This is a genomic window from Halomonas alkalisoli, assembly GCF_021412585.1.
Classification (GTDB): Bacteria; Pseudomonadota; Gammaproteobacteria; order Pseudomonadales; family Halomonadaceae; genus Halomonas; species Halomonas alkalisoli.
The window spans coordinates 56,400-169,671 of sequence record NZ_JAKCMI010000028.1 but is presented as its reverse complement, the minus strand read 5'-3'; the positions used below and the strand labels follow the sequence as shown (position 1 = coordinate 169,671).

Sequence of the window (113,272 nt, the reverse complement as noted above, 5' to 3'; positions counted from 1 at the left end):
CGCCCGACAGGGTGAAGGCCTCACCGCCAGCGTCGCGGACCGCCTGGGCCACCGTCTCGGCGAGGTCCGCGCTGGCGTGATAGTGCACCGCCACCCGTGCGCCCAGCTCCCCCAACTGTCGGGCCACGGCGGCGCCGATGCCTCGGCTTGCCCCGGTGATCAGTACCCGCTTGCCCTTCCACTCGTCTAACATGCCGTTCTCCTGAATAGTGGCGTTCAAGGCCCACTCACATCGGCGCCCCCGTTCGGAGTCGAGTTTGCCTATCGACCCGAGACAAGGCGTTGCGATAAAGTGACCCCATTGGCATACCTGTCATACAACACGACAATGAATACCATGATAGGCGATGGTGGGCCAACCGCCAGCCTGTGCCCAACGGAACCGGAGATCCCCATGCCCCCCTTATCCCCGCAGGACTGCCTGCCCCATGACCTCGACAATGCCCTGCTGGTCGGACGAGCCTGGCTCGATGAGCCAAGGCCTGGTCCGGCACTGGTCGCGGTGCGTGACGGGCGGGTGATCGATATCACCGAGTCCGGCCCTACCATGGCCGACCTGCTGGAGCGCGACGACCTGTTGGAGGTCGTGCGGCGCGCGGAAGGTCCGACGTTGTGCAGCCTGGAGGCGCTACTGGCCAACTCGCTGGACGCCAGGCAGCGGGCGCCTTACCTGCTGGCTCCCTGCGATGTCCAGGCCGTCAAGGCCTGTGGCGTGACCTTCGCCGTGAGTCTGCTGGAGCGGGTGATCGAGGAGCAGGCCGGTGGCGATCCCAACCGGGCCAGCGAGCTGCGTGGCGAATTGCAGGCGCTGATCGGCACCGACCTGTCACGCATCGCGCCCGGCTCGCAAGAGGCCATGGCACTCAAGCAGGCGCTTCAGGCACGCGGCGCCTGGTCCCAGTACATGGAGGTCGGCATCGGGCCCGATGCCGAGGTATTCACCAAGGCACAGCCGCTCTCTTCGGTGGGCTTCGGCACCACCGTGGGCCTGCACCCGGCCTCGCAGTGGAACAACCCGGAACCGGAAATCGTGCTGGCGGTGGACAGCCGTGGCCAGGTGCGTGGCGCCACCCTCGGCAACGACGTCAACCTGCGCGACATCGAGGGCCGCAGTGCCCTGCTGCTGGGCAAGGCCAAGGACAACAACGCCTCCTGCGCCCTGGGCCCCTTCATTCGCCTGTTCGACGACGGCTTCGATATCGATAGCGTCCGCAGCTGCCAGGTGTCGCTGCGCATCGAAGGCGAGGAGGACGACTTCCTGCTTGAGGGCGAGAGCGACATGCGCGAGATCAGTCGCGATCCCCTGGACCTGGTGGGCCAGACCATCGGCGATCATCACCAGTACCCCGATGGCTTCATGCTCTTCCTCGGCACCATGTTCTCGCCGATCCAGGACCGCGACGGCCAGGGCCAGGGCTTCACCCATCACCTGGGTGATCGTGTCACCATCGCCACTCCGACGCTGGGGGCGCTGGTCAACCCCGTGGGCAGAAGCGACCAGCTGCCGCCCTGGACCTATGGCATCCGGGCGCTGATGCAGCACCTTGACCGCCGCTGAGTCTTAGGGAAACACTGGCATCCGTACACTCGAACCGGCCTTCAGGATCCGCAATGACCGCAGCAACCGACGTTCTGGACAAACTGGTGCAGCGACTGGGTGACACCGGCGTGCTACGCGACCCGCTGGAAATGGAACGCTACGTCAGCGACTGGGCCGGCGACAGGCTGGGCATGCCGCTGGCAGTAGTTCGCCCCGACTCGACCACCGCCGTCGCCGAGGTCGTCGCCCTGTGTGGGGAACACGGCATGCGCCTGACGCCCCAGGGCGGCCACACCGGCCTGGTGGCCGGGGCCCTGCCCGACAAGGGCGGGCAGGAGATCGTGCTCAGCCTGGAGCGCATGCACGAGATCCGCGCGATCGACCCGGTCAACTTCACCATGACCGTGGATGCCGGCTGCATTCTCGAGACCGTCAAGCAGGCGGCCGCCGAACACGACTGCGACTTCCCACTTTCTTTGGGTGCCCAGGGCAGCTGCCAGATCGGCGGAAACATCGCCACCAATGCCGGGGGCCTCAACGTGCTGCGCTACGGCATGATGCGCCAACTGGTGCTGGGGCTGGAGGTGGTGCTGCCCGACGGGCGCATCTGGAACAACCTCAAGGCGCTGCACAAGGACAACCGCGGCTACGCCCTGCAGCAGTTGCTGCTCGGCAGCGAAGGCACCCTGGGCATCGTCACCGGCGCCGTGCTCAAGCTCGTCCCCCTGCCCGACCAGTCACGCACCGCCCTGCTCGGCCTGCCCTCCGTGGAGGCCGTGATCGCGCTCTACGGCCTGGCGCGGCGCGGCTGCAGCGACCTGCTCACCGCCTTCGAGCTGATACCGCGGCGCTGCATCGAGCTGGCGATGGAGGCGACACCGACGCTGCGCGACCCACTGGACAGCGCCTACCCCTGGTACGTGCTGATGGAAGTGGCCGCCACCGGCCCGGTGGATCTCGGCGCCATGCTTGAACAATTGCTGGAAGGTAGCATGGAGCGCGGGCTCGTCCTCGACGGTGCACTGGCCTCGAGCGAAGCCCAGGCAGGGCAGCTGTGGCAGTTTCGCGAGAGCATGCTGGAGGGGCAACGGCTGCGCGGCGAGCATCTGCGAACCGATATCTCGGTGCCGATCTCGGCGATTCCCGGCTTCGTCGAGCGCGCCTCTCAGCGCGTGCGGCAAGCCTCACCGGAGTGCGAGATCATCGCCTACGGTCATGTCGGGGATGGCAACCTGCACTTCAACATACTGCCCCCCGTCGACATGGCCGAAGCGGAGAAGTACCGCCACCTGCACGAGCTGGAAGCGCTGCTGTTCGAGGTGCTCGACGAATTCAACGGCAGCATCAGCGCCGAGCACGGCATCGGCCGCAGCAAGCAGAGCGCCTATCTGGCCCGGCTCTCGCCTGCCGAGCGGGAGCTGGTCGAGGGCATCAAGTCGCTATTCGACCCGGCCGGGATCATGAACGCTGGCCGGCTGCTGCCGCCCCGCTGACGCGCTCCGGCGCGGCTCACTCCGCCCCGAACCGCTCGGCCAGGCTGCGCATCGCATTGACCAGCAGCAGCGTATCGATGCCGACCCCGACGAAGGTGCAGCCCGCCGCCAGATAGCGGCGGGCCGCCTCCTCGTCCACGGTCACGATACCCGCGGCCTTGCCGGCAGTACGCACCCGCGCGATGGCGTCATCGATGACGGCACGCACCTCGGGATGGTCGGCGTTTCCCAGGTGCCCCATGGCCGCGGAGAGATCCGCCGGACCAATGAAGACGCCATCGACACCAGGGGTTGCGGCAATCTCATCGAGGTTGTCCAGCCCTTCGCGAGTCTCCACCTGCACCAGCAGGCACATTTCCTGATTGGCATGCTCCAGGTAGTCCGCCACCCGGCCCCAGCGCGCGGCCCGGCCGAGCACGTGGCCGACGCCGCGAAAGCCCGCCGGCGGATAGCGCATCGCCGCCACCAGCTCAGCGGCCTGTGTCGCGCTTTCGACCATGGGCACCAGCAGGGTCTGGACACCAATATCCAGGTATTGCTTGATCAACACCGGGTCCCCCGTCGGGGGTCTGACGATGGGCTGGGACGCATAGGGGGCAATGGCCCGGAGCTGATCCAGCAGACTGCGAAGATCGTTGGGAGCATGCTCCCCGTCGATCAGCAGCCAGTCGAATCCGGCTGTCGCCGCCATCTCGGCGGTATAGGCATGGGACAGACCGAGCCATAGGCCGGTCTGACACTCTCCAGCCAGTAGCCGCTGCTTGAAACGATTGCGGGACATCTGCATCGGGTTACCTCGTTATCGACGGGGCCCAGGATCGAGCGAGCCGCCCGCCCCGGAGTGGATATCATGCAACAGATGTATGCCGGCCATGCTGGCGGCATCGCTTCCGACTTCGCGCACCGGAATCCCGCGGCTGCCAAGCGCCTGGCGATAGCGCTCGCCGAGGGTATGCGAGCCGATGACCACCACTTCCCCATGGGACTCGATCAGGCTGCCCATCGCCAGCAGCTCGGTGCCGATCAGCACACCCGAGAGAAAGCTGCCCACCTGCTCGGCCGCCAGACCGTCGTGCAGATGGCGACTCCTGGCTTCGAACAGCGCATGCAGCACGCCGGCGGGGTGCTCCGCGGCCGCAAGGCCGCGCTCGAACCCCTCCAGGTCGAAGCAATCGTCCTCGGGAACCGGCTCACCCGGGAGGGTATGGCAGCGCACGGCATGGAACAGCTCGCCGGTCATCAGCGTGGTGAAGTGGTCCATCACACCGGCACGCAGGCTGGCCCACTTGCTGTGGGTGCCCGGCAGGCAGCATAGCCCGCCCGTCTGGCCCAACAGCGAGAGCGCCCCGAAGGCTTGCACCTCTTCGCCACGCATCACGTCGACATGGTCCGGCGTGACGATCTTGCCCCCCGGCACCAGCCAGGCATTCGGGAAGTCGGGAGCGGGCGTCAGCCCAGCGGCCAGGGTCTGGAGCGAGAGTGGCAGCGCTGGCTGGGGGGCCTCGGCCCAGCCGCTGCGCGCACCCACCATGCCGGCGAGATAGACCGGCAGGCGATCATGGCCGCCCGCCGCATCGAGCCAGTCCGACAACTGTTGCCGACAGTACCCGGGGAAGGCAGCGCGGCTCAGGTTACGCAGCCCCGAGCTCGAGCGTGTCTCGTCAAGGCACCGCCCGGTAGCGGCATCCACCAGGAAGGCGCGGAAATTGCTGGTACCCCAGTCGACGGCAACGAACGCGTCCATCACTGGCTGGCCCCACTCGCCTGCAGTCGTCGCCATTCGGCAACCAGGGAGGCGGCACGCCGCTCGACCTCCTGGACGGGACGCCCCGGCACATAAAGACTGCCACCGAGGCCGAAGCCATCGATACCCGCCGCGTGCCAGGGCGCCATGTTCGGGATATCGATGCCGCCCACGGCCAGTACCGGCAGCTCGGGCGATAACACGGCACGCAGGTCGTTGAAGTAACCGACCCCCAGGTGGGCGGCAGGGAACAGCTTCAGCGCACAAGCCCCGGCACCCTGGGCTGCCAGGGCCTCGGTGGGGGTCATGCAGCCGATCATCGAAGCCATGCCCACTTCACGGCCGGCACGGATCACCTCCGGGTCGCAGTTGGGCGTCACCAGCAGCGCGGCGTCGAGACCCGCCAGGCGCCGCGCATCGGCCGACGACAGCACCGTTCCAGCCCCCACCAGCACCTCCTCGGGGCAGTGGGCCTTGAGCCGTGCAATGCTCTCCCAGGGCTGCGGCGAGTTGAGCGGCACCTCGATCAGGCGCAGCCCGCTGGCGATCAGCACGTCGGCGACATCCAGCACCTCGTCGGGGTGTATGCCGCGCAGGATCGCCACCAGCGGACACTCCGCCAGGGCCTGCTGCAAGCGAAGCGGATTCGAGGTCATGACAGTCTCCCTGGCATTGCGGCTACCATTCCGCGACCGAGCCATCGGCATGGGTCCAGAGGGGGTTGCGCCACCGGTGTCCGACTTTGGCCCGCTCCTCGACGAAGGCCTCGTCAATCTCCACGCCGAGCCCAGGCCCCTGGGGAATCGCGCAGTATCCCTCCTCGATGGCCAAGGCCGACTTGTCGACGAGGTAGTCGAGCACGTCATTGTCCCTGTTGTAGTGAATGCCCATGCTCTGCTCCTGGATGAAGGCGTTGTGGCTGACCGCGTCGACCTGAAGCGATGCAGCCAGGGACAGCGGCCCCAACGGGCAGTGCGGCGCCAGGGCCACGTCATGGCAGGAGGCCAGGCTGGCGATGCGCAGTGCCTCGCTGATGCCGCCACAGTGGGAGACATCCGGCTGCACGATATCGACCATGCCATCCGCCAGCAGGTCGCGGAACTGGTAGCGTGTGAACAGCCGCTCTCCCGTCGCGATGGGGTAGCCGAGCCCACCGGCGATCTGCTTGAGCGAAGGGAGATGTTCCGGCAGCACGGGCTCCTCCACGAACATCGGGTGGAAGGGTTCGAGTTCCCTCAGTAGCGCTTTTGCCATGGGCCGATGCACCCGGCCGTGGAAGTCGATGGCGATGCCGACTTCGGGCCCCACCGCCTGGCGCGCCTCGGCGACCCTAGCCACCGCTTCGTCGATGCGCGCATGGGAATCGACGATGGCCATTTCCGCCGTGCCGTTCATCTTGAAGGCGGTGAAGCCTTGGTCGACCAGCTCGCGGGCGCCCTTGCCCACTTCGCTGGGCCGGTCGCCTCCGGTCCAGGCGTACATGCGCATTCGATCCCTGCAGGCACCGCCCAGCAACTGATGCACCGGCACGCCCAGGTCGCGCCCCTTGAGGTCCCACAGGGCCTGGTCGATGCCGGCGATGGCGCTCATCAATATCGGTCCACCGCGGTAGAACCCCCCGCGGTACATGCGGTTCCAGAGATGCTCGATGCGATGCGGGTCTTCGCCCACCAGCATGTCGGCGAATTCATGGACCGCGGCCTCCACGGTGGCGGCACGCCCCTCGACCACCGGCTCGCCCCAGCCGAACACCCCCTCGTCGGTCTCGATCTTGAGAAAGAGCCAGCGTGGTGGCACCTGCCAGGTCTTCAAACGGGTAATTTTCATCGTCGCTCCAGGCGTGAGATGACCCAAGGTAGACGCACACCGCCTCCCTTGGCCATGAGGATAGCCGCAATCACACCCTACCTGGCCTCGATTCGTGACGCCAAGCAGCGAAAGTCGTATACAGAAGGGAACAGTACCCGTCTATCCAGGCGAGCCACATCAAGGGGGGATTCCGTCTCCTAAGCACGGATCGAGGAACTGCCCCGCCGTTCAGCCACCCGCGGCCTGGTTGGCGATGCCCGACAGGGCCTCAGCCACACGTCCCAAGGGCAAGTCGCAATGATCCAGGTCATGGCGGCCCGACCACCAGCAGCAATGCAACAGTGATCAGGTAGAGCGCCACACCCGGGCCATCATGCGGACCATGCGACGACAGGACGAGAGATGTCTCGCTGCCAATGTCTCAATGTGGAAGGATGAACGCCGAACGCCTCGGGCAAGGTGACACCGAGCTGCTCGGCAAGCAGGCCAAGTATCGCCATGTGATGAATGGTGTGGCTGGTCAGGAAGGCGAGTTCGCGCGCCAGGCTGGTGTCCAGCACCTGCACGGCATCGCCAAGGGGATAATTCAGGCTCAAGCAGTCAGTTGGACAGTGCCCGACCAGGGCGGTCAGTGCAGCCTTGATTTCAATCAGACGATGAGCGGCCTGTTGCGGCCACTGCTCCAGGCGTTCATCCCGGTGACGATCTTCGTAATCGATGACAGCATCGTCCAGGCTGCTCAGCAAGGCATTATAGTGGTCGATGATGTGTCGTATGTGCTTGCCTAGCGTATGGCGACCATCGTGGCCAAAGTTGTGCCGGTACTGCTCCGGCGTGAGCGCATCAACGAATTCCTCCAGCTGCGACAATGCCAGGAGGTTCTCTTCAATGAGACCCGCCTGGGGAGGATATGCCTGATTTATTATGGATGACATGGCGGTTTACCTGTTGATCGCAAGTGAGAAAGCCGGGGCCGGCGCCAGGATTGCCGGCCCGACCACCCACTCAGGGATTTAACATTCCATTAACCCTCGGCTTCTGCTTCGGCCTCAGCTTCACCTTCCGCTTCTCCCTCAGCTTCGCCTTCTGCCTCCCCCTCGGCTTCCGCTTCCGCTTCGCCTTCGGCATGGGCTTCTGCCAGCATCAGAGGCGCTTCCACGCCACTGGTGTAGGTAGGCTCCGTTGATGACTCGCTGGCCACGGCCTGAAAGGCGGCACCACTGGCTACCAGCACCAGTGCCGGGGCTGCATAACCCAGCTGCTTGCTGAGCCTTCCCAGCAGGCTTCGGCGCTTCTCGTCTTGTAATGTCATGAAAATGACCTCCGTAGTGTCATGAAGAGACATGCGATGGCATGTCATCGTGCAGAGAAGTCAGCCCTTACGGCTGGCTTCTTATCGGCGTCACCAACTGCCGATGGCGCCTCGACTGCTTCGTCACTCCGCGCTTGTTCCGCTCTTTCGGCGCTTCCGCAGGCTGCTCCCTTATCGGTGTGCCGTGATGACTCTGTCGGCGATTGCTTCCAGTCCTTACAGCGTTCTTTGTCGAAAGATGAACTCTCGAGGCCAGGCGCAGCGTCCAAGCCATCACCGCCCTGCTCCACGAAGGCGTCGTTCGGTCACAGGCCGGAGGCGATATCGCCCCGGACCGTGACACACTGGCGCTCGTAACCTATCTCACGGCTGGGCATGGCCGGCCTGCGCACCTTGCGTCATGTTCGACACCCGCGGCATGCCGACCCGTGAAGACGCTGTCCAACTATTCCAACCACCTCAATCACCCGGAACTCGACGAGGCTTTCGCTGGCCACGCCTGGAAGAAGTGAGTCTCCGCCCTGACAAATTGATCGGAAGCCTGGGTATCGACAACGATACGACGGTCGTGATCGTCCCCGCCGGGACCGGACCCACGGATTTCGGCAGCGCGGCACGCGTCTACTGGACCTTCAAGATTCTAGGCCATGACGAAGTCGCCATTCTCGATGGAGGCTTCGCCGGCTGGCAGCAACAGGGCTTCGACGTCGCCAGCGGTCCCGTTCCCGCCACTGAAGCCAAACAGCTTCATGCCACCCTGCGCGAGGAGCTGATCGCCACGACCGAGCAGGTTGAGCAGGCACGTCAATCCCAGACCCAGCTGGTCGATGCCCGACCATCGGACTACTTCACCGGCGAAACGATATCACCGGCCGTGAGAACTGCCGGCACCATACCCGGCGCCAGGAGCCTGCCCCATCACAGCCACTTCGGCGACCGTGCGGGTGCCTATTACCTGGACAGGGAAGGTCTCTCCTCACGCATCAACACTGCCGAGCTGGATCGCAATGCTCGCACCATCACCTTCTGCAATACCGGACACTGGGCGGCAACGGACTGGTTTGTGCTCAGCGAGGTCGCCGGATTCGACAACGTCGCGATGTATGACGGCTCCATGGCCGCATGGACGATAAGTGACTCGCGCCCCGTGCAACTCGCCCGGCGCGGGCTGGAGCGCCTTCAGGAGGCACTCGACTGAAAGCGGTGGGTCAGGGCCAGGCGCCTTTGGTGCCGGCCCGATGCGTCGCTCCTGGCAAGGAGACACAGCTCATTCGCGCTCCATCGAAAGAAGGAACGGGGCGGCTTAAACGTAGAGATGGGATGAAGCAGGCCGGAGATGAGGCCTTATGGCTCCCGGAGCAGGACTCGAACCTGCGACCCAGTGATTAACAGTCACTTGCTCTACCAACTGAGCTATCCGGGAATGGCATGTACTACGGGGATATGCTGATGCAGCCGGGGCATGCGCTGCGTATTGCGGAGCTGATGGCTCCTCGAGCAGGACTCGAACCTGCGACCCAGTGATTAACAGTCACTTGCTCTACCAACTGAGCTATCGAGGAATGGCGCTTCAATCAGATGCTAGTACGATCAGCACGCGTTCATTGGCTCCCCGAGCAGGACTCGAACCTGCGACCCAATGATTAACAGTCATTTGCTCTACCAACTGAGCTATCGGGGAATGGCCCTGAACACGGTGCGTAGTATACGGATCGCTTCGATCAGGTCAAGGGCGGATTCCCCGCCCCGGCGGCTTCTCTGCACAACGAAAGGCGCCCGCACGAGCTTTTCGTGCGGGCGCCTTCAGGTATTCTGGTGGCTACGCCCTGATTCGAACAGGGGACCCCATCATTATGAGTGATGTGCTCTAACCAGCTGAGCTACGTAGCCTTTCGGTGCCGAGCCAATACCATTGGCCGGTCAACGGGGCGAAATTATGCCCGAAGCATGTCACGGTGGCAAGCTGGGGTTGTCGCTTATCTTTTATTGATTGAACGTTCAATAAAAAAATGGCATGCTGCAAGACATACTTAGCCACAAGCCATACTTAATAGTGCCGCCAGCGACCGACGACACCATCGTCACCGGTAGCAGTCGTCACCCTGATACAAGGAGTGCCTGATGCCCAAGGTTGGAATGGAACCCATTCGGCGTCAGCAGCTGATCCAGGCCACCATGGCGGCCATCGACGAGGTCGGCCTTGCCGATGCGACGGTCATCCGCATCGCCGGGCATGCCGGTGTCTCCGCCGGGATCATCAGCCATTACTTCGGCGGCAAGGACGGGCTGCTGGAAGCCACCATGCGACAGATCCTCACCGATCTCGGTGATGCCGTCGCCGCTCGCCGTCGAGCCCTGGGCGATGCGTCGCCCCGCGCCCATATCGGGGCCATCATCGACGGCAACTTCGACCGCAGCCAGGTCTCCGGCCCTGTAGCCAAGACCTGGCTGGCATTCTGGGCCAGCAGCATGCACAAGCCCCAGCTGCAGCGCCTCCAGCAGGTCAACGATCGACGCCTCTACTCCAACCTCTGCAGCCAGTTCCGTCGCCTCATGCCCCGAACCAAGGCTCGCCAGGCCGCGCATGGCCTGGCAGCGACAATCGACGGTCTCTGGCTGCGCGGCGCCCTGACGCCGGAAGGGCTGGATGCCGACGGTGCACGACGCCTGGCCCATGACTACCTCAATCAGCTGTTGGCCAACTACGAATCCACACCCGTTTCCTGACAGGAGCAACCATGGCAAGCCTCGACACCGAAACACTCTATATCGACGGCCGCCGGGTGGAAGCCACTTCCGGCGAGACCTTCGACGTCCACAACCCCTATGACGGCAACCTCCTCGCCAGGGTGCAGCAGGCTTCACAAGCCGATGTGGACAGCGCCGTCGCCGCGGCTCGCAAGGGCCAGCGCGTCTGGGCGGCCATGACCGGCATGCAGCGCGGACGCATCCTGAACCGTGCGGTCGCCTTGCTACGCGAGCGTAATGACGAGATCGCCGAGCTGGAGACACGCAATACCGGCAAGCCGATCAGCGAAACCGCCGCCGTGGATATCGTTACCGGTGCCGATGTCATCGAATATTATGCCGGCCTGGCCCCCGCCATCGAGGGCAGCCAGCTTCCCCTTCGCGAGTCGTCCTTCGTCTATACCCGTCGCGAGCCGCTGGGTGTGATCGGCGCCATCGCGGCCTGGAACTACCCCATCCAGATCGCCTGCTGGAAGGCCGCCCCGGCGCTGGCCGCGGGCAACGCCGTGGTGCTCAAGCCCAGCGAAGTCACGCCACTGACTGCCATGAAGCTGGCCGAGATCTTCACCGAGGCCGGGCTACCGGATGGCGTCTTCAATATTGTCCAGGGCGATGGCCGTGTGGGACAGATGCTGACCGGGCACCCCGGCATCGACAAGGTGTCCTTCACCGGCGAAGTGGGCACCGGCAAGAAGGTGATGGCTGCCGCCGGGGGCTCCTCGCTCAAGGACGTGACCATGGAGCTCGGCGGCAAGTCGCCGCTGATCGTCTTTGCCGACGCCGACCTGGACCGCGCCGCCGATGCGGCGATGATGGCCAACTTCTATTCCAGTGGCCAGATCTGCACCAATGGCACTCGCGTCTTCGTCCATCACTCCGTGAAGGCGGCCTTCGAGGAGAAGATCGTCGAGCGCGTGGCCCGTATCAGGGCCGGCGACCCGCTCGACCCCGAGACCAACTTCGGCCCCCTGGTGAGCTATGGCCATCAGGAGAAGGTCCTCTCCTACATTGAGCTGGGCAAGCAGGAGGGTGCCCGGCTACTGATCGGCGGTGAGCCGATGGCAGAGGGCGCTTTCGCCAGAGGCGCCTGGGCCGCGCCCACCGTTTTCACCGATTGCAGTGACGAGATGCGCATCGTGCGAGAGGAGATCTTCGGCCCGGTGATGGCGATACTCGCCTTCGATGACGACGAAGAGTTGATCCGGCGCGCCAACGACACCCACTACGGGCTGGCCGCGGGCGTTTTCACCGAGAGCCTCGCCCGGGCGCACCGCACCATCCACCGCCTCGAGGCCGGCATCTGCTGGATCAACACCTGGGGCGAGTCGCCGGCCGAGATGCCGGTGGGCGGCTACAAGCAGTCCGGTGTGGGCCGCGAGAATGGCATCGAGACCCTGGCCCACTACACCCAGACCAAATCGGTGCAGGTGGAGATGGGCCCCTTCGAGTCGGTGTTCTAGGAGGCAGCGAAGACACCCGTTTTCCAGCTAACTGGATCGCTCGGGCTGACCCGTCGACAAGCCTTCGAGGAGGCGCTGTAAACCCCTCCCTGGGCGCTACCTACGCCATCCCTGGCGTAGGACCTCCTCTTCGGCTTGTCCCCGGCGCCCCTCGCTACAGCCAGCCGCGCCTGCCCTGGGCCGACACTTCTTGCGCATGCGAGCAGGCCCGCTTCCGTGGCGTTATCAGTGAGAAATGTTATGTCCCAGATTCGCGAATTCGACTACATCATCATCGGCGCCGGCTCGGCCGGCAACGTGCTTGCCGCCCGGCTTACGGAAGACCCCGAGGTCAGCGTACTGCTGCTGGAAGCCGGCGGCCCCGACTATCGTCTCGACTTCCGCACCCAGATGCCGGCGGCACTGGCCTACCCGCTGCAGGGCAAGCGCTACAACTGGGCCTTCGAGACCGACCCCGAGCCGCATATGGACAACCGCCGCATGGAGTGCGGCCGTGGCAAGGGGCTAGGCGGCTCGTCGCTGATCAATGGCATGTGCTACATCCGTGGCAATGCGCTGGACTACGACAACTGGGCCAGCCTGCCCGGCCTGACCGACTGGTCCTATGCCGACTGCCTGCCCTATTTCCGCAAGGCCGAATGCCGCGATATCGGGCCCGACGACTACCATGGTGGCGACGGCCCTGTCTCTGTCACGACCCCGAAGCCCGGCAACAATCCGCTTTATCGGACCTTTATCGATGCCGCCGTGCAGGCCGGCTATCCCGAGACACCCGACGTGAACGGCTATCAGCAGGAGGGGTTCGGCCCCATGGACCGTTTCGTCACGCCCAAGGGGCGCCGCGCCTCCACCGCTCGCGGCTATCTCGACCAGGCCAAGCAGCGCGAGAACCTCACCATCGAGACCCACGCCACCACGGACGTGATCGAGTTCGAGGGCAAGCGCGCCGTGGGCGTGCGCTACCTGCGCCGCGGCCAGCCCCACCAGGTCCGCGCCCACCGCGAGGTGCTGCTGTGTGCCGGCGCCATCGCCTCGCCGCAGATCCTGCAACGCTCCGGCGTCGGCAACCCCGATCACCTGCGTGAGCTCGACATCCCGGTGGTCCACGCCCTGCCCGGCGTCGGCGAGAACCTCCAGGACCACCTGGAGATGTATATCCAGTACGAGTGCACGCAGCCGATCTCCCTTTATCCCGCGCTGAAATGGTACAACCAGCCCAAGATCGGCGCCGAGTGGCTGTTCAAGGGCACCGGCGTCGGCGCCAGCAACCAGTTCGAGGCAGCGGGCTTCATTCGCAGCAACGACGACGAAGCGTGGCCCAACCTGCAGTATCACTTCCTGCCCATCGCCATCAGCTACAACGGCAAGAGCGCGGTACAGGCCCACGGCTTCCAGGCCCACGTCGGGTCCATGCGCTCGGAGAGCCGGGGCAGGATTCGGCTGACCTCCCGGGACCCCGAGGCCGCGCCCAGCATCCTGTTCAACTACATGTCGCAGGAGAAGGACTGGCAGGAGTTCCGCGACGCCATCCGCCTGACCCGGGAGATCATCGCCCAGCCCGCCATGGATGCCTACCGCGGAAGGGAAGTGTCACCGGGTCCGGATGTCGAATCCGATGAAGCGCTCGACGCCTTCGTGCGCGAACACGCCGAAACCGCCTATCATCCCTGCGGCAGCTGTCGCATGGGGAACGATGAGATGGCGGTAGTCGATGGCAGCGGTCGCGTGCACGGCCTCGAGGGGCTGCGCGTCGTGGACGCCTCGCTGTTTCCGGTGATACCCACCGGCAACCTCAATGCGCCGACGATCATGCTGGCCGAAAAGCTGGCCGACAGGATACGCGGGCGTGAACCGCTGCCCCCCTCGGACGCCCCCTACTTCGTCGCGCAAGGTATTCCGGCGCGCAAGGCGCCTGAACGCCGACTCTACTGAAACGCAAATGCTCTCCGCCTTTCACAGCGCCCCGCCTTGCGGGGCGCTCTTGCATGCGCCTGTCCGGCAATAGCTGCTGCAAGACATGGCTACTACAAGACATGGCTGCTACAAGTAGGGGGCTGGTCACGCACGGCATGATCGGCTAGGCTGATAGATTCAAACAACCGTTCGAAACGCCATTCTCAACGGAGACGAGGCATGCTCACCCTGATACTGCTCCTGCTGACGATCGTCGGACTCCTGGTGGTCATGCGCCGCGAAGCCGGCGCTGTACCCGCCTTGGCGGTGCTGGCCGTACTCGGCCTGGTCGGCCTGCTCCTGGGCTCCCCGATCCTTGGCCTGCTGCTGCTGATCGGTGCTGCTGGCGTTGCCGCCGCCGGCCTTCCGGCCCTGCGAATCCAGTGGCTGTCGCCGCGGCTGTTCGCGATGTTCAAGAAGGCAGCCCCGCGGGTTTCCGACACCGAACGCACCGCCCTGGAAGCCGGCACCGTGGCATGGGACGGAGAGCTGTTCTCGGGTCGGCCCCAGTGGACCAGCCTGATGCGCTATCGTGACGATGGCCTTAGCGACGAGGAGCAGGCCTTCCTCGACAACCAGTGCTCGGTCGCCGCCGGCATGTGCAATGCCTGGGAAATCGCCAAGGAACGCGCCGACCTCCCCGAGGAGCTGTGGCAGTACCTCAAGAAAGAGGGCTTCTTCGGCATGATCATTCCCAAGGAGTACGGCGGCCTGGGCTTCTCCGCCAAGGCACAGTCCATGGTGCTGCAGAAGCTGACCGTCAGCGAGATGCTGATGATCACCGTGGGTGTACCCAACTCCCTGGGGCCAGGCGAATTGCTGCTCAAGTACGGCACCCAGCAGCAGAAGGATCACTACCTGCCCCGGCTGGCCGACGGTCGCGAGATTCCCTGTTTCGGCCTCACCGGCCCGCGCGCCGGCAGCGACGCCACCTCACTGCCCGACACCGGTATCGTGTGCAAGGAGATCGTCGACGGCAAGGAGGTGCTGGGCCTGCGACTCAACTTCGAAAAGCGCTGGATCACCCTGGCACCCATCGCCACCGTGGTCGGGCTTGCCTTTCGCCTGTTCGACCCGGACCACCTGCTGGGTGAGGAGGAGGACCGCGGCATCACCCTGGCACTGGTGCCCCGCGACACGGCGGGCATGGAAATCGGTCGCCGCCATCACCCCATCGGTAGCCCGTTCCTCAATGGCCCCATCAAGGGCAAGGATGTCTTCGTCCCGCTGGACACCATCATCGGCGGCACCGAGATGATCGGCCAGGGCTGGCGCATGCTGGTGGAGTGCCTCTCCATCGGCCGCTGCATCACCCTGCCCTCCGGCGCCAGCGGCACCATTCGCTACGCCCTCGGCTGGACCGGCGGTTTCGCCCGGATTCGCCGTCAGTTCAATGTCCCCGTGGCCGAGATGGAAGGCGTTCAGGAGCCCCTGGCCCGCATGGCCGCCCTGGGCTATATCGCCCAGGCCGCCGTCTACCAGACCGCCAATACCATCGATCGAGGCGAGAAGCCCTCGGTGCCCTCGGCGATCCTCAAGAGCCAGCTTACGGAATTCCAGCGTGACGCCCTCTCCCACGCCATGGACATCCATGGCGGCAAGGCCGTAACCCTGGGGCCACGCAACTACATCGGCATCGGCTACAGCAGCAACCCGGTCTCCATCACGGTGGAGGGCGCCAACATAATGACCCGCAACCTGATGATCTTCGGCCAGGGCGCCATACGCTGCCACCCCTTCGTCCTGGAGGAGCTGGCTGCCATGGATACCGACGACCTCAAGGCCTTCGACAGCGCCTTCTTCGGCCATGCCGGGCTCATCTTCGGCAATATCGCACGGGCGTTTACCCTGGCCTTCGGCCTCGGCAAGGACACGGTGCCCTTCGACGCCACTGCCGCGCCCTATGCCCGAGACATCAACCGGATTTCCGCCGGCTTCGGGCTCTGTGCCGATGCCGCCATGGCCAGCCTCGGCTCCTCGCTGAAGCAGCGCGAGTTGCTGTCAGCGCGGCTGGGCGACGTACTCTCCAACCTTTACCTGGCCTCCATGGTGCTCAAGAACTGGCAGGAAGGCGACAAGGTAGAAGGCGAGGCCGCGCTGCTGCACTACAGCTGCACCTTCCTGCTGGAGCGTGCCGAGCAGGCGCTGGACGAGCTGTTCGACAACATGCCCAACCGGATACTGGCCGGGACGCTGCGTGCGGTGGTCATGCCGCTGGGGCGTCGCTGGAAGCGCCCCCACGACGATCTGACCCGAGAGATCGCCCAGGCGGTATCCCGTGACAGCGCGCTGCGCACCAAGCTGCTGCGCAACACCTGGGACGCCCAGGATGGCGTCAAGGACAACCCCCTCGCCCACTACAACGCCCTGCTGCACGAGTACGACCGTGCCGAAGCGCTCTATCGCACGCTCAACAAGGCCTTCGCCAAGGGGGAGCTGCCGATGTATGCGCTGCATCCGGAGCAGCGTGTGGAAGCGGGTCTCGAGGCGGGGATCATTTCCGAGGAGGATGCGGTCTTCATGCGCGCCTTCGAGGCGGAAGTTCTGGAAATGCTCACCGTCGACGACTTCGAATACGACGAGTTCGCCACCGACAAGGAAAACATCCTGCGCCATAACGCCGCCTGACCCCTTCGTACACCACGCAAGCGCGAGCGCCCCGGCAATGCCGGGGCGCTCGCGTTTCATGCTACAGCGGCCATACCATCAGTATCATCGGTATCGCCACCACCAGCACCACCATCTCGAGCGGCAGCCCCATGCGCCAGTAGTCACCGAAGCGGTAGCCGCCGGGGCCCATCACCAGGGTATTGGACTGGTGGCCGATGGGTGTCAGGAACGCGCAGGAGGCGCTGACTGCCACAACCATGAGGAATGGATCGATCGATGCATCGAAACCGTTGGCCAGGCTGACGGCTATGGGCGCCATCAGAACGGCAGCCGCCGCGTTGTTGATGACATCCGACAGCATCATGGTGATCACGAAGAGCCCTACCAGGGTAACCACTGCGGGCCACTGCCCCCCCCATACCAGCATCACCTCTGCGATCAGCGCCGCGCCGCCACTGGTCTCCAGCGCCTGCCCCACCGGAATCATGGCGGCAAGCAGCACGATCACTGGGCCGTCGATGGCCTGGTAGCCGTCACGCAGCGGCAGCACACCCACCAACAGCGAAATCAGTGCCGCACTCGAGAGAGCCACTGCCGCGGGCAGGACCCCCAACAGAATGGCCAGGATGGCGGCTGCAAAGATACCCAGTGATACCAGTAGCATGCGCGGCTGGCCCAGCGCCAGGTTGCGGCTCGCCAGTGGCAGGCACCCCAGCGTTGCCAGGCTCTCGGAGAGCTCGCTCTCGCCACCCTGTAGCAGCAGGACGTCGCCAGCACGAAAACGAATATCACGAAGGCGTTGCTTGAGGCGGCCCCCGTCCCGAGCTACCGCCACCAGGTGCAGCCCGAACTGGTTGTGCAGGCGTAACTGGCTCACGGTACGATTGACCATGATGGAGTCGGTTCGTACCACCGCCTCGATCAGTTCGAGCCCCTCGGTATCGACCCCCTGTTTCTTTTCCTTCTTCTCTTTCTTCTCCTTGTTGTGTTTCTTCCCCGGATTCTCTTGCACCGGCTCCGCGTCGCTCTCCCGAGAAGCCGTCTCGTCGGCCGATACCTTATCCTCTTCAGGCTCGGCGCCGAGCGAGAGCCCCGCCTTGTCCTCCAGCAGCTTCATCTCATCGGGGCCCGCCTCCAGCAAGAGAATATCGCCCTCCCTGAGCACGCCGAAAAAGGCGTGGCCGGCACGACGCTGGTCATCGCGGACCACCGCCAGCACCGGAATGGTCTCCTCCAGTTCCTGCTGCAGCTCACGCAGGGTCAGCCCGTTGGCCTTGGAGTCCTCGCCAACCTTGAGCTCGACCAGGTAGTTGGCGGTATCGAACATCGCCTCGGTGGACGCCTTGCCGGCGCGTTGGGGAACCAACCGCCAGCCGATCAGCAGAATGAAGGCCAGACCGGCCAAGGCCACCGCCACACCGACTGGCGAAAAGGAGAACAATCCGAATGCCTCGCCGGTGACCGAGCGCCGGTAGATGGCAATGATGATATTGGGAGGGGTGCCGATCAGGGTGGTGAGCCCGCCCAGCAGTGAGCCAAATGCCAGCGGCATCAGCAGCAATGAAGGAGAAATATCGTGTTCACGCGCCAGTCGCATCGCCACGGGTAGCAGCAGCGCCAGGGCGCCAACATTATTCATGAAGCCCGAGAGTACCACTACGGTGCCGGTCAGGGCGGCGAGCTGCAGGAAGAGTCGATTGCCGACCTTGAGCACCTGCTCGGCGATCACGTCCACGACCCCGGAACGCTCGAAGCCGCGGCTCAGCACCAATACCGCGGCAACGGTGATCACCGCAGGATGGCCAAAGCCCAGAAACGCTTCCTCGCCCGGAACCAGGCCCAGCATGACCGCCCCCAACAGGGCCGTCAGCGCCACCAGGTCATAGCGGAAGCGCCCCCATACGAAGGCGGCAAGGGTCAGGCCGAGAACGATGAAGACCAGCGTATGGTCGGCCATAGCCGGTCACCTCCCTGTGATTGCAATGCATCCCAGCACAACAGCAGTCAGGGAAAAAATCCAGCCTTTTCCGCAGGATCCCCGCCCTACGCTGAGGCACAAAAAACCCGGACTGAGCCGGGTTCTCTGCCGAGGAGCCTGTCGGATTTGTCCGATCGTCACGAGAGATATGGATTTCGAGACAAGTTTATCGATCTGATGAGGCGAATAGGCCGCTATTTGGCCATCTTCTCCAGCATGGCGTTCACCGCATCGAGGTGTTCCGGTTCGTTGTGACACATCCCCTGGAAAACCGCACAGACGTCGAGGAAGTCCTTGAGCTCCATGCGACTGCCCATCTTCATCAAACGCTTGGTCAGACGGGTCGCCTTGGGTGGCTGGGCGGCCATCCGGGCAGCAAGCTCTGCGACACGCTCCATCAAGGCCTCCGGCTCGGTGACTTCCAGCACGATGCCGTACGTCTTCGCTTCATCGGCATCGATCACGCGGCCGGAGAGAGTCAGCTCGAAGGCGCGCTGATAGCCGATCAGGCGCTGCATGAACCAGGCACCACCGTCACCGGGGATAATGCCCAGGTTGAGGAAGGTCTCGCCGAACTTCGCCTTTTTCGAGGCGATACGGATATCCGCCATATTGGCCAGGTCGAAGCCCGCGCCGATGGCCGGGCCGTTGACCGCTGCGATGATCGGCACCTCCACCGCCTGAAGAGCCAGCGGGATACGCTGGATGCCACGCCGGTAGCGAGCGGCGACCTCGGCCACGTCGCCGGCGAAGTCGCCGCCGCGACTGGCCATGTCCTTGACGTTGCCACCGGCCGAGAAGGCACTGCCCTCGCCGGTGATCACCAGTACCGAAACATCGTCGCAGTGGTTGACCCACTCGGCGGTGGCGACGATGTCATCCACCAGGGCGGTGCCGGTCAGGGCGTTACGCACGTCATGGCGATCCAGGCTCAGGGTCGCCACCCGCCCTTCCAGGCTCAGGCGCGCGTCGGTCAGAGTCGGTTGAGACGTGGAGTGGCTCATGCGTGGGCTTCCTTGTCAGTGCTCTCTATGGTGCGATCCACGATAACCCGAGCATCCACCACGGCATAGCCATCGGCATGGGCAATCACTGGATTGAGGTCCAGCTCGGAAAGCTGTGGATAGGCTTCGACGATCCGCGATACCGTCAACAGCAGGTCGACCAGGGCCCCCTTGTCCACGGCCGACTCGCCACGCACCCCGGAAAGGATCTTCTTCGCCTTGATCTGCTCGACCATGCTGCACGCATCATGGCGTGTCAGCGGTATCGAGCGGAAGGCCACGTCCTCGAGTATCTCGACGAAGATGCCACCCAGGCCGAACATCAGCACCGGGCCGAAGATGGGATCCCGGATCACACCGACGATGACCTCCACCCCCTTCTTGGCCATGGGTGTCACCAGCATCCCTTCGATTTCTGCATCGGGATCGTAGGCCCGACAGGCGTCCAGTATCTCCGCACGGGCCTGCCGCAGCGCCTGCTCGCCAACCAGGTTGAGCTTGACCCCACCGGCGTCGGACTTGTGCAGGATGTCCCTCGAGACCACCTTCATGGCCAGCGGCGTATCGCCGGCGGCACCACGGAACCGGGCGGCGGCCTCAACCAGTTCCTCTTCACTGCGAACCACCAGTTCAAGGGGGACATCGATGCCATGGTCGCGCAGGAGCTGCTTGGCCTCGTACTCGAAGAGATCGCGCCCTTCGGCCTGGGCTTGCGCGAACAGGGCGGAAAGCGCCGGCTTCGGTTCCACGGCGGTTTCCGGTGGCTGGCCATGGCTCTGCGCCAGGTACTGGCCGCGCTCGCCCAGGGCCGCCAGCACCCTGACCGACTGCTCGATGGAGGCGTAGATGGGCAGGCCTGCCTCATGCAGGCGGCGCAGGGCAGGCGGCTTGATCGGCGTATAGAGGCTGTAGATCACCAGCGGCTTGGTGGTGGCATGGGAGAGATCCACCATCGCCTCGGCGCCGCGCATCTCGTCGCCCAGCAGGGACTCGGCGAAGCGGATGCTGTAGCCACCGAACATGCCGACCAGGAACACGCTGTCGACATTATCGTCCTCGGCGACGATCTCCATGCAGGTGGCCAACAAGGAGGGGTGGGCGTCGGTGGAGCCGGCCACGTCCACCGGGTTGATCGTGGACGCCTGGGGAATAAGAATGTCGCGCAGGCGCTGACGGGTGGTATCGGAGAGTTCGGCGAGTTCGAGTCCCGCCTCGGCCAGGCGGTCCGAGGCGATGGTCGCCTGGCCGCCGCCGTCCGAGATCACCGCCACGCGCTTGCCCCGCGCCTTCTGCAACAGCCCCAGCCCCTCGGCCACCGGCAGGATCTCGTCGGAATACTGTACGACGCTGACCCCGACCTGGCGCAGCAGGTCCACGGTCATGGCGTAGCTGCCGGCCAGGGCGCCGGTGTGGGAGCTGGCGGCTTTCTGGCCCTGCTCGGTGGAGCCGGACTTGTAGACCACCACCGGCTTCATGGCGGTAACATCGCGAGCGACTTCCAGGAACTTGCGACCGTCGCGGAAGCCTTCCACATAGAGGGCAGCGACCCGCGTGTTCTCATCCTCGCCCAGGTAGCGAAGGTAGTCGTTGAAGCCAATGTCGCTCTGGTTGCCCGGGCCCACATAGGTGCTGAAGCCTACCTGGCCATTGTGCTGTGCCTCCAGCGCCAGCGACAGCAGCATGTTGCCGGACTGGGAGATGATGCCCACATCGCCCGCCTTGACGTTGTCGAGCGCCAGCAGGTTGATCCTGTGGTGCAGATTGAACACGCCCGACGTATTGGGGCCGATGATACGCACGCCGTGTGCCTCGGCCCTGGCCATCATCTCGCGCTCGAGGGCGGCCCCCTCGTCGCCGGTCTCGGCGAAGCCACTTGCCAGGATGATCGCCCCCTTGATGCCACGCCGTCCGCACTCGGCGATGAGGGCAGGCACGGTGGCCGCCGGGGTACAGATCAGGGCGAGCTGGGGGTTGCCCGGAATGGCCGTCACCGAGGGCCACGCCTTGATCCCCAGGATCATGTCGGCCTTGGGATTGACCGGGTAGATATCGCCTTTGTAGCCGTCCTTGACCAGGCCGACCATGGCCTTGTAGCCGCGCTTGGTGGGGTCGCTCGAAGCCCCGATCACGGCAATGCCGGTCGGCGCCAGGATGTCGTGCAGCGGGCTGCGGGTCGGCAGATGTCCTTCGATGGGATTCATGTCTCGCTTACCTTGGCCTGTCACTGGCCCTTGAAGTTCGGGGTACGTTTCTCGGCGAAGGCGTCGACGCCCTCCTGCCAGTCTTCGGTGGTCGAGCAGGTGAAGACGGCGTCCAGCTCCTGCTGCAGCTGCCCTTCCAGGTCGGTGTGTCCGCCCTGGTTCACCAGGCGCTTGAGCATGGCGATGGAGACAGGAGCCTGCTTCGCCAGATCGCCCGCCAGGCGGTGCGCCTCGTTCAACAACGCATCCTGGGGCCAGCTCGAGGTGGCCAGGCCGATCCGCTTCGCCTCCTCGCCATCGATACGCCTGCCGGTGAACAGCAGCTGGCGCGCCATGTTCAGCCCCACCAACTGGGGCAGGATCTTGGAAACACCGCCGCCGACGCAGGTACCGATACTGGTCTCCGGGAAGCCGATCTGTGCCTCGTCGGCCATGACGATGAAGTCACAGGAAACCGCCATCTCGGCGCCGGCACCCAGGGCATAGCCGTTGACGGCCGCAATCACCGGCTTGCGCAGGCGCAGGATCGCTTCGCAGACGTCATTGCCGAGCTGCAGGTACTGACGACGCTGGAACAGCGTGCGCTTGGCACCTCCATGCTCCTTCATGTCGGCGCCGACACAGAAGGCGCGACCCTCACCGGTCAGGATCACGGCACGAATGTCGTCATCCGCTTCGGCGCTGGCCAGCGCCGCCAGCAGATCGGTATAGAGGGTCTCCACGACGGCATTCAGACGATGGGGGCGATTGAAGCGTATCTCCATGACGCCGTCCGTATGGATGATATTCAGGGTTTCGGGACTGGGGCTGGAACTGGGTTGACTCATGGGCGAACCGGACACTCTAGTGATCGAACGATGGCTGTGAATGGCTGCATAACGCCCGATAGCGCAACCTCGGGCGGAAACAAACGTACCATTATGAAAACAACATTGGCACAGATGTATTGTGGGCATCCTAGCCAAGCCAAGGACCCTCGTCAATACGCGCGTATTGCAAAACAACAGAACGAGAAACAAATGTTTCATTTATTGACGAAGTCCATGCGTTACAATGCCGAGCGACGGCTACCGGCCGCCCGCATCATGCCACTGGGGTACCGTGCCCCTGCAGGAGACCGACGTGCTGGAACAGGAACCGCAGAACGCCGACGCACAGAATGACGAGACCGGCCCACCATCGGATCTGGATACCGTGAATCAGCAGCTGGCCGCCGCCTATCCGGAGCTCAGCCCGCAGTTGAAGCTTGCCGCCGGCTATGTGCTGGAACATCCGGTGGAAATCGCCTTCCAGTCGATCCGCAAGTCGGCCGCGGCGGCACGGGTAACCGCCTCGACACTGGTGCGCCTGGCCAAGCGGTTGGGGTTCGACAGCTACGAGCAGTTTCGCGAGGTATTCCAGTCGGCGGTGCAGGCGAGTCCGGTGGAACTTTCCGGGCGGGCCAGCAACCTGCGCAACCTGGCCAGCCAGACCGATGATCAGGTCTTTCTCGATGTGGGCGACGCGGCCTTCGACAATATCGGCCGGCTCTTCACCGCCGATACCCAGGCCCGGGTCCGCGATGCGGCCAGGATGCTGCTCGGCGCCGAAAAGATCGCCGTGGTGGGATTTCGAGACACCTTCGCCTGCGCCTACCACTTCGCCTACGTGGGCCGCATCGCCATGCCCAACATCCAGCTCATACGGGGTCAGGAAGGCGGACTATTGACCGAGCTGGCCCCCTTCGGCGAAAAGGACCTGGTGGTGGCCTTCGGCTTCGAGCCCTATTGCGGCGAAACGGTGCGCGCCCTCGATATCGCCCGGGCCAATGGCGTCCGGCCCATCGTGGTGACCGACACGCTGCGCTCCCCCCTGGTGCCCGGCGCCGCCATCACCTTCACCGTTGCCAATGCCACACCGCACTTCTTTCCCTCGATCCTTTCTGCCATCACCCTGATCGAAGTGCTGCTCGCCGAGTGCGTGGCCTTCGGCCCCGACGTCCTGGTCGATAACGTGGCGAGCTTCGAATCGCGAATGCGTGAGATGGGTGCCTATGTCAGCAATGAGTAGCGCACACAAGACGCCGCCGGCCCTGGAACAGGAACCGGCGGCGCAAGGCGAATCAGGAAGGGTTGTGGGCGGTACCGATCAGGGAATCAGGATAGTGGAACCGGTGGTCCTGCGGCTTGCCAGGTCCTCCTGGGCCTTGCCCGCCTCGGCCAGGGAATATTTCTGGCCGATATCGATCGTGACCTTGCCGCTCTTGAGCATGTCGAACAGCTCATTGGCCATCATCTCCAGGCGCTCCCGGGTGTCGGCATAGCCGTTCAGGCTGGGGCGGGTCACGAACAGCGAGCCCTTCTGGTTGAGGATGCCGATATTGACGCCCTCGACCGCTCCCGAGGCGTTGCCGAAGCTGACCATCAGTGAACGGGGCTTGAGACAGTCGAGCGAGATCTCCCAGGTGTCCTTGCCCACCGAGTCGTAGACCACATCCACCATCTCGCCATTGGTCAGCTCACGCACCCGCTCGACAACGTCTTCCTTGGTATAGTCGATGGTCGCCCAGGCACCGTTCTTCTCGGCGAGAGCGGCCTTCTCGGGCGAACTCACGGTGCCGATCAGCTTCACGCCCAGTGCCTTCGCCCACTGACAGGCAATGGAGCCAACCCCGCCGGCCGCCGCGTGCCACAGAATCGTCTCGCCACCCTTGAGGGGGCAGGTCTGGCGCAGCAGGTACTGCACCGTCAGCCCCTTGAGCATGCAGGCGGCCGCGGTTTCCACATCGACGCCCTCAGGCAGCACCACCACCTTGGCGGCGGGCAGTACATGATAGTCGGCATAGGACCCCAGCGGGCCCTGGGCATAGGCGACCCGGTCACCCGGCTTGAGATGCGTCACGCCCTCGCCCACGGCATCCACCACCCCGGCGCCTTCGGTACCCAGGCCAGACGGCAGCGACGGCGCCGGGTACAGTCCGGTCCGGAAGTAGATATCGATGAAATTGAGGCCAATGGCGTGGTTCTGGATACGAACGTCGCCGGGTCCCGGCTCAGCGGGAGTGACGTCAAGCAGTTCGAGAACCTCCGGCCCTCCGGTGCGTGCAAACTGGATACGCTTGGCCATGGTGCCATATTCCTTGTTCGGTGATGGAAAGAAATCAATGGATGGACAGAGCCCATCCAAACGCCGAATCAGGCAGCGGTCAAGGATGATGGGTATCGTTTCGGGCCTTGTTCAAGCCAAGCTCAGCCGGGAAACGCTGCCAGGGCAGCAACGAAGAGGCCCTTTTCCTGCTCGAAGAAGCGCGGGTCATGCTTGAAGCGGCGCAGGATCGCCGCCTCATCGAAGTCCAGCGCCGGTTCCACGTCGCTGATGGCCTGTGCCGGATGCCCCTGGGCCAGGCCGATGCGGCGCCCACCGGGGGCGGCGAACCAGCGCGTGATGCCACAGCGACGGTAGAAGGCCTCGGCATCCTGGTCACCGGCTTCCACGCGCAGCGGCGCCTTGAGCGCGAGCTCCCGAATCAGCCGCCGCTCACTCTCGCGATCACCGCTGGGCGAGGCGCTCAGCTCCAGCACCATCCCCGCGCCTGATTCGTCCAGTACCAGCAGTGCCAATGCACCGGGGCGCTCCTGATCGTCCACCAGCCCCCAAAGGCGAGCCGCTTCGTGGGCGAAGAGCACCTGTCGAGCGCCCGAGAAGGTGACCAGGGGCGTCAACCCCGCCTCTCGACCATAGATGTCGGCACACAGCCTGGCCAGCCAGGCATCGCGCTGTTCGTCACGCTCGGGGGTCATCACCTTCATGCCATGTCTCGCTGCATCGTTGAAAGCCCGCAAGCCTAGCATAATCCGGCTCGTCTCCGCCCGTGCCACGAGCGTCGAGAGTCGCTATTCTGTCACCTGTTGCCACTAGACTGTTCAGGCCCTCACGGAGTCGCTGAATGCCGCCACACCCCGACATCGCCCTGCCTCGCCTTATCGCCCACCGGGGACTTTCCGCCCACGCTCCCGAGAACACCCTGACCGCCGTGCGTGCCGCCTTCGACATCGGCTGCCACTGGGTGGAGCTTGACGTCCAGCTGCTGGGTGACGGTACCCCGGTGATCTGGCACGACCCGACCCTCAAGCGCTGCTCGGATGGCCATGGCCGGCTCTCGCGGCTCAGCCTGGACGAGGCACGCGGGCTCGACGTTGGCTCCTGGTTCGGTGATGCCTTTCGCGGTGAGCGCATGGCCACCCTTGCCGACATGCTGAAACTGTTGGCGAGCCTGGACATGGGGGTCAATCTGGAGCTCAAGGTCGGGCGCAACCGCAGTGGCACCGAGCTGGCCGATGCCGTGGTGCCACGCCTGCTCGAGGCGCTCCCCCCGGAACGCATCATCCTCTCCTCCTTCGACATGGCCGCCCTGCACCACGCCAGGTCGATGGCCGACGCATCGCGCCTGCCGATCGGCATCCTCACCGAAGGTATTCCCCAGAAGTGGCAGTCTCGCTGCGAGGCGCTCGATGCCTTCAGCGTGCATACCGACTGGACACGCCTCACCGCCCGGCGTGCCCGGGAGATCAAGGATACCGGCTACCGGCTGCTCTGCTATACCCCCAACGATCCCGCAGCCTTCGCCCACCACTGGCGGTGGGGCGTCGACAGCGCCATCAGCGACGATCCGGGCTGCTTCGCCGGCATAGCCCCGCCCCCGGCCCTGCCTTGACCAACCGAGCCCAGGACTGCGGGGCCCCTGGATCATGTGGCCGGCGACATCGGCCATTCTGGCCTACGGTAGGGAGGTGCATCCCACGCTGATAAAGCGAGTTGGCAATCAGGAGGAATGGCAATGGAGCTGCTGGAGAGGATCGCGAACTATCTGCTGGATCACGAGCTGACACTCGCGACCGCCGAGTCCTGCACCGCCGGGCTTATCATCTCGGAGCTGGCCCGGGTGCCCGGCAGCGGCCAGAGCATCGACTGCGGGCTCGGGGTCTATTCGCCGCAATCGAAGAACCGCTACCTCGGCGTCAGCTACGACACCATCGAGCGTTACGGACTGACCAGCGAAGCCGTGGCCTGCGAGATGGCCGCTGGCGCACTGAACAACAACGATGCCAACGTGGCCCTGGCCAATACCGGCATCGCCGGCCCCAACCCCGGAGACGACGACACCCCCATCGGCACCATCTGCTTCGCCTGGGCCTTTCGCCATGCCGATCATCATTACCACTTCTGCGAAACCCGTCGCTTCAATGGCAATCGCAACGAGGTCAGGCTCGCCGCGGCCCACTACGCCCTGGAACGACTGCCCCACTACCACAGGCTATGCCGTGACCACCCATCGGCAACGGACGAGGCGGACCAACGCTCCCGACGCGCCATACAGCAGGCGATCGGCGTCCAGCTGAAGGCCAGGTCCCGTATCGATCCACAGCATGAGGTAGCACGTCGGCGCGACTTCCTCTGCGACCTCATGTGTCGGAGTGGACAGACAACGCTGGTACTGGGCATCAGCGGCGGCATCGACTCGACGGTGGCAGGACGCCTGGCACAGCTTGCCGTGGAGCAGGCCCGCGAGCGCGGTGTAGCAGCGACCTTCATTGCCATGCGCCTGCCCTATGGTGAGCAAAGGGATGCCGAGGATGCCGACAAGGCACTGGCCTTCATCCAGCCTGACGAAGTGCTCGATGTGAACATTCAGGGAGCCAGCGATGCGATGCTTGAAGAGCTGGAAGCGGGCGGGCTGACATTCACTGGCCTGGGCCAGCGAGACTTCGTGCTGGGCAATATCAAGGCCAGGCAGCGCATGATCGCCCAGTATGCCGTGGCCGGCACCCGCGGTGGCCTGGTGATCGGCACCGACCAGGCGGCCGAAGCGCTGACGGGCTTCTTCACCAAGTACGGCGATGGCGCCTGCGACGCTGCCCCATTAACTGGCTTGACCAAGCGGCAGGTGCGGGAGTTGGGCGGCTTCCTCGGCGCCCCTCGCGAACTGATCGAGAAGGCACCGACTGCCGACCTCGAGTCGCTCGCGCCGCTGAAGACCGATGAAGAGGCGCTGGGAGTCAGCTACGACCAGATCGATGATTTCCTGGAAGGCAGCCCTGTCGATGCCCGGTCCTACGAGATACTCCTTGCCACCTACCGCAAGACCCAGCACAAGCGGGAACTGCCGATCATGCCCGACTAGCGACAGCGCAGCGGGCCGACACCTCCGGTCTCGGCCCGCTGCAGGGTGGTATCACCGCTTCACCGCCAGGCGCTAGCGTGTCGCGGGCTGTGGATCGACCCTGTCGTCGGGCTCGACCACCATATCGTCCTCGACATGGATCGGCTCCTGCTCTTCCGCCTCCCTGGCACCACGCGCGCGATGCTCGATCAGGAAGTAGAGGATCAGGCCGATACCCAGCCCCCAGGCCGCGCCATGAGTCGCCAGCACGACGCCCATGATGCCCGCCACGCCCATGGCGGTGGCGTTCTTGATCTGCTCCACGGCGACCGCAATGCAGAGATAGCCGGTGATCAGCAGGGTAATGGAGAGCGCAATCGGCAGTACCGGGCGGAAGAAGGTCACCAGCGGCAGCAGGAAGAGCGCGAAGAAGCCAACGATCCAGAACACCCCGGTACCGGAATAGATGGTGTCCATGGTCTTGCGCCCATAGCGATAGCGCTCGGTCACCGTCGCCATGCCACCGGTGAACAGCGGCCCGGCCAGGCCGGGATAGGGAGCCAGCAGCGAGTGCATCAGGTTGCGGATGCCGGTGATCAGGTGTACCCGGTCGATATTCACCTCGATCTTCTCATCCGGGCGCAGATGGTCGACCCGCTTGAGCAGCGTCTGGCCCACCACGATGTCGCCAAAGGCAATGATGTAGGCGATGATCGCAGTGGGGATCGCCGCCACCATCAGCTCGATGCCCGGCGCACCGATGGAGAACGGCAGATAGGCCCAGATACCGGCGAAGTCGGGCGCGGCAATACCCCACTCCACTGTCGGCATCGAGTACTCACCAACACCCCAGCCGATCGCCATGGTGATCAACATGCCCGGCACCATGCCGAAGGCAACGATATTGCGTGCCCAGCGATACTTCTCGGCCAGGTCACGGAAGGAGAGCGAAAAGAGGACGTAGAGCGTGATCAGCCCACCGATGCCCAGCGAAATCGGCGTGTTGTAGAGACGACCGCCCTCGACGATTTCCCCGCTGATCGCCGCGATACCCGCCCCGAGCAGAATCCCCGCCTTGATCGAGGCCGGCACGTTGTTGACCAGCTTGCTGCCCAGCCGCGTGACGGCCATGAACAGGAAGATGGCGGTGACCATCAGCTGCAGAGCCACCATGGCGCGCATCGCCTCGGGGCCCGGCTCGAATTGACCGATGAACAGCAACACCACGGGAATGGCCGGTGTGATCCAGCCGGCGATGAAGGGTACGCCCAGCAGCGGCGGCAGGATGAAGCCGATGCCGCATACCACCACGAAGGCCAGGCCAACCTCATAGGGCACGCCCAGGTACTGCTCCAGCAGCGGGATCATGCCCAGGGAGATGACGAACATCACCATGGCCTGGATGGTTTCGGGTATGGCCCACTTGAAGTGGATGAAAGGCAGGCGGACCTTGAACGGTCCCAGAGGCCAGTAGGGATGTTCCTGGCCGTATTCGCGTTTGAGCAGCATGTCGACACCTCAGCGGTTCTGTTTGTTGAGCGGTCCTCTTGGTCGGTTGTTGTTGTTCTTGGCTGAGCTTGGTTGTACGCGCGTCTGACGCAGCGCAACATTCGACCATGGAACGAGTGGACAAGCTGTCATTTGCCGGAACTTGTCGACAACATTACAAACAAGCACTCAGCAAAGCCTGCGCAAAGCGCATTCCACGTCGACATGGCCGCTTCGATTGGCAGAAGTTGTCGACAAGTTCAAAGCAAAATTCAGGAAGTTTACGTTAACGTCAGCTCAAGACCTGAACAGCAGAAGGTGTAGGTGGAGCCAGCATTTACAGAGCAGAAACACAGATGGGCAGAGCCCGCGTACAACCAAAGAACAACAAGTCCGACAGTAGGCTCAGAGACCAACGAGGCGATCGATGGCCGCCATGTCCAGGTGCGCTTCCAGGCAGTCGGCCAGCCGATCGAGTTCCTGCTGCCGATGGGCCTGGTAATCCACCGCAGCACCCTGTGCATTGAGTCCGCAGCGGGCCAACAGTGCCGCACACGCCTCGGGGGGGTCGAACAGGCCGTGCAGGTAGGTGCCCATGATCTGGCCATCCGGGCTAACACTGCCGTCAGGCCTCCCCTCCAGCTCACACAAAGGACCCGCCAGGGCAGCCCCCTCGCTCACGCCGTTATGAATCTCGTAGCCACTGATCGGCACGCCTTCGGGTAGCAAGCGCCCACTCACGTTGCGCAGCTGCTTGCCGGCCACCATGCGGGTCGCGACATCGAGCAGCCCCAGCCCCGGGGTCGAGCCGGCAGGTCCCTCGAGGCCATCCGGGTCGTGCACCGCCCGCCCCAGCATCTGGAAGCCGCCGCAGATGCCCAGCACCTTGCCGCCGTAGCGCAGATGGCGCTGTATTGCCGCCTCCCAGCCCTGGGCGCGCAGCCAGGCGAGGTCGCTGCGAGTGCTCTTACTGCCGGGAAGGATGATCAGGTCAGCGGGGGGAAGGGACCGACCCGTCCCGACCTGATTCGGCCCGATAAAGCTGAGTTCGACCTGTGGATGCAGGCGCAGCGGGTCGAAGTCGTTGTGATTGCTGATGCGCGGCAGCGCCGGCACTAACACCTTGAGGGTATCCCCCTGCCCCACCCGGCCGCCGCGACCGATGCTGTCCTCGGCGTCGAGCAATAATCCCTGCAGATAGGGCAGCGTGCCATATACCGGCTTACCGGTACGCTCTGCCAGCCATTGGAGGCCCGGCTCGAGCAGGGCGATATCGCCGCGGAAGCGGTTGACGATGAAGCCACGGGTACGTGAGCGCTCGCTCTCGCTGAGCAGTTCCAGAGTGCCGACCAGTTGCGCAAAGACCCCGCCGCGGTCGATATCGCCCACCAGCACGACCGGGCAATCCACCATCTCGGCGAAGCCCATGTTGGCGATGTCGTTGGCACGCAGGTTGATCTCGGCAGGACTGCCCGCTCCTTCGGCAATGATCACATCGAAGCGCGACGACAGCGCCTGCCAGGCCGCCAGCACGCTCTCACGCGCCGTGCGCTTGTAGGCGTGATAATCCAGCGCATCCATGTGGCCGTGGACCCGGCCGCGCAGGATCACCTGGGCGCCGCGGTCGCTCTCGGGCTTGAGCAGCACCGGGTTCATGTCGCTGTGGGGCTCAACCCCGGCCGCCAGCGCCTGAAGCGCCGTGGAGCGGCCGATCTCGCCGCCATCCACCGTCACCGCGCTGTTCAACGCCATGTTCTGCGGCTTGAACGGCGCCACCGACACACCGCGCCGCGCCAGGGCCCGGCACAGCCCCGCCACCACCGTGCTCTTGCCGGCATCCGAGGTGGTGCCCTGGATCATCAGGGTGGTCATGGCCGGTCCACCTCGCCCAGTGCCTCTTGTAGCGCTTCATCCACCAGGGGATGCCCCCAGCCATTGCCATGCACCAGCTCCCCCAGGGGAAGGCGCTGACGCCAGCCGCTTCGGGCCAGCTCGGGCTGCTCCAGGAACTCGCTGACATAGCCCAGGCACAGATACGCCAGGGGATAGACCCTGTCCGGCAGGCCCAGCACCTGCGCCAGTTCATCCTGATCGAGGATACTCACCCAGCCCACGCCGATGCCCTCGGCCCGGGCCGACAGCCACAGGTTCTGCACCGCCAGGCAGGTACTGAACAGGTCCGTGTCGACGATGCTGTTGCGCCCCAGCACATGCTCACCGCCTCGGGCCCTGTCGCAGGTGATGCAGAGGTTGAGGGGGCTCTCCAGAATCCCCTCCAGCTTAAGGCGTCGATACAGCTGCCCGCGTTCACCGTCATGGTTTTCGGCCGCCCTGGCGTTCTCCCGCTCGAAGATGCCATGCACCCGGCGCCGCACCTCGAGGCTCTCGATCAGCAGGAAGTCCCAGGGCTGCATGAAGCCCACCGACGGCGCGTGATGGGCGGCCTCCAGCAGGCGTGCCAGCACCTCCGGGGGAATCGGGTCCGCCAGAAACTGGGCGCGCACATCCCGACGCTCATGGATGGCGCGGTAGACAGCGTCCCGCTGCGCTTGGGGAAAGGCGTGATCGGCTCGCCCGCTATGTGCTGCCATGCGGCACTCTCCAGACAATTTGTAAGGTGATCGTGGTTCCAAAGCTGCTGCCGGAGTCCCTCTTTCATAGCTCGGTGGTGATGAGCTGTTCCGGCGCCAAGCCTCCGCGAGGGCGCTGTGAACCCATCCTTGGGCGCTACTTTTGCCATCCATGGCAAAAGACCCTCGCTGCGCCTTGCCCCCGGCGCTCATCTCTGGAGCACTGGGAGCTGCGTTCTACAGTTCAATGCCCTTCTGCGCCTTGATCCCCTGCTCCTTGAAGGCGTGCTTGACCACGCGCATCTCGGTGACGGTGTCGGCCAGCTCGATCAGCGCCTCCGGAGCATGGCGGCCGGTGACGATCACGTGCTGCATCTCGGGGCGGGCCTGGAGGTCGTCGAGTACACGGTCGAGATTCAGATATTCATGCCGCAGGGCGATATTGAGTTCATCGAGCAGCACAAGGTCGAAGCTGGCGTCGGACAGCATCCGGCTGGCCTCGGCCCAGGCGGCCTCGGCGGCCTGGACATCGCGATCGCGATCCTGGGTGTCCCAGGTGTAGCCCTCGCCCATCACGTGGTACTCCACGCCAGGTTGCCGGCGAAAGAACGCCTCCTCGCCGGTCTGGAACTTGCCCTTGATGAACTGCACCACGCCTACCTTCATGCCGTGGCCAAGGGCCCGGGCCAGCATGCCGAAGCCGGAGCTGCTCTTTCCCTTGCCGGGGCCGGTGAGCACCAGCAGCACGCCCTGCTCCTTGTTGGCCTGGGCGATGCGCTCGTTCATGATCTTCTGCTTGTGGGCCATGCGCTCGGCGTGACGCTGCGGATCGACGTGCTTCATTTCACACTCCTTGGGTATCGGTAGGGCTGTTCGATTGGCTCGGCATCAGCGGCTTGCGGGCCAACAAGTAGACGTCCATGATCCAGCCGTGCTGCTCGCGCAGGGCGGCGCGCTGCTCGGGGATCGCTGCGGCCACGTCCACCAGCCAGCCGTCGATCAGGCACTGTTTTTCCATGCCCAGGTAGGCGCCCCACCAGATGTAGAGGCCTTCGGGTGGCAGCGACTCGAAGGCCCCGCCGCTGTCGAGCATTACCGCGACGCTCTCGGCATCGCTGGGCCAGCCGCGCTCGCGCAGCCGCCGCCCAGTTGTGATCTGCACCGGCTCGGCCAGCGCATTCAGGGGGATACGGTGCTCGGCGGTGAGGACCTGCAGGCTGGTGATGCCCGGCACCACACGTATCTCGACCTCTTGCCCCTTGGCGCTCAGACGCCCGGCAATGCGCAGGCTGCTGTCATACAGCGAGGGGTCGCCCCAGATCAGCATGCCGACTCGACCGCCTTGGGGAAGATGAGTCGCCATCAGCGCCGCCCAGACCGCGGCGATGGCTCCGTGCCAGTCGTCCACCGCGCCCAGATAATCGGAGCGGCCATCGCGGCGCGGCAGGTCGAACTCCACGATTCGGGTCCGTGACGACGCCTCCAGCAGATTGCGGCACAGCAGCCGACGCAGATCCACCAGGTCAGACTTGCCCTCCCCCTTGCGCGGCAGCAGGATCAGGTCCGCTTCGTTCAGCGCCCGCACGGCGGCCAGGGTGACATGCTCGGGATTGCCCGTGCCAATGCCGATCAGCGAGAGGTGGATCATGCCTCGCCTCTCTCGTCAGCGGAGCCGGCGAAGGGCGAATCCGCCGACTGGGGCCGAAAGCGGCGGTCGTAGCCGACTGCGTAGAGGCAGCTCTCCTGAAAGTCCTCATTGCCCAGCACCGGCCCCACCAGAATCAGCGCCGTGCGCTGCATGGCGTCGTCGACCTGGGAGGCCACCGTCGACAGGCGCCCCCGGACCACCCGCTCATCAGGCCAGCTGGCCCGCCAGACGATGGCCACCGGGCAATCGGCGCCGTAGAACGGCACCAGCGCTTCCACCACCTGTGCCAGGTTGTGGATGGAGAGATGAATCGCCAGGGTGGCGCCGCTCCTGGCGAAGTTGGCCAGGGTCTCGCCGTCCGGCATGGCGCTGGCCCGCCCCGGCGTGCGGGTCAGCACGAGGGATTGCGCCACCCCCGGCAGGGTCAGCTCCTGGCCCAGGGTGGCGGCAGCGGCGGCGAAGGACGGCACGCCCGGAGTAATGGCGTAGGGAATTTCCAGCTCGCGCAGCCGGCGCAGCTGCTCGCCCATGGCAGACCACACCGACAGGTCCCCGGAATGCAGCCGGGCCACATCCAGGCCCGCGGCATGGGCGCTGCGCATCTCGGCGATGATCTCATCCAGGGATAGCGGCGCGGTGTTGATGATCCGGGTACCTGCCGGGCAGTGCTCGAGCAGCTGTTCGGGCACCAACGAGCCGGCGTAGAGGCATACGGGAGAGGAGGCGATGAGATCCCGGCCCCGCAGCGTCAGCAGGTCCGGCGCCCCGGGGCCGGCGCCAATAAAGTGTATGGTCATGCTCAGTATCCTATCAGGGCGCCTCTATAAAGCTTCGGGCCACCGCTACGGTGGCCATTCGGTCCGTCGAAATCAAACGCGGCCCAATCAATACCGCACCGGGCCCCGCCGCCAGCAGAGCCACCGCCTCGGCGACGCTTCCCGTTCCACGGGCCTGCACGCTGTGCCGGGAGTGAGTGATGGTGGTGGCGGTTGGCAGGGCAGCATCGGCCACGGCGATCACCGCGATGCCCCGCACGCGTCCCAACGCCTGAACCAGCGGCAGCATCGACTGCGCCGCGGCCAACCGATCAACGGCGCCATACTGTGCCTCGATCCGCTCCAGCGCATCGATCAACGGCGCCAGCCGAGCCCCGCGGCGAAAGCCGAAACCCGCCACCGCTATCGAATCACTCGCCACTGTTCTCGAATCACCCATCACCGGGTCACCCGCCACTTCACGATGGGGTAGCTGGCCTTCCAGCCCCGCCGCGTGCCGATGGGCGCGGCGGTGGACAGTTCGAGGCGCAGCAGCTCGCCGCCGGCCTGCTGCTGCCATTGCGCCAGCAGGGCCTCGGACTCCAGGGTCACCGCATTGGCCACGATACGCACGCCAGCCGGCAGACGCCGCCACAGCGCCTCCAGAAGCGCCTGCGACAGCCCGCCGCCGATAAAGACCGCATCGGGGGGCTGATCGCTCAGCGTCTGATCATTCAGTACGTCGGGGGAGCTGCCCTCCACTACCTCGAGCCAGTCGACGCCGAGGTCATGGGCATTGCGACGCGCCCGCGCCGCTCGCTCAGCGTCACGCTCGAAGGCCACGGCTTGGTTATCCGGGTGGGCCAGCAGCCACTCGATGGCCACCGAGCCCGACCCGGTGCCGATATCCCACAGCCGCTCCCCCGCCCTCGGGGCCAGGGCCGCCAGGGTCATGGCGCGCACGGCCTGCTTGGTGATCTGGCCATCGTGGTCGAACAGTTCGTCCGGCAGGCCGGGCGTCAGCGGCAACGCCGGCCCAGCACCATCCACCTCCAGGCCCACCGCGACCGGGTGGGCGATGTCGTCTGGCATGGCATCGCCAGCTTGCACGCTGCGGATACGCTCGCCGTCACCGCCCAACGCTTCCAGCACATGCAGCCGCGAAGTGCCGAAACCGAAGCGCTGCAGCAGGTCCGCCAGCTCGGCCACAGCCCCTCCGTCGCGCAGCAGCACCAGCAAGCGCCTACCGCGCTGCAGGTAGGGCCGAATGCGCGTCAGCGGCTTGGCATGCAGCCCCAGGCAGGTACAGCCTTCCAGCGGCCAGCCCAGCCACGATGCCGCCAGGCTGAAGGTGGAGGGCGCAGGCAGTGACTGCCATTCGCCGGGACCCAGATGGCGCGTCAGGGTGCTACCCGCGCCGAACCAGAAGGGATCGCCGGAGACCAGCATCACCACCCTTCGGCCGCGCTCGGCCAACAGCTGGGGGATGCCGTCGGCGAAGGGCACCGGCCATTCGCGCACCTCGGCGGCCAGGGGCGGCAGCAGGCGCAGATGGCGCCGCGCGCCGAACACCACCTCGGCGCCTTCCAGCGCGTTGCGGCTTGCCGGCGTCAGCCCCGCTGTGCCACCCTCGCCCCAGCCGAGCAGCGTGAGCCAGGGAGCGTGTACGTCAGCCATTATGCAAACCCCAATGAACGTCCTGATTCTGGGCGGCACCACCGAAGCCAGTGCCCTGGCCCACGCGCTGGCCGAGCGCTCGGTCCCTGCCCTGTTCAGCTATGCCGGTCGAGTGGCCGCGCCCAAGTCGCAGCCGCTGCCGACCCGCGTCGGCGGCTTTGGCGGGGTGGAAGGCCTGGCCGCCTTCCTGGCAGACAACCGCATCACCCACCTGGTCGACGCCACCCACCCCTTTGCCGAACGCATGAGCCGTAACGCCATCTTGGCGGCACAGCAAAACAGGATCCCCTGCCTCGCCCTGACCCGGCCGCCCTGGGTGCCCCAGGCCGGTGACCGCTGGCAACGGGTCGCCGGCATCGAGGCGGCGGTGGACGCCCTGGCCGGCCCGCCCGAGCGCATCCTGCTGGCCATCGGGCGCCAGCACCTCACTGCCTTCGCGGCCCGGCCCCAGCACCACTATCTGCTCAGGCTGGTCGACCGGCCCGAGGCACCGCCGCCCCTGCCGCATCACCATGTGGTTATCGACCGCGGCCCCTTTACCCTGGCAGGCGACCTGTCCCTGCTGCGGGAACATGGCATCCAGTGCCTGGTGTGCAAGAATTCCGGCGGCGACGGCGCAGTGTCCAAACTCACCGCGGCCCGTCAACTGGGGCTGCCGGTGGTAATGATCGAGCGGCCGGCGCTGCCGGAGCGCCGGGAAGCTCACTGCGTCGAAGATATCCTGGCCTGGCTCGCATAGAGGACGTTTACAAATTACTGCGCTCGGCCATGCATCGTTGAAATCAGCCTTAAAATGCTCATTTAACACCTCGTAAACTCCGCTTTTTCGGCTAATTTCGCCTTGCCTGACCGTCGCTCGTGACATTTGTAAACGCCCTCTTATGAGCCCGCCCCTGACACCGAGCGCGGCGTATAAACCCAGGGCGTGCTCTCACGCTCGGCACTCTCGGCACCTCCGGCATGGCGCTGGATGAGACGGGTCTGGCTGGAGCCCACCATCACCAGGGTGCGCATATCGGCCATCTCCGGCGTAGCCTCGCCGAGGGTCGTGACCCGCAGGGACTCCTCAGGCATGGAGACGGCCCGGGCGAACACGATAAAACGCTCCCGCCCGCAGGCCTCTCGCAATACCTCAAGGGCGCGTTCGAACCCCTCCGGCCGTGCCCGGGAGCGGGGGTTGTAGAAGGCCATGGCGAAGTCGGCCTCGGCGGCCAGCCGCAGGCGCTTCTCGATCAGCGCCCAGGGCTTGAGGTTGTCGGAGAGGTTGATACAGCAGAAATCGTGCCCCAGCGGCGCTCCCACCCGCGCGCTGGCGGCCAGCATGGCGGAGATACCCGGCAGCACCTGGATGTCCAGCGCCCGCCACGCCGGCTCGCTCGCCTCCAGCGCCTCGAAGAGGGCCGCGGCCATGGCGAATACGCCGGGGTCGCCTGACGAGACCACCACCACCCGATGGCCAGTGGCGGCCAGCTGCAGCGCCTGCTCGGCCCGGCGGATCTCCTCGCGATTGTCCGAGCCGTGGCGCGTCAGCCCCGGCCGCGGCGCCACCCGCTCGACATAGGGTACGTAGCCCACCACATCGGTGGCATCCGCCAGCGCGGCAGAGACCTCGGGGGTGATCAGCGCATCGCCGCCCGGGCCCAGGCCGACCACTTTCAACCAGCCACCAACCGCTTCCTCGCTCATGGCCGCCTCCCGTTGCCATGAATCAGCAGAATGGAAAAGTACGGCACGCTGTCGCCCACTTCGTGTAGTGGCAGGATCCGCTGCTGGGGCATGGCGGCGTATTCGATCAGCCAGGCCTCGTCCTCACGGCCGGTCCGGGCCAGGGCTCGCCTGACCTTGTCCAGGTTGCGACCGATCTTCATCACCACCAGGGCATCGGTCTGGGCGATGCGCTCCACCAGCATCGCCTCCGGCAGGGTGCCCATCAGCACGGTCAGGATGTCGTCGCCCCAGGTCACCGGCCGCCCGGTGGCGGTCCAGGCGGCGGACATGCCGGTGATACCGGGCACCACCGCTACCGGCACCCGTCCCTGCAGCCGTGTATAGAGATGCATGAAGGAGCCGTAGAAGAACGGGTCGCCCTCACACAGCACCACCACATCCTGGCCGGCCTCGGCGATCTCGGTCAGCTGGGCGACGTGGCGTTCGTAGAAGGCCGCCAGCAGCTCGTTGTAGCGGGGGTCGTCGAAGGGGATCTCGGTGGTGACCGGGTACTCCATCGGCAGCTCGATGGCATCAGACGCGATCAAGCCTTCCACGATACTGCGGGCATGGCCGGTGCGGCCCTTCTTGCGGAAATAGGCGACATGCGACGCCCCGCGGATAAGCCGGTCGGCCCGCACGCTCATCAGGTCCTGGCTGCCGGGCCCGAGGCCGACCCCGTGGATGGTGCCCGGCTTCATGGTTCCGAGGCTCATTCGCTGCGATCCGCCATGGCATTGATGGCGGCCACCGTCACCGCACTGCCGCCGAGTCGCCCCTGGACGACGACGCAGGGCGCCGCGGCGCTCTCCCACAGGGCCTGCTTGGATTCGGCGGCGCCCACGAAGCCCACCGGGCAGCCGATGATGGCCGCCGGGCGGGGGCAGTCCGGGTCTTCCAGCATGTTCAACAGGTGGAACAGGGCGGTGGGTGCATTGCCGATTGCCACCACCGCCCCCTCCAGGTGAGGCCGCCAGAGCTCCACGGCCGCCGCCGAGCGGGTGGTGGACAGCTCCCTGGCCAGGTCGGGCACCCGCTCGTCGTGTAGGGTGCAAAGGATGGCGTTGTCAGCCGGCAGGCGCTTGCGGGTGATGCCCTCGGAGACCATGCGCGCGTCGCACAGGATCGGCGCGCCACTCTCTAGCGCCGCCCGGGCCCGGTTCACCGCGTCGCCGCGAAAGTGAATATGTGCGGCGAGCTCCACCAATCCGGCAGCATGTATCATGCGCACGGCCACCGGCTCTTCTTCCGGCGCGAAGCGCGCCAACTCGGCCTCGCGCCGGATGATGGAAAAGGACTCCCGGTAGATGGCCGGACCATCCGTTTCATAGACGTGGGGCATTCGTTTTCTCCAGATACACCATCAGCGTTTTTCTCAACCGGGAGCTTTGCCGGCAACAAGCCTTCACGAGGGCGCTGTAAACCCATCCCTGGGCGCTACTTTTGCCTTCCCTGGCAAAAGACCCTCGCTCCGCCTTGTCCCCGGCGCTCATCTAACCCACCGTCTTGAAACCATTTCCAGCGCCTCGGACTCATCGAGACCGGTGGCAACCGGCGTGCCATCGGCACGGCCGCCGACGATCAGGTCGTAGCGCCCGTCCCGCCCGCTCAGGCAGAGATCGGCCGGCATCTGGCGGGCACAGCCCTTGGCACAGCCGGAGACATGCACGCTGCCCTCGGTCCGGCCACTCAACCGCTCAGCCAGCGCCAAGGTCTCGACGCTGGCCTGCTCGCAGAGGGGAGCGCCCGGGCATACATCCACGCCTAAGCGCGGGTCCCGTTCATCATCCAGCAGCCCGGGGACGGATGTCGGCGCCTTGCCCTCAATCAGCAGGCGCCGCCAGGGCGTTACCCGCACGGCGCTGACCGCTGCTGAATCGACAGCGGCACGCAGCGCCGCGGCCGGGGCCCGCCCGAACGGCAGGCCAACTACCCTGCCCCACAGGCCCTTTCCTTCGAGATAGGGGCCCAATGCCAGCCGGGGGCCAGGCGCGGCGGGGGCCATGACTGCCGGTGCCCAGGCCGGCAATGGCGCCGTGTGGCGGCGCATTCGCCCGGCTTCCCGTCCACCGCTGTCGACGAACCAGTGCGCCAGCCGAATCAGCAGCTCGACGGCGGCGGCGGGCGAGTCCACCGGGGTGCCCAGCGCCCGCCCATCGGCGCGAACTAATAGACCGCCCGAAGCTCGCGACTGCAGGCCGCCCGAAGCCCGCGGCTGTAGACCGCCTGCTGCCGCGCGCTCGATGCGCAGGTCCGCGGACACCTCACCCAGCAGCGGCGCCGCACCGGCATCGATGGCCAGGCCCCACTTGGCCGGCAGTGCCGGTAATTCGTCGAGGCGGGCCTCCAGCAGCCGAACCGCCTCAAAGGTGGCGTCGCCCGCCTGCCAGTCCGGTGCCAGCAGCAGTTGGGGCCGGCGCTCGCTGTGGGGGTCCGGGTCGACCAGCCCATGCTCGACGAGGAAATCCATCAGGCCGGGCCAACTGGCCTCGGATACGCCGCGTAGCTGCAGGTTGGCGCGGCTGGTGAGCTCGATCAGGCCGCTGCCGAAGGTCTCGGCCGCCTCGCACAGCGCCAGCATCTGGTGGCGGCTGAGTCGCCCCAGCGGAGGGCGCACGCGTACCAGCAGCCCATCGCCGCTGGCCATGGGTCGCCACGCCCCAGGGCACCAGCCCTTGATGCGTGGTGCAACCGGCTTACCCCGCTGGCTGGTCGTCATGGCGCGAGCTCCCGAGTCTCGTCGATCTCAAGCAGCAGGGCCTGCAGGGCCGGCCCTTGCTCGCCAGGCTCCTGCCACAGGCCTCGCTGAACGGCCTCAAGCAGCCGCTCGGCCATCTCCTCCAGCGCCGCCGGGTTGTGCTCGCGCAGGAACTGCTGGTTGCGCGGATCCAGCACCAGCGCCTCGCTGACCTGGGCGTACTGGTAGTCGGCGACCAGATCGGTGGTGGCGTCGTAGGCGAACAGGTAGTCGACGGTGGCGGCCATCTCGGCGGCGCCCTTGTAGCCGTGCTCACGCATGGCCTCGATCCACTTGGGATTGAGCACCCGGGAGCGGATCACCCGCGCCAGCTCCTCCTTGAGGGTGCGCATGCGCGGCTGCGCCGGGTTGGCGTGATCGGCGTGGTAGATGGTCGGCGCCTGCCCGCCGAGGGCCCGGCTGGCGTTGGCTATGCCGCCCTGGAATTCGTAGTAGCCGTTGGAATCGAGGATATCGTGCTCGCGGTTGTCCTGGTTGTGCATTACCGCGTCCAGGCCCTTGATCCGTTCCTCGAAGGCCCGCCGCGCCGCGGTCCCCGACTCCGGGAACTGGCCGTAGGCGTAGGCCCCGGCATCGAGATAGGCCTCGGCCAGGTCGTCGGCACTGTCCCAGGCGCGACTGTCGATCATGCGGTTCAGGCCGGCGCCATACTCGCCGGGCTTGCTGCCGAAGATACGATATCCAGCCTCCTGGGCGGCGGCATCCGGGGCGAGCCCCTGGCCTTCGAGCTCCTGGCGACGCGCCAGCACCGCCGCGCGGATGGTGTTGCCGTCGCCTGGCTCGGCGTACTCGGCGACCGCCCTCACTGCCCGGTCGAACAGGCGAATGACATTGGCAAAGGCATCGCGGAAGAAGCCAGAGACCCGCAGGGTGACGTCCACCCGGGGGCGGCCCAGCAGCATGGCGGGAATCACCTCGACATCGATCACCCGCTGGGAGCCCAGCGACCAGAGCGGCCGTACCCCCATCAGGGCGAAGGCCTGGGCGATATCGTCACCGCCGGTGCGCATGGTGGCGGTGCCCCAAATCGACAGCCCCAGCTGGCGTGGGTAGTCGCCGTGGTCCTGCAGGTAGCGCTCGACGAAGGCCTGGGCCGACTTCTCGCCCAGCGACCAGGCCGCGGGTGAGGGTATCGCCCGGTTATCGACGCTGTAGAAGTTGCGCCCGGTGGGCAGCACGTCCAGCCGCCCGCGGCTGGGGGCGCCGCTCGGCCCAGGCGGCACGAACAGACCGTCGAGGCCGTCCAGCAGCGACTGGATCTCCATCTCGGCGCCACGCTGCATGGCGACCCACAGCCGCTCGCGGGCATAGCGGCACTGCTCGGCGGTGGCCGGGTAATCCCGGGCCAGGGTGGCCAGGCAGCCCGGCTCCAACACGTAGGCGTCGATCAGCCGGTGGGCGAGCAGCTCCAGGCGCTCGCGGGTATCGGCGGCGGTGCGCCAGGCGGAGCTGTCCTGCTCGGCCAGGGCCGGCGGCCGCGGGCCGTGCCAGGGCTCGGCCCCGGCCATCAGCGGATCGAAGTCTGCGGCCAGCCCCAGGTCGTCCGCCAGGTTGTGCAGCAGGCCGCGCTGGGCCGGCGTCTCGCCCCGCGGCAAGCGCAGGATGGCCGCCAGGGTTCCCGCCTGCTTGTCCCGCGGCGGCACGCTGCCCAGCACGTGCAGGCCATGGCGGATCTGGGCCTCCTTGATATCGCACAAGTAGGTGTCCAGCTCGTTGAGCAGGCGCTCGTCATCGCTACCCTCGGCGCTATTCCCGCTCTGGGCCAGCTCCTGGTCGATACCGGTGCGGCGCAGATGCGCGATGATCCGCTCGCGCAGCAGCGTCTCGCGCCGCGGGTCCATGCCCAGGGCCTGATAATACTCGTCGGTCAGGGCTTCCAGTTCCGCCATGGCGCCGTAGAGTTCGGCGCGGGCCAGCGGCGGCATCAGGTGGTCGATGATCACCGCCTGGCTGCGGCGCTTGGCCTGGGCGCCCTCGCCCGGGTCATTGACGATAAACGGATAGAAGTGCGGCAGCGGCCCCAGGGCGATATCCGGCCAGCACTCGGCACAGAGCGCCGTGCTCTTGCCCGGCAGCCATTCCAGGTTGCCGTGTTTGCCCACATGTACCACCGCATCCACCCGGTAGTGCTCGCGCAGCCAGAGATAGAACGCCAGGTAGCTGTGGGGCGGCACCAGCTCGGTGTCGTGGTAGCTCTTGACCGGGTCGTCGATGCGCCAGGGGCCTTGAGTGAAAGCACGCTCCGGCTGTATGCCGACGAAGGTCTCCCCCAGGCGAATTCCGGCGATCATCAGCCGGCCCTGGCGGCACTTGGGGTCCTCCGACGGCGGGCCCCAGCGTGTGGATACCGCTTCCTGCAGCGCTTCCGGCAGGGTCCGGAACCACGCCAGATAGTCGTCGAGCCCGATGCTCTGCCAACAAGCGCGCTGGTCCAGCACATCGCGATCGTTGGTGACGGCGCCCTGCAGCAGGCGAATGAGGTCGTCGCCGTTTGCCGGCATGTCGCCTACCGGATAACCCGCCTCGGCCAGTGCCCGCAGGATGCGTAGCGTCGATGCCGGCGTATCCAGGCCGACGCCGTTGCCGATGCGCCCATCGCGGTTGGGGTAGTTGGCCAGCACCAGCGCCAGGCGCTTGTCGGCATTGGGTGTCTGGCGTAACCCACATACGCGGCGCGCCAGCGTGGCCACGAAGGCGGCGCGCTCGGGGTGCAGCAAATGACGGATCACCGACAGCTGGCAGCGCTCGCTGTAGTGTGCCTCGCTCTTGAAGCCCACCGCCCGGGTGATGACGCGGCCGTCCATCTCCGGCAGCACCACCTGCATGGCCACGTCGCGACTGTGCAGGCCGCCGGCCTTGGCCTGCCAGTCCTCCTCGGTGCTGCTCGCCAATATGGCCTGCAGCACCACCGGCCGGCCGACGAACTGCCCGGCGAAGCGCCCCTCGAACGGATCCCCTCCCAGGGCCTCCTTGTCGTCGTCACTGCGATTGACGGAAAAACTGGTGGTATTGACCACCAGCATGGCCCCGGTCTGCTCGATGAGGTGATTGACGAAGGCCACACAGGCCTCCTCCTTGAGCGACGCCACGGCCACCGCCAGCGGCTCGAGCCCCTGCTCCCGCAGCGCCTCGATCAGGCCATCCAGCATGGCGGTGTTGGCGCCCTGCAGATGGCTGCGGTAGAAGAGCAGCAGGCAGACCAGGCGTTCGGGATCGCGCAGTGCCATCCATTCATTCAGTGTTGCTTCCCGTTGCGTGGCGGCATGTGGCATGTAGAGCAGCGCCGCGGGAATCGCCCTGGGCTCCTGCCAGTCCAATCCATGGCCAAAGCACTCGCTGCCGACAAACCGCAGCAGCTGCTCGGCATTGTCCACCCCGCCCTCGCGCAGGTAGCGCCACACCCGGTGGGCCGAGGCGAAAGCCACGCTGGAGTCCTCCAGCAGGGCATCGTCCGGGGCGTCGCAGCCCGGCACCAGGATCAGCTGCCGCCCGCGTACAGCGGCGGCCCAGGCCAGCAACCGCTCGTGGCCGTAGCGCCAGTAGCCGCTGCCGCCCAGCAGCGAGACGATCACCACCCGCGCCTGTTCCAGCACGCGGTCCTCGTAGAGGTCGTAGGCGGCGGGCTTGACCAGGTTCATCCAGTTCGCCAGCCGCACCGTCGGGTAGTCGTCGCCGAGCGTCACGCTCAGCCGCTCGGCCGCCTGGGCCAGCGCCGAGAGGCTGCTGTCGGCGGCGGACAGGATGACGATCTCGGCGGGGCTCTGCTGCAGGTCGACGATGCCCTCATCCTCGACGAAGCCCCCGGGCTTGGCGGCGAAGAGATGCATCAGGCGGTCGCTTCGATCTCGGCGCTCGCCAGGGCCGCGTACAGGGCCTGCTTGTCCAGCGCCCGACCGATGATCACCAGCTGGGTGCAGCGCGGTTCGTCCTGCCTCCAGAGGCGGTCGAAGTAGCCGTCCAGACGCTCGCCGACGGCCTGGATCACCCGGCGCATGGGCTTGCCCGGAATCGCCGCGAAACCCTTGGCGCGATAGATCTCGTGGGCTTTCAGCAGCTGCTGGAGGCTGTCCGCCAGGAGGTCGCCGTCGACCTCGCCCAGGCGGATCACGCAGGAGTCGAAATGGTCGTGGGCGTGGTCGTGGTGCGCCCCCTCGGCGTGATGACGATCGTGGTGGTTGTCGATGCGGTCGATGTTCTCCTCGCTCGCCGCGCCGATGCCCATCAGGGCTTCCAGCTGGGCGCTGTCCGCGGCCAGGCTCTGGTCGATGAACAGCGTCTTGACGGATGCCGGCACCCGCTGGGCCACCAGTTCCTCCACCCGCTTGCGGTCGGCCGGCTCGAGCAGGTCGGTCTTGCTGACCAGCACCAGGTCGGCGGCGCTCAGCTGGTCGTCGAGCAGTTCGCGCAGGCTGGGGTCGTGGTCCAGGGAGTCGTCGGCCAGGCGCTGGGCCTCCACCTTGCCGACGTCGCTGGCATAGCGGCCGGCGGCCACCGCTGGCCCGTCGATCAGGGTGATGATGGCATCCACGGTGCAGTGCTGGCGCACCTCCGGCCAGTTGAACGCCTGCACCAGCGGCTTGGGCAGGGCCAGGCCGCTGGTCTCGATGAGGATATGGTCGATGTCGTCGCGGCGCGCCATCAGCTTCTTCATCACCGGCAGGAACTCCTCCTCCACGGTGCAGCAGATGCAGCCGTTGGCCAGTTCGAAGATGCCGCTCTCCGATTCCACGGGGGCGCTACCTTCCTCTTCACAGCTCAAGGCACAGCCGCGCAGCAGGCTGGAGTCGATGTCCTGCTCGCCGAACTCGTTGACGATAACGGCGATGCGCTTGCCGGTGACCTGACGCAGCAGGCTGGCCAGCAGCGTGGTCTTGCCGCTGCCCAGGAAGCCGGTCACCACCGTGGCGGGGATCTTGTTCAGGTTCATCCGTGGAGTTCCTGTGTGGTGATGGAGTGAGTCTCGCTGGCCTGGCCCGGCATGAACAGGCGGGCCACGGCGGCGGGGTTGTCGGGGAAGAACAGGTGCAGATAGGTCGCCGTCAGGCGGCGCTGGCGATAGATCGCCTCGCCCGGTGCGGGGTGGCGCTGGCGCCGACCAAAGGCGATGGCTTCGGGGGTGCCCTCTGCCAGCGAGCGGTGATGGGCATGGCCGCGCACCGGCCCCTCCGGTAGCTCGGCGGTCTGCATGCCCTGGCAGCCGCGCCGCCCGCGCATGGCGCCGTGGCCGGGCAGCAGCCCCAGCATGGCGTGGGTGCTGTCGGCATAGTCCGTCAGGGTCTCGAGGGAGTAGAGCAGGCCGCCGCACTCGGCGAGAATCGGCTTGTCCGCGTCAAAGAAGCGGCGAATGTCATCGCGCATGGCGCCGTTTTCCGCCAGCCGCGCGGCGTGGAGCTCCGGGTAGCCGCCGGGAAACCAGAGGGCGTCGCAGGTCGGCAGTTGGGCATCGTTGAGCGGTGAGAAGAAGCGCAGGGTCGCGCCCATCCCCTCCAGCAGGTCCAGGTTGGCCTGGTAGATGAAGCTGAAGGCCGCATCCCGGGCCACGCCGATGGTCTGGCCGGCAAGCAGTGGCTGAAGCGACGACAAGGCGTGCAGTGCTTCCACGTCTGGCGCCGAAAACATGACCGGCGGCAGTTGCAGCAGGGCCTCCGCCAGCCCCTCGGCCTCGAGCGCCGCGGCGCCGGCCTCGAAGCGGGCCTCCAGCTCATCGCGGATCTCATCGGCCTGCACCAGCCCCAGGTGGCGCTCGGGCAGGGCCAGGGCGGTGTCCCGCGGCACCGAGGCCAGCAAGGGTATGGCGTCAGGCAGCGCCGCTTCGATCAGCTCGCGGTGGCGCTGCGAACCACAGGCGTTGGCGATCATTCCGGCGATTCGGATGTCGTCGCGGAAGCCCGCCAGGCCGGCCACCAGCGCCGCCGCCGTCTGGGCCATGCCCTTGACGTCCATGACGATGACCAACGGCAGCTCGAACAGGGCGGCGAGATCGGCGCTGGAGGGTTCGCCATCGAACAGGCCCATGGCGCCTTCGACCAGGATCAGGTCCGCCTCGAGCGCGGCCTCGAACAGGCGCTGTCGGCAGTAGGCCTCGCCGGCCATCCACAGGTCGAGCTGATCCACCGGCTGGCCTGAGGCCTGGGCCAGCACCAGGGGATCCAGGTAGTCCGGGCCGGTCTTGAAGACCCGCACCACCTTGCCCCGGTTGCGCAGCATCCGCGCCAGCGCAGCGGTTACCGTGGTCTTGCCCTGGCCCGAGGCGGGTGCGGCGATAAAGACCGCAGGGCAGGCGGCACTCGTCGGCGCCGCACGGTTCGGATCATGCTCTGTCATGTGGTCTCCAGGCGGCGTTCCAGGTGAGACAGGGGCCGGTACAGCGCACCCAGCTGCCGGGCGATCTGCGTCCCCCTGCCCCGCTTGACCGCGGCCTGCTCGGTATCCACGACGATGCAGTCACCCAGCGGCGGCAGGCCATCCAGGGATTGGCGGGTACGCCCGTCGGTGATGAGGTAGGTCCGCACATGCAGGCCAGGATCCTGTCGCCGCCACTGGCGAATCAGGCTCGCCGCCCGCAGCACGGCGTCGCGAAGCGGCGTGCCGCCGCCGCCGTCGGCGGCATCGAGCCGCTCACGCAGCGCCTTGGGGGCGCGGCGGCGTAGCAGCACAGGCGTGACGCCGCCATTGCCGAAGCCCAGCACCGCCATCTGCTCCCGGGCGTCATAGGCCTGCTGCGCCAGCCGCTCGACCAGGCCCTTGGCCCGGCCCAGCAGCTGCCGGCCGAGGGTCGAGGCGGAGGTATCCAGCAGCACCAGGTGCAACACCGGCTGGCCACAGCGGGCCTGGCGATAGCGCAGCTCCCGCCAGGGCCAGCGGCCGCGGTTGGCAACCAGGGTGGCGAACCAGTCCGGTCGGGATGCTTCGCGATGTGCCCGGCGCCGGCCGGGCTGTTGTCCGCGGCGCACGGATGCCGAAGCCGCCGAGGTCGTCGGTTTCGCGGGTGTTTCCGGGGAGATTCCCGGCAAATCCGTCGCCGGCACAGTGACGCTTTTCTGGGTGACCGGCGGCATGGCGCCCCACTGCCCCTGCGCTTGCGAGGCTGGAGCGCTCTCGCTAGCACCCGGCGTCTGGCTGTCGGCAGCCGAGTTGCCGCTATCGGGAGGCGGCGTGGTCTGGTCCGGGCCGTGGCCTGGAGGCTGGTCTGGGGTGTGATCTGAGTGCCGGCGATGCGCCAGGACCCAGGGCTCGACGCTGTCCAGGTCCTCCCGGCCCACCGTGGTCGCGCCGCGCCAGGCGGCATGGGCCCTGGCGGCCCGATGCCAGGTCACGTCCGCCCGCAGGCCCTCGACGCCGGCACGCTCGCAGCGCACCGCGATATGCTCGTAGACCCAGGGCTCGCTGGTCATCTCAGCCAGCGCCCGCTGCGCCTGCCCCAGGCGCTGGGTCAGCGCGGCCTGGGCCTCCGCCTGGCAGGCCACGTAGCCCTCGGGGTCACGGTCGAAGGCCTCACGCTGCTGCAGGATGGCCACCCGCTCCCGTACGCTCATCGCCGCGCCCTGCTCGAGACACAGGCCGAAGCGATCGAGCAACTGGGGGCGCAGCTCCCCTTCGTCGGGATTCATGGTGCCGATCAGGCTGAAGCGGGCGGGATGGGTGTGGCTGATGCCGTCGCGCTCGACGATGTTGGTGCCGCTCGCGGCCACATCGAGCAGCAGGTCCACCAGGGGATCCGGCAGCAGGTTGACCTCGTCGACGTAGAGCACGCCACCGTGCGCCTTGGCCAGCAGGCCCGGATGGAAAGCCGATTCGCGCTCGGAGAGCACCCGCTGCAGGTCCAGGCTACCGGTCAGGCGCTCCTCGCTGGCGCCCAGCGGCAGGGTGACGAACGGCGGACGGCGCCCTTCGGGGTCATCGGGCAGGATCGCCGCCAGCGCCCGGGCCAGGGTGGACTTCGCAGTGCCGCGAGGGCCGCTGATCAGCACGCCCCCGACCCGGGGATCGATGGCGTTGAGCAGCAGCGCGGTCTTGAGCGCCTGCTGGCCGACCACGGCGACGAAGGGGAACTCAGCCCGTGACATCATGGCCCCGGGCATCATGACCACCTGGCGTACCGACAAGCGACGTCGGAGCGAGGGCACACGAGCGCCCGTCCGACAGCCGGCAGGAACGGAAAGCTCCCGGGAAGGAGGAAAAAGGAATCATTGCGACACGCTATCCCCGATGCCCACCGCACCGTTGCTGGATGAAACGACATGACGGGCCGGTCTCCGGGCTCGAGGAGTGACGCAAAAACTCGCGCCATTGCCTGCACCTTCCCGGCCAATGCCAGTGGTTCTTGCAGGCTACTCACTCATTACCGTTGCGGGGGCAGCGATGGGATGGGCGCAAGCGCCGTACCATACTTCCCGATTATCCCCTACAAGCAGGGGCACCCGTCTCGAGTAGGCCCATCCTAAAGCAATAGTCGCAACAGGCGCAATTTGACCACCGGGGCGCCTGCCGTGGCTCGCAGGCACCCCAACCGGCAAGCTGGCCCGACAGGTGAGTTCCAGGCTTCTCTTCAAAATTGTTATAGTATAACATAACAATTTCTTTCTCATCCTGTGGCTGGCAATCGAGGCGCCGACATGCAAAATGCAGTGCTATGATCGCCGCCCACCAGGGTCAGATTGGCCAATACACTTCCGCCATCCGGATATGACGCGATGAATTACGCTCAACGATTACTGGCAACTCTCGCTCTTTTTACCGCACCATTTGTCATGGCGGAGCCCACCGATTACCCCCTGACATTGACAAATTGCGGCATGGAAATCAGCTTCTCGTCCGTACCGGAAAGCACGGTTACCGTCGGGCAGTCGGCTACGGAAATCCTCTATTCATTGGGACTTTCCGAGCGGGTATCCGCGACGTCAGTGTGGTTCAATCCCGTGCTGCCACAGTTCAGCGAGATCAATGCCAATATCGAGCGTCTCGCCGACAACGATCCGAGCTTCGAATCCGTCATCAGCCGCAGACCCGATCTTGTCGCCGCCCAATATGAGTGGCACGTTGGCCCCACCGGAAGCGTGGCGAGCCGAGAGCAGTTCCATGAGCTCGACATCGCCACCTACATCATGCCGGCGGACTGCGACACCAAGGACAACAACACCGGTGGCGACGGCACGCGCATCGCCGCCTTCTCCCCTGAACATGTCTACAAGGGCATCAACGAACTGGCCAGTATCTTCGATGTCCGCGAAGCCGGAGATGCCCTGGTCGCCGACCTCCAGGCGCGCGAGGCCAGCGCCATCGAGAGTGCCAGGCGCCTGGCGCTACCGGAAGACCTGTCAGCGGTATTCTGGTTCTCCTCCCCCGCCGAGTCGGCGGATCCCTTCGCCGCCGGCCGGCTCGGCGCGCCGGGCTATATGATGGATGCCTTGGGCATCCATAACGTGGTGGAATCCGATGAAGAGTGGCCAGTGGTCGGCTGGGAAACCATCGCCCGGGCCGATCCGGATATCATCGTGGTCGCCAGCATGGACCGCCGCCGCTTCCCTGCCGACGATGTCGCCAATAAACTCGAATTCCTGCATAGCGACCCCGTGACCCGCGAAATGTCGGCAGTCAGGGACGGACGTATCGTTGAGATGGATGCCCATGCGATGAGCGCCACCATGCGCACGATCTTCGGTCTCGAAACGCTGGTCGAGGCCCTGACGACGATGCCCTTCGACCAGTGATTCTTCGACCAGTGATTTCGACCCTGGCACTGCGCCCGGCGATACGCATTCGCTGGCACTGGACCTGGCTGACGCCGTTGGTCCTGTTCATGGGGATAATGGCCGGCACCGCCATCGGCGAGACGCCGATTGCGCTGGATACCATTCTCAAGGTGCTGGCCAATCAGCTGTGGGGCGCGGGCTATGCCGTGGACCGGATCGATGCCGGCATCATCTGGAACTACCGCCTGAGTCGCGCCATTCTTGCCGCCTGCTGCGGGGCCGGCCTGGCGCTTGCCGGCGTGGTCCTGCAGGCGTTGCTGCGCAACCCCCTGGCCGACCCCTTCCTGATGGGAATTTCCGCCGGCGCCTCCACCGGTGCCGTGGCGGTGACCATCGCCGGGTTTGGCGCCGGCGTCGTCACGCTCTCCCTTGGCGCCTTCGCCGGGGCCGGGCTGGCGTTCGGTCTGGTGGTGATGCTCGCCCATGCCGCCAGCAGTGGCACCGGTGGCGGACGCAGCACCCAGGCCGCGGGGGCCATCATCCTCGCCGGCATCGCCGGCTCGCAGCTGTTCAATGCCCTCACCGCCTTCATCATCGCCAGGTCGGCGAGCGCCGAGCAGGCGCGGGGCATCATGTTCTGGCTGATGGGCAACCTCTCCGGGGTACGCTGGGAGGATGTTACCCTGGGACTGCCCACCGCCGTGGCCGGCCTGCTGGTCTGTCTATGGTACCGGCGGGCGCTGGATGCCTTCACCTTCGGTGCCGACAGCGCCGCCTCGCTGGGCATCCCCGTGCGCCGCGTGCGCGGCATTCTGATTGCCAGCATGGCCCTGGTCACCGCGGTGATGGTCTCCATGGTCGGCGCCATCGGCTTCGTGGGGCTGGTGATTCCCCACGCCATGCGCTTTCTGGTCGGCAGTCGCCACACCCGGCTGGTGCCCGCCTCGGCGCTGGCCGGCGCGGTCTTCCTGATCGCTGCGGATATCCTCTCGCGCATCCTGGTGCCGGGGCAGGTGCTGCCGATCGGAGTGGTCACGGCGCTGGTCGGCGCCCCGGCCTTTGCCCTGATCCTGGTGCGTGGGACGAGGACGAAATGAGGCTGGCCGCCGAACGCATCGACTGGTCGGTCCACGGCCACAAGCTGCTGAACGATGTCAGCCTCAGGGTGGCGCCCGGCGAGACCTTCGGCCTGATCGGCCCGAACGGCTCGGGCAAGACTACCCTGCTGCGGGTGCTCGCCGGACTGCGCAAGCCCAGGACCGGTCGCGTACTGGTGAACGATGCGTCGATGTACGCGATGCGCCAGCGCGACATCGCCCGGATCATCGCCTTCGTCGAGCAGCAGGCCGAGACCCTCGACCGTATCGTGGTTCGCGAGGCGGTGGCCCTGGGCCGGACGCCCTTCCTCTCGGCGCTGCAGCCGTGGTCGGAGCAGGATGACGCCATCGTCGCCCAGGCACTCGCCAATGTCGGCATGGCGCATCTGGCGGATCGACTCTGGCATACGCTGTCCGGCGGCGAACGACAGCGCGTCCACATCGCACGCGCCCTGGCCCAGCAGCCGAGGATCCTGCTGCTCGACGAGCCCACCAACCACCTCGATATTCGGCACCAGCTGTCGATCCTGTCGCTGGTCCGGCAGCTGTCGGTCACGGTGGTCATCGCCCTGCATGACCTCAATCAGGCCATGGAGTGCGACCGCATCGGCGTGATGGATGGCGGTCGCCTGGTCGATGTCGGCCCACCCAGCCAGGTACTGACGGCCGAAAGGCTGCGCCATACCTTCGGCGTGCATGCCGATTTCCTCGATGATCCCGTCGACCATCGCCGGATCATGCGCTTCCGCAGCGCTCTGTAAAGCCTCCGAAAGCCCTGCCCCGCGAAGCCCCGTCGCGCCAGCCATCGATAGCGCTGGCAGGCCCACTTGGCGCTATCTCACGGGTACGAAGACAGGCGCACCGTCGATCTCGGCGGTGGCCAGGCGCTGGCCGTACAACGCCTCGAGCGCGGCGGGCACCAGCATGGCGTCGCGCGGGCCCCAGCACGCCTCGCCATCGGGGTAGAGCAGCAGCAGATGATCGCACCAGCGCGCCGCCAGATTGAGGTCGTGCAGGCACATCATCACCGCCCTGCCCTCGGCGGCCTGTTCGGCGAGCAGCGCCATCACCGCGGTCTGGTGGTGCAGGTCGAGATGGTTGGTGGGTTCGTCGGCGAGCCAGATCTGCGGTGCCTGGGTCAGCACCGTGGCAATGGCCAGGCGCTGTCTTTCGCCGCCCGAGAGCGTACTCACCAAGCGTTCGGCCAGGTGATCGACGTCGAGCCGCGCCAGCGCCGCCTCGGCCAGCTGCAGGTCCTCGCCGCCCTCCATCTGCCACGCCGAAAGCCACGGGTGGCGGCCGATCAGCGCGGTTTCGCGCACCGTGGCGGGAAAGCCGTCCTGGCGATCCTGGAATACCAGCCCCAGCGTGCGCGCCACCTGGCGACGGCCAAGCGCTGCCAGCGGCCGGCCGTCGACGAGCACCTGACCTGCCCGAGGAGCGCGCAACCCGGCCAAGGTATGCAGCAGCGTGGTCTTGCCGGCGCCATTGGGACCGAGCACGCCCCATACCTGCCCCGGTTCGATACTGAGCGACAGCGCTTGGCCGCTGCGCCGCTCCGGCACGTCGATCACCAGCTCGCGGATCTCGAGGCGGCTCATCAGCGGCTCCGATAGAGCAGGTAGAGGAAGGTGGGCACGCCGAGCAGCGCGGTGATCACCCCCACCGGCAGCTGTTCCGGGGCGATCAGGGTGCGCGCCAGGGTGTCGGCCAACACCAGCAGGGTGCCGCCGGCCAGGGCGCAGGCCGGCAGGATCAGCCGCTGGTCGTTGCCCAGCACCAGGCGCAGCATGTGCGGCACTACCAGGCCGACGAAGCCGATGCTGCCGGCGGTGGTCACTGCCATGGCGGTGAGCGCGCTGGCGACAAGATAGATCGTCCACTCCAGTGGGCGCACGTTGACCCCCAGCGCCGCCGCCTGCAGCGGCCCCCGCGCCATCACGTTGAGGCTGCGGCCCAGCGGCATCAGCAGCAGGCAGATCAGCAACAGCAGCGCCAGGGGTGGCCAGGGCGTACGCGAATAGGAGAGATCCCCCATCAGCCAGTAGAGCATGCCGGGCAGACGCTCCGCTGGGCTCAGTGCCAGCATCAGAGTGATCACCGCGCCCCAGCCGGCCGCCACCACCACCCCGGTGAGCAGCAGCCGCGACGGCGTCCAGCTACCGGTGCCGTGGGCCAGGCCGAAGACCAGCAGCGTAGAGAGAAAGGCCCCGGCAAACGCCGAGCCGGTAATCACCGCTCCCCCCAGACCCGCCAGCATCGCCGCCAATGCCCCCACCGAGGCGCCACCGGAGAGGCCCAGCACGTAGGGGTCGGCCAGGGGGTTGCGCAACAGCACCTGCATCAGGGCACCGGCCACGGCGAGCAGGCCACCCACGGCGAAGGCCGCCAGCGAACGTGGAACGCGCAGTTCGAGAATCAGCGTGCGCGCCAGGGGGCTACCCTCGCCGCGCACCACCGCCCAAACGTCGGCAAGCGACAGCGCAGCGCTGCCCACCGTGACCGAGAACAGCAGCGCCGCCAGCCCCACCAAGGCCAGTGCGGCCAGGGGTGGCCACAGCGAGCGCCGGGGCATCAGGCGGCTCATCTCAGCGCTTGTCGCGGGCACGGTCGAGTTTCTCGCAGAACAGCCGGCTACCCTCGAGCAGCCGCGGCGTGGGCCGCTGGATCAGTGACGGCGGCACGAAGTAGAGGTTGTCCTGCGCCACGGCCGTCAGGCCCGGGTACTGCTCCCAGTGGGTCAACCATTGCCGATTCTCCTCCCCCATGCCGCCGGCGAGTATTGCCTCGGGATCGGCGGCAAGTACCGATTCGTCGTCGATGCGCGGCACCAGACGCGACAGCTCGCCGAACACGTTGACGCCACCGCACAGGGTCAGCACCTTGCCGATCAGGTGCTCGTCGTTGATGGTCATCAGCGGCTCGTCCCACACCTGGTAGAACACCGATATCGGCTCGGCATCGGCGTAGCGCCCGGCCAGCGCCGCCATGCCGTCGCGGAACTCGGCCGCCACGCGATCGCCCTCCTCGCGGGTATCGGCAAGCAGCGCCAGCCTCTCGACAGCGCTGGAGACGCTTTCGAAGTCGCGCGGTTCGATATAGAACACCGGGATGCCCAGCGCCTCGATGGTCTCGAGCTGCTCTGGCGGGTTGCCGGTCATCCAGCCGATCACCAGGTCGGGGTTTAGTGTCACCAGGGCTTCCAGGTCCATCCGGGTGTGGCTTCCCACCGACTGGACCTCTTGCGCCTCGGGCGGGTAGTCGCTGTAGGCGACCACGGCGACCACCTTCTCCCCCGCACCGGCGGCGTAGACCAGCTCTGTGGCGCCGGGCGAGAGCGCGGCGATGCGAGTGGCCGGTGCTTCCAGGCATATCTCGCGGGAACGGTCGTCGGTGGCGCAGAGCGCCTCGGCGCGCGCCTCGCCGACACCCGGCCCCAACAGGGCCAAGGCAAGCGAGGCACCGGAAAATACGGCGGGGCCAAGGGCCCCGCCGAACCGGCCATTACTGGCCGAAATGGACACTGACGAAGGCCGCTCGGCCGGCGTTGAGATAGTCATCACCATTTGCGAATCTTGCCGTCGCGTATTCCTTGTCCAGGGCATTTTCGACGGTCAGACGAGCCGACCACAGCGGCGCGAACTGCCAACCGGCGCGCAGGTTGACCAACCCAAACCCACCGATACGGTTCTCGTTGGCCGCATCGTTATAGCGATACCCCTGTAGGACCCAGGAGCCCCCCAGGGACCATTCACCCAATTCACGGTCCACATCGAACCGAGCGCTCTGGCTGGCACGACGCTGAATCCGCTTGCCCGCATTGAGCCCGCTGCGATTCTCCGGGTCGGTCCAGCTCAGCGCTGCGGCCAACGTCCAGTCATCAATGTCGACGCCGCCTGACAACTCAACGCCACGAATACGCGCTTCAGCAATATTCTGTGGCGCCCACAGGCCCGTCTCGGTCGGTGCCCAGGCGATCATGTCATCGAGATCGCTCTGATAGGCTGCGAGGTCCCAATACCAGCGCCGGTACTGTCCGCGCACACCCACTTCAACAGTCTCGGATGTTTCAGGATTGAGCTCGGGATTACCCGAGTTCGGCCAAAACAGATCGTTGAAGGTAGGCGCTCGGAAAGCCGTGCCGTAGCTGGCACGCAAGGTATGGAAGCCATCCAGATCATAGCCCAGCGCCAGACTACCGGTGACCTCGTCGCCATAGGCCTCGTTGTCGTCGTAACGTAGAGCAGCCTGCACCGCAAAGGGGGAGAAGTCGAGCAGGCCCTGAGCGAAGACGGCAGTATTGTCCCGGCTGGACACCTCGTGATCCGTTGTCCCGGAAACCCGATCTTCACTGTACTCCGCACCGGCCACCAGCTCGTGCATGCCGAAGCCCAGGGTATTCTGCCAACGGACGGTCTGGGTGCGGGTATCAAAGACAGAAGTGCTGGCGGGCCCCCACTGGGTAGCCTCGACATGATCGTCGAGCTCATCCCGGGACTCACTTAGCGTCAGGCGGCTGCGCCAGGTCTCGGTCACGGGCAGCTCAGCGTAAACACCGGCGACCTGCTGGACGAAGTCCATTTCTCCGCCATCATACTCGTTGCCACCTCGCCCTCGCAGCGCCAGCATCCCGACTTCAGCACCGCCATCGAAGGTATGGGCGATACGTGCCAGGGCCGAGGTGTTGTCGTAACCCTTGTCCTCGCCGTCGCGGCGCACCGGTGTGCCATCGGTGATGAAATGGCTGCCGGCGAAACTGTAACGGGTGCCGCCGCCGCTGCCGGAAAATCCTGCGCTGTAGCGCTGGGTATTGAAGGAGCCACCGCCCACTGAGACGCTCGGATGCGGGCCGCCCTCTTCCGTTTCATGGGTGAAGAGCTGCACCACGCCACCCACCGCGTCGGCGCCATACAGGCTGCCGCGCGGCCCGCGCACGATCTCTGCGCGCTCAAACATACGTGGATCGAGATAGTGCCACGCGGCGCCACCGGCCGTGGCGGAGCGCAACCGAATGCCGTCGATCATCAGCACTGCCGACTCGTTCCCGGTGCCACGCAGATAGACGCTGCTGTTCTTGCCGAAGCTGCCGTTGGTGGTGACATCCACCCCCGGCTGGCCGCGCAGTAGATCGGTGACGCTGGTCGGATCCTGCCGACGCAGGGTGGCCTCGTCGAGTACGGTCACCGAGGAGAGTGTCTCGTCGGCGGTGCGCGGCGCCAGTGTGGCGGTGACCACCATTGGGTTCAGCGCGACGGTGTCGGTCTCCTCGGCTGTGGCGGTCTGGGCCTGAACGGCAAGCGGCAGAGCGGCCAGGCCGAAGGCGGCCAGCCCCTGCGCGGCCAGATGGTATTGGGTTTTCATTCTGATTCCCTTGCTCGCCGTGCCTACCCGCACGGTCTTCTATGCGAAGCCGGGGTGGCGTGAAGGGAACGAGAAAGGGAGAGAAAAGCGGCTTCTACCCTGCCTCGAGGTTACCCACCGCAACCCGACAATGTTCTCTCGGGCCGGTCTCCGGGCTGACGAGCGAAGCGGCCAGTAGGACGCGCTTCGGGCCCACCGCCTTCCCATGCCGGGGCACAGTGGCGTAATGATGGACCCACACTCGATCACCGTTGCGGGGGCAGCGTCGGAATGGGGCGCACCGACTTCCCGTTTAACCTCGATATTGCAATGAGGCACCTGAGAGTGGGCGTAAGCTAGCAACAGCAGCGACAGGCGTCAACGCATCGTTACGCTCAGTCTGATATGGATCAACGACTTAGCTCTTTCACCAATCCATTCCATAGGTACCACACCCGCTCGCAGCGCGACGCGGCGTCCTGGGCGAGCCAGCCATTGAGGTCACGCAGCCGCCGCTTATCGGCGCCGAGCGGCACGATCCCGCGGCCCATCTCGAGCATGATCAGCACTGCCTCGCCGCCATGCTCGGCTTCCCAGGCACACAGCGCGTCGAGCTCGCTGGCCATCGCCTGGCGCAGCCTGTCGTCGTCGGGCTCGCCATCGAGGCGTTCGGCTATCCAGCACTCCCAGCCTTCAAGCACCAGGCATGGCGCCTTGGCCAGCGAAGGCCACGACTCGAGCCGACAGCCCGCATAAGCGGAGTGCCAGCGGGGAGAATCGAAGCGCTGCCTTACGATACCGCGCTTGCCGGCGCAGGCACCGCCGATGAAGAGCTGCATTGCCAGCCTCCCTGCCGATGGGTAAAGGTCAGCCGCCGCCCCTGGGCCTGACCGACGCTGCCGTCCCAGAAGTCGATGGCCTCGAAGCGCCGGCGCAGTTCGCGAATCACGCCGCCATGGGTCACGGTCAGTATCCGGCGGTGCCCTTCGGCCTCGGCGGCCAGGAACAGCTCCGTCAGCCAGGCGCCAAGCCGTTGCCTCAGCGCTGCCGTGGATTCTCCACCGGGCGGGGCCTGCTCGCCGCGGCTGTCGATCCAGTCCCGATAGAGCGGCTCGTTCTTGAGGTCCGCATAGCGCATGCCTTCATAGTCACCGAAGTCGAGCTCGCGCAGCCGGGCGTCGAAGCGGGGCTCGCAGGATACGTCACCGGCACTCCACACATGTGCCAGGGTCTGTCGGCAGCGGGTAAGATCACTGCAGTACACCGCCTCGAAACGCTCATCGGCCAGCTGGTCCCGCAGCCGATCCATGGCATCGAGTGCATCGGGCAGCAGCAGTGGGATATCGCGCTGCCCCTGGTAACGCTGCTCGCGGTTCCAGTCGGTCAGCCCATGGCGGACGATCACCAGTTCCAGCGTTGTCGAATCCATGACAGTCTCTCCTTCTCCCGGGCAGTTAGTTGATGATCGACACCCACCAGACCCAGGCAATCAGCAGCAGCAATAGCTCCCCAGCCTCGACGGCGGCCCCGACGATATCGCCATTGATCCCGCCGAAGGCGCGGCTCATGAGCAGGCCATAGCCCAGCAGGAAAAGCAGCAGACAACCCAGCAGCAGCGCAGCCAGCCCACTCGCCAGGAACAGCCCACCCGGCAGCAGCCAGAACACCGCCACCAGGGGCACCAGCGAGAACGCAAGATCGCGGCGTTGCAGGTGCTGTCGCCAAGCCCAGGCCAGGCCCTCGCGCCGGGCGCAGGGTGCAAGCAGCAGCAGCGCGACACCACCCAGGCGCCCCAGGGCTGGCACCACCACGAGCACGACCAGACTCACTCCCGCCTCCAGCAGGGCCCAGAGCAGCGTTACCTTCCAGCCCAGCAGGAAGACCAGCGCCAAGATGCCGAAGCTGCCCACCTGGGGGTCCTTCATGATCTCCCAGCGCCGCTCCAGCGGCGCATTGCTGCCCAGGGCGTCGGCCACGTCCATCAGGCCATCCAGGTGCAGCCCACCGGTGAGCGCCACCCACAGGCTAAGCAGCAGCAGCGCCAGCATTGGCGTGGGTAGAACACTCTGCAGCAGCGCCCCGAGGCTGGCAAGGATCGCCCCGAGCAGCAATCCGACAAGCGGGTAGCAGCGCAGCGCCCAGCGGCTGGTGGCAGGCGTCCAGGGGCATGCAACCGGCACCGGCAGCCGGGTCAGGAACTGGATCGCCAGCAGCAGGCCATAGCCGGCTTCTCTCATGGTGCGGGCTCCTCATCGGTTTTCCATTCGATGGCCATGCCCGCCACCACCTCGACCACGCGATCCGCCTCCATGGCCAGCTGACGGTGCAGCCGCTGCAGGAAGGCCAGATAGCGCCAGGTCTCGGCGTCCCGGGGCGGCAGGTCCTCGTTGAGGTCGTTGGATACCACCACCAGGGCGATCTGTCTTTTCCCGGCGTCGAGTAGCAGCTCCGCCAGTTCTGCGCACCCCTCTTCTTCGTCGAAGCCGGCTTCATAGAGCGCTCGGCTGGCCCAGAGCGTCAGGCAGTCGAGCAGCACGGTGGCCCCGACCGGCACCTCCGCGAGCGCCTTACCGAGCGCCAGCGGAGCCTCCCGGGTGGTCCAGCCGCTGCCTCGTTCGCGTCGATGACGCGCGATACGGGCCGCCATCTCGCTGTCCGAAGCCGTGGCGGTGGCCAGGTAGAAACGTGGCCCACCACGCCGCTGCTGCCAGTCGAGGGTCAGCCGCTCGGCCACTGCGCTCTTGCCCGATCGGGCCCCGCCGCTGACGAAGGCGATCATGGCGCCCCCTCCGCCGTCAGCGCCGCCAGCAGTCGATCGTTGTCGGCGCGTCCGCGCAGCGCCAACCGAACCCAGCCTCCGTCGAGGCCGGGGAAATTATGCGTATGGCGGGCCAGGATGCCGGCCTGCAACAGTCGCCGCAGCAATGCATCGCCTGTTGGGGAGCCACTGCCCTGGCGCACCAGAAAGAAATTGACCCGGCTCGGCACCACCTCGAGGCCCAGCGACAGCAGGCCCGACTGAAGGCGCGGACGCTCCTCACGCAGCCAGGCATGGGTGCGATCGAGGAAGTCGCTATCCGCCAACAGGGGCGCCACCAGGGCAGCGGAAAGGTGATTGACGCTCCAGGGGGGCTGGCCAGCCTGGAGCCGACGGATCGTCTGCGCGCCTGCCAATAGATAGCCCAGCCGCAGTCCCGGCAGGGTATACAGCTTGGTCAGGGAACGCAGCAGGATCAGGTTGTCGAAACGTGCCAGCAGCGGAGTCAGCGCTTCCCCTGGCTCGTCGACGAAATCGATGAAGGCCTCGTCCACCACCACCGTGACGCCCTGCTGCCGCGCCGAATCGAGCAGCCTCTCCATGGCATGCCATGGCAACAGGGTGCCGGTGGGGTTGTTGGGCCGGCAGAGAAACAGCACGTCGGCCTGGCGGAGCGGGGAGGCGAGCCTGTCCGGGTCCAGGTCGAAGGCCGGTGCCGGCAGGGGAAGCGAGGTGATCTGGAGACCATGTGCCGCGCAGGCCCGGGCATACTCCGAGAAGCTTGGCTCGACGATGACCGCCTGGCCACGGGCATGCAGCCCGGCGGCCAGAAAGATCGCCTCGGCACCGCCGTTGGTCAGCAGTACCTGATTCGGGTCAACGCCTTCGTGACGGGCGATCGCCTCGCGTGGCTCTGTGTAGCTCGGGTCGGGGTAGCAGGCTAGTCCCGCCATCGCACCGGCAATGGCATCGCCCAGCCAGTCGGGTGGCCCCAGCGGATTGAGATTGGTACTGAAGTCCACCAGGGACTGGATCGCCGGCAGGCCGAAGCGTTCCAGCAGGGCTGACGCCTGTCCGCCGTGACTCGGCCAGGCACTGTGTGACGTCATGCCAGCCCCTCCTTTACCACTATCATGAGCGCCATCAGCAGAACGAAGAGCAGCCAGGTTCCATGCAGGTGGCGGATCGACAGCGCGATATGACGAACCTCCAGCGCCGCGAGCGGCCGCCCCAGCGTGGCACGATGGGAGGCGACCCCGGCATAGTGGTTGGTGCCGCCCACCTGAACGCCCATCAGGTTGGCCATCATCGCCTCCGGCCAGCCGCTGTTGGGACTGGCATGGCGTGGTGCCTCGCGCCAGGTGGACGCCAGGGCACCGCGGGTACGTGCGCCGGGAATCGTGAAAGCCGCCAGCCACATCGCCAGCGCGGTGAGCCGTGCCGGCACCCAGTTGGCCGTATCGTCGAGCCGGGCAGATGCCCAGCCGAAGTCACTGTAGCGCTCGTTGCGATAGCCGACCATGGAGTCCAGGGTATTGACCGCCTTGTAGGCCAGGGCCAGGGGAGCCCCGCCGAGCAGGGCCCAGAACAGCGGCGCGGTGACACCATCGACGCTGTTCTCGGCCACCGTCTCCACTGCCCCCCGTGTGATCTCGCACTCGTCGAGCGTTGCCGTATCGCGCCCAACGATCATCCCCAGGGCACGGCGCGCCCCCGCCAGGTCACCGGCGACCAGGGGCCGAGCCACGTCCCGTGCGGCATCCTGCAGTCCCTTGATGGCCAGCGTGGAGGCCAGCAGGCCGATCTCCGCGGCCAGCGCCAGCAGGGGGTGAAGCCATGCCAGCCCCGTCAGCAGTCCCCAGGCCAGGAGATAGACGCCCATGACCACGAGAAGGGTCATGATGGCTCCCTTGCATTGGCGCGCGTGTGGCGAACCGCGGTTCCAGGCTCTCTCCAGCCGGGCGATCACCCGCCCCATGCCCACCACCGGGTGGGGCAGACAGCGTGGATCGCCAATTACCAGGTCGAGCAGGATCGCCATCGCCACCAGGGCAAGCAGGGCCAGAGAGAACGGCTCTGCCGTCATGCGCCTTCGCTGCCCGCAACCCCGGCAGAGGCGAAGGTGGCCATATCGGCCAGCATTCGGGTCGCCGCTTCCAGCAGCGGAAACGCCAGCGCCGCTCCGGTGCCCTCTCCCAGGCGCAGCCCGAGCTCCAGCAGCGGGTCACCGCCCAGCGCCGTCAGGGCATGCACGTGGCCCGGCTCCCGGGAACGGTGGCCAAAGACAAGGTAGTCGCGCACCTTCGGGTCGATACGACACGCCAGCAACGCCGCCACGGTGGCAATGAAGCCATCCACCAGCAGTGGGACACGTCGAGACGCCCCGCCCAGGTAGGCGCCGGCCATGGCGGCGATCTCGAGCCCTCCCAGCTTGGACAGGATATCCAGCGGATCCTGAGGGTCCGGCGCCCGGGCCTCGATGGCGCGCTCGATGACGTCTTGCTTGTGGGCCAGCCGGCTCTCGGGAATGCCGGTGCCCTGCCCGGTCAGATCGGCTACCGGCTCACCGGTCAGCACCGCCAGCATGGCGCTGCTTGCCGTGGTATTGGCGATGCCCATCTCGCCCACGATCAGGCAGCGACACCCGGCGGCCACGGCCCGTTCGGCGGCGCGAATGCCCACCTCGATCGCCTGCACCGCCTCGCTTCTCTTCATGGCGTCCTGCTCGGCAAAATTGGCGGTGCCCCTGCGCACCTTGTCGTGCACCAACCCACTCTCCCCGCCCCGCGCGGCGCTGTCCCGGGAGAGTTCGCTGGCCACACCCACGTCGATGACCTCGAGCCGCGCACCGATCTGGCGGGCGAAGACATTGATGGCTGCCCCGCCGGCAACGAAATTTCCCACCATCTGGGCGGTAACCGCCTGGGGAAATGCCGAGACGCCCTCGGCGGCGACACCATGGTCGGCGGCGAATACCAGCACGCCGGGCGGGGTGATACGGGGCAGCTCCTCGCCCGTGATGGTGGCGAGGGTGATCGCCAGCGATTCCAGCCGGCCGAGACTGCCCGGCGGCTTGGTCAACTGATCGAGGTGATCGGCGACGCGGCCAGCGATGTCCCTGTCGGTGGACTGGAGGCGGGCAAGGGTATCGGCGAGCATCGTGGCATCCTGCGTGGGGTGTGGAAAGGAACATGGAAAGGGGCACCATATTAGCAAGGGCAGGGCATGGTGCGCATGCCGCTCAGGAGACCCGCTTAGTCTCTATCGCGAACTCACCGCCCTCTGGCCTCAACGGTTTCCCTGCCTCGCCCGGCTCGGCTGCCGGCTCCGCGCCGTCATGCCATGCCAGCCGAGCGGAGTTGCCCATGACGCTCAGCGAACTCGCCACCATGGCCAGCACGGCGATCAGGGGAGGAATCGCCATGCTCACCGCCAGCCCCAACGCCAGGGCATTGTAGAGCCCCGAGAGCACCAGGTTCTGGCGCATCACCCGCCGGGTCCGCCGGGCCAGCCACCATGCGGAGGCCACGCCCTCGATGCCCGGGCGCATCAACACCACGCCGGCCCCTTCCCGGGCGGCCGAACTCGCACCCAGGGGTGCAATGCCTACCGTTGCGGTCGCCAGGCCCAGCACGTCATTGATGCCGTCCCCCACGTAGAGCGAGGGCTGGGGCAGTGCACCGACGAGCCTTGCCTTGGCTTCGGGGCTCCGCTCCGGGTAGCACTCCTCGGCCGACAGGCCCAAGGTCCTGCCAAGGCTTTCGACGGCACCTCGCCGATCGCCGCTGATCAGAGCCAGGGCCAGGCCGGCTTCACGCAGCCCTGCCAGCGTCTCGCCGGTGCCGGGTAACGGCTGCTCCCCCAAGGTAAAACTCCCCAGCCAGCGGCCATCGCAGGCCAGCAGTATCTCGCTGCTCGACGCCTCGCCGTATTCAGGCGCGCGAATGCCCTGCTCCTCCAGCCACGAGCGACTGCCCAGCAGCAGCTCGCGGCCATCATCGAGCCGAACCCGTCGCCCACGTCCGGCCAGTTCCTCCGCCCGGGTGACGCTCTCCGCCTCCGCCTTTGTCACGGTTACGCCTTCATCACGCAGATGACGTCGCAACGCCCTTGCCAGCGGATGCTGGCTATCCCGGGCCGCCTTGGCCGCGAGCGACAGCAGCGTCGCCCGTACGACATCGGGTGCCACGTTGACGCCGAGCACCCTCGGCTCCCCGGGCGTCAGGGTGCCGGTCTTGTCGAACGCCGCGGCCCGGATGCCCGCCAGGCTCTCGAAGGTGCTCGGGTCGCGAAACACCACGCCCCGGGCGAGTGCCTGACCACTGCCCCCCAGCCCGGCCAGGGGCACCGCCAGGCCCACGGCGCAGGGGCAGGCCACGACCAGTACCGACAGCGCCCGCACCAGGGCTTCCTCACCCGGCACGCCCGCCAGCAGCGCCATGCCCCAGGTGAACAGGGCCAGCGCCACGGCCAGCGGACTCAGCCAGGCGGCGAAGCGGTCGGCCAGGCGCTGTAGCTCACCCTTGCGCGCCTGCTGCCACCACATCTGCTCACGCAGCTTGTCCAGTCGGCACTCACCGGCGACGGCCGTCACCTCCAGTATCAATGGCCCACCCAGGTTGCGACAGCCAGCTGCCACGGCGTCACCCGGCAGGCAGCGACGTGGCGCACTCTCCCCGGTCAGCGGCGCAAGGTCGAGCAACGCCTCCCCCTCCCTGAGCACCCCATCCAGGGGAAGCACCTCGTCTTGTTCCACACAGAGACAATCCCCCGGCGCAACGGTCTCCACCGGGCAGCTCCGCCAGCGGCCCCGGTCCCGTCGTCGCACCTCACCGGGTGGCGTATGCAGGGCATGCAGTGCACGCAGGCCGCGATGACGGCAGAGGGTCTCGACCAGCCGACCCGCCAGCAGCAGCAGGATCAGCATGACCGCCGTATCGAAGTAGACCTCTGCCGAGCCTTGATAGAGCAACCACAGCGAAACCCCTACGGCCCCCAGGGTGCCCAGCGAGACCAGCGCGTCCATGCCGGGGCGCCTGGCGCGCAGGGTTCGCCAGGCGGCACGATAGAATGGCAGCCCGGCATAGACCACGACAGGCAAGGCAAAGGCTCCCGACACCCAGGCCAGTACCTGCTCCAGTCCGCCATCGGGCAACGCCCCCGCATAGATCAGCAGCGATGCGATCATCGTCCACATGCCGAAGGAGGCGGCGATCAGCAGCCGCAAGATGAGGTAGCGGCTCTCTTTCTCGAGGCGTGCCTCGGCATCGCCGGCCGCCTCCGGTGGTCCCAACCGATAGCCGATGCGGCGTACCGCGCTGGCCAGGACGCTCTCGTCGAGAGCCTCGGCTTGCCCGCACACCAGCAGGGTCGCGCTGGGATAATGCAGGCTGGCCGACGTGACGCCGGGCAGCCGTTCCAACTGCGCCTCCACCGCAAGGGCACAGCTGGTGCACCAGAGCCCCTGCACGGAAAAGAGCGCTTCGGCGAGGTCCCGGGATTCACTGTGGGTAGATGACGTCATGCCAACAAGCGTAATGGGCTGCCGTCATTTATCCAGCATTGGCACTTCATAGGCTGGTCTCTATACTGTACATAAATACAGCTAACGGAGTCGTGACCATGCCGCCATCCGACCAGCAGCCGCCACGCAAGGGGCGCGGCGCCACCTTCAATCCGGACAACCGCTTCGCCCCCACTCACAGCGAAACCGAGGACGATGGCTGGTGGCAGGACGCGACGCCTCAACGTCTCGCCACACTGGTACGCGACGAAACCGCCCGCAGCGCCCTGTCATGGAACCGCTCCCCGGACCTGCCCTTCGACCGCTCGCTCAACCCCTACCGGGGCTGCGAGCATGGCTGCATCTACTGCTATGCCCGGCCCAGTCACGCCTACTGGGACCTCTCGCCCGGGCTCGACTTCGAGACCCGACTGATCGCCCGCAGCGGCCTGGTGGAGCGCCTGCGGGAGGAGCTATGCCAGCCGAGCTATGTCTGTCGGCCGATCAGCCTCTCCGGCAATACCGACTGCTACCAGCCGCTGGAAGCGGAGCGCGGTAGCACCCGAGAGATACTCGCCTTTCTGCTCGAGTGCCGCCATCCGGTTTCGATCATTACCAAGAGCGCCTTGATCCTGCGCGATCTCGACCTGCTGACCGCGCTGGCCGGCCACAACCTGGTTCGCGTCATGATCAGCCTGACAAGCCTGGACCGTGACCTCAAGCGCACCCTGGAGCCGCGAGCCGCCTCCCCCACCGCCCGGCTGCGAACCATCGAGGGACTCGCCCAGGCCGGCGTGCCGGTCGGCACCCTGATCGCCCCGGTGATTCCCGGGCTCACCGACCATGAAATGGAGCGACTGCTGGAGGCGGCCCGAAAGGCCGGCGCCGACTGCGCCGGATGGACCCTGCTGCGACTTCCCCACGAGGTTGCACCGCTGTTCGAGGAGTGGCTGCATGCCCACTACCCCGAGCGGGCCGCCAAGGTAATGAGCCTGATGCGCCAGTGTCGCGGCGGCATGACCTATGACGCCCGCTACGGTAAGCGCATGCGTGGCCAAGGGGTGTTTGCCGACCTGCTGGCCCAGCGCTTCGGTCATGCCTGCCGGCGACTGGGCTTCAATGAACCGGCCGCACGCTCGGCGCAGCGGCTGGATGTCACGGCCTTCCGGCCGCCCCGCGACCAGGGCGACCTGTTCGAATAAAGTCAGTCGGCCTGTGGCCGCGATTCTTCCGTCACCTCACGCCGATCCTCAAGGACGGTGCCGCTCCTGTGCAGCTCGGCTTCATGGTCCGCCTCGCGCCAGGGCTCGGCCAGTGCCTCGGTGTACCATTGCCGCATGGCCGGCAGTGCCAGCAGGCGCTCGGCATAGGCCAGTGACGGCTCGCTCAGCTCCAGGCCGAAGGTCTGCACGCGAAATGCCACCGGGGCGAAGAAGGCATCCACCGCCGTGAAAGCGTTGCCCGCCAGGAAGGGGCCGCCAAAGCGCTCGAGCCCCTGCTGCCAGAGCTCGTCGAGCCGGGCCAGGTCGCGCGCCAGCTTCGGCGACACCTCATGCAGCCGCACCCGCACCCCGCAGTTCATGGCGCACTGCCCACGCAGCGCGGAGAAGCCGGCGTGCATTTCGCTACTGGCGCAGCGGGCCCAGGCCCGGGCATCGTCGTCGGCAGGCCATACGCCGGCATGCCGCTCCGCCAGGTACTCGATGATGGCCAGCGAGTCCCAGACCGGGCGGGCGCCATCTTCCAGGCAGGGGACCAGGCCCGATGGCGAGAAGCTCCGGAACGAGGCCCAGCTGGTGCCGGGATCGAAGGGTGTCAGGCACTCCTCGAAGGGGATCTCGAGCTGGCGCATCAGCACCCAGGGGCGCAGCGACCACGAAGAGTAGTTCTTGTTGGCGATATGCAGGCGATACATTGTCCTGTCCTGAGCTGTCGGAAGCACAAGCATAGCCTCTTGCCGCAACACTGCGACACCGTTTCAGGCCACCGCCACCTCGTAGCCGGTGAACTTGCGCAGGTTGATAACGCCACTGTCGAGGATCAGGTACTGCCCCTTCAGGCCAAGCAGGGTGCCGGCCACGACGGGATTGTTGTCGAAGTTGTGGGAGACGATCTTGCGGGGAAATTCCAGGACCGGGTACTCGAACGCCATCGGCGAGGCCTCGAGCACCTGAATCGCCTCGGCCCCGAAGCGCTCGTGCAGGTTGGCCAGCCCCCCTTCCAGGCGCGCCAGCAGCCGATCCCGCTCGGCGCAAAGATCCAACGGCTCGACCTCGCCCTTGAGCATGGCACGCCAGTTGGTGCGATCGGCCACCTCCTCCTTGAACAGCATCTCGACGAAGCCCGACTGCTGACGCGTATCGACCTGCAACACCGGCAGGGCCTGGATCGCTCCCTGGTCCAGCCAGCGGGTCGGCACCTGGGTGCCGCGGGTGATGCCGACCTTGAGGCCGGAGGAGTTGGCCAGGTAGACCACATGGGGCTGGAAGCAGTGGCGCTCCCCCCACTCCGGCTCGCGGCAGGTGCCGGCGAAATAATGACAGGTCTCCGGCTTCATGATGCAGGTATCGCACTGGGCCAGCTTCTTGAAGCAGGGATAGCAGTGACCCTGGGCAAAGCTCTTCTTCGTCGCACGACCGCAATGGGTGCAAGCGATGGCGCCCGTCCAGGTCAGCCGCAGCGGCTTGCCCAGACGCGCATTAAGGTCGAGACGCTGCTCGCCGGCGCGCAGGGTATAGCGTACCGGTTCGCCCTGTTCACCGGGGACGATAGCCATCTTGCTCAGGCAGCCCTGAAGCGTTGTCTCGGCCTCGATCAGGCGGGCATCAGTCACGGGTGGCATCCCGGGCCAGTCCAGCCAGCTCCGGCGGCACATCGGCGCCGGAGCTGGCGCTACCGCAGGTGCGCTGCTCCAGATAGCCGACCCGCTGCGCCTCGGGCACGTTGTTCTCCACCTCGTAGCGCATCACCGCCTCGAGACAGAGTTCGGTCTGGTCAGGGGTCAACATCCGGCCATCCGGCCATTTACGCAGGGACACCGCCTGCTTGAGGCTATCGTAGATGGCCGGGGTCATCTGCTGGATCATGCGCTCGAAGGTCATGTCGCTCATTGCAAACTCTCTTGATCAAAGGCGGCGGGCACGCCCGGAATAATACCACCCCATGGCCAGCCCCACGACCAGGCCGCCAAGATGCGCCTCGTTGGCCACATTGCCGAAGCCCACGGCGGCGGCGGCATCGGTCATGGTGAAAACCATCCAGCCCAGCATGAAGACCACCAGCATCTGGGGAACGAAGAAGCCGCTCTGGGGCGCTCGCCGTGACATCAGCCAGACGTAGCCCAACAGGGCGAAGTCGACCCCGGACATACCGCCGAACAGCACCGTGCCGGTGGCGTACTGGGCCAGGTTGGCGCCGATGCCGGCCACCAGCAGGATCGTCAGCATGCGCCAGGAGCCCTGCAGGGCCTCGACCTGGCGTCCGAAATACCACAGCCACAGCATGTTGAAGATGAGATGCATCCAGCCGAAATGCAGGAAGGCTGGAGAGAGCAGCCGCCATACCTGTCCCGAGGCCATGGCATCGCCCAGACTGCCGAACATGACGCTACCGTTGACGATGCCCACAGGCACGATGGTCAATGCAGCCACCACGATATCGCCCATCACCCCCATCAGCGCGAATACCAGCAGGGAAAGTGCCAGTGCCGTGGCCGTAACCGGCGCCTGGCGGAATGGCACCGCCAGCGAGTTGCCGCCCGATGCCTTCCGACGCCGCTCGGTGGTGAGCCGCTCGCCCCGCTGCCAGCGCGACAACAGCTGTATCATGGCGTCGTGCTGATCGGGGTTGGCCAGCCACAATACCTGCCCCTCCTCCTCTTCGGTGAAGCGGTGGCCGATCCGGTGGGCCCAAAGCGCTCGGCGCAGCTCTCCGATCTCGGCATCATGGGGAAACAGCATGATGCGGTACATGAACACTCCCTGAAGTCATTACGGGTTCAATTCTGCTTCGCAACGGCGAGCGCCACAATGGCTTGCGCTGGAAATGATGGTTTGTACGGAAGAATCGTGCCGACGCAAAGAAAAAATCCGGCGGAGGGGGCCGCCGGATAAGAGCAAGGGATCATTCAAGGGAACACTTACTCTGATGGACATTGCAGCGGGAAGTTCAGGGCCGAGAGAGAAAATGTTGTTATTCTTTGTAATGGCATTGCCAGCCTTCCGAACGGCACCGCTCAGTCGAAATCGATCTCCCATGGCCTGGGCCTTGCTGCCTCCTCCTGAGGCACCCGAACCCAGACGAAATGGTTGGCGTCGAGCCGCGCCTCGCCGCTCCAGCGGTAGGCGACCAGCCGCCCGAACTTCACGGCACTGTAGTCGAGGCAGGCGATGTTGGCCGTCGGCAGGGCCGGAATTCCCTCGCACCAGTAGTGGCCGATGAACAGCGGCCGCTCCTCCAGGCCGTAATGACTCAGTCGAGCCCGCTCGTCTTCGGTCAGGGCACGTGCCTCCAGCCCCCCCGGCAGATTGTCGGGTTGAAAGATGACGTCGCCCCAGGTACGCGGCTCCCTCGCCCAGAAATGAGCGCGAAAGCTGCGCCGGGTAAAGCCGTCCCCTGAATGGATCTCGACGCCTTCCGGCAGCGGCAGGTGAGTCCCCCGGGTCAGCCGGTCCAGAATCCGGCACGCCCGGGTTCCCGATGTGACCGACTCTTCCAGGAAGACTTCGTCGATCTGGCCATCGGGGTGGGTCTGACGCAGCGAGTCGATCAGGGCCTGGTCCCAGCAGGCATGCACCACTCGCAGGCCGGGCAGCTCCAGAAACAGCGGAATTTCCAGGAACCAGGCGAGGGCCTCCTCCCACTCGGAGGGGTGGTCGCGATACTGCTCCAGGGTCTCCTTGATGATGCGATTGTGCCGCGGCGAATGCTCTCGCAGCCACTCCCGGCCCAGACGCCGGGGCGCACGATGGCAGTAGGCCAGGGCATTGTACTCGTGGTTACCCATGACGATATGCGCCTCGCCCTCCTCCACCATGCGCCGGGCGATGCTCACCGCCAGGCGGATACGGGGGCCTCGGTCGATCAGGTCACCCAGGAAGATCACTCGGCGTCGCGGGTGGCGGTAGACGCCACCGCGCTGGTGATAGCCAAGCTTCTCCAGCAGGGCGCCCAGGGTGGCGCCGCAGCCGTGCACGTCGCCGATGAGATCGTAGCCTTCGATTGCTGCCTGTCTCGTCACGTCAGTCCCCCAGCCGATTGCTCCAGCCCAGCTTGCTGCGCAGGACCTCATAGAAATTGTGGCCCAGGGGATGGACCAGCTGCACTCGCTGGGGCTTGCGCTTCACGACCAGGACATCGTCGGGCTTGGCCACGGCACGGGTCTGGCCATCGCAGCTGATATGGGGGTAGGTCTGATTGGTCTCGCCGATATGCACGCGGATCTCGCTGGCCGCATCGATCACGATGGGCCGGCTGGAGAGGGTATGGGGAAACATCGGCACCAGCTCGATCACGTCCAGCTTGGGATGCATGATCGAGCCGCCGCCGGAGAGGGAATAGGCGGTGGACCCGGTAGGCGTGGCCATGATCAGGCCATCGCTGCGCTGGCTGTAGACGAACTGGCCGTCGATGAACAGCTCGAACTCGATCATCCGCACCGCCTTGCCCGGATGCAGCACGATCTCGTTGAGCGCATCGCCACTGCCAACCTGGACCCCATCCCGGTAGAGTTCGGCATCGAGCAGGAACCGCTCTTCCACCTCGTACTGCCCGGCCAGCACCTGCCCGACGCGCTCCTCGAGCTCGTCCGGCGAGATATCGGTCAGAAATCCCAGGCGGCCACGGTTGACGCCCAGCACCAGGGTACCGCTATGGCAAAGCGTCCGCGCCGCACCCAGCAGGCTGCCGTCACCGCCCACCACGATAACCAGATCGCAGAGTTCACCGAGGGTGCGGCGACTGGCCTCCGGATGTCCATGGTCGAGCAGCACGGTAGCGGTGCGATCCTCGATGATCACATGGTAATCCCGCTCGTCGAGGAAGTGCAGCAGCCGCTTGAGGGTATCGACCACCTTGGCACTGCCCAGGCGACCGATCAGACCGATGTTCTTGAAGGTTTGCATGCCCTGGCCTCTCGGATCACGGCCGGCCATTATGGAGGCTGGCAGCAGGCCGGGCAAACTCAAGCCGCAACCGCTGCCCGGCGACGCAGCCACCACTCGTTGAGAAACAGCGAGCCGACGATAATGGCTCCGCCGATAGCCAGGCGCGGCAGGTCGGCCTCGCGGTTCCAGATCACCAGGTTGACCACAAGCCCCGCGGGGATCAAGGCGTTGTTCATGATCGCCAGGGCGCCGGCATCCACGCGGGTCGCCCCCAGGTTCCACAGGAAATAGCCGATGCCGGAGGCCACCAGGCCCAGCCAGGCGAGCACGCCCCACTGCAGACTCGTGGTGGGCATGGCACCGGCATTGCCCAGCAGGGCAAAGGCCGGCAGTGCGACGATCAAGGCACCGAGATAGAACCAGGCGAAGACGCTATGGCGCGGCAAGGATGGCGGCAGAGTCGCCGAGAGACGGCGGTAACCCACCTGGCCCAGGGCAAAACAGAGATTGGCGCCCTGTACCACCAGGAACCCGAGCCAGAAGCCGCTATCGAGCCCCTGGTAGCGGATCACCGCCGCGCCCAGCACGGCGAGGGCCGCCGTGAGCAGGTAGAACGGCGTGAAGCGGCCGAACAGCGCATCGTCGAGCAGCGTGACATAGAGGGGCGTGAAGATGGTGAAGAGCAAAACTTCCGGCACCGTCAGCAGCAGGAATGACTGATAGAAGAAGATATACATCAGGCCGAGCTGCACGGCGCCCAGCGCCATCAGCGTCATGCGCTGCCGCCCCTGCAGGAGCGACGGCCGCAGGAAGGGCAGGAATATCAGGGCCGCCAGGGCAACCCGCACCAGCACGGCGAAATAGCTGTCCACCTGGCCAGCCAGGTAGACGCCGATCAGCGAGAACGAAAAGGCCCATAGTGCGGTAACGCCAATCAGATAGCCCACGGTAAACTCCATAGAACGAAATAGTTGACAGCGATTATACGCACAACCGACCCCGCATCAATTCCCTGTCGACCTCTTTCCCGAGCCCCCTTTCCCCTGGCCGAGACCACCCGAGACCGTTCCTTACTCGCCGGTTGTCGGCAGGACCGCCTCTTCGCCACGGCTGGCGGCAAAATACTCCTCGTACCGGGCCTCGGCCTGATCACCGAACAGGATCGCACAGGCTTCTCTCAGCCCGGGCGAGTCACGTATCGCCGACTCGTGCACGACGAGGGCGATCTTTGAGCGTCGACGCAGGAAATCCTCCAGACGGGTGACCATTTCGCGACGCTGGGCATGACGCAGTTCGCAGCGCAGGTATTCGGTTCCCTCTATCAATACCTCGGCCTGCCGCCGGTCCTCGCGGATCTCTTCGAGCATCTCCAGGGCATGGGTGCCGTAGCGGCGCCATAGGCGGGTCGACAATGGCTCGGAGGCCTCCGGTGCCGTCATGGCGTCGAGCCCCATCAGCGCGGCCTGATGCATGAACTCCTGCCGGACCTCTGCCGGCGGCTCGCCATACCAGCGGTGGCCCGGGTGAGGTATCGTCACGCCCATGTTGCGAACGGCATCGACCACCTCGTCGCCGACATTGAGGCAATCGGTGAGCTTGCCGCCGAAAATGCTCAGGTGGGCGTCGTCGCCATTGATGTCGATGGCATGCTTGCGCGACAGCTGAAGAAAGTCGCGATCAGCACCGCCGCTGGCCCGTACGGCCAGGGGTCGAACGCCGCATCGGGTGGAGATGATGTCGTCGGTGGTCAGGGGCTTGTCCAGGGTAAGCCGCTTGTTGATGTTGTCCAGGACGAAGCGGATGTCCTCCTCGGTGACACCGACTTCCGGCTTCTCGACCCGGGTGTCGGTGGTACCGATACAGGTTCTCGGCCCCATGGGGATGACGAAGAAGAGACGGCCATCGTCGGCGAAGAAGGCCAGTACGCGCTGACTGTCGGTCAGTCGCGGCACGATCAGGTGAATGCCCTTGGAGTAGACATGACGATAATCGGTCTGCTGCCCCGTCAGGGCGTTGTGCTTGTCCACCCAGGGACCCGCCGCGTTGATCAGGACGCGAGAGCGCACCTCCAGCGTTCTGCCATCCATTACGTCACGCAACTGGGTGACCCAAAGCCCGTTCTCACGCCTTCCACCCAGCGACTCGACATAATTGACTGCCACGCCGCCATAATTGAGCGCCCCACGAACGAAGTTGAAGACGAAGCGGGCGTCGTTGTCATGGAGATAGGCGTCCGAGTACTCGAAGCCACCCATGGCCTCGCCCACGTCGACGATCGCTTCGCTCTGCTTGATCGCCGAGGGCGTCAGGAAGCGGGGGATGCGCGTAAAGCCGTTGCCGATCAGCCAATAGAGCCAGCTGCCGGCCCAGAGATAGCGGGGGTGGTATCGAAAGCCCCTCGAAATGGTGGTCAGGAAACGAATCTCCTGCACCGTCGAGGGGTAGCTCTTGATCAGGTGATTACGACTCTTGCAAAGCTTGCGAACCAGGGCGAAATCACGGCTCTCCATGTACTTGATGCCGCCCCAAACCAGATTGGAGGAGTGCATGCTGGTGCTGCCGGCGAAGTCGCCACGTTCGACCAATGCCACCCTGGCGCCCTTTCCTGCCAGGGCCGCCGCGGCAGCTGCACCGTTGATGCCACCGCCGACGATCAGGACGTCGAAGACCTCTCCCGTCAACTTGTCGATATTGCTGCTGCGCAGTTGCATGTGTGGACCTATCTGGAAATTCGGACCTTTTCGAAAAAAAACCCGCTCGGCAAGCGCCGAACGGGGGAAAAGTTGACCCGGTCAGGCTACCGGAAACACGAACAGCGGGTGTCGGGCTCGGGCGCGGCAAGTCGGTACGGGCTTGCCGCGCCGGTGAAAGTGGTCTCGGTCAGGCACCACCGCCCGACAGGACCCCTCAACGTGTACCGGCAGCCATCCACTCCTCCATCATCTGGTCATAGGGAACGGTGGTGCCTTGTGGCATCTCGTCATCGAGCTTGGCCTTGGGCGCGCCATCCTGCGACAACCAGTACTCGGCGTCCTGCTCCTCGTTGAGTGCGGGTGCATAGGCCTCGAACACATTGGCCCGAGCCAGGCGGGACATGATGTTGTCCATGGCACCGGCCAGGTTGTCGAGACCTTCCTGCGGCGTGATTTCACCGCTGATGACCGGTGCGAGGTTCTGCCACCAGAGCGGCGCCATGCGCGGATAGTCAGGCACGTTGGTACCGGTCGGCGTCCAGTTTGACTCGTTGGGGCTGCGATAGAACTCCACCAGGCCACCCAGCTTCGGAGCCATCTCGGTCATCTGGTCGGAGAAAATGTCGGATTCACGGATTGGCGTGAGGCCGGCAATCAGCTTTTCCAGGGAGACGGTCTTGGCGGTGGTGAACTGGCCGAACAGCCAGGCAGCGGTACGGCGATCCTCCGGGGTGGAGTCGAAGAAGGTCCAGGAGCCCACGTCCTGATAGCCCACCTTCATGCCCTCTTCCCAGTACGGGCCCACCGGTGACGGCGCCATGCGCCACTTGGGATTGCCTTCTTCATCGGTGACCGCGACGCTGGGATCGGTCATGTCGGCAGTAAAGGCCGTGTACCAGAAGATCTGCTGGGCGATCTGGCCCTGGGCAGGCACCGGGCCGGCCTCGCCGAAGGTCATGCCCTGGGCCTCGGGCGGCGCGTAGTCGCGGAGCCAGTCCACGGCCTTCTGCATGGCAAATACCGAGGCAGGCGCATTGGTACCCCCACCGCGGGTCACGCTGGCACCCACCGGGCGGCTCTCTTCATCGACACGGATACCCCAGTCGTCCACCGGGTTGCCGAACGGTACGCCCGGGCTGCCCATGCCGGCCATGGAGAGCCAGGAGTCGTGGAAGCGCCAGCCAAGCGACGGATCACGGCGGCCGTAGTCCATGTGCCCATAGACCTGCACTCCGTCGATCTCGCCAACGTGCTCGGTAAAGAACTCGGCGATGTTCTCGTAGGCCGTCCAGTTGGTCGGCACGCCCAGGTCATACCCGTAGATATCGCGGAACTGCTCCTGCAGGTCCTCGCGCTGGAACCAGTCGTAGCGGAACCAGTAGAGGTTGGCAAACTGCTGAGTCGGCAGCTGGTAGATGCTGCCATCGGGGCCGGTGGTGTACTGCAGCCCGATGAAGTCATCCAGATCCAGCGTCGGCAACGTAAAATCCGCCCACTCGTTCTCCATCGCCTGGGACAGGTTGACGGTGGTGCCATAGCGGATATGGGTACCGATGGCGTCCGAGTCATTGACGTAGCCATCGTAGATGTTGCGGCCGGTTTGCATCTGGGTCTGCATGTTGTCCACTACATCACCCTCGCCGATGATGTTGTGGGTCACGCTGATGCCGGTAAGCTCCTCGAAGGCCGGTGCCAGCACGTCGCGCTCCCAGACGTGGGTGGTCAGACCCTCGGCGACGGTATTGATCTCCATGCCGCGGAACGGCTCGGCGGCCTGGGCAAACCACAGCAGCTCCTCGATCTGCTCCTCGCGTGAGAGCGTGGAGTTCTGGAAGTGTTCATCGACCAGTCGTTCGGCGATGGCCCGTGCATCGTGGGAGTCGGCATGCAGCGCGGCAGACGCAAGCAGAATGCTGCCTGCCATTGCCGTCAGTTGGATCCTTTTGTTCTTCATGTTGACCTCGTTGTGCGTATTGTTAGTCATCCGTGACACGTTTATCGTCCGTACTGCCTTGGTTCAGCCCCAGCGCATCAGCACCAGCAACCATAAGACGGAAGCCCCCAGGGCAAACCAAATCGTGATATCGGTGAAGCCGACGACTGCCAGATGAATATAGGCAGCGGAAAGCAGGCCTATGAAGAGCCGGTCGCCACGGGTGGTGGCGATCGGCAGGAAGCCACGCCGCTCCACCGTGGGCGACGCCAGCTCCCAGGCCGTCATGCCAAGCAGTATCGCGGCGATGACAGAGAAGAAGATTGCCGTGGGTAACGTCCAGACCATCCATTCCATCGTGGTTTCCTCCCGTTCAGGTCCGGCCCAGGGCAAAGCCCTTGGCAATGTGATTACGCACGAAGTAGACCACCACGATGCCCGGGAGGATGGTCAGCACACCGGCCGCTGCCAGGGTTCCCCAGTCGATACCCGACGCCGTCGAGGTACGCGTCATTATCGAGGCAATCGGCTGAGCATTGGTTGCGGTCAGCGTGCGGGAGAGCAACAGCTCGACCCACGAAAACATGAACAGAAAGAACAGTGTCACGCCGATTCCCGAGCGAATCATCGGGATGAATATCGTGACGAAGAAGCGTGGAAAACTGTAGCCATCGATATAGGCCGTCTCGTCGACCTCCTTGGGCACGCTACTCATGAAACCTTCGAGAATCCATATCGCCAGCGGGATGTTGAACAGGCAGTGAGCCAGTGCGACGGCGATATGGGTATCGAAAAGGCCCACCGAGTAGTAGAGCTGGAAGTAAGGCAGCAGGAAGACCGCCGGTGGTGCCATCAGGTTGGTCAGCAACCAGAAGAACAGGTGCTTGTCGCCGATGAACCGGAAGCGGCTGAAGGCATATGCGGCAGGCAGCGCCACCGAAATGCTGATCAGCATGTTCATCAGTACGTAGGCCAGCGAGTTGACGTAGCCCATGTACCAGTTGGCATCGGTGAAGATGCCCACGTAGTTGCCCAGTGTGAAGTTTTGAGGCCAGAACGAGAAGCTGCCGAGTATCTCGCTGTTGGTCTGGAACGACAGGTTGAGCAGCCAGTAGATCGGCAGCATCACGAAGACGAGGTAGAGCCCGAGCAACGTGCGGCGCCGCCAACGAATGGGGGCGGAGCGTGCCCGCTTGCGACGCTTGGCAGCGCTCTCGGCGGCCTGTTGGCGAACGGTTTCAGGCGTGGTCGGTACGGAGCGGGTCATGTCAGGCTCCTCCCTGATTGGCATTGTCTTTCTGCATATTCATGATGGCGGTATAGAAGACCCAGCAGACCAGCAGGATGATCAGGAAATAGATCAGGGAGAACGCCGCCGACGGGCCCAGGTCCTGCTGACCGATGGCCATGGTGGTCAACGACTGGCTGAGGAAGGTGGTGGAGCTGCCCGGCCCGCCGCCGGTGAGCACGAACGGCTCGGCATAGATCATGAAGGAGTGCATGAAGCGCAGCAGGATGCCGATGACCAGAACGTTAGTCAGCTTGGGGAGCTGGATGTAGCGGAACACCGCCCACTTCGATGCCCTGTCGATGCGCGCTGCCTGGTAGTAGGCATCGGGAATCGAACGCAGGCCGCTGTAGCAGAGCAGAGCGATCAGCGGCGTCCAGTGCCACACGTCCATAAGGATGATGGTGGCCCAGGCATCGGCGGGATTGCGGGTGATATTGTAGGCGTAGCCCAGTTGGCGAATGCCCACGCCCATCAGGCCGATGTCGCCGCGGGTGAAGAGCTGCCAGATGCTGCCCACCACGTTCCAGGGAATCAGCAGCGGCAGGGTTATGAGGATCAACACGGCAGATGCCTGCCAGCCCCGCTTTGGCATCAACAGGGCGATGCCGATGCCGAGCGGCACCTGAATGGCCAGGATGGTGAAGGAGAAGGCAAACTGACGCAGCAGAGCGGCCTGCAGCGTCGGATTGTTCAGCATCGTCTCGAACCACTCGGTTCCCGTGAAGAAACGCGTATTGGCATCGAAAACGTCCTGGACCGAATAATTGACTACGGTCATCAGGGGTATGATGGCGGAAAAAGCCACCAGCAGAAGCATGGGCAGGATGAGAAACCATGCCTTGTTATTGTATACCTTATTCATCACCCACCTCCACGCGATACTCATCGACGTACAGGTTCAAATGTGCATCCGGAAAGCGCACATGAACCCGATCCCCTGACACGACCTGACCCTCATCGATACGCGCCTTCAGATTCTGGCCAGCGAAATGGAAGGAGAGGATGCGGTAGGTGCCAAAGTCCTGGGTGTTCTTGACTTCCACCACACAGGTATCGTCGGATGATTCCGGCAACACCTCTACGAACTCAGGGCGTATACCGATTTTCAGATTACGAGAGCCTGCACGCCGCATGGCAGCCTGGAAACGTTGGCTCAATGGAAACGAGACACCATTGACCAGCGCCCCCGACTTCGTCAGCTCGACATCGAGAAAATTCATCCCCGGGCTGCCGATGAAATAACCCACGAAAGTGTGTGCCGGCACTTCGAATAGCTCCCGCGGAGTACCGAACTGCACGACCTGTCCGTCATACATCACCGCTATCTTGTCGGCGAAGGTGGAGGCTTCGAGCTGGTCGTGCGTCACATAGATCATGGTGATATTGAATTTCTCGTGGATCTCCTTGAGTTTGCGACGCAGTTTCCACTTGAGTTGAGGATCGATGACCGTCAGCGGCTCATCGAAGAGGATGGCGGAGACATCGTCACGTACCAACCCGCGCCCCATCGATACTTTCTGCTTTTCATCCGCAGTCAGGTTCTTTGCCTTGCGCTTGAGCAGCGAGGTGAGATCGAGAATATCTGCCACTTCTGCAACCCGCTGCTTGACCTTGTCTGCCGACGTGCCGATGTTTCGCAGAGGGAACGCCAGGTTATCGAAAACCGTCATGGTGTCGTAAACCACCGGAAACTGGAAAACCTGAGCGATATTACGCTCCTCAGGAGGTAATTCGTTCATGACCTGGTCATCGAACAGCACCTGCCCATCAGAGGGTGTCAGCAGGCCGGAGATGATATTGAGCAGGGTGGATTTTCCACAGCCCGAAGGTCCAAGAAGCGCATAGGCACCTCCCTGATGCCAAACGTGATCCATTTCACGTATGGCATAGTCTTGCGGCCCGTCTGGACTGGTCGAATAGCTGTGAGCCAGCGCCTTCAAAGTAATCTGAGCCATCTCACTGCACCCCTGGCCGTGCAGGAATGTGTACGACGCCACCACTCCTGTCGAAGGCATATATCTTGTGTGTCGGAAAATAGACCTTGATCGTCTGGTCTACATCGAAGTCATAAATCCCCGTGAGATGGAGAACCAAATTGAACAAATCGTTTCTCACATGCAGGTAGGTTTCAGAACCACTAATTTCCGCAATATCAACCGTTACCTCGAGCTCAAGGTCATCATCGGCCTGTGGTTGCAAACCGATATGCGATGCCCTGACGCCGAAGTGATACTGACCCGGGGCCAGCGCGCCCAGATCCTGATTCAATGGAAAATGGATATTTCGGTCGAATGTCACCTCTGAACCCGACACCATCGCCGGTACAATATTGATGGGCGGCTCGGAGAACATCTCGGCGGAAAGGATGTCCTTCGGTCGATGATAGACATCGTCGGTACGGCCATACTGCAACAACCTTCCCTCATGCAGTACCGCAGTATAGCCGCCCAGTGCCAGCGCCTCGTTGGGTTCGGTCGTGGCATAGACGGCAATGCAGTTACGTGTCTTGAAGAGCTCCCGAAGCTCTTCGCGAAACTCCTCGCGCAACTTGTAGTCCAGGTTGACCAGCGGCTCGTCGAACAGGATCAGGTCGGCATCCTTGACCAGGGCCCGGCCCATGGCGGTACGCTGCTGCTGGCCACCCGACAGCTCCTGAGGGAACCGGTCCAGGAGATGCTCGATATGCAGCATCTCCGCGGTTTCATGAACCCGCCTGTTGATCTCTGCCTTGGGAACGCGGGCCAGCCTCAATGGCGACGCAATGTTGTCGAAGACGGTAAGGCTCGGATAGTTGATGAACTGCTGGTAGACCATCGACACATTGCGCCGACGTACCGAGGTTCGGGTAACGTCCTCCCCGTTCATCAATATTCTTCCTCGGGTCGGCGTATCCAGCCCGGCCATGATTCGCATCAGTGTCGTCTTGCCGGCCAGGGTTCTTCCCAGCAGGACATTGAACGAACCCGGCGCCAACTCCAGATTGACGCCTTCGATATGCGTGGCCCCGTTGACCACGTGATCGACGTTTTCCAGGATCAGTGACATGCTGAACTCGCTGTCATCGTTGTTATGTCGGATTGTTAGTCACCGCATGCTGCGCGATGACCGCCAAGGATCTGGCCTGCCGGGGCAGGCACACAGCTCAGGCCGGCACGGCCTCGCCGAGATCGCTCCTCACACGTCGCACGGCACTCTGCCAACCGTCGTAGAGCGATTCCCGCTCGGCAGAAGTCATGCTCGGCGTGAAGGTTCGCTCGCATTGCCAAAGTGCGGCCAGCTCATCCAGTGAGCGATACCACCCCACCCCCAGCGCGGCCAGATACGCCGCACCCAGGGCCGTTGTCTCGAGGACCGCCGGCCTGTCCACCTCCTGGCCGAGCATGTCGGCCAGGAACTGCATCAGCCAGCTGTTGCACACCATGCCGCCATCGACCCTCAGCCGCCCCTGCCCCAGCGCCATGTCCTGCCCCATGCAGACATGCAGGTCACGGGACTGGAAGCAGACCGATTGCAGGCCGGCGGCGACGATCTCGGCAATGCCGGTATCCCTGGTCAGCCCGAAAATGGCGCCTCGTGCCCGCGGATCCCAGTGCGGCGCCCCCAGGCCGGTGAAGGCGGGAACCAGATAGACGCTGTGCCCCGCGCGAGTCTGGTGGGCGAGGCGCTCGGTCTCGGCGACATCCTTGAAAAGCTGCAAGCCATCCCTGAGCCACTGCACGGTTGCACCAGCCACGAAGATGCTGCCCTCGATGGCATAGGTAGGCCGGCCGTTGAGTCGATAGGCAAGCGTAGTCAATAAACGGTTATTTGAAACGACCGCTGTCTCACCGGTATTGAGCATCATGAAGCAGCCGGTACCGTAGGTACTCTTGGCCATTCCCGGCTCGAAACATGCCTGCCCGACCAGGGCGGCATGCTGGTCACCCGCTACGCCCGCTATCGGCACCTCGCAGCCAAGCAGCGATGCATCGACCAGGCCGAAGTCATCGCTGGAATCCTTGACTTCGGGTAGCAGGGCGGAGGGGATATCAAACAGTTCGAGAAGCCTTTCGTCCCACGCCTGGGTGTGGATATTGAAAAGCAAGGTGCGCGATGCATTGGTCGCATCGGTGAGGTGCTGCCTGCCACCGGTCAGCCGCCAGATCAGGAAGGTATCGATGGTGCCGAAGGCCAGCTCACCGCGCTCGGCGCGCTCGCGAGCGCCGGGGACTTCGTCGAGAATCCAGGCCAGTTTGGTGGCGGAAAAATAGGGATCGATCAACAAGCCGGTCCGTGCCTGAACGTCCTCGGCGTGGCCAGCAGCGTTCAGGCTTTCGCACTGCTGCACGGTCCGCCGGTCCTGCCAGACGATGACCGGATGGATCGGTCTGCCAGTGGTGCGATCCCAGACCAGCGTGGATTCGCGCTGATTGGTGATTCCGACACCCGCCAGATCGGCGGCCCGAACACTCCCTTTTCTCAGGACATCACGACAGATGAACTGCACCGACTCCCAGATCGACTCCGGGTCGTGCTCGACCCAGCCATCCGCGGGAAAGGACTGTGCAAGCTCCTGCTGGGAGATGGCCACAGGGCGGAGCTCACGGTCGAAAAGAATCGCCCTGGAGCTGGTGGTGCCCTGATCGATGGATAGCAGATAGGAAGACATACACTTCGCCCTGGTTATTGTTCTGGGTCGATTCGGCGTAGAGATTGCGCCCAGCGCAACCGAAATGTTCGCTTTCAATCATTCCTGACCGAAAATGTTCGATTTCGATAGCGAGACTAGCGCACGACCCACCCATGGGCAACGTTCACGAGCGCCTCACGCCCTAGACCTTGGTCTAAGGAAATGAAAAAAGTGCCTTCAGGTTTCGCTAACTTACTGTCATATCAGGAGAACTGTTCCGGCAAGCCATTTCGTTCCGCGCAAAACCTTTCGCTTCCGAACATTATTGCGCGGTTTCGCGTTCATAGCAGCGCTCGTATGAGCGATTGAGGAAGGGAACGGTGAAGGGGCCTCGACTCAGCCAAGCACGCGCCTGAGCCACATGAAGGCATGGATCATGCCAGGCACCCAGCCCAGCAGGGTCAACAGCAGACTCACCACGATACGACGCCTGCCGCCATGGGAGAGCCCCACTGCCAGTGGCGGCATCAAAACCGCCAATAGCTTCAAGGCAACGCGAAGCGCCGTGGAATATACCCGAGCCGCATCCTGTGATTGGTGCGCGCCCCCGATGCGTGAATGGCCGGCATCGGGCGGAGTCACATGCTGGACCGCATCACGTGATGACGACGCCGATCCATGACGGTGAGCGTCATGGTCGATCTTCTGCTCGATTTTCTCGGCGCCCTCGGCCAATTCATCGTGATAGCGCTCCCAGTCCTCCCAATCATAAGGGGTGCCCGCATGCGGCTTATGATCGCCAGCACCACGAGCTCGCTCCCAGGCCTTTTCTTCCAGCGTATTGGGGCGCTCTTCCTCTCGACCCTGGCCAATGCCTTTCCTGGCCAGATATTCCCGGGCATCCATCGCAGTCTCCTCTGGTAAGGCGGCTCATCCGCAAGGCAAGCCGACCTCGTAGGGTAGCGTACAGGATTGGAGTCATGGCAGGGCGCCATGTTCCGGGACAGAATCGCAGCAGCGTTGGAAAAAGTGTTTATGCCCACTGGCCAGACCCGGGCTCCTCTCGGCTATGATGGTTACATGACCTGCCAAGTGCCACCGGCCAAGGAGATGCCCCATGCCCACAAAGGCTCCCACCATCGTTCGCGACATCATGTCCCGCGACTGCTATCGGGTCACCGCCAACACCTCCGTGACAACCCTTGCCGAAGGCTTGGCCCTGCATCGACTGCCGGGGGTTCCCGTGGTCGACAAGAGTGACCGCTTGATCGGCTTCATATCCGAACAGGATGTCATGGGAAAGGTTCTCGAGAGCGCCTACCTCAACGACGAGCCGCCACTGGTCAGGGACCTGATGCGTAACGAGGTCCTGTCGGTTTCACCCAACAAGAGCATCACCGATCTTGCCCAGGAGATGCTGGGGAACAAGCCCAAGGTTTATCCGGTAGTCGAGCAGGAGAGACTGGTCGGCATCGTCACTCGTCGCGATGTCCTCACGGCCATTGTGCGCATGCGACACAAATAGGTCGGCGCCGCCCTCCTATTCATACTCTATCCATCCTGACACTGCGCCCGGCGATCGCCGGGCGCAGTCTCGACGCCCCCGCCCCATTGGCCAGCAGGCGCGAAGGCAGAGGAACGTAGGCGCAAAAGAAAGCCGCCACATGCGAACATGGGCGGCAAGATCGAAACTGCGAGCCAGAGCAACAGTGTTAGCGACTGCCATCGCGCTGTTGTCTGTACTAGATCAGACAGCGCAAGCGACAAAAGTTCTCGCTCGACGAAAGATTTTTCTTGCCAACCGCTTTCACTATTCGGGCAGCACATCACCCGAGCGGAAAAACAAACACTTAGAGGAGCAGGGCCGGCAAAAGCGCGAGATGGCTTGCGTCGCATAAGACATTGAGTTTACTATCGAAACACGGTCGCGGGTGTAGCTCAATGGTAGAGCAGAAGCTTCCCAAGCTTAAGACGAGGGTTCGATTCCCTTCACCCGCTCCAGTAGCCACTCAAGCCGTTGATACTCAAGGTTTTCCCCACCAATCATGGGGTTAGGTGCTACAGGAATGGCTACAAAAGTGGCTACACTTCTCCCCCGCTCCGCTGTATGCTCCGCGTTCTTCCACTAGCGCACCGGAGCATCATCTATGGCCAGAGGCAAGCCAGCCGACACCCGACACCTTCGCATGAGGGGCAACGTCTGGTTCGTCCAGAAGCGGCTCTCCCCTACCCTCGCTCAACACCTCGGCAAGAAAATGCTCCAGCAGAGCACCCAGACTGGCGACCTTGATGACGCTTGCCGGATCAGGGACCGACTATTGGTTGAGCTGTCGGAGCTGGAAGCCTCGCTAACAGGGGAACTCTGCCAGGCGAAGCGGCGTGGTCTGTTCCTGGCTGCCCGTGAGCGCTTCACAGAGGCTGACCAGGAGCTGCGCAGCAATGACCCTGATGGCCCGTATCTGCTTGAAGTGATCGAGGCAGAGAAGCTGTCTGAAATCGAGCAGGACGCTCTACGCTACATGGGCACAACCGAGACGCCGGAGACGTACAGGCTCACCCTCAAGGCAGCCCTCGAAGACTGGCTCCACTCCCCTCTCATCGAGCGGAAGCACTCCACACGCTTGAAGAACAGCCATGCCGTACAGCTCTTCCTCGACAACCTCGGGACAGAAGACGCGGCCCTGGTCACGATGACGCGCAAGCAGGTCAGGGAATTCACCACAGACCAGCTCAGCATCGGCAAGACCAAGCAGACCGTGGCCAACTACCTCTCGGGTCTGTCGGCTCTCTGGCGTCACGCCGAGTACACCATGGAAGAGCCGCTGCCAACCGGGAACCCTTTCAAGGGGCACAGCCTCAACCCCAAGGCCACCGTGAAGAGCTACGATCAATTCACCCGCGATGACGTCGAGGCGATCTTCAAAGCCACGGAAGGGGATGACGGCATCTTCTACCTGCTGCCCCGCCTCGGCTTCTACACAGGCGCAAGGCTCGAAGAGCTGTGTTCGCTTAAGACGACCGACATCATCCAGCAGCAAGGCGTTTGGTGCCTGTCAGTGCGTGAAGGCAAGGGAAAGAACAGCAATGCTACACGAGACGTCCCGCTACACTCCGCCATCAAGCCGCTGGTACTAGAGCAGCTCAAGCAAGCCCAGACGGCAGGGTCTGAGTACCTCTTCCCCGAAGCTGGGGCAACGAACCGCACCGATGGGAAGAAGGGACCGAAGTTCTCCCAGTGGTTCTCTCGGCTGACCGGGAAGACGATTCCCAAGGAAGGCAGAAAGATAGGCTTCCACTCGTTCAGGACCACAGCCATCACCATCATGCTCGGAGCTGGCTTCCAAGAGCAGCTCGTGGTCTGGGTCACAGGTCATGAACGAGGACTGACCACAGCCAGCAAGGTCTATCACCGTGGCCCGGACTTCAAGGCGAGGCTGAAGGCTGTGGAAGCGATCAAGGCTGAAGCCCTGCTGAAACCTGATAGCTGAAATCCTCAACCCGAGGAAAATTGTTTGCTGAACAGCACTTACCCAACGGGGAGCCGCCACTGCTCCCGGCGGTTACAACAACGATTCTGAGGTCATCAAGGTAACGATACCGATCACTGCGCTGCCCAGGCGTTAGGCGCCCCTTGAGCCCCTTCACACAGACCATGGTAAGGTTACTAGTAGATTCAACTGCGGGAAAACATAAACTTAGGAGCCAAGGGGGGGAGAGATGGAATGGAGTGATATGACCAGCCAAGCGCACTGCTGCCAATTCTATCCGTGTACAACTGCTCGTCAGTTTCTAGAGTATCTTAACCCTTTAGAGACAGAGCGCTGGAAAAATAGCATCCATGTATTTCGCGGACAACCAGATGCGGAATTTGGTCTCGTTCCTTCCGCCCACCGCCGACAGGGCGAAGTGACTGCAGCCCGCTATTACGGCAATCAAGACATTTCCTGTAATGATCAGGTAGAATTTGAAAAAGCAGTAATTAAGGCCTTTATCGCTGCTTGTGATCGAGCGGGTCTAGCGATACCAGGCGACTCCCCACAGGTGCGACAACAGCTTGATCCTATAGATGAGTTGATAGGAACCAGTCAAGAGTGGCCCGATCCAGCCATGTACAATCTGCTAGCATTTGCTCAGCATCACGGTGTTCCAACCTGCCTACTCGACTGGACTCGCAGCTCTTATATAGCGGCTTATTTTGCAGCCGCTTCTGCCCTATCGAGTCTCAATGACGATCAAGCTATTCTTACTGGCAGCCTTGCCGTTTGGGCCCTAAGCACACGGGTCCGTGAGGTTAGTTTTGCACAACCTCCGGGAGCAACAAGCCCTTACTTGGCGGCACAGTCGGGCTTGTTTACTGTCTCGCGCACTGAAGGCAATAGTAATGATATATTCACCGAGCGAAGGCTGGAGCTAAGAGCCTGTGATTTTTCTGGCCCTGACGCCCCGTTTCATCTTCAATGTGTGACACTTCCAAAAACTGAAGCAGGTGAGCTGCTGGCATGTTGTGAGTCAGTCGGTGTTTCTGGAGTAACCCTATTCCCTGGATATGAAGGAATTGCCAAGAGCATCAGAGACTGGGCAAGAATTCGTCATAAGTGGCCCGGCTCATATGAGGCTTCAACCCGGTATCTTCTAAGCGAATAGGCAATTCAGTGGAACGACAACACCCTGACCGTTCGCGTAGTGGAGATCGCTGGCGAGCCTTGGTTCGTAGCCGCTGACGTGTGTCGTGCGCTCGGCCTACACATCCAGCCCAATGGACCGAACGTTACTGTGGCAACCCGCAAGCTGGCTGCCGATGAGAAGACCCTGTATCCGTTACAGGGAAAGCGTAAGGGTGCCGTGGTCTCCGTGCCAGGCCTCTACAAACTCATCATGCGTAGCGACAAGCCGAGGCGAAGGCCTTCCAAGACTGGGTCACTGGGGAAGTTCCTGCCCGACTTCATGCGGTCGCCAGTAACGAAGGAATACATCGCTGAACTTTCTAGCACCGGGAAAATCCCGGCCCAAGAACTCGTAGATAAAATCCCAGGCAACCGCTACATCCCCAACCGTAGCACCTGGGCACACCCGAAGCTGGCCGTGTTCTTCGCCCCGGGTCAGACCCAAGGAGTCGCAGTAGCAGACCACGCAGCGGCAGACCTACTGACCAACCCGATGAAGTACATCGAGGCACTCATGGGTCAGGCCAAGAAGATCGAGGCTGAGCGTGACCTCGCCATTCAGCAGAAGGAGGCGAACACTCGCCAGACCTTGGAATGTGCAGCACGATCAATGCGAGCGCCTCAATGGGCAACGGCACGTTACCAGCAAGATCGGCGACGTTCGATTACTGAACAGTTATGGAGGAGAAGTGCAAAGCGGACTCATAAAGAAAGACATGAAGCCCAGCCCAAGCATGGACTCAGAGTGACTACCTACTACTGACCATCACCACCCGTGTATACCCAAACCAGACCCACCTATAGATGCAACTTATAAGACAGACCTATAGAGGGGTTTTTCTTTACCACATTTCTGACAATGGAACAACTGACAAAGGAAGAAATATTCCTCACTGGTCAGGGATGTCCTGTCAGGGATAGGAATACTGGTGGTAGTGGTAACCATCACTGACCCTTGTCAGTACAACCCAAGGCTTTCCCCAAGCCACTCTTCAAGATAACCCCAGTGACATTCTCGAAGGCGATAGACAGGCAACGGCGTATGTCCGTTCGCTGGGTCCGTTGTCTGAGGGGAGCTGTCGCCTTCGACAATGAGGACATACGCTCATGCACATCATCACCCCCGTTCCCCCTTCTGGCCCCATCACCATCCATACGGACGGCTCCTGTATCAACAACGGCTCGCCCTTCGCCTTCGGTGGATGGGCTGCCATCTTGGACTACCCCCAGGAGCAGAGACGCCTCAGCGGCAAGGTAGAGCCGACCACCAGCAACCGTATGGAGCTGACCGCCATCATCGAGGCATTGAAGGCCATACGCTCCGACTGGTCAGACGCTCATGCCATCGTCCACACGGACAGCGCCTATGTCTCCCGTGGCTGCAACGAGTGGCTCCAGGGATGGAAGGCCAAGGGCTGGGTTAATGCCCAGAGGAAGCCCGTGGAGAACCAAGACCTGTGGCGAGAACTGGACGCTCTCCTGATGAGCCGACCCGTAGAGGTCCGCTGGATCAAGGGGCACAGTGGCCACCCTCTGAACGAGCTGGCGGACAAGATGGCCATGGCAGCAGCCTACGGCAACATCTTCAATATGGCCCACTTCCAGCCCGGTGATACCCGTGACCATTTCGATAGATGCGGGATTCCTGAGGGTGGTCTTTTCGGCGGTGTAGCTCCGGCATGATTTTGTGACAGAAATTTGAGCCGACACCCACGGGTTACGCTGCGCATCTATCCCCCCTGGCCCCGGTCGGTCCCTTCGAGCAGCGAGGGGTGCCACCTATGCACGTCGGATGGAAGGGAGCGGGGGTGGTAGGGCTGAGCAGGACGCTCCACAGCGCCACAGGAGACGCTCTCCACCTGAACCATGCCATTGGCCCTGCCTCTCTCCTAGCGACGCACTGATGGCTTTTGCTGAGCTTCTCGACGCCCACCATCCCTGTTCATTGAGGTATACCACAAAGGGTACGTCCTGAGAGCTGCCGTATTCGTATTCATATCCAGTGTTTGACAACCCTAACGAGTACGCATATTGTGAACACACTCAAGTGAACACAAGCGTGCAGCAGGGAGACACAGGAATGGCCTTCATCCGAGCGTACCTCAGAGCATCAACCGACGATCAGAATGCCAGCCGTGCCCGTGAGGCACTGACAGCCTTCGCCCAGGAGAAGGGGGCCAAGGTTGCGTCTTGGTACGTGGAAAATGCAAGTGGCACCAAGGCAGACCGTACAGAACTGGCTCGGTTGATTGACGATGCACAGCCAGGAGACGTTCTCTTGGTCGAGCAGGTAGACCGCCTGACACGCCTGACTAAAGGCGATTGGAACAAGCTCAAGGGAGCCATCCAGAGCGCTGGACTCCGGGTGGTGTCTCTCGATCTCCCCACCAGTCACACAGCCATGACGGTGGGCAGCGGAGACGACTTCACCGGCAGGATGCTGGATGCAGTGAATGCCATGCTGCTGGACATGCTGGCGGCTGTAGCTCGCAAGGATTACGAGGACAGGAGAAGGCGTCAGGCGGAAGGTATCGCCAAAGCCAAGGAAGAGGGAGCCTACAGGGGGAGGCCAGTGGATGGCGAGAAGCATCGTCGGATCATGGAGTTGAGACAGCAAGGCTTCAGCATCCGTAAGACAGCGGACATCATCGGGTGTGGAGTCAGCACCGTACAAAGGGCTGAGAAGCGAGCTGCTGAGAACAGCATCAACCGCACCTCGGCGTAGGGGTCGAGGCACCATGCGCCTTCCATACGTTAGTGGAACAGTTACGATAACGTAAGTAAGTTATTGAAAGCATTGCTTTTACAATGTTTCCTGGCGTGATAAAAAGTAGCCTCTCTCACGCAATCGGGGAACACCAAGAATGACCATCAGGATTGGCAGGTTTGAACTGGAAATGAGCTTCTACGGGGTCTTCCTGAGGGTGCCACGTCTGGTAGAGCTGGCATGGAACCGCTCGGGGTTCTACCTAGACCGCCCCTGATGATAAGCTAACCAGGACAGCCCCACTTGTTGAGAATAGCTTGCACTCTCATCGTGGGGCTTATTTATTTTTACTTGTCTTCTTTTGGATCCTCAGCCTCCGCCTTTGCTTGCTCAATAGCCTGAGAGACCTTCTTGAAGATAAAGGCGCTCCTCTCCTGCTTTTGCTCCTCGGTCATCACTTCATGCTGAGCCGCCAGCTTCTCCAAAGCTAGCAGTCTATCGAGAGCTGTATCATGACCGAGCAGGGCCGCTGTTCGGTAACAGCCGACCGCTTTGCCGTGATCATATGAACCCGAGACGGCTGGATCCCCGTACTCATAGAGCCACCCCAGACAGGCGGCACTATCCGCGTGTCCCAGTCCTTGCTGGTATTCGCATAGGTCTATCAGTTGGGCGTACTCGAACTTCCCCCTCTTCCACATCTCCACCGCTGACCATGGGTCCAGAAGCTCCTCCTTGGGTTCTCCCTTGGCTTCCGATGTCTGCTCCTGGGGTTCAGGCTTCGCCCCGGAGTGGCTCCCAAAAACAAACCCGCCCATTGCTCCGCACCAAGCCCATACCCAGGGACTCGCAGGGTCAATAACGTCAGTCAGGCCAAGCACATCGACAAGAGCCACCAACGGTATGAGAAAGACTCCACCGAAGAACATGCCGACTGCACCACCCATAGCAATAGAGACCAACTTGGTCCAGCCTCGCTCTGCCCATGCCACCGCTGCTTTAACTGCCACGTAGTAGCCTCATTGTCACCGAGTTAAGTGTTGATCAGCCCCGCACGAATCACACAGGTAGGCTGTGCCATCCAAGGACATGGACCGATGCCATGCTTATCGGCCAGCCTCCTCCTCACTTTAGGCGGCAGGGCAGATAGCCAGGGCAAAAAGGAAGAACGTGTGTCGGAGAAGGTCATCGATGACGAAGCCGTGGCCCAGTGGCGTCAAGAGAACAGCCCTAGTATCAAGGCAGCGACGGATCACTTCGGTATTTCACCCGCCTCGGTCAAGCGAGCCTGTCGGGCAATTAAGGAAACGTAGCCACACGAAACAGCAGTAGAGATTGCCAGATCAGCCTTAAATGAGCGACACTTTATTTTTTACTTCTAGCGAGGGTCATATGAGACCAGATAAAATGCTTTCATCTCGCTTCAACAATGATCTCGACAAAATCGCCTCATCCCTAATCAGAACCTATGGGCTAAAGTATGAACGGAAAATTGACAATCTAAGCAGACCCCTGCTGAGATGGCTAGATTTTCGCTTAAGGTACGTCGACCCAAGACCGAGAAGAGTATGCTTATCCAACCAATTTCCAAAAAAGTTACCTTGCCCTGCACACCAAGGCCTAATTGACTTTTCTATCACGAACAGCATAGGCAGTGACATCAACAGACTGCAGGGAAAGGGGCTGGTACTCTTCAACGATACCAGTGGTAAAAAAGCTACTCAAAGAACAGATCACTTATGGGCGGACTGGGGAATTCATCACTTTCATCTTTGCACTAAAGAACAAATTCAAAAAAGTTACTTCTCCCCTAGATCCGACTGGCTGGCCTTCTGTTTTGTTCAGCCAAATTCAATCCATGTTATCGATATTCGCCCTCACACCGAGAAGAATGTCTTTTCGAATGATGAGCTGGTCTATATTCTAGCCGAGTCGTGGCCGGAAGTAATGCAACACTACGAGCTACGGGGTATCCTACCTGGTCGTTCACCAACACCTGAAGAAAGAAAAGCCCTGCGTAGGAGTGGCGTGACTTCCTTTATAAATATTGGCGAGAAAGCATATGCACCATTAGGCATGGGGATAACAACAGCAAGCACTCCTACCAGAGTCAGTCATGCAGAAATGATACTGCATCAGTATACAGCTTGGTTAGGCAGCTATCTCATCGAGGGTAAAGGTACGCTTTCCGAGAAAATCAAGAAGGAAGGAGTAAAACTAACCGAGCTTGAGCTTACCCTTACCAAAGAGGGTGTTGCCCTCTATTCGCCCAAAGCAAACCTGGCTTGGCGCACGTCAGCTCACCCAGAAGACGTCTTAACCATCATTAGCAATGCTGTGGCTCCCGATTGGGCCATAGCGTTTGCAAAGCACCGAACAGAGAATGCTGCTCTAGCATGGCATTGGGAGCCTCTCAAACCCAGCTAGCTATCCCTTGCCATTCACAGTCCCAGACAGATAGGATGGATTTCTCAAGGGCTACGGAAGTGGCTACAGTAACGGCTTCACATGGCTACGCCACAGACGTAACCGACTGAATTACAAAGCATATGGCGGGCGATGGGAGATTCCCTTCACCCGCTCCAGTTCGCCGCAGGCATACTGCCCGTCGTGACCAGGCGGCACAGGCCCTATCGGCCGGCCATCATCCTGCTGCGACCCTGACGTCTACCGGCGCGAGCACCCGCATGGCCCTTTTCTTTCTCATCCTAGCCGTCTGCACGCTGATCATCGGCGGTATGTTGCTGATCCTGCTGTTTTCGCGCACCCCACGCTATCGCACCGAACCGGAACACCTGCTCGAACTCTTCGACAAGGCACTGGAAAATCGCCTCAGCCAGCACGAGTGGGATACGATCATCAACTACCCGATACGGCATGACGACTACCTGGACGGGGTGAGGCGTCGGGCATACCACCTGATGGAAGCGCATGGGCGAGCCTGGCGCGTCCCCCAGGGCAAGCCGCTGCTCGACAGCACCGGACAGGAGGAACTGGCCGCGCTGCGCGACCACCTGGCTGCCCATACCCAGCTCAGACACCGCCAGCGGGACCAGGACGAAGGCTGACAGCTTTTCGAGTATGGTATGCTTTGAAATGATGCCAGTCAGGCCGGGAGGTTCCCATGCCCAGCGCCATACGTCAGATTCCGCTCGATACCGCCACTCAGCACCATGCTCACGACTTCCACCAGATCGTGATTGGCCTGCAGGGCAAGGCCGAGTTCGAGATCGAAGGGCTCGGCGGCGCCATTTCAGCCCTGTCCGGCTGTATCGTGCCAGCCAACCACGTGCACTACTATGTAGGCCAGGGTGAGAACCGGCAGCTGATCCTCGATCTACCTGCCGATGCCCCCTCGCTGACCGGCTATCATCATGAGCTCTCACGCCTGTTCGATGCCCCACGCTTCTTTGCCCTCGACGACCCCCTGAAGCGCTACCTCGATTTCCTGCTCCACGAACTGGCCATCACCCAGGCAAGCATGAGCGCACCCGCTCAGAGCGACCGCCTGGCGGCCACCCTGCTCGGCTGCCTGCATGCCCGCCTGGGTGGCGACGCGGCACCACCCACCGCCGGACGTCGGCTGGACCTGCAGAAGCTGGACCACTATATCGACCAGAACCTGGCCCGCTCCCTGACGGTCGGCGCCCTGGCCAAGCAAGCCTGCCTGAGCGAAGCGCATTTTCGCAGCTGCTTTCGTGAGCAGACCGGCCTGTCACCCTGGCAATACGTTCGCCGCCGTCGCCTGGAGGCGGCTCGGCGCCTGCTGGAAGAGAGTCGCCTGCCGCTGTCGGAGATCGCCGCCAACACGGGCTTTGCCCATCAGAGCGCGCTCTCCCACGCCTTCCGCGGCACCTTCGGCTGCCCCCCCAGTCAGCTGCGGAGAGCCAGCAGCAAGCGTGGCGATGCAGCCCTGATCGCCAGGCCGCAGCCTACGACTTAAGTCGAAAACATAGCCCCAGGGCAGCGATTAGCCACGAAATCGACAAACAAATCCGGGAAATTGACAAGCGTCACCCCCTTTGCCCCCCTACAGTCAAAGTTATCTAACGGCACCAGGCAAGATCGTCTGGTGAAGCCGTGGATTTGCCGTTTCATGGCGGGTGACACCCGGGGGACCTCTGATGCTCAATGCCAATAACATGCTGGATACTGCCACCTGGCAGCAGGAACTCGACACCCTGTTCGCACGGATCAGTGAACACTACGCGATCGATGAAGACGCCTTCGTCCGCGAACTCGTCCATGTGCTGAGTGCCGATACCGATGACTTCCGGCGCATCGCTGGCAAGACCGCCGAGCTCGTGCGTGAAGTGCGCGAGATGGACACCGCGGTGGATACCATCGATGAACTGTTGCAGCAGTACAGCCTCGATACCCATGAGGGCCTGATGCTGATGTGCCTCGCCGAGGCCATGCTGCGCATTCCCGACAAGGCCACCGCCGATGCCCTGATCGAGGACAAGCTGGGCCCCGCAGACTGGCAGGCCCATATGGGACAGAGCGAATCCTGGCTGGTCAACGCCTCCACCTGGGGGCTGTTGATGACCGGCCGCGTCGTCTCCCTCGACAAGCCGCGGGAAGGCAAGCCATCGGGCTTCATCAACAAGCTCGTCAACCGCATGGGCGAGCCGGTCATCCGCCGCGCCATGGTTGAGGCCATGAAGATCATGGGCAAGCAGTTCGTGCTCGGCCGTGATATCGATGAAGCACTGAAGCGCTCCAAGCCCCTGTTCAACAAGGGATACACCTATTCCTACGACATGCTTGGCGAAGCCGCACGCACCCGCGCCGACGCCAAGCGCTACTTCGACGACTACGCCCGAGCCATCGAGCGCGTCGGCAAGACCAGCCAGGCGCTGCCAGCGACCACACCCTCCCCCTCGGTTTCCATCAAGCTATCGGCCCTGCACCCGCGTTACGAGTTCGGCCGTCGCGACCAGGTCCTGGTCGAGCTCGTGGGCACCGTGCGTGAGCTTGCCGCCATGGCCCGGGAACGGGACGTGGCCCTGACCATCGACGCCGAGGAGGTGGACCGCCTGGAGATCTCGCTGGAGGTCTTCCGCGCCATCTACGAAAGCGATACCTGCAAGGGCTGGGGGCACTTTGGCCTGGTGGTACAGGCCTACTCCAAGCGCGCCCTGCCGGTCTTGCACTACCTGAATCGCCTGGCCGATCGCCAGGGCGACGAGATCCCGCTGCGTCTGGTCAAGGGCGCTTACTGGGACAGCGAGATCAAGGAGTCACAGCAGCTCGGCGTCGAGGGCTATCCGGTCTTTACACGCAAGGCGAGCACCGATGTGGCCTACCTGGTCTGCGCACGCTTCCTGCTCTCGGACCAGACCCGCGGACGGATCTTTCCCCAGTTTGCCACCCATAACGCCCACACCATCAGCACCATTCTCGAGCTGTCGAACGAGGCCACGCGCTCGTTCGAATTCCAGCGCCTGCATGGCATGGGCGAGGCCCTCTACGATGCAGCCCTGAAACGCGCGCCGAACGGCACCTACTGCCGCATCTATGCTCCGGTGGGCGCCCACAAGGATCTGCTTCCCTATCTGGTGCGGCGACTGCTCGAGAATGGCGCCAACTCCTCCTTCGTGCATCAGCTGGTCGATCCCAAGGTGCCGGTGGAATCGCTGTGCGTGCACCCGGTGGAGAGCCTGCGCCAGTACGCCAGCTATGCCAACCCTCGCATCCCGCTTCCCAAGGACATCTACGGCAAGAAGCGCCGCAACTCGAAAGGGGTAAACCTCAACGTGCGCAGTCATTACCAGCCCCTGATGGACGCCATGGCCGGCTTCATGGACAAGCGCTACGACGCGGCTCCCCTGCTTGCCTTCGAGGTGCCGAAGGATCCCGCCAATACCCATGAGGTCAACACCCCCTATGACCGCAACCAGCGGGTCGGGAGCGTGCAATGGACCAACAGGGAGCAGGCATCACGGGCGGTGGATGCCGCCTGGGACGCCTTTCCCCGCTGGGACGCCACGCCGGTGGCCGAGCGAGCCGCGATCATTCGTCGCCTGAGCGATCTCATGGAGGAGAACCTGGCCGAGCTGATGACGCTCTGCTCCCGTGAGGGCGGCAAGCTGCTCACCGATGGCGTCGACGAGATCCGTGAGGCGGTGGACTTCTGCCGCTACTACGCCATGCGGGCGGAAGAGCTGTTCGAGGCGCCGACCGTGCTACCAGGACCCACCGGTGAATCCAATGAACTGATGCTCAGCGGCAAGGGTGTCTTCGCCGCGATCAGCCCCTGGAACTTCCCGGTCGCGATCTTCTGCGGCCAGGTCGTTGCCGCCGCGGTAGCGGGCAACACCGTGCTGGCCAAGCCCGCCGAGCAGACCTCCATCGTCGCCCACCGGGTGATCGAGCTGCTCTATGAGGCCGGCATGCCCCGGGACGTGGTACAGCTGCTACCCGGCGATGGCCCCACCGTGGGCAGTGTGCTGAGCGCCGATACGCGGATCACCGGCGTGGTCTTCACCGGCGGCACCGATACCGCCCAGATCATCAATCGCGCCCTGGCGGCGCGGGAAAATGCCCCCCTGCCGACCCTGGTCGCCGAGACCGGCGGCATGAATGCGCTCATCGTCGACTCCACCGCCCTGCCCGAGCAGGTCGTGGCCGACGTGATCCAGTCGGCATTCCAGAGCGCGGGCCAGCGCTGCTCCGCGCTGCGGGTGCTCTACCTGCAGGATGATGTGGCCGACCGGGTGATCGAGATACTCAAGGGCGCCATGGACGAACTGCATGTCGGCGACCCCCGGGACCTGGGCACCGACGTGGGGCCGGTGATCGACGAGGATGCCCGCAAGGGGCTCATGGCCCATATCGACAGGCTCAAGGGCGAGGGCCGGCTGCTGGCGGAGACTCGGCTGGACCCGGCGTTCACCGCACTTGGTACCTTCGTGCCGCCGGTGGCCTTCCGCATCGACGGTATCGACGCACTGGAGCGGGAACAGTTCGGCCCGGTGCTGCACATCGTGCGCTACAAGGCCGACGAGATCGACCAGGTCGTCGAGTCCATCAACAGCCGAGGTTACGGACTGACATTTGGCGTGCATAGCCGCAACGAATCCTTTGCCAATGCCATTGCAGAGAAAATTCGTGTTGGCAACGTGTACATCAACCGCAATATCATCGGCGCCGTCGTAGGGGTGCAACCCTTCGGTGGCCAGGGCCTTTCCGGCACCGGCCCCAAGGCGGGCGGGCCGCACTACCTGCTGCGCTTTGCCACGGAAAAGACCGTAACCGTCAATACCGCCGCGCTGGGCGGCAACGCGTCACTGCTAGCGTTGGGCGACGAGTGACTCCCCCGCTCGTCGCCCCGACAACAACACTGAAGGAACCTTCACATGGTTGACAACAATATGGCCGTCGGCTTCACCTTCCTGGCGTACCTGCTACTGATGCTCGGTGTCGGTATCGTCGCCTATAAACGCACCACGAACCTCTCCGACTACATCCTGGGCGGACGTTCGCTGGGCCCCTGGACCTCGGCGATCTCCGCTGGCGCATCCGACATGTCGGGCTGGCTGCTGCTGGGCCTGCCGGGGGCCGCCTACGTCAGCGGCATCTCGGCGAGCTGGATCGCCGTGGGCCTGCTGATCGGCACCTGGCTCAACTGGCTGGTCGTGGCCCGCCGGCTGCGCCTCTACAGCTTCAAGGTCAGCGATGCCCTGACACTGCCGGAGTACTTCGCCAACCGCTTCCAGGACAAGACGCAGCTGCTGAGGGTGATCTCCGCCATCTTCATCCTGATGTTCTTCCTGTTCTATACCAGCTCCGGGCTGGTGGCGGGTGGCCGACTGTTCGAGACGGTCTTCGGCTACGACTACACCATCGCCGTGACCATCGGCACCATCGCGGTGATTTCCTATACCTTCTTCGGCGGCTTCCTGGCGGTTTCCTGGACCGACCTGATTCAAGGCCTGATGATGGCAGCGGCGCTGGCCATCGTCCCGGTCATCGCCTTCAGCGACCTGGGTGGCGCCAGCGGCGCAGGCGCAGCCCTGGCAGCCGAGAGCGAGTATATGCTCGCCTGGTTCCGCGACGCCTCCACCGGTGAAGCACTGACCACCATCGGCATCATCAGCTCGCTGGCCTGGGGCCTGGGCTACTTCGGCCAGCCACATATCCTGGCTCGCTTCGCCGCCATCCGCAGCGACCGCGACATCCCTGCCGCCCGTCGCATCGCCGTCTCCTGGACCGCCATCGCCCTGGTCAGCTCCATTGCCGTGGGCCTCCTCGGGGTGGGTTTCGTGCAGCGCGACCTGGCCGATGGCGAGACGGTCTTCATGGTGATGGTCAACATCATCTTCCATCCGGTGATCGCCGGAATCCTGCTGGCCGCCATCCTGGCCGCCATCATGTCCACCGCCGACTCCCAGCTGCTGGTCTCTTCCTCGGCGCTGACCGACGACTTCTACAAGGCGATCTTCCGCAAGGATGCCAGCCAGACCGAACTCGTCTGGGTGGGCCGCTTTGCCGTGATCGGTATCGCCGCACTCGCCTACCTGCTGGCGCTCAACCCCGATGCCACCGTGCTCGACCTGGTTGCCTACGCCTGGGCCGGCTTCGGTGCCGCCTTCGGCCCGGCCCTGATCATGTCGCTCTACTGGCGGCGCATGAACAAGTGGGGCGCGCTCGCCGGCATCGTGGTGGGTGGCGTGACCGTGGTGCTGTGGGCAGAGATCTCCGGCGGCATCTTCGATCTCTATGAGATCGTGCCGGGCGTGATCCTGGCCTATATCGCCATCGTGGTGGCAAGCCTTGCCACCGAAGAACCCAACCTGCGGGTCACCGCCGACTTCGATACCTTCGAAGAGGCCTGACGGCCCAAATCGGTGGCAGCCCACCCGTCAATGACCGCAACAGGCCGCCCTTGGGCGGCCTGTTGCGTTACTACGCCAGCAAAATCATGCCAGCCATTTCATTCCAACCACATCATACCAACCGAATCATGCCAACCAGAGGGCACGCAGCACCACGATCAGCGTGAACGCACCCAAGGCTACCAGGCTCCAGGGCGGCGTGGTGGCACGCCGCTGCCAGTGGCGCCGCAGCTCCAGACCCATCGGCTGCATGAAGGCGGCACCCAGGGCCCAGAAACCCAGGCCGATCGCCGGGAGGCGCAGCGGCATGGGCAGACCGCTGATCAGTTCCGGATGCAGTAACAGCCAGAGGGCCAGGGCTGCGGCCAGCAGCATGGCTCCCATTGCGAGCCAGACCGGTCGCTCGTTCGTTGCACTCTTCATCACCCTCTCCTTCCGATCGACTATAGACAAGGCTTAGCCCCTCACGCTCCTCCACGCCAATATTGCGCCACAGCAATAGTTATACAAACTGGTGCCTTGACCGTTCCATCTCAGAAGGAAAAGAGGCGCTTAATTTAGGAGAATATCGCTATGAATCCGGCCTATCGCGGCCATAACAAAATTAAACAAGACTTTTAGAAACGGTGTTTCTATACTAGACACAGTTCAATAGGCCGGACTCTTCCGGCCAGCGTCGACCAGGAGAACGCACTGATGAATACGACTCGCTTGATTCCCGTGGCTGTCATTGCCGCCAGTTGCGCCTTCGTCAGCCAGGCGGCCCTGGCCTACAGCGCCGGTGACACCTTCGTACGCGGTGGCTTCGCCAAGTCCGATACCCGCTCCGACAATGGCGTACTCGACAGCATCAGCAGCGGTGAGACCGGCTTCACCTTTGGCGCAGGCTACCTGTTCCACGATCAGATCGGCATCGAGCTCAACAGCTCCGAGAAGATCGAGCACGACTTCTCCGCCGGCGACCTGGCCGGCAGCGTCGACCGCATGCCGGTCAACCTGCTGGTGAACTACTACCCGCTGGGTGGGCTGGATTCACGCGTGCAGCCCTATGTCGGCGCCGGCCTCAACTACACTCGCTTCTCCGGCGAGCCCGAAGGGATCGACGCACGTCGCTCCTATGGTGCCGTCGGCCAGGTTGGCATCGACCTGGCAGTCACCGACAACTTCATGCTCAACGGCTTCGCCAACTATGCCGACGTCGATTCTCGCCTGTCGCAAGATGGCGAACGGCTGGGTACCGCCAAGGTCGATCCGATGACCATTGGCGGCGGCGTAACCTTCCGCTTCTAAAGCCGAACGAGACGATAGCAGGACGACGCCGGGCCATGCGCCCGGCGTTTTGCGTCATGTGCACATGTATCAAGGCCATGCATATAAGGAGTATTTTAAATACCCGATTAGTTGTCGGTAGCAACTATTGTCATGGGTCAATAATTCATTCCCGGCCGCTGAGTAGACTGACTTCGTTCATGGCAGCCCGAGGCTGTCCCTTTGCAACGACAGGAGTCGACTCATGCGCAAGCACGCACTTCCCACCCTGCTGACCGCCGGCCTGGCCGCCACTGCCTTCTTTGCCAGCAGCCAGGCACTCGCCTACAGCGAAGGCGATTTCATCACCCGCGTGGGCGTTGCCCATGTCGACCCCAAGAGCAACAACGGCAGCCTGGCGGGCGGCACAATCGATGTCGACGTGCGCAGCGATACCAACCTCGGCTTCACCCTGGGCTACCTGTTCCACGACAATTTCGGCGTGGAACTGCTTGCGGCACTGCCCTTCAAGCACGATATCCACCTCAATGGCGCCGACATCGCCTCCACCAAGCATCTGCCGCCGACCCTGACCGTGCAGTACTACCCGCTGGGCGGCACCGGTGCACAGATCCAGCCCTATGCCGGTATCGGCCTCAACTACACCAACTTCTTCAGCGAAGAGATCGACATCGAAGGTGTGGACCTCGACCTGAGCAGTTCCTGGGGTGCGGCGGGCCAACTGGGCGTCGACGTACGCCTGGACGACAACTGGGCGGTGAACGCCGCCGCCTGGTATATCGACATCGATACCGACGCCAGCCTGAATGGCACTGACGTCGGCAAGGTGAGCATCGACCCCTGGGTGTTCATGGCCGGTATCAGCTACCGTTTCTAGGGCGCCCGACGAGGCCCACCTTGCGTGGGCCTCGTGCGTTTCAACAGCGGAAGCGAGTCGACTCTCAGCGCGGAGAGTGGCGCGACAGGCCCAACTGGCCCAGGACGCCGTCTTCCAGCCCTTCCACCGCGTCGACCTGCCCCAGCCGGCGGTAGTAATCGCCGCTGAGAAAGGCCTCGCCAGCGAGCAGATGCGCCAGGTACTCACGGGCCGGCTTGAGGGAGGGAGCCGTGGTACCCGGCGCAGCGATATACACCCACGACGGAATGGCGCCCTCCTCGGTGACGACTGGTAGCCGATGGCGCTCATATTCATGTGGATAACCTTCGTAAGGATCCATCAGCTCGATCTGCCGGGGTTCGGCAAGCTCGAACAGAGCGCCCTCGACCCGTCCACCGATCGCCGGGACAATATTGGCGTGGGCAATGCCGGCCACCCGCGATGCCTTGTCGAAGCGCAGGGTGTACTCGTGCAGCACGCCGGACAGCGCGCGCCGGGTAGCCCCGATGCGCGCTTCCACCCGGGCCGTGTTCATGTTGCTGCCATAGGCGAAGTAGTACGGCATTCCTCGTCTCGCTCTCCTTGGTCAGGGTTATCCTGCGTCAGTTTTCCGTCACCAGCTGGTCGATCTCCTGCACCGCCTTGCAGATCAGCAGCCGGTCGGTGGCACGCGTTCCCTGCTGAGTCAGGTAGGCTTCCATCGCCGGGGCCACGTCGCACTTCTCCGGCATCGGCCCACCCGCCTCGACCAGGGCATCCAGCCGCGCGATGAAGACGAAGCGCAGCCACTGTGGCAGCGCCATGGTATCGATGCAGAATGGCTGCTGACTGTCGAAGGCGTCGGCGTCGGGCCGCTCCACTCGCCACATGTTGGTGGCCTTCATGGTGGCCTCCAGCCGGCGTAGCGCCACATCGAGCTCTTCGTGAACGGTCATGTCGGGTACCTCGCTTGCATTGGGTTCCATTATCTCGTTCCTGTTCCGGCCTGGCCACCCCGGCCTGCTGCGCTCTATACACAGATATCCTGCAAGAGCCTGTGGATAAACTATGGAAAGCTGCCCTCGCCCCCGATGGGCAGGGCGCTGGAAGCGATCGGTCAATTCTTGACCAGACTCTCTCTCGCCCGACCCACACCAGTGGCTGACAAGCCCCCGGGGGGCAAGGTAGAGTGCACGCTTCAAGAACGGAGTCGACATGCAGCCGATCCATACGCTTCACGATTTCTTCATGCGCACCGGTGCTGAAGTGCGGGCCTATCACCTTGGGCGGAGGGTCGAACCCTGCACCCTGGAAACCCTGGCGGACTTCGAAGCCGGCGATCTCCCCTGGCCCTGCCCATGGCAGAGCCAGGCCAGGGTCGGCCTGGTGTTTCGCCTGGGCGACATGAGCGACCCATTGATCTGGTTTCTCGCCCTGCCGCTGGACGAGCAGGGGCGCCTGGTGCCGGCCTCCCGTGACGCCTTCCTTCAGCGGCTGCTGGAGACGCTGGGCCGCAGCGTACAGCAGGTAGGCCGCAGCGAGCCGGGCGAGTCGATCGACAATCTGATGAAGGACAACCCGCTGGCCTTCACCCCCTCGCTGCACTTCCAGGCGATGCTGCATGCCCGGGCCAGCCATGACATGGGCAAGCCCGCCAGCCCCCACCTGGAGCCCGTGGAGGCGTATCTCAGCGGCCAACAGCCCCTGGACTGGCAGGCACTGGGGCTGCAGGGCTTGGCCGACTACGCGGTGCGTCTGGACGAAGAAGCGAGCCGGATGCTGGCCGAGCGGCTGCCCGCCCTCCCCGGCGAGGTACTGACTTCACTATGCTACTGTCTTGAGCATGTCGACATGCCCGAGAGCCTGGCATTGGCGCTACGCCGCCGGGGAGAAGACGCCGCTGCCGCGGGCGAGATCGAGAGCTTCTGCGCCTGTGTCCGTGCCGTCAGCGGTGCCGCCATGGCCGGCGAGTGGTTCGATACCCTGCTGGATGACCCCAATGCCTGTGGCCCGGACCTGCTGGCGGCCATGGCCGGCCGGGGCTGGCGACACCTGGAACATGCCGAACGCCTGCCCCGCTTTCTGAGCCGGCTGGCAGAGACACCACAGGCCGATTTTGCGGCCATGGCCCGGGACCTCGCCCTGATCCCGCGCCTGCGGCTGCCGGTACTGATGGTGCTGCGCGAAGCCGCTCCGGACTCGGCCATCGGCCAGCGGCTAGCCGGGTTGGGCCACTGAGCATTGAGACCAGGAAGTGAATCGATGAAGGAACTGCCCTACACCCCCAAGGCCGTGATCGGTCGGCGTGAAATGGTGACGCTGCCGAAGATGGGTATGACGGTCTGCGCCAAGGTCGACACCGGCGCACGCACCTCGGCCCTGCACGCCGAGGATATCGAGATCTTTGAGGAAGAGGGTCACCTGTGGGTCAGCTTCACCACCCGCAGCGGGGGGCAGGAGACGCCTCCCCATGTCTTTCGCACGCACCTCCATGATCGCCGCCGCGTGACCAGTTCCAACGGTCACAAGGAGTGGCGTTATGTGATACGCACCCCCATGCAACTCGGCAAGCTCGAGATGATGGTGGAACTGACCCTGACCGATCGCCGCAACATGCGCCACCCGATGCTGCTGGGCCGCCGCGCCCTGCGTCGCCTGCTGGTGGCTCCCGGCGTCACTTTCCTCCACGGCGAGCCCTGACCCACCCGCCCATTCGACTTCGGAGTCCTCGATGCATATCGCGATATTGTCCCGCAATCGTAATCTCTACTCCACACGTCGCCTGGTGGAAGCCGCCGAGAACCGCGGCCACAGCATCCGGGTCGTCGACACCCTGCGCTGTTACATGAGCATCGCGGCACACCACCCCTCGATCCACCTCAAGGGTCAGGAACTCGAACATTTCGATGCCGTGATTCCGCGTATCGGTGCATCGGTGACCTTCTACGGCTGTGCCGTGCTGCGCCAGTTCGAGATGATGGGCACCTATGTGGTCAACGACTCGGTTGGCATCACGCGCTCCCGGGACAAGCTGCGCTCGCTGCAGCTGCTCTCGCGCAAGGGGCTGGGGCTGCCGATCACCGGCTTTGCCCACTCCCCCGATGACATCCCCGACCTGATCACCATGGTCAAGGGCGCCCCGCTGGTGATCAAGCTGCTCGAAGGGACCCAGGGCATCGGTGTGGTGCTGGCCGAGACCAACCAGGCCGCCGAGTCGGTCATCCAGGCCTTCATGGGCATGAAGGCCAACATCATGGTCCAGGAGTACATCAAGGAAGCGAAAGGCGCCGACATCCGCTGCTTCGTGATCGGCGACAAGGTGGTGGCGTCCATGAAGCGTCAGGCCGCCGATGGGGAGTTTCGCTCCAACCTGCATCGCGGGGGCAGCGCCAGCGTGATCCGCATCACCCCCGAGGAGCGCTCCACGGCAATTCGGGCAGCCAAGGCCATGGGATTGAGGGTCGCGGGCGTCGACCTGTTGCGTGCCAATCACGGCCCGGTGATCATGGAGGTCAACTCCTCGCCCGGACTGCAGGGCATCGAAACCGCTACCGGCAAGGACATCGCAGGCCTGATCATCGAGCACCTGGAAAAACACGCCAGCACGCCCCGCAAGACGCCGCACAAGCCAAAGGGTTGAACAGGCAATTAATTTACCGAGGGGGTGGCAAAAGGACGGCGAGACCCCCACAATCTGCGTCACCGGAGGAGGTGACCGCTCATGTTTCTCGACAATCGCCAAGTGGCGATGGACAGCGTTCTGGAAGCGCTGGCCGACAGCATCGATTATTTTCAGGACAATCTGGAGCGCCTGCGCCCGTCGCTGCGCGAAGCCCTCAAGCCCCACTACGAGGCCAGGGCCAAGGCGATGCGTCGACTCCAGGAGCTTGCCAGGCATCATCTGAAGATGCTCCCCAGGGATGCCGATGTCGAGCGCGACGACTACATGTGGCTGTGGAGCCGGTTGAAGAGCTTCGTCGGCAACGAAAGCCAAGTGGTCATCGGCGAACTGCTGGAGCAGGAGCGCGTGCTGATGCAGGCGCTTTCCACCCTGTTCACGCACCCGCTGCCCGACCCCCTGGAGCCCATCGTCGAAGAGTGCTGGCAGCAGTGCCGCGCCCTGATCCGTGAACTCTATCGGCTACAGAAGCAGCGTCAGCGCTAGAAACTGCATCAGCGCTAGAAACGCGTCAACCGTAACGCACTGGCGCTACTCCCCCGGCTCCTCACCGTCTGACCCGACTTCGTTGAGCGCCCCGTCGATCATGACGGCATTCCATATCTGTGGGGCGATCTCCAGTGGCTCGACGGGGCCCAGGAAATAGGGCTCCCGACCCCAGAGGTAGAGATCCCCCACGGTCGATGCCCTGGCGGCCCACTCCCTGACCTGCAGCCGCCATAGTCCGGCCACCGGCCGCTCCGGCGCGGCACAGCCGATCGCCTCGACGCCCAACGCATCGGCAATGAAAAGCGCCCGGGGAAGATGCCAGGACTGGGTGACCAGCAGGGCCTGGTCGACGCCGAATACGTCCCGCGCCCGAGCCAGGGTATCGAAGGTACTGAAGCCGGCATAGTCGAGCGTCATGTCCTCGTGACGCACGTGCTGACCGCGCAGGTCGCGCCACATGGTCACGGGCTCGTTGTAGTAGCGAGTCCGGTTGTCGCCGGAGAGCAGCAGGTGCTCGACCCTGCCCAGTCGAATCAAGCGGGAGGCGGCATTGATGCGCGCATCGAAGTGGGGGTTGCGTACTCCGCTGCGGGTCCAGTGCGAGGTGCCGAAGACGATACCCACCCGCTCGGGACCGCAAAGTGGCAGCGCGTGCTGGATACGGCCCTGGGTCTGGCCCAGCACCCAGAAGTTGGCTCCCACGAACAGCAGCGACGCCAGGAGCAGTGCGGCTCCCAGCGCCATCAGCAGTACCTTGAAGACCTTCCACAACAGCGCAACCATCGATATCCCCGGATCGAGAAAGGGGAAGCAGGAGCGCCGATTCGCGTTGCGAATGAGAGAACCGCACCAGTGAATCGGACCTGTGGCTAGAACATGCCCAGCTCGAGCTTCGCCTCGTCACTCATCATCTCACGGCTCCAGGGTGGATCGAAGACGATTTCCGTGTGTACCTTACTGATTTGTGGCGCACCGAGGATCTTGTTGCGTGCATCGGCGGCAATGACGTCGCCCATACCGCAGCCCGGCGCGGTGAGAGTCATGCGAATGGTGACGAGGCGCTCCCCGGTAATCAGCCGTTCGATGCGGCAGCCGTAGACCAGCCCCAGGTCGACGATATTGACCGGGATCTCCGGGTCGAAGCAGGTGCGCAGCTGATCCCAGACGAACTGCTCGATCTCCTCCTCCGTGGCATCCTCGGGCAGGGTCGGCCGCGGCAGGGCCTCCAGCCCCAGGGCGTCGAGGTTGGCCCCCTCGATCAGGTAGAGCCGACCCTCGTAGCCGACGCTGATCGAGCTGCCCTTGGCCTGCATCACGCTGACGATGCTGTCCTCCGGCAGGGTAATGGTCTTGCCGAACGGGATCGAAATCGCCGCCACGTCACGTTGCAACGGCAGCGTCTGCCCCCGCTCCAGCCGGGCAATCTGTTCGATATCACTCATGCTCAACGCACCATCCCGATCACCCGCTCCAAGGCCGCCACGAAGGCGTCGACCTCTTCCAGGGTGTTGTAGACGGCAAAGGAGGCCCGGCAGGTGGCATCGACACCGAACCGAGCCAGCAGCGGCTGGGCGCAGTGATTGCCGGTACGGATCGCCACGCCCAGCTGATCGATCAGCAGCGCGATATCCTGGGAGTGGGCGCCATCGACGATGAAGGAGAGCACGCCGGCCTTGTCGGGCGCGGTACCGAGCAGCCTCAGCCCATCGATACGCGAGACACCCGCGGTGGCCCGTGCCAGCAGCTCGGCCTCCCAGGTGCCAATGCGTGCGAGCCCCACGTCGCTGACCCAGTCGAGGGCAACGCCAAGCGCGATGACCTCGGCGATGGCCGGGGTACCGGCCTCGAACTTGTGGGGGATGTCGGCGAAGGTAGTCGGCACGTCGAAGGAGACGCTCTTGATCATCTCGCCACCGCCCTGCCAGGGCGGCATCGCCTCCAGCAGCTCGGCCTTGCCGTAGAGCACACCGACGCCGGTGGAGCCGTAGACCTTGTGACCCGAGAAGGCGTAGAAGTCGGCATCGATGTCACGCACGTCCACCACCTGGTGCGGCGTGGCCTGGGCACCGTCGATGAGAATCCTGGCGCCATGTTCATGGGCGATGGTTGCCATCTCGCGCACCGGGTTGATGGTGCCGAAGGCATTGGAGACATGATTCACCGCCACCAGCCGCGTGCGCTCGGTGAAGAGGGCGCGATAGGCGTCGAGTTCCAGCACGCCACGCTCGTCCACCGGGATCACCTTGACGACGATCCCGAGCTGGTCGGCGAGAAGCTGCCAGGGCACGATGTTGGAGTGGTGCTCGAGCAGCGACACCAGCACCTCGTCGCCCGGCTGGAGATTGGCCCGGCCCCAGCTGTTGGCCACCAGGTTGATCGCCTCGGTGGTACCGCGGGTAAAGACGATCTCGCGCCGATCGGCCGCATTGAGGAAGGCGCGCACCCTTTCGCGGGTGCCCTCGTAGGCCGCCGTGGCCTCGTCGGCCAGGGTGTGCAGCCCGCGGTGGATGTTGGCGTTGTAGCGGCTGTAGTAGTCGCGGAAGGTATCGATGACGCACAGGGGCGTCTGGCTGGTGGCAGCGTTGTCGAAGTAGATCAGCGGCCTGCCGTGAACCTGCCGTTCGAGGATCGGAAATTGCGCACGTATCCCGGCCACATCCAGGGCCGGGGTCTTGAGCACGTGATCGGTGGCCAGGTGATTCATGGTTGACTCCTCGGCTCAGTCGTCATGCAACGACATGGCGGCTTCCACCAGCCCGGAAAGATTGAAGCGCTCCGGCAGTTTGCCGGCCACCGCCAGTTCGACCCGCTCGGCCACGGCTTCCAGCTCCACTCGCTCCATCACTTCCCCGGCGAAGGCGAGCGTCAGCAGCCCACGGGCCGTCTGCTCGTCGATGCCACGGGTGCGCAGGGTGAACACCGCCTCCTCGTCGAGCTGGCCGGTCGTGGCCCCGTGGGAGCACTTGACGTCGTCGGCGTAGATCTCGAGCTCGGGCTTGGTATCGATCTCGGCACGGTCGGAGAGCAGCAGGTTGGCGTTGCTCTGATGCGCCTCGATCTTCTGGCTGTCGCGCTTGACCACCACCCTGCCGTTGAACACGCCACGCGCCCGGTCGTCGAGAATGCCCTTGTAGTTCTCGTTGGAGAACGTGAGCGGCGCGTTGTGGTTGGCCAGCGTGTGGTTGTCCACGTGCTGGCGCCCCTGGGCGAAGAACAGGCCGTTGAAGTTGGCTTCGGCGCCCTTGCCATTGAGGTCGACCACCAGGTCGTTGCGCACCAGGCTACCGCCCAGGTTCAGGTTGAACGAGGTGTAGCGGCTGTCACGCCCCTGCTCCACATGGATGCTGGCGACATGAAGGTCCTTGAGCGACGCCTCCTGCAGCTTGTAGTGGGTCAAGATCGCTCCGCGATCGAGCATGACCTCGTCCACCAGATTGGTGAAGTTGGCCGCCTCGCTCTCGCCGATGTGATGCTCGATCACCGTTGCCTGGCTGCGGGCGCCGGCCTCGATCAGCACCCGCGGGTGGCTCATCACCGGCTGCGCATTGGCACGGGACAGGAACTGCAGGAGGATCGGCTTTTCCACCACGCTGCCCGGGGCCAGGCGTACCACGGCGCCCTCCTCCATGAAGGCGGTATTGAGGGCCGAGAAGGGCGAGAACTCCACTCCGGTGAGGCGCCCCAGCGGGCCGCCCACGGCCTCGTGATTCTCGGCCAGCGCTTGGGAAAGCGGCAGCACAGCGACCCCGGCCGGCAGCTCGCCAAGATCGGAGAGTGCCGCGGAGAAGACGCCATCGACGAAGGTCAGCCGATGCGCCGCGATAGGCAGCGTCAGCGCTGCCGCCGAGGCAGGCGAGAAGTCGGCACTGTCGGTCAGGGCAAAGTCGCCGCGGGCGATGGCGCGCACGTCGGTATATTTCCACGCCTCGACGCGACGATCGGGAAAGCCCAGCGCCTCGAAGCGCGCGGCACCCGCCTGGCGCCGGGCGGCGATCCAGGTCGGTTCCGGGCCGTGGGCCTGGCGCCGGGCTTCAGTGCGTTCGGCCAGGCGATCGAGAAAGGTCTGAACATCGCTCATGCAGCGGTCTCCTCCACCACCCAGTCATAGCCACGTGACTCGAGTTCCTTGGCCAGTTCCTTGTCGCCGCTCTTGGCGATGCGGCCATCGACCAGCACATGGACGTGATCGGGGATGATGTAGTCGAGCAGGCGCTGGTAGTGGGTCACCAGCAGGATGCCGCGATCGGCGGCGCGCAGGCTGTTGACCCCGTCGGCCACGATCCGCATGGCATCGATGTCGAGGCCGGAGTCGATCTCGTCGAGCATGGCCAGCTTCGGCTGCAGCACCAGCATCTGCAGGATCTCGTTGCGCTTCTTCTCGCCGCCGGAGAAGCCCTCGTTGACGGCACGCTGCAGGAAGCTGGCATCCATCTTCATCTCGGCGATCTTGGACTTGATCAGCTTCATGAACTCCGGCGCCGGAATATCGGCCTGGCCGTTTGCCGCACGCTGGGCGTTGAGCGCCGCCTTGAGCAGATAGATGTTCTTGACCCCGGGGATCTCCACCGGATACTGGAAGCCGAGCAGCATGCCGGCCAGGGCCCGCTCCTCGATCTCCATCTCGAGCACGTCCTGGCCTTCGAAGGTGATCGTGCCACTGGTCACCTCATAGCCCTCCTTGCCGGCGATCACCGCCGACAGGGTCGACTTGCCGGCCCCGTTGGGGCCCATGATGGCGTGAACTTCCCCGGCCTTGACGGTCAGGCTGAGGCCCTTGAGGATTTCCTTGCCTTCGACCGTGACGTGCAGATCCTTGACTTCGAGCATCTTGAGTACCTTTTCGATTCTGGCGAGCCGCCGCGGCGACCCGATAAAAGTGTCTTTCCATCGCCCTTGAAGCGCATCATGAGCGAGCGCAATAGCGCCTAGCCCACGGCGCCTTCGAGGGTCACGTTCAGCAGCGCCTCGGCCTCCACCGCGAACTCCATCGGCAGCTCCTGGAAGACGTCCTTGCAGAAGCCGTTGACGATCATGCTCACCGCATCCTCCTCGGAGATGCCCCGGCTCTGGCAGTAGAACAGCTGGTCCTCGCCGATCTTCGAGGTGGTCGCCTCGTGCTCGACGGTCGCGGTGCTGTTGCCGATCTCCTGATAGGGAAAGGTGTGGGCGCCACACTGGTCGCCGATCAGCAGCGAGTCGCACTGGGTGAAGTTGCGCGCACCCTTGGCCCTGGGGCCGATCTTGACCAGCCCACGGTAGGACTGGTTGCTGCGGCCGGCGGAGATGCCCTTGGAGACGATGTAGGAGCGAGTCCCCTCGCCGATATGGATCATCTTGGTGCCGGTGTCGGCCTGCTGGCGGCCGTTGGTCACCGCCACCGAGTAGAACTCGCCGATGCTGTCCTTTCCGCGCAGCACGCAGGAGGGATACTTCCAGGTGATGGCGGAGCCGGTCTCGACCTGGGTCCAGCTGATGCGCGAACGGTCGCCGCGACAATCGCCGCGCTTGGTCACGAAGTTGTAGATGCCGCCCTTGCCGTCCTCGTCGCCCGGGTACCAGTTCTGCACCGTGGAGTACTTGATGTAGGCATCCTCGAGGGCCACCAGCTCGACCACGGCGGCGTGCAGCTGGTTCTCGTCACGCTGCGGTGCGGTGCAGCCTTCCAGGTAGGAGACCTGGGCGCGGCTCTCGCAGATGATCAGCGTGCGCTCGAACTGGCCGGTATTGGCGGCATTGATCCGGAAATAGGTGGAGAGCTCCATCGGGCAGGTCACGCCTTCCGGCACGAAGACGAAGGAGCCGTCGGTGAAGACTGCCGAGTTGAGCGCGGCGAAGTAGTTGTCGGCCACCGGCACCACGGTGCCCAGGTACTGCTTGATCAGCTCCGGGTAGTCGCGGATCGCCTCCGAGATGGAGCAGAAGATCACGCCCGCCTCGCCCAGCTTCTCCTTGAAGGTGGTGGTCACCGACACCGAGTCGAACACCGCATCCACCGCCACGCCGGCCAGCGCCGCACGCTCGTGCAGCGGAATGCCCAGCTTCTCGTAGGTCTCGAGCAGCTTGGGGTCGACCTCGTCGAGGCTCTGGGGGCCGTCTTCCGGGCGTTTCGGCGCACTGAAGTAGGAGATCGCCTGGTAGTCGATGGCCGGATAATCGAGGTGTGCCCAGGAGGGTGGCGTCATCTTCAGCCATTGATGGTAGGCCTTTAGCCGCCACTCCAGCATCCACTCCGGCTCCCCCTTCTTCTGGGAAATGAAGGCAATGGTGCCCTCATCGAGTCCCGGCGGGATAGTGTCGCTCTCGATATCCGTAACGAAGCCTTCCTTGTATTCGCGACGGACCAGCTGTTCCATTTCCTGACTTGCCATGATGGTTCCCCTCCCGGGCGGTTGGGTCGGCGAGCAGCGAGCCCGCTCGGGTAATGTGTTCGGTGGCTTGCGCGTCTCAGGCCGTGTCGGCGGCCAGACTGATACTCTGTATGGGCAGCTGTACCGGCAGCTTGATCGGCGAGGAGTCGGCCAGGTGCGCCAGGGTCACGCTGTCGAGCAGGGTGCGTACCGCCAGCGAAACCCGCTGCCAGTTGTCGGACACACCGCAGGTGGCGAGCAGGTCGCAGTCGCCGTCCACATGGCTGCACTCGGTCATCGCCACCGGCCCCTCGATGGCGGTGATGATGTCGCGGGCCGTGATGCGCGACGCCGGCCGCGCCAGCGAATAGCCGCCCTGGGCGCCGCGGCGGGATTCCAGCAGTCCCGCCCGCACCAGCATCTTCAGTGTCTTGCTCACGGTCGGATGAGGCAGCTGCACCGCCTCGGCCAGCTCAGCCGCTGCGTGGGGCTGCTCCGGGTGACGGGCGATCTGCGCCATCACCACCGCGGCATAGTCGGTCAGCCGAGAAAGCTTGAGCATGCCTGACTCCTCACGATTCGCCGCCAAGCCCTGTACGAGCTTCGCATTCGATTGAGGACCATTTTAGTCCTGTATGGATTCGATGTGAAGACCCCTCTGCCCATTTGGCCAGGGCTAGCGGCACGATAGCGGCAAGATCGATGCCGATCGCACAAATAACGACAATCATTCTCATTGGTAGGGCGTGCTGGAAAGACCTCAATAGTGAGTGCGCCCGCGACGCTTCAGTTTCGAGGCGACGAACAGAGATTCGCTGGCGCCTGATCGTTCTGCCAGCCGCTGTCATGCTGTCGGCACCACTGTTGCAGTTCCTCAGCCGGCAGCGCCTTGGCGTAGAGAAAACCCTGGGCCTGGTCACAGCCCAATTCACGGAGTATGCAGTGCTGGGCGAACGTTTCGACCCCTTCGGCGGTGACCTCAAGGTCGAGGGCATGCCCCACATCGACAAGGCAGGTCATCAGCTTGCGCGCCCTTTCGTCCTCCTCGAGTCCATTGACGAAGGCGCGATCGATCTTGAGCCCGGTAATCGGCAAGTGGCGCAGATATTCGAAGGAGGCGAAGCCGGTACCGAAGTCGTCGATACTGACCCGTACGCCGAAACCACGAATGCGCTCCAGCGCCTGCTTCGCCGCAAACATGTCGTACATCAGCGCAGACTCGGTGATTTCGATCTCGAGCTGCGATGATGATATTCCCGCCTCATGGATCAACGCCTTGATCTCCTGCAGCAGGTCATCGTCAAGCAGATTGCGTACCGACACATTGATGCTGATCCTGCCATCGAAGCGATCGGCGAACGCACAGGCCTCAGTGGCCACGAACCGGGTGACCGGAGCGATCAAGGTGGTGTTCTCCACCTTGGGCATGAAGAGGCCGGGGGGAATCAGCCCGCCTTGGGCGTCGCGCCAGCGAATCAAGCCTTCACAGCCGCAGACCCGGCCATCGGCGAGCCGCAGCTTGGGCTGGTAATGCAGCTCGAACTCCCTTTGCTCCAAGCCACGCCTCACCTGGGAAATCAGTCGTATCGTCTGCACGCTGCGCTGAGCGTAGGAGGGCTCGAAGTGGCAATGATGGCGATGCTTCTCGGTGGCCGCCAGCATGGCGATGCGGGCCTCGCGAATCAGGCTCCCCGGAGTATCGGTGTTGGCCTGCTGAAGGCTGCTCCCCAGCACCAGCTGCACCCGAATGGGAACATCCATGGCAACCAGGTTCTCCTCCCCCAACCCCATGATGCGTTCCGCGATCCGGTGGAGCTCCTCCCGATTGACGGACTGATACAGCAGCATCAGCTCGGCGCCGCTGAACCGATAGCTGCTACCCTGCCAGGGCCCCAGTTGGGCGAGCCGCTGGCTCAAGGCGACGGCCAACTCATCGGAGGCATCGGCCCCCAAGGCTTCCAGGATGTCGGTGATATCAGCGATCCGGACCAATATCAGGCCCGCAGCACGGCCGCCCTCGCGAGGCAGTTGCTTCAGGCTCCTTCCGAGATCGGATTCCAGTGCCACCTCATTGGGCAACCCGGAGCGCGGGTCGATGCGTGATGCCCTGTCGCTCTCTGCGCGGGACCAGCGCAAGCGGCTGAACAAGACTCCGGCAAAGCCGCCGATCAGCAGGAACATGACCAGGCGCATCAGCCAGTTGAGCATCGATTGCGGCTCACCGGTGGCAACCGCCATGGGCATGGCGCTCATCAACAGGCCTGCCGCCAGTGCCACAAGCAGCGCCCCGCTTATGCCATACCAGGCGGCGCCAAGCAGAACGGGAATCAGCATCAGGTAGGGGTAGGCGTAGCGTGTCCCCCCGGTGACATACACGATGGCCGTGCCCAGCGCCAGCAGTGTCAAGAGTATCAGCAAACGACACAGTTGCCGCCCGGCTGTCGGACAGCTAGCCCAGCGCATGCCCCAAAGGCTTCGACTCGATAGCATCCTGCTTCCCCCCTGCGAGCCCCCCGCAACTACGGCACCGGGTTGCGTTTTTCACGACCTACAACAATCATTATTTTTTATTACTACATTCAATATTCTCTCTTAACTTTCCAACGTCAAATATTGATTAATTCAATTTAATCGATTGAGCGACATGGCCATCCCCTTCAGGCTGCTAGACTGAATGGAAACAACAGACTGCATAGCGCGAGCGGCAAGCCGCTGCAGGGAGACACCATGAAGCCGTGTGGAACTGTCACGAACCCTAACGCAGGGTTGGCGCGCCTTGGCGGCAGCCTGCTGCTTGTCCTGGCACT

General features: G+C 64.2%; 102 protein-coding genes, 5 tRNA genes and 2 riboswitches (2 of these 109 only partly in view). Of the genes, 34 read left to right on the top strand and 73 right to left on the bottom strand.

Annotated elements, in window-relative coordinates:
- Nucleotides 1–193, bottom strand: the 5' end (the start) of a protein-coding gene (locus tag LY622_RS13330) for an SDR family NAD(P)-dependent oxidoreductase (RefSeq protein ID WP_234291328.1). Its footprint begins 572 nt before the window's first position; 193 of the gene's 765 nt are visible here — the first part of the coding sequence; its start codon is at nucleotides 191–193; the stop codon falls past the left edge of the window.
- 201 nt (nucleotides 194–394) lie between these two features.
- On the opposite strand from LY622_RS13330, the gene LY622_RS13325 reads away from it, so the two are divergent.
- Nucleotides 395–1,558: a fumarylacetoacetate hydrolase family protein gene (locus tag LY622_RS13325; RefSeq protein WP_234291327.1), complete on the top strand. Its 1,164-nt coding sequence runs from the start codon at nucleotides 395–397 to the stop codon at nucleotides 1,556–1,558.
- Nucleotides 1,559–1,611: 53 nt separating this feature from the next.
- On the top strand, nucleotides 1,612–3,033 hold the full coding sequence (locus LY622_RS13320) for an FAD-binding oxidoreductase (protein ID WP_234291326.1): 1,422 nt from the start codon (nucleotides 1,612–1,614) through the stop codon (nucleotides 3,031–3,033).
- A 16-nt stretch (nucleotides 3,034–3,049) separates the two neighbouring features.
- On the opposite strand, the gene hpaI is transcribed toward LY622_RS13320, so the two are convergent.
- The 6 genes from hpaI to LY622_RS13290 all read right to left on the bottom strand — a co-directional run bounded on the left by hpaI (nucleotide 3,050) and on the right by LY622_RS13290 (nucleotide 7,898).
- Complete coding sequence (hpaI, locus tag LY622_RS13315) at nucleotides 3,050–3,820, bottom strand: 4-hydroxy-2-oxoheptanedioate aldolase (protein WP_234291325.1); 771 nt, start codon at nucleotides 3,818–3,820, stop codon at nucleotides 3,050–3,052.
- Nucleotides 3,821–3,832: 12 nt separating this feature from the next.
- Nucleotides 3,833–4,813: a 2-dehydro-3-deoxygalactonokinase gene (locus LY622_RS13310; RefSeq protein WP_234291324.1), complete on the bottom strand. Its 981-nt coding sequence runs from the start codon at nucleotides 4,811–4,813 to the stop codon at nucleotides 3,833–3,835.
- Complete coding sequence (locus LY622_RS13305; RefSeq protein ID WP_234291323.1) at nucleotides 4,777–5,433, bottom strand: 2-dehydro-3-deoxy-6-phosphogalactonate aldolase; 657 nt, start codon at nucleotides 5,431–5,433, stop codon at nucleotides 4,777–4,779. The genes LY622_RS13310 and LY622_RS13305 overlap by 37 nt, the downstream gene beginning before the upstream one ends.
- A 22-nt stretch (nucleotides 5,434–5,455) precedes the next feature.
- Entirely contained in the window at nucleotides 5,456–6,604 is a 1,149-nt protein-coding gene (gene dgoD / locus LY622_RS13300) for a galactonate dehydratase (RefSeq protein WP_234291322.1), read from the bottom strand.
- 353 nt (nucleotides 6,605–6,957) lie between these two features.
- Complete coding sequence (locus LY622_RS13295; protein ID WP_234291321.1) at nucleotides 6,958–7,521, bottom strand: DinB family protein; 564 nt, start codon at nucleotides 7,519–7,521, stop codon at nucleotides 6,958–6,960.
- Nucleotides 7,522–7,610: 89 nt separating this feature from the next.
- Complete coding sequence (locus LY622_RS13290; protein WP_234291320.1) at nucleotides 7,611–7,898, bottom strand: hypothetical protein; 288 nt, start codon at nucleotides 7,896–7,898, stop codon at nucleotides 7,611–7,613.
- Nucleotides 7,899–8,466: 568 nt separating this feature from the next.
- Between LY622_RS13290 and LY622_RS13285 the strand changes: the two genes are divergently transcribed.
- Nucleotides 8,467–9,096: a sulfurtransferase gene (locus tag LY622_RS13285; protein ID WP_234291319.1), complete on the top strand. Its 630-nt coding sequence runs from the start codon at nucleotides 8,467–8,469 to the stop codon at nucleotides 9,094–9,096.
- Between the two features lie 149 nt (nucleotides 9,097–9,245).
- On the opposite strand, the gene LY622_RS13280 is transcribed toward LY622_RS13285, so the two are convergent.
- The 4 genes from LY622_RS13280 to LY622_RS13265 form a co-directional block, all read right to left on the bottom strand.
- Nucleotides 9,246–9,321 (bottom strand) — tRNA-Asn (locus LY622_RS13280).
- A 63-nt stretch (nucleotides 9,322–9,384) separates the two neighbouring features.
- Nucleotides 9,385–9,460, bottom strand: a tRNA-Asn gene (locus LY622_RS13275).
- 43 nt (nucleotides 9,461–9,503) lie between these two features.
- Nucleotides 9,504–9,579: transfer RNA gene (locus tag LY622_RS13270), tRNA-Asn, on the bottom strand.
- A gap of 132 nt (nucleotides 9,580–9,711) precedes the next feature.
- A tRNA-Met gene (locus LY622_RS13265) sits at nucleotides 9,712–9,788 on the bottom strand.
- Between the two features lie 231 nt (nucleotides 9,789–10,019).
- Between LY622_RS13265 and betI the strand changes: the two genes are divergently transcribed.
- From betI to LY622_RS13245, 4 genes are all read left to right on the top strand, one after another.
- Entirely contained in the window at nucleotides 10,020–10,625 is a 606-nt protein-coding gene (gene betI / locus LY622_RS13260; RefSeq protein WP_234291318.1) for a transcriptional regulator BetI, read from the top strand.
- 11 nt (nucleotides 10,626–10,636) lie between these two features.
- Nucleotides 10,637–12,106, top strand: a complete 1,470-nt coding sequence (gene betB, locus LY622_RS13255) for a betaine-aldehyde dehydrogenase (RefSeq protein ID WP_234291317.1) — start codon at nucleotides 10,637–10,639, stop codon at nucleotides 12,104–12,106.
- Between the two features lie 240 nt (nucleotides 12,107–12,346).
- Entirely contained in the window at nucleotides 12,347–14,038 is a 1,692-nt protein-coding gene (gene betA / locus LY622_RS13250; RefSeq protein ID WP_234291316.1) for a choline dehydrogenase, read from the top strand.
- A 201-nt stretch (nucleotides 14,039–14,239) separates the two neighbouring features.
- Nucleotides 14,240–16,687, top strand: coding sequence for an acyl-CoA dehydrogenase (locus LY622_RS13245; RefSeq protein ID WP_234291315.1), 2,448 nt, complete (start codon nucleotides 14,240–14,242; stop codon nucleotides 16,685–16,687).
- A gap of 61 nt (nucleotides 16,688–16,748) precedes the next feature.
- Here the strand turns inward: LY622_RS13245 and LY622_RS13240 are convergent, their stop codons facing one another.
- From LY622_RS13240 to LY622_RS13225, 4 genes are all read right to left on the bottom strand, one after another.
- Entirely contained in the window at nucleotides 16,749–18,626 is a 1,878-nt protein-coding gene (locus LY622_RS13240; protein WP_234291314.1) for an SLC13 family permease, read from the bottom strand.
- A gap of 215 nt (nucleotides 18,627–18,841) precedes the next feature.
- Nucleotides 18,842–19,651 (bottom strand): enoyl-CoA hydratase-related protein, encoded by an 810-nt coding sequence (locus tag LY622_RS13235; RefSeq protein WP_234291313.1) that lies wholly within the window; start codon nucleotides 19,649–19,651, stop codon nucleotides 18,842–18,844.
- On the bottom strand, nucleotides 19,648–21,852 hold the full coding sequence (locus LY622_RS13230) for an acetate--CoA ligase family protein (RefSeq protein WP_234291312.1): 2,205 nt from the start codon (nucleotides 21,850–21,852) through the stop codon (nucleotides 19,648–19,650). Before LY622_RS13230 ends, LY622_RS13235 begins: the two co-directional genes overlap by 4 nt.
- Nucleotides 21,853–21,872: 20 nt before the next feature.
- A complete protein-coding gene (locus LY622_RS13225) occupies nucleotides 21,873–22,679 on the bottom strand; it encodes an enoyl-CoA hydratase/isomerase family protein (RefSeq protein WP_234291311.1) in 807 nt (268 codons plus the stop codon).
- A gap of 295 nt (nucleotides 22,680–22,974) precedes the next feature.
- Here LY622_RS13225 and LY622_RS13220 point away from each other — a divergent pair, with 295 nt between their 5' ends.
- Nucleotides 22,975–23,901: a MurR/RpiR family transcriptional regulator gene (locus LY622_RS13220; RefSeq protein WP_234291310.1), complete on the top strand. Its 927-nt coding sequence runs from the start codon at nucleotides 22,975–22,977 to the stop codon at nucleotides 23,899–23,901.
- 78 nt (nucleotides 23,902–23,979) lie between these two features.
- Here LY622_RS13220 and LY622_RS13215 read toward each other — a convergent pair whose 3' ends face one another.
- Both LY622_RS13215 and LY622_RS13210 read right to left on the bottom strand, forming a co-directional pair.
- Nucleotides 23,980–24,957, bottom strand: coding sequence for an NADPH:quinone reductase (locus LY622_RS13215; RefSeq protein ID WP_234291309.1), 978 nt, complete (start codon nucleotides 24,955–24,957; stop codon nucleotides 23,980–23,982).
- 122 nt (nucleotides 24,958–25,079) lie between these two features.
- Nucleotides 25,080–25,640: a hypothetical protein gene (locus LY622_RS13210; RefSeq protein ID WP_234291308.1), complete on the bottom strand. Its 561-nt coding sequence runs from the start codon at nucleotides 25,638–25,640 to the stop codon at nucleotides 25,080–25,082.
- A 137-nt stretch (nucleotides 25,641–25,777) separates the two neighbouring features.
- Between LY622_RS13210 and LY622_RS13205 the strand changes: the two genes are divergently transcribed.
- Complete coding sequence (locus LY622_RS13205; protein ID WP_234291307.1) at nucleotides 25,778–26,545, top strand: glycerophosphoryl diester phosphodiesterase; 768 nt, start codon at nucleotides 25,778–25,780, stop codon at nucleotides 26,543–26,545.
- 123 nt (nucleotides 26,546–26,668) lie between these two features.
- Nucleotides 26,669–28,012, top strand: a complete 1,344-nt coding sequence (nadE, locus tag LY622_RS13195; protein ID WP_369413789.1) for an NAD(+) synthase — start codon at nucleotides 26,669–26,671, stop codon at nucleotides 28,010–28,012.
- A gap of 72 nt (nucleotides 28,013–28,084) precedes the next feature.
- Here nadE and LY622_RS13190 read toward each other — a convergent pair whose 3' ends face one another.
- The 8 genes from LY622_RS13190 to cbiE form a co-directional block, all read right to left on the bottom strand.
- A complete protein-coding gene (locus LY622_RS13190) occupies nucleotides 28,085–29,500 on the bottom strand; it encodes a xanthine/uracil/vitamin C permease (protein WP_234291306.1) in 1,416 nt (471 codons plus the stop codon).
- A 384-nt stretch (nucleotides 29,501–29,884) separates the two neighbouring features.
- A complete protein-coding gene (locus LY622_RS13185) occupies nucleotides 29,885–31,351 on the bottom strand; it encodes a cobyric acid synthase (RefSeq protein ID WP_234291305.1) in 1,467 nt (488 codons plus the stop codon).
- Nucleotides 31,348–32,070, bottom strand: coding sequence for a 5,6-dimethylbenzimidazole synthase (gene bluB, locus LY622_RS13180; RefSeq protein ID WP_234291304.1), 723 nt, complete (start codon nucleotides 32,068–32,070; stop codon nucleotides 31,348–31,350). Before bluB ends, LY622_RS13185 begins: the two co-directional genes overlap by 4 nt.
- Nucleotides 32,071–32,286: 216 nt before the next feature.
- Nucleotides 32,287–32,892, bottom strand: coding sequence for a cob(I)yrinic acid a,c-diamide adenosyltransferase (cobO, locus tag LY622_RS13175; protein WP_234291303.1), 606 nt, complete (start codon nucleotides 32,890–32,892; stop codon nucleotides 32,287–32,289).
- 1 nt (nucleotide 32,893) lies between these two features.
- Nucleotides 32,894–33,697 (bottom strand): precorrin-6A synthase (deacetylating), encoded by an 804-nt coding sequence (gene cobF, locus LY622_RS13170; RefSeq protein ID WP_234291302.1) that lies wholly within the window; start codon nucleotides 33,695–33,697, stop codon nucleotides 32,894–32,896.
- A complete protein-coding gene (cobM, locus tag LY622_RS13165; protein ID WP_234291301.1) occupies nucleotides 33,694–34,494 on the bottom strand; it encodes a precorrin-4 C(11)-methyltransferase in 801 nt (266 codons plus the stop codon). The genes cobF and cobM overlap by 4 nt, the downstream gene beginning before the upstream one ends.
- A 13-nt stretch (nucleotides 34,495–34,507) precedes the next feature.
- The gene (locus tag LY622_RS13160) at nucleotides 34,508–34,912 is read right to left on the bottom strand and encodes a cobalamin biosynthesis protein (RefSeq protein ID WP_234291300.1); all 405 of its coding nucleotides are present in this window, start codon (nucleotides 34,910–34,912) and stop codon (nucleotides 34,508–34,510) included.
- The gene (cbiE, locus tag LY622_RS13155) at nucleotides 34,912–36,129 is read right to left on the bottom strand and encodes a precorrin-6y C5,15-methyltransferase (decarboxylating) subunit CbiE (protein WP_234291299.1); all 1,218 of its coding nucleotides are present in this window, start codon (nucleotides 36,127–36,129) and stop codon (nucleotides 34,912–34,914) included. Before cbiE ends, LY622_RS13160 begins: the two co-directional genes overlap by 1 nt.
- Nucleotides 36,130–36,142: 13 nt before the next feature.
- Here cbiE and LY622_RS13150 point away from each other — a divergent pair, with 13 nt between their 5' ends.
- Nucleotides 36,143–36,868, top strand: a complete 726-nt coding sequence (locus tag LY622_RS13150) for a cobalt-precorrin-6A reductase (protein ID WP_234291298.1) — start codon at nucleotides 36,143–36,145, stop codon at nucleotides 36,866–36,868.
- Between the two features lie 140 nt (nucleotides 36,869–37,008).
- Here the strand turns inward: LY622_RS13150 and cobJ are convergent, their stop codons facing one another.
- From cobJ to LY622_RS13110, 8 genes are all read right to left on the bottom strand, one after another.
- Complete coding sequence (gene cobJ / locus LY622_RS13145; RefSeq protein ID WP_234291297.1) at nucleotides 37,009–37,815, bottom strand: precorrin-3B C(17)-methyltransferase; 807 nt, start codon at nucleotides 37,813–37,815, stop codon at nucleotides 37,009–37,011.
- Nucleotides 37,812–38,537 (bottom strand): precorrin-2 C(20)-methyltransferase, encoded by a 726-nt coding sequence (locus tag LY622_RS13140; protein WP_234291379.1) that lies wholly within the window; start codon nucleotides 38,535–38,537, stop codon nucleotides 37,812–37,814. The genes cobJ and LY622_RS13140 overlap by 4 nt, the downstream gene beginning before the upstream one ends.
- Before the next feature lie 11 nt (nucleotides 38,538–38,548).
- Nucleotides 38,549–39,178 carry a precorrin-8X methylmutase gene (locus LY622_RS13135; protein ID WP_234291296.1) on the bottom strand — a complete coding sequence of 210 codons (630 nt, stop codon included), beginning with the start codon at nucleotides 39,176–39,178 and terminating at the stop codon, nucleotides 38,549–38,551.
- A gap of 147 nt (nucleotides 39,179–39,325) precedes the next feature.
- Nucleotides 39,326–40,555, bottom strand: a complete 1,230-nt coding sequence (locus LY622_RS13130; RefSeq protein WP_234291295.1) for a ferredoxin-like domain-containing protein — start codon at nucleotides 40,553–40,555, stop codon at nucleotides 39,326–39,328.
- Nucleotides 40,552–44,421 (bottom strand): cobaltochelatase subunit CobN, encoded by a 3,870-nt coding sequence (gene cobN / locus LY622_RS13125; protein WP_234291294.1) that lies wholly within the window; start codon nucleotides 44,419–44,421, stop codon nucleotides 40,552–40,554. The genes LY622_RS13130 and cobN overlap by 4 nt, the downstream gene beginning before the upstream one ends.
- Nucleotides 44,421–45,521, bottom strand: a complete 1,101-nt coding sequence (cobW, locus tag LY622_RS13120) for a cobalamin biosynthesis protein CobW (RefSeq protein ID WP_234291293.1) — start codon at nucleotides 45,519–45,521, stop codon at nucleotides 44,421–44,423. Before cobW ends, cobN begins: the two co-directional genes overlap by 1 nt.
- Nucleotides 45,518–46,918 (bottom strand): cobyrinic acid a,c-diamide synthase CobB, encoded by a 1,401-nt coding sequence (locus tag LY622_RS13115; RefSeq protein WP_234291292.1) that lies wholly within the window; start codon nucleotides 46,916–46,918, stop codon nucleotides 45,518–45,520. The genes cobW and LY622_RS13115 overlap by 4 nt, the downstream gene beginning before the upstream one ends.
- The gene (locus tag LY622_RS13110; protein WP_234291291.1) at nucleotides 46,915–48,663 is read right to left on the bottom strand and encodes an ATP-binding protein; all 1,749 of its coding nucleotides are present in this window, start codon (nucleotides 48,661–48,663) and stop codon (nucleotides 46,915–46,917) included. The genes LY622_RS13115 and LY622_RS13110 overlap by 4 nt, the downstream gene beginning before the upstream one ends.
- 160 nt (nucleotides 48,664–48,823) lie before the next feature.
- Nucleotides 48,824–49,033: riboswitch (cobalamin riboswitch) on the bottom strand.
- 218 nt (nucleotides 49,034–49,251) lie between these two features.
- Between LY622_RS13110 and LY622_RS13105 the strand changes: the two genes are divergently transcribed.
- The 3 genes from LY622_RS13105 (at nucleotide 49,252) to LY622_RS13095 (ending at nucleotide 52,144) form a co-directional block, all read left to right on the top strand.
- Nucleotides 49,252–50,304, top strand: coding sequence for an ABC transporter substrate-binding protein (locus tag LY622_RS13105; RefSeq protein WP_500796437.1), 1,053 nt, complete (start codon nucleotides 49,252–49,254; stop codon nucleotides 50,302–50,304).
- A gap of 89 nt (nucleotides 50,305–50,393) precedes the next feature.
- Nucleotides 50,394–51,383 (top strand): FecCD family ABC transporter permease, encoded by a 990-nt coding sequence (locus LY622_RS13100; protein WP_234291377.1) that lies wholly within the window; start codon nucleotides 50,394–50,396, stop codon nucleotides 51,381–51,383.
- The gene (locus LY622_RS13095) at nucleotides 51,380–52,144 is read left to right on the top strand and encodes an ABC transporter ATP-binding protein (RefSeq protein WP_234291290.1); all 765 of its coding nucleotides are present in this window, start codon (nucleotides 51,380–51,382) and stop codon (nucleotides 52,142–52,144) included. Before LY622_RS13100 ends, LY622_RS13095 begins: the two co-directional genes overlap by 4 nt.
- Before the next feature lie 72 nt (nucleotides 52,145–52,216).
- Here LY622_RS13095 and LY622_RS13090 read toward each other — a convergent pair whose 3' ends face one another.
- The 12 genes from LY622_RS13090 to LY622_RS13035 form a co-directional block, all read right to left on the bottom strand.
- The gene (locus LY622_RS13090; RefSeq protein WP_234291289.1) at nucleotides 52,217–52,984 is read right to left on the bottom strand and encodes an ABC transporter ATP-binding protein; all 768 of its coding nucleotides are present in this window, start codon (nucleotides 52,982–52,984) and stop codon (nucleotides 52,217–52,219) included.
- Entirely contained in the window at nucleotides 52,984–53,970 is a 987-nt protein-coding gene (locus LY622_RS13085) for a FecCD family ABC transporter permease (RefSeq protein WP_439649589.1), read from the bottom strand. The genes LY622_RS13090 and LY622_RS13085 overlap by 1 nt, the downstream gene beginning before the upstream one ends.
- 1 nt (nucleotide 53,971) lies before the next feature.
- Complete coding sequence (locus tag LY622_RS13080; protein WP_234291288.1) at nucleotides 53,972–54,907, bottom strand: cobalamin-binding protein; 936 nt, start codon at nucleotides 54,905–54,907, stop codon at nucleotides 53,972–53,974.
- Entirely contained in the window at nucleotides 54,888–56,744 is a 1,857-nt protein-coding gene (locus LY622_RS13075; protein ID WP_234291287.1) for a TonB-dependent receptor domain-containing protein, read from the bottom strand. The genes LY622_RS13080 and LY622_RS13075 overlap by 20 nt, the downstream gene beginning before the upstream one ends.
- A gap of 124 nt (nucleotides 56,745–56,868) precedes the next feature.
- Nucleotides 56,869–57,081, bottom strand: a riboswitch (cobalamin riboswitch).
- A gap of 52 nt (nucleotides 57,082–57,133) precedes the next feature.
- A complete protein-coding gene (locus LY622_RS13070) occupies nucleotides 57,134–57,562 on the bottom strand; it encodes a bifunctional adenosylcobinamide kinase/adenosylcobinamide-phosphate guanylyltransferase (protein ID WP_234291286.1) in 429 nt (142 codons plus the stop codon).
- The gene (locus LY622_RS13065) at nucleotides 57,514–58,152 is read right to left on the bottom strand and encodes a histidine phosphatase family protein (RefSeq protein WP_234291285.1); all 639 of its coding nucleotides are present in this window, start codon (nucleotides 58,150–58,152) and stop codon (nucleotides 57,514–57,516) included. Before LY622_RS13065 ends, LY622_RS13070 begins: the two co-directional genes overlap by 49 nt.
- 25 nt (nucleotides 58,153–58,177) lie before the next feature.
- Nucleotides 58,178–58,960, bottom strand: coding sequence for an adenosylcobinamide-GDP ribazoletransferase (gene cobS / locus LY622_RS13060; RefSeq protein ID WP_234291284.1), 783 nt, complete (start codon nucleotides 58,958–58,960; stop codon nucleotides 58,178–58,180).
- Entirely contained in the window at nucleotides 58,957–59,502 is a 546-nt protein-coding gene (locus LY622_RS13055) for a bifunctional adenosylcobinamide kinase/adenosylcobinamide-phosphate guanylyltransferase (protein WP_234291283.1), read from the bottom strand. Before LY622_RS13055 ends, cobS begins: the two co-directional genes overlap by 4 nt.
- Complete coding sequence (gene cobD / locus LY622_RS13050) at nucleotides 59,499–60,590, bottom strand: threonine-phosphate decarboxylase CobD (protein WP_234291282.1); 1,092 nt, start codon at nucleotides 60,588–60,590, stop codon at nucleotides 59,499–59,501. The genes LY622_RS13055 and cobD overlap by 4 nt, the downstream gene beginning before the upstream one ends.
- The gene (gene cbiB / locus LY622_RS13045; RefSeq protein ID WP_234291281.1) at nucleotides 60,587–61,567 is read right to left on the bottom strand and encodes an adenosylcobinamide-phosphate synthase CbiB; all 981 of its coding nucleotides are present in this window, start codon (nucleotides 61,565–61,567) and stop codon (nucleotides 60,587–60,589) included. The genes cobD and cbiB overlap by 4 nt, the downstream gene beginning before the upstream one ends.
- Nucleotides 61,564–62,640 carry a nicotinate-nucleotide--dimethylbenzimidazole phosphoribosyltransferase gene (cobT, locus tag LY622_RS13040; RefSeq protein WP_234291280.1) on the bottom strand — a complete coding sequence of 359 codons (1,077 nt, stop codon included), beginning with the start codon at nucleotides 62,638–62,640 and terminating at the stop codon, nucleotides 61,564–61,566. Before cobT ends, cbiB begins: the two co-directional genes overlap by 4 nt.
- Before the next feature lie 82 nt (nucleotides 62,641–62,722).
- The gene (locus tag LY622_RS13035; RefSeq protein WP_234291279.1) at nucleotides 62,723–65,005 is read right to left on the bottom strand and encodes a heavy metal translocating P-type ATPase; all 2,283 of its coding nucleotides are present in this window, start codon (nucleotides 65,003–65,005) and stop codon (nucleotides 62,723–62,725) included.
- 98 nt (nucleotides 65,006–65,103) lie between these two features.
- Between LY622_RS13035 and LY622_RS13030 the strand changes: the two genes are divergently transcribed.
- Nucleotides 65,104–66,186, top strand: coding sequence for a PA0069 family radical SAM protein (locus tag LY622_RS13030; protein WP_234291278.1), 1,083 nt, complete (start codon nucleotides 65,104–65,106; stop codon nucleotides 66,184–66,186).
- Nucleotides 66,187–66,188: 2 nt separating this feature from the next.
- On the opposite strand, the gene LY622_RS13025 is transcribed toward LY622_RS13030, so the two are convergent.
- From LY622_RS13025 to LY622_RS12950, 16 genes are all read right to left on the bottom strand, one after another.
- Nucleotides 66,189–66,899 (bottom strand): glutathione S-transferase family protein, encoded by a 711-nt coding sequence (locus LY622_RS13025; protein WP_234291277.1) that lies wholly within the window; start codon nucleotides 66,897–66,899, stop codon nucleotides 66,189–66,191.
- A 63-nt stretch (nucleotides 66,900–66,962) separates the two neighbouring features.
- A complete protein-coding gene (locus LY622_RS13020; RefSeq protein WP_439649588.1) occupies nucleotides 66,963–67,826 on the bottom strand; it encodes a DUF2797 domain-containing protein in 864 nt (287 codons plus the stop codon).
- Nucleotides 67,810–68,094: a YeaC family protein gene (locus tag LY622_RS13015; RefSeq protein ID WP_234291276.1), complete on the bottom strand. Its 285-nt coding sequence runs from the start codon at nucleotides 68,092–68,094 to the stop codon at nucleotides 67,810–67,812. Before LY622_RS13015 ends, LY622_RS13020 begins: the two co-directional genes overlap by 17 nt.
- A 15-nt stretch (nucleotides 68,095–68,109) precedes the next feature.
- Nucleotides 68,110–68,955, bottom strand: a complete 846-nt coding sequence (locus tag LY622_RS13010; RefSeq protein WP_234291275.1) for a rhomboid family intramembrane serine protease — start codon at nucleotides 68,953–68,955, stop codon at nucleotides 68,110–68,112.
- A 263-nt stretch (nucleotides 68,956–69,218) separates the two neighbouring features.
- Complete coding sequence (locus LY622_RS13005; protein WP_234291374.1) at nucleotides 69,219–70,205, bottom strand: metallophosphoesterase; 987 nt, start codon at nucleotides 70,203–70,205, stop codon at nucleotides 69,219–69,221.
- 19 nt (nucleotides 70,206–70,224) lie between these two features.
- Entirely contained in the window at nucleotides 70,225–71,106 is an 882-nt protein-coding gene (locus tag LY622_RS13000) for an NAD(+) kinase (RefSeq protein ID WP_234291274.1), read from the bottom strand.
- A 59-nt stretch (nucleotides 71,107–71,165) separates the two neighbouring features.
- A complete protein-coding gene (locus LY622_RS12995) occupies nucleotides 71,166–72,035 on the bottom strand; it encodes a carboxylate/amino acid/amine transporter (RefSeq protein WP_234291273.1) in 870 nt (289 codons plus the stop codon).
- 123 nt (nucleotides 72,036–72,158) lie between these two features.
- Nucleotides 72,159–73,799: a glycerol-3-phosphate dehydrogenase/oxidase gene (locus tag LY622_RS12990; RefSeq protein WP_234291272.1), complete on the bottom strand. Its 1,641-nt coding sequence runs from the start codon at nucleotides 73,797–73,799 to the stop codon at nucleotides 72,159–72,161.
- A gap of 196 nt (nucleotides 73,800–73,995) precedes the next feature.
- Nucleotides 73,996–75,735 carry an ABC transporter substrate-binding protein gene (locus LY622_RS12985; protein ID WP_234291271.1) on the bottom strand — a complete coding sequence of 580 codons (1,740 nt, stop codon included), beginning with the start codon at nucleotides 75,733–75,735 and terminating at the stop codon, nucleotides 73,996–73,998.
- 63 nt (nucleotides 75,736–75,798) lie between these two features.
- A complete protein-coding gene (locus tag LY622_RS12980) occupies nucleotides 75,799–76,071 on the bottom strand; it encodes a DUF2160 domain-containing protein (RefSeq protein WP_234283213.1) in 273 nt (90 codons plus the stop codon).
- Between the two features lie 16 nt (nucleotides 76,072–76,087).
- Nucleotides 76,088–76,981 carry a carbohydrate ABC transporter permease gene (locus tag LY622_RS12975; protein WP_234283214.1) on the bottom strand — a complete coding sequence of 298 codons (894 nt, stop codon included), beginning with the start codon at nucleotides 76,979–76,981 and terminating at the stop codon, nucleotides 76,088–76,090.
- A 1-nt stretch (nucleotide 76,982) separates the two neighbouring features.
- Entirely contained in the window at nucleotides 76,983–77,867 is an 885-nt protein-coding gene (locus LY622_RS12970; protein ID WP_181872729.1) for a carbohydrate ABC transporter permease, read from the bottom strand.
- Entirely contained in the window at nucleotides 77,860–78,960 is a 1,101-nt protein-coding gene (locus LY622_RS12965; RefSeq protein WP_234291270.1) for an ABC transporter ATP-binding protein, read from the bottom strand. Before LY622_RS12965 ends, LY622_RS12970 begins: the two co-directional genes overlap by 8 nt.
- Nucleotide 78,961: 1 nt before the next feature.
- Nucleotides 78,962–80,050, bottom strand: coding sequence for an ABC transporter ATP-binding protein (locus tag LY622_RS12960; RefSeq protein WP_234291269.1), 1,089 nt, complete (start codon nucleotides 80,048–80,050; stop codon nucleotides 78,962–78,964).
- Nucleotides 80,051–80,147: 97 nt separating this feature from the next.
- On the bottom strand, nucleotides 80,148–81,653 hold the full coding sequence (glpK, locus tag LY622_RS12955; protein ID WP_234291268.1) for a glycerol kinase GlpK: 1,506 nt from the start codon (nucleotides 81,651–81,653) through the stop codon (nucleotides 80,148–80,150).
- Between the two features lie 357 nt (nucleotides 81,654–82,010).
- Entirely contained in the window at nucleotides 82,011–82,520 is a 510-nt protein-coding gene (locus LY622_RS12950; protein ID WP_234291267.1) for a YqaE/Pmp3 family membrane protein, read from the bottom strand.
- 211 nt (nucleotides 82,521–82,731) lie between these two features.
- On the opposite strand from LY622_RS12950, the gene LY622_RS12945 reads away from it, so the two are divergent.
- The 7 genes from LY622_RS12945 to LY622_RS12915 all read left to right on the top strand — a co-directional run bounded on the left by LY622_RS12945 (nucleotide 82,732) and on the right by LY622_RS12915 (nucleotide 89,003).
- Complete coding sequence (locus tag LY622_RS12945; protein ID WP_234291266.1) at nucleotides 82,732–83,139, top strand: CBS domain-containing protein; 408 nt, start codon at nucleotides 82,732–82,734, stop codon at nucleotides 83,137–83,139.
- 402 nt (nucleotides 83,140–83,541) lie between these two features.
- Nucleotides 83,542–83,615: transfer RNA gene (locus tag LY622_RS12940), tRNA-Gly, on the top strand.
- 185 nt (nucleotides 83,616–83,800) lie between these two features.
- Nucleotides 83,801–85,102 carry a tyrosine-type recombinase/integrase gene (locus LY622_RS12935; RefSeq protein WP_234291265.1) on the top strand — a complete coding sequence of 434 codons (1,302 nt, stop codon included), beginning with the start codon at nucleotides 83,801–83,803 and terminating at the stop codon, nucleotides 85,100–85,102.
- A 229-nt stretch (nucleotides 85,103–85,331) separates the two neighbouring features.
- Entirely contained in the window at nucleotides 85,332–86,258 is a 927-nt protein-coding gene (locus tag LY622_RS12930; protein WP_234291264.1) for an FRG domain-containing protein, read from the top strand.
- Between the two features lie 39 nt (nucleotides 86,259–86,297).
- Nucleotides 86,298–87,041, top strand: coding sequence for a BRO family protein (locus LY622_RS12925; protein WP_369413788.1), 744 nt, complete (start codon nucleotides 86,298–86,300; stop codon nucleotides 87,039–87,041).
- Between the two features lie 344 nt (nucleotides 87,042–87,385).
- The gene (rnhA, locus tag LY622_RS12920; protein WP_234291263.1) at nucleotides 87,386–87,961 is read left to right on the top strand and encodes a ribonuclease HI; all 576 of its coding nucleotides are present in this window, start codon (nucleotides 87,386–87,388) and stop codon (nucleotides 87,959–87,961) included.
- A 397-nt stretch (nucleotides 87,962–88,358) separates the two neighbouring features.
- Complete coding sequence (locus LY622_RS12915) at nucleotides 88,359–89,003, top strand: recombinase family protein (RefSeq protein WP_234291262.1); 645 nt, start codon at nucleotides 88,359–88,361, stop codon at nucleotides 89,001–89,003.
- A 329-nt stretch (nucleotides 89,004–89,332) separates the two neighbouring features.
- Here the strand turns inward: LY622_RS12915 and LY622_RS12910 are convergent, their stop codons facing one another.
- Complete coding sequence (locus LY622_RS12910; protein WP_234291261.1) at nucleotides 89,333–89,995, bottom strand: hypothetical protein; 663 nt, start codon at nucleotides 89,993–89,995, stop codon at nucleotides 89,333–89,335.
- Nucleotides 89,996–90,377: 382 nt separating this feature from the next.
- Here LY622_RS12910 and LY622_RS12905 point away from each other — a divergent pair, with 382 nt between their 5' ends.
- From LY622_RS12905 to putP, 5 genes are all read left to right on the top strand, one after another.
- A complete protein-coding gene (locus LY622_RS12905) occupies nucleotides 90,378–91,412 on the top strand; it encodes a hypothetical protein (protein ID WP_234291260.1) in 1,035 nt (344 codons plus the stop codon).
- A gap of 260 nt (nucleotides 91,413–91,672) precedes the next feature.
- Nucleotides 91,673–92,053: a hypothetical protein gene (locus tag LY622_RS12900; protein WP_234291259.1), complete on the top strand. Its 381-nt coding sequence runs from the start codon at nucleotides 91,673–91,675 to the stop codon at nucleotides 92,051–92,053.
- A 56-nt stretch (nucleotides 92,054–92,109) separates the two neighbouring features.
- Complete coding sequence (locus LY622_RS12895; RefSeq protein ID WP_234291258.1) at nucleotides 92,110–92,928, top strand: helix-turn-helix domain-containing protein; 819 nt, start codon at nucleotides 92,110–92,112, stop codon at nucleotides 92,926–92,928.
- Nucleotides 92,929–93,109: 181 nt separating this feature from the next.
- Nucleotides 93,110–96,301: a bifunctional proline dehydrogenase/L-glutamate gamma-semialdehyde dehydrogenase PutA gene (gene putA, locus LY622_RS12890; RefSeq protein WP_234291257.1), complete on the top strand. Its 3,192-nt coding sequence runs from the start codon at nucleotides 93,110–93,112 to the stop codon at nucleotides 96,299–96,301.
- 45 nt (nucleotides 96,302–96,346) lie between these two features.
- Nucleotides 96,347–97,825, top strand: a complete 1,479-nt coding sequence (putP, locus tag LY622_RS12885) for a sodium/proline symporter PutP (protein ID WP_234291256.1) — start codon at nucleotides 96,347–96,349, stop codon at nucleotides 97,823–97,825.
- Nucleotides 97,826–97,951: 126 nt separating this feature from the next.
- On the opposite strand, the gene LY622_RS12880 is transcribed toward putP, so the two are convergent.
- Nucleotides 97,952–98,248 (bottom strand): hypothetical protein, encoded by a 297-nt coding sequence (locus tag LY622_RS12880; RefSeq protein WP_234283231.1) that lies wholly within the window; start codon nucleotides 98,246–98,248, stop codon nucleotides 97,952–97,954.
- Between the two features lie 273 nt (nucleotides 98,249–98,521).
- On the opposite strand from LY622_RS12880, the gene LY622_RS12875 reads away from it, so the two are divergent.
- Nucleotides 98,522–99,115 (top strand): OmpW/AlkL family protein, encoded by a 594-nt coding sequence (locus LY622_RS12875; protein ID WP_234291255.1) that lies wholly within the window; start codon nucleotides 98,522–98,524, stop codon nucleotides 99,113–99,115.
- A gap of 223 nt (nucleotides 99,116–99,338) precedes the next feature.
- Nucleotides 99,339–99,971 carry an OmpW/AlkL family protein gene (locus LY622_RS12870; protein ID WP_234291254.1) on the top strand — a complete coding sequence of 211 codons (633 nt, stop codon included), beginning with the start codon at nucleotides 99,339–99,341 and terminating at the stop codon, nucleotides 99,969–99,971.
- Between the two features lie 64 nt (nucleotides 99,972–100,035).
- Here LY622_RS12870 and LY622_RS12865 read toward each other — a convergent pair whose 3' ends face one another.
- Nucleotides 100,036–100,536 (bottom strand): gamma-glutamylcyclotransferase family protein, encoded by a 501-nt coding sequence (locus LY622_RS12865; protein ID WP_234291253.1) that lies wholly within the window; start codon nucleotides 100,534–100,536, stop codon nucleotides 100,036–100,038.
- A gap of 37 nt (nucleotides 100,537–100,573) precedes the next feature.
- A complete protein-coding gene (locus LY622_RS12860) occupies nucleotides 100,574–100,906 on the bottom strand; it encodes a YqcC family protein (protein WP_234291372.1) in 333 nt (110 codons plus the stop codon).
- Nucleotides 100,907–101,165: 259 nt separating this feature from the next.
- On the opposite strand from LY622_RS12860, the gene LY622_RS12855 reads away from it, so the two are divergent.
- From LY622_RS12855 to LY622_RS12840, 4 genes are all read left to right on the top strand, one after another.
- Nucleotides 101,166–102,188: a DUF3549 family protein gene (locus tag LY622_RS12855; RefSeq protein WP_234291252.1), complete on the top strand. Its 1,023-nt coding sequence runs from the start codon at nucleotides 101,166–101,168 to the stop codon at nucleotides 102,186–102,188.
- Between the two features lie 24 nt (nucleotides 102,189–102,212).
- Nucleotides 102,213–102,650, top strand: coding sequence for an ATP-dependent zinc protease family protein (locus tag LY622_RS12850; RefSeq protein ID WP_234283235.1), 438 nt, complete (start codon nucleotides 102,213–102,215; stop codon nucleotides 102,648–102,650).
- Nucleotides 102,651–102,681: 31 nt separating this feature from the next.
- Nucleotides 102,682–103,590: a 30S ribosomal protein S6--L-glutamate ligase gene (gene rimK, locus LY622_RS12845; RefSeq protein WP_234291251.1), complete on the top strand. Its 909-nt coding sequence runs from the start codon at nucleotides 102,682–102,684 to the stop codon at nucleotides 103,588–103,590.
- Between the two features lie 81 nt (nucleotides 103,591–103,671).
- Complete coding sequence (locus LY622_RS12840; RefSeq protein ID WP_234291250.1) at nucleotides 103,672–104,115, top strand: hypothetical protein; 444 nt, start codon at nucleotides 103,672–103,674, stop codon at nucleotides 104,113–104,115.
- 45 nt (nucleotides 104,116–104,160) lie between these two features.
- Here LY622_RS12840 and LY622_RS12835 read toward each other — a convergent pair whose 3' ends face one another.
- The 8 genes from LY622_RS12835 to LY622_RS12800 all read right to left on the bottom strand — a co-directional run bounded on the left by LY622_RS12835 (nucleotide 104,161) and on the right by LY622_RS12800 (nucleotide 112,883).
- Nucleotides 104,161–104,901: a SanA/YdcF family protein gene (locus LY622_RS12835; protein WP_234291249.1), complete on the bottom strand. Its 741-nt coding sequence runs from the start codon at nucleotides 104,899–104,901 to the stop codon at nucleotides 104,161–104,163.
- Between the two features lie 86 nt (nucleotides 104,902–104,987).
- Nucleotides 104,988–105,560, bottom strand: coding sequence for a putative Fe-S cluster assembly protein SufT (gene sufT, locus LY622_RS12830; protein ID WP_114477890.1), 573 nt, complete (start codon nucleotides 105,558–105,560; stop codon nucleotides 104,988–104,990).
- 2 nt (nucleotides 105,561–105,562) lie between these two features.
- Nucleotides 105,563–106,822: a cysteine desulfurase gene (locus LY622_RS12825; RefSeq protein WP_305038585.1), complete on the bottom strand. Its 1,260-nt coding sequence runs from the start codon at nucleotides 106,820–106,822 to the stop codon at nucleotides 105,563–105,565.
- A gap of 15 nt (nucleotides 106,823–106,837) precedes the next feature.
- On the bottom strand, nucleotides 106,838–108,196 hold the full coding sequence (gene sufD / locus LY622_RS12820; RefSeq protein ID WP_234283240.1) for a Fe-S cluster assembly protein SufD: 1,359 nt from the start codon (nucleotides 108,194–108,196) through the stop codon (nucleotides 106,838–106,840).
- Nucleotides 108,193–108,945, bottom strand: a complete 753-nt coding sequence (gene sufC, locus LY622_RS12815) for a Fe-S cluster assembly ATPase SufC (RefSeq protein WP_234291248.1) — start codon at nucleotides 108,943–108,945, stop codon at nucleotides 108,193–108,195. Before sufC ends, sufD begins: the two co-directional genes overlap by 4 nt.
- A gap of 98 nt (nucleotides 108,946–109,043) precedes the next feature.
- A complete protein-coding gene (sufB, locus tag LY622_RS12810; protein ID WP_234291247.1) occupies nucleotides 109,044–110,486 on the bottom strand; it encodes a Fe-S cluster assembly protein SufB in 1,443 nt (480 codons plus the stop codon).
- Nucleotides 110,487–110,562: 76 nt separating this feature from the next.
- On the bottom strand, nucleotides 110,563–111,027 hold the full coding sequence (locus LY622_RS12805; protein WP_234283243.1) for an SUF system Fe-S cluster assembly regulator: 465 nt from the start codon (nucleotides 111,025–111,027) through the stop codon (nucleotides 110,563–110,565).
- Nucleotides 111,028–111,251: 224 nt separating this feature from the next.
- The gene (locus tag LY622_RS12800) at nucleotides 111,252–112,883 is read right to left on the bottom strand and encodes a putative bifunctional diguanylate cyclase/phosphodiesterase (RefSeq protein WP_234291246.1); all 1,632 of its coding nucleotides are present in this window, start codon (nucleotides 112,881–112,883) and stop codon (nucleotides 111,252–111,254) included.
- Between the two features lie 309 nt (nucleotides 112,884–113,192).
- Here LY622_RS12800 and LY622_RS12795 point away from each other — a divergent pair, with 309 nt between their 5' ends.
- Nucleotides 113,193–113,272: the 5' portion of a TAXI family TRAP transporter solute-binding subunit gene (locus LY622_RS12795; protein ID WP_234291245.1), read on the top strand. It continues 961 nt past the right edge of the window; 80 of the gene's 1,041 nt are visible here — the first part of the coding sequence; it begins with the start codon at nucleotides 113,193–113,195; its stop codon lies off the right edge, out of view.

Excerpts from the sequence above, each read along its gene's own strand:
- LY622_RS13325 (WP_234291327.1), top strand. The coding sequence starts at position 395 with ATGCCCCCCTTATCCCCGCAGGACTGCCTGCCCCATGACCTCGACAAT.
- LY622_RS13320 (WP_234291326.1), top strand. The coding sequence starts at position 1,612 with ATGACCGCAGCAACCGACGTTCTGGACAAACTGGTGCAGCGACTGGGT.
- hpaI (WP_234291325.1), bottom strand. The coding sequence starts at position 3,820 with ATGCAGATGTCCCGCAATCGTTTCAAGCAGCGGCTACTGGCTGGAGAG.
- LY622_RS13310 (WP_234291324.1), bottom strand. The coding sequence starts at position 4,813 with ATGGCGACGACTGCAGGCGAGTGGGGCCAGCCAGTGATGGACGCGTTC.
- LY622_RS13305 (WP_234291323.1), bottom strand. The coding sequence starts at position 5,433 with ATGACCTCGAATCCGCTTCGCTTGCAGCAGGCCCTGGCGGAGTGTCCG.
- dgoD (WP_234291322.1), bottom strand. The coding sequence starts at position 6,604 with ATGAAAATTACCCGTTTGAAGACCTGGCAGGTGCCACCACGCTGGCTC.
- LY622_RS13295 (WP_234291321.1), bottom strand. The coding sequence starts at position 7,521 with ATGTCATCCATAATAAATCAGGCATATCCTCCCCAGGCGGGTCTCATT.
- LY622_RS13290 (WP_234291320.1), bottom strand. The coding sequence starts at position 7,898 with ATGACATTACAAGACGAGAAGCGCCGAAGCCTGCTGGGAAGGCTCAGC.
- betI (WP_234291318.1), top strand. The coding sequence starts at position 10,020 with ATGCCCAAGGTTGGAATGGAACCCATTCGGCGTCAGCAGCTGATCCAG.
- betB (WP_234291317.1), top strand. The coding sequence starts at position 10,637 with ATGGCAAGCCTCGACACCGAAACACTCTATATCGACGGCCGCCGGGTG.
- betA (WP_234291316.1), top strand. The coding sequence starts at position 12,347 with ATGTCCCAGATTCGCGAATTCGACTACATCATCATCGGCGCCGGCTCG.
- LY622_RS13245 (WP_234291315.1), top strand. The coding sequence starts at position 14,240 with ATGCTCACCCTGATACTGCTCCTGCTGACGATCGTCGGACTCCTGGTG.
- LY622_RS13240 (WP_234291314.1), bottom strand. The coding sequence starts at position 18,626 with ATGGCCGACCATACGCTGGTCTTCATCGTTCTCGGCCTGACCCTTGCC.
- LY622_RS13235 (WP_234291313.1), bottom strand. The coding sequence starts at position 19,651 with ATGAGCCACTCCACGTCTCAACCGACTCTGACCGACGCGCGCCTGAGC.
- LY622_RS13230 (WP_234291312.1), bottom strand. The coding sequence starts at position 21,852 with ATGAATCCCATCGAAGGACATCTGCCGACCCGCAGCCCGCTGCACGAC.
- LY622_RS13225 (WP_234291311.1), bottom strand. The coding sequence starts at position 22,679 with ATGAGTCAACCCAGTTCCAGCCCCAGTCCCGAAACCCTGAATATCATC.
- LY622_RS13215 (WP_234291309.1), bottom strand. The coding sequence starts at position 24,957 with ATGGCCAAGCGTATCCAGTTTGCACGCACCGGAGGGCCGGAGGTTCTC.
- LY622_RS13210 (WP_234291308.1), bottom strand. The coding sequence starts at position 25,640 with ATGAAGGTGATGACCCCCGAGCGTGACGAACAGCGCGATGCCTGGCTG.
- LY622_RS13205 (WP_234291307.1), top strand. The coding sequence starts at position 25,778 with ATGCCGCCACACCCCGACATCGCCCTGCCTCGCCTTATCGCCCACCGG.
- nadE (WP_369413789.1), top strand. The coding sequence starts at position 26,669 with ATGGAGCTGCTGGAGAGGATCGCGAACTATCTGCTGGATCACGAGCTG.
- LY622_RS13190 (WP_234291306.1), bottom strand. The coding sequence starts at position 29,500 with ATGCTGCTCAAACGCGAATACGGCCAGGAACATCCCTACTGGCCTCTG.
- LY622_RS13185 (WP_234291305.1), bottom strand. The coding sequence starts at position 31,351 with ATGACCACCCTGATGATCCAGGGCACCACCTCGGATGCCGGCAAGAGC.
- bluB (WP_234291304.1), bottom strand. The coding sequence starts at position 32,070 with ATGGCAGCACATAGCGGGCGAGCCGATCACGCCTTTCCCCAAGCGCAG.
- cobO (WP_234291303.1), bottom strand. The coding sequence starts at position 32,892 with ATGAAGCACGTCGATCCGCAGCGTCACGCCGAGCGCATGGCCCACAAG.
- cobF (WP_234291302.1), bottom strand. The coding sequence starts at position 33,697 with ATGATCCACCTCTCGCTGATCGGCATTGGCACGGGCAATCCCGAGCAT.
- cobM (WP_234291301.1), bottom strand. The coding sequence starts at position 34,494 with ATGACCATACACTTTATTGGCGCCGGCCCCGGGGCGCCGGACCTGCTG.
- LY622_RS13160 (WP_234291300.1), bottom strand. The coding sequence starts at position 34,912 with ATGGGTGATTCGAGAACAGTGGCGAGTGATTCGATAGCGGTGGCGGGT.
- cbiE (WP_234291299.1), bottom strand. The coding sequence starts at position 36,129 with ATGGCTGACGTACACGCTCCCTGGCTCACGCTGCTCGGCTGGGGCGAG.
- LY622_RS13150 (WP_234291298.1), top strand. The coding sequence starts at position 36,143 with ATGAACGTCCTGATTCTGGGCGGCACCACCGAAGCCAGTGCCCTGGCC.
- cobJ (WP_234291297.1), bottom strand. The coding sequence starts at position 37,815 with ATGAGCGAGGAAGCGGTTGGTGGCTGGTTGAAAGTGGTCGGCCTGGGC.
- LY622_RS13140 (WP_234291379.1), bottom strand. The coding sequence starts at position 38,537 with ATGAAGCCGGGCACCATCCACGGGGTCGGCCTCGGGCCCGGCAGCCAG.
- LY622_RS13135 (WP_234291296.1), bottom strand. The coding sequence starts at position 39,178 with ATGCCCCACGTCTATGAAACGGATGGTCCGGCCATCTACCGGGAGTCC.
- LY622_RS13130 (WP_234291295.1), bottom strand. The coding sequence starts at position 40,555 with ATGACGACCAGCCAGCGGGGTAAGCCGGTTGCACCACGCATCAAGGGC.
- cobN (WP_234291294.1), bottom strand. The coding sequence starts at position 44,421 with ATGCATCTCTTCGCCGCCAAGCCCGGGGGCTTCGTCGAGGATGAGGGC.
- cobW (WP_234291293.1), bottom strand. The coding sequence starts at position 45,521 with ATGAACCTGAACAAGATCCCCGCCACGGTGGTGACCGGCTTCCTGGGC.
- LY622_RS13115 (WP_234291292.1), bottom strand. The coding sequence starts at position 46,918 with ATGACAGAGCATGATCCGAACCGTGCGGCGCCGACGAGTGCCGCCTGC.
- LY622_RS13110 (WP_234291291.1), bottom strand. The coding sequence starts at position 48,663 with ATGATGTCACGGGCTGAGTTCCCCTTCGTCGCCGTGGTCGGCCAGCAG.
- LY622_RS13100 (WP_234291377.1), top strand. The coding sequence starts at position 50,394 with ATGGGGATAATGGCCGGCACCGCCATCGGCGAGACGCCGATTGCGCTG.
- LY622_RS13095 (WP_234291290.1), top strand. The coding sequence starts at position 51,380 with ATGAGGCTGGCCGCCGAACGCATCGACTGGTCGGTCCACGGCCACAAG.
- LY622_RS13090 (WP_234291289.1), bottom strand. The coding sequence starts at position 52,984 with ATGAGCCGCCTCGAGATCCGCGAGCTGGTGATCGACGTGCCGGAGCGG.
- LY622_RS13085 (WP_439649589.1), bottom strand. The coding sequence starts at position 53,970 with ATGAGCCGCCTGATGCCCCGGCGCTCGCTGTGGCCACCCCTGGCCGCA.
- LY622_RS13075 (WP_234291287.1), bottom strand. The coding sequence starts at position 56,744 with ATGAAAACCCAATACCATCTGGCCGCGCAGGGGCTGGCCGCCTTCGGC.
- LY622_RS13070 (WP_234291286.1), bottom strand. The coding sequence starts at position 57,562 with ATGCAGCTCTTCATCGGCGGTGCCTGCGCCGGCAAGCGCGGTATCGTA.
- LY622_RS13065 (WP_234291285.1), bottom strand. The coding sequence starts at position 58,152 with ATGGATTCGACAACGCTGGAACTGGTGATCGTCCGCCATGGGCTGACC.
- cobS (WP_234291284.1), bottom strand. The coding sequence starts at position 58,960 with ATGAGAGAAGCCGGCTATGGCCTGCTGCTGGCGATCCAGTTCCTGACC.
- LY622_RS13055 (WP_234291283.1), bottom strand. The coding sequence starts at position 59,502 with ATGATCGCCTTCGTCAGCGGCGGGGCCCGATCGGGCAAGAGCGCAGTG.
- cobD (WP_234291282.1), bottom strand. The coding sequence starts at position 60,590 with ATGACGTCACACAGTGCCTGGCCGAGTCACGGCGGACAGGCGTCAGCC.
- cbiB (WP_234291281.1), bottom strand. The coding sequence starts at position 61,567 with ATGACGGCAGAGCCGTTCTCTCTGGCCCTGCTTGCCCTGGTGGCGATG.
- cobT (WP_234291280.1), bottom strand. The coding sequence starts at position 62,640 with ATGCTCGCCGATACCCTTGCCCGCCTCCAGTCCACCGACAGGGACATC.
- LY622_RS13035 (WP_234291279.1), bottom strand. The coding sequence starts at position 65,005 with ATGACGTCATCTACCCACAGTGAATCCCGGGACCTCGCCGAAGCGCTC.
- LY622_RS13030 (WP_234291278.1), top strand. The coding sequence starts at position 65,104 with ATGCCGCCATCCGACCAGCAGCCGCCACGCAAGGGGCGCGGCGCCACC.
- LY622_RS13025 (WP_234291277.1), bottom strand. The coding sequence starts at position 66,899 with ATGTATCGCCTGCATATCGCCAACAAGAACTACTCTTCGTGGTCGCTG.
- LY622_RS13020 (WP_439649588.1), bottom strand. The coding sequence starts at position 67,826 with ATGCCACCCGTGACTGATGCCCGCCTGATCGAGGCCGAGACAACGCTT.
- LY622_RS13015 (WP_234291276.1), bottom strand. The coding sequence starts at position 68,094 with ATGAGCGACATGACCTTCGAGCGCATGATCCAGCAGATGACCCCGGCC.
- LY622_RS13010 (WP_234291275.1), bottom strand. The coding sequence starts at position 68,955 with ATGTACCGCATCATGCTGTTTCCCCATGATGCCGAGATCGGAGAGCTG.
- LY622_RS13000 (WP_234291274.1), bottom strand. The coding sequence starts at position 71,106 with ATGCAAACCTTCAAGAACATCGGTCTGATCGGTCGCCTGGGCAGTGCC.
- LY622_RS12990 (WP_234291272.1), bottom strand. The coding sequence starts at position 73,799 with ATGCAACTGCGCAGCAGCAATATCGACAAGTTGACGGGAGAGGTCTTC.
- LY622_RS12985 (WP_234291271.1), bottom strand. The coding sequence starts at position 75,735 with ATGAAGAACAAAAGGATCCAACTGACGGCAATGGCAGGCAGCATTCTG.
- LY622_RS12980 (WP_234283213.1), bottom strand. The coding sequence starts at position 76,071 with ATGGAATGGATGGTCTGGACGTTACCCACGGCAATCTTCTTCTCTGTC.
- LY622_RS12975 (WP_234283214.1), bottom strand. The coding sequence starts at position 76,981 with ATGACCCGCTCCGTACCGACCACGCCTGAAACCGTTCGCCAACAGGCC.
- LY622_RS12970 (WP_181872729.1), bottom strand. The coding sequence starts at position 77,867 with ATGAATAAGGTATACAATAACAAGGCATGGTTTCTCATCCTGCCCATG.
- LY622_RS12965 (WP_234291270.1), bottom strand. The coding sequence starts at position 78,960 with ATGGCTCAGATTACTTTGAAGGCGCTGGCTCACAGCTATTCGACCAGT.
- LY622_RS12960 (WP_234291269.1), bottom strand. The coding sequence starts at position 80,050 with ATGTCACTGATCCTGGAAAACGTCGATCACGTGGTCAACGGGGCCACG.
- glpK (WP_234291268.1), bottom strand. The coding sequence starts at position 81,653 with ATGTCTTCCTATCTGCTATCCATCGATCAGGGCACCACCAGCTCCAGG.
- LY622_RS12950 (WP_234291267.1), bottom strand. The coding sequence starts at position 82,520 with ATGGATGCCCGGGAATATCTGGCCAGGAAAGGCATTGGCCAGGGTCGA.
- LY622_RS12945 (WP_234291266.1), top strand. The coding sequence starts at position 82,732 with ATGCCCACAAAGGCTCCCACCATCGTTCGCGACATCATGTCCCGCGAC.
- LY622_RS12935 (WP_234291265.1), top strand. The coding sequence starts at position 83,801 with ATGAGGGGCAACGTCTGGTTCGTCCAGAAGCGGCTCTCCCCTACCCTC.
- LY622_RS12930 (WP_234291264.1), top strand. The coding sequence starts at position 85,332 with ATGGAATGGAGTGATATGACCAGCCAAGCGCACTGCTGCCAATTCTAT.
- rnhA (WP_234291263.1), top strand. The coding sequence starts at position 87,386 with ATGCACATCATCACCCCCGTTCCCCCTTCTGGCCCCATCACCATCCAT.
- LY622_RS12915 (WP_234291262.1), top strand. The coding sequence starts at position 88,359 with ATGGCCTTCATCCGAGCGTACCTCAGAGCATCAACCGACGATCAGAAT.
- LY622_RS12905 (WP_234291260.1), top strand. The coding sequence starts at position 90,378 with ATGAGACCAGATAAAATGCTTTCATCTCGCTTCAACAATGATCTCGAC.
- LY622_RS12900 (WP_234291259.1), top strand. The coding sequence starts at position 91,673 with ATGGCCCTTTTCTTTCTCATCCTAGCCGTCTGCACGCTGATCATCGGC.
- LY622_RS12895 (WP_234291258.1), top strand. The coding sequence starts at position 92,110 with ATGCCCAGCGCCATACGTCAGATTCCGCTCGATACCGCCACTCAGCAC.
- putA (WP_234291257.1), top strand. The coding sequence starts at position 93,110 with ATGCTCAATGCCAATAACATGCTGGATACTGCCACCTGGCAGCAGGAA.
- putP (WP_234291256.1), top strand. The coding sequence starts at position 96,347 with ATGGTTGACAACAATATGGCCGTCGGCTTCACCTTCCTGGCGTACCTG.
- LY622_RS12880 (WP_234283231.1), bottom strand. The coding sequence starts at position 98,248 with ATGAAGAGTGCAACGAACGAGCGACCGGTCTGGCTCGCAATGGGAGCC.
- LY622_RS12875 (WP_234291255.1), top strand. The coding sequence starts at position 98,522 with ATGAATACGACTCGCTTGATTCCCGTGGCTGTCATTGCCGCCAGTTGC.
- LY622_RS12870 (WP_234291254.1), top strand. The coding sequence starts at position 99,339 with ATGCGCAAGCACGCACTTCCCACCCTGCTGACCGCCGGCCTGGCCGCC.
- LY622_RS12865 (WP_234291253.1), bottom strand. The coding sequence starts at position 100,536 with ATGCCGTACTACTTCGCCTATGGCAGCAACATGAACACGGCCCGGGTG.
- LY622_RS12860 (WP_234291372.1), bottom strand. The coding sequence starts at position 100,906 with ATGACCGTTCACGAAGAGCTCGATGTGGCGCTACGCCGGCTGGAGGCC.
- LY622_RS12855 (WP_234291252.1), top strand. The coding sequence starts at position 101,166 with ATGCAGCCGATCCATACGCTTCACGATTTCTTCATGCGCACCGGTGCT.
- LY622_RS12850 (WP_234283235.1), top strand. The coding sequence starts at position 102,213 with ATGAAGGAACTGCCCTACACCCCCAAGGCCGTGATCGGTCGGCGTGAA.
- rimK (WP_234291251.1), top strand. The coding sequence starts at position 102,682 with ATGCATATCGCGATATTGTCCCGCAATCGTAATCTCTACTCCACACGT.
- LY622_RS12840 (WP_234291250.1), top strand. The coding sequence starts at position 103,672 with ATGTTTCTCGACAATCGCCAAGTGGCGATGGACAGCGTTCTGGAAGCG.
- LY622_RS12835 (WP_234291249.1), bottom strand. The coding sequence starts at position 104,901 with ATGGTTGCGCTGTTGTGGAAGGTCTTCAAGGTACTGCTGATGGCGCTG.
- sufT (WP_114477890.1), bottom strand. The coding sequence starts at position 105,560 with ATGAGTGATATCGAACAGATTGCCCGGCTGGAGCGGGGGCAGACGCTG.
- LY622_RS12825 (WP_305038585.1), bottom strand. The coding sequence starts at position 106,822 with ATGAATCACCTGGCCACCGATCACGTGCTCAAGACCCCGGCCCTGGAT.
- sufD (WP_234283240.1), bottom strand. The coding sequence starts at position 108,196 with ATGAGCGATGTTCAGACCTTTCTCGATCGCCTGGCCGAACGCACTGAA.
- sufC (WP_234291248.1), bottom strand. The coding sequence starts at position 108,945 with ATGCTCGAAGTCAAGGATCTGCACGTCACGGTCGAAGGCAAGGAAATC.
- sufB (WP_234291247.1), bottom strand. The coding sequence starts at position 110,486 with ATGGCAAGTCAGGAAATGGAACAGCTGGTCCGTCGCGAATACAAGGAA.
- LY622_RS12805 (WP_234283243.1), bottom strand. The coding sequence starts at position 111,027 with ATGCTCAAGCTTTCTCGGCTGACCGACTATGCCGCGGTGGTGATGGCG.